This is a genomic window from uncultured Modestobacter sp. (assembly GCF_947486615.1).
Lineage (GTDB): Bacteria > Actinomycetota > Actinomycetes > Mycobacteriales > Geodermatophilaceae > Modestobacter.
The window spans coordinates 1-113,147 of sequence record NZ_CANKUD010000007.1 but is presented as its reverse complement, the minus strand read 5'-3'; the positions used below and the strand labels follow the sequence as shown (position 1 = coordinate 113,147).

Sequence of the window (113,147 nt, the reverse complement as noted above, 5' to 3'; positions counted from 1 at the left end):
CTGGCCGAGCGCGGCTGGGGCTGGCTGACGATGAACGACAACGGCGCGGTGCCGGCCACCCCGCGGATGACGCTGGACGCCGACGCGCTGCCGCCGCACGTCTACCACCTGATGCCGCGCGGGATCTCCAAGGGCGAGGCGATCCGCTGGGACCTCGCCCGCCGAGGGCTGGACGCTGCGGACGCGGTGGCGGTCGGCGACAGCGTCAGCGACCTGGAGATGGCACCGGCGGTCGGCCGGCTGTGGGTCACCGCCAACGGCGCGGCGGTGACCGGGATGGCCGACCGGATCGCCGCCGTCCCGAACGCCACCGTCACCGACGCGCCGATGGGCGAGGGCTGGGCCCAGGCGGTGCTGACCAGCCTCGGCTGATCCGCTCCGACCGCTAGCTCGTGACGTCCTTGCGGGCGAAGTGCCGGACGGCGAGGGCGGTGAAGACGGCGGAGTAGACCAGCCCCTGGACGACGCCGCGGAACAGGTCACCGGAGTCGACCGGGGTCTGCAGCAGGTCGGTCCAGGCGTAGTTGAACGCCGTGGGGAACCAGTCGCGGATGCCGTCCAGCTGCTCGACCTGCTCCAGCACCGCGAACACCACGGTGGTGAACACCGCGCCGCCGACCGCGGCCAGCGGCGCGTCGGTGACGGTGGACAGCCAGAACGCCAGCGTGCCCACCACCAGCAGGTGGACGGCGAGGTAGCCGACCATCCCGGCCAGCCGCACCAGCGCCGTCCCCTGGTCCAGCGCCAGGCCGACCGGGGTCTGCACGTCCCCGAAGCCGAAGGCGATCCCACCGGCGACCACCGAGACGACGACCAGCAGCACCATCGACCCGACCGACAGGATCAGCGCGGCCAGCCACTTCTGCCTGAGCAGCCGGGCGCGTGGCACCGGGGTGGCCAGCGCGTAGCGCAGCGACCCCCAGGACGCCTCGCTGGCCACGGTGTCGCCGAAGAACAGCGCGAAGACGACCACGAGGAAGAAGCCGGTGGTGGCGAACAGGGTGAACAGGGTGAGGTTCAGCCCGCTCGACGAGGCGACGTCGACCAGGTTGACCCGGGTGTTCTCCGACGCCTCCTCGGTGCCGCCCAGCTGCAGCGCGCCGATCAGCAGCAGCGGCAGCGCCGCCATCAGCACCAGCACGCCGATGGTCCGGCGGCGCTTGAACTGCCGGCGCAGCTCGACCCCCAGCCGCAGCGTCCGCTCCGGCCGGTACCCTGCCGCCGCCCCCGTCCCGGCTCCGGCTCCGGCCTTGTTGGCCACCATGGCCGGATCGTCGGTCGCGTGGCTCATGACTCCCCCACCAGTGACAGGAACGCATCCTCCAGCCGGCGGCGCGGGGTGAGCTGGTCGACGCCGATCTCGGCCTCGACCAGGGCGGCCAGCGCAGCCGCCCGGCCGGTCTGACCGAGGTCGACGACCAGGCCCTCCGCCGTCCGCTCGACCTCGCCGACGCCGGGCAGGCCGGCGAGCACGGCGACCGCCCGGTCGGTGTCGGCCGGGTCGGCCAGCCCGATGAGCACCGCTCCCCCGGTCCCGACGATCTCCTCCACCGTGCCCTGCACGATCTTCTGCCCCTTGGCCATGACGACCACGTGGCTGCAGGTCTGCTCGATCTCGCTGAGCAGGTGGCTGGAGACGATCACCGTGCGGCCGGTGGCGGCGTAGGAGCGCAGCACGTCGCGCATGGCGTGGATCTGCGGCGGGTCCAGCCCGTTGGTGGGTTCGTCGAGCACCAGCAGGTCGGGCAGGCCGAGCATCGCCTGGGCGATCGCCACCCGCTGCCGCATGCCCTGGCTGTAGCTGCGCACCGGCTTGTCCAGCGCCGCACCCAGGCCGGCGACCTCGATCGCCTCGTCCATGTGCGCGTCGGCCAGCGGCCGGCCGGTGGCGGCCCAGTAGAGGGTCAGGTTGTCCCGGCCGGACAGGTGCGGCTGCAGCCCGGTGCCCTCCACGAACGAGCCCAGCCGGGACAGCACCGGGGCACCGGGGCCCGCGGCGTGACCGAACACCTCGATCCGCCCCTCGGTCGGCCGGATCAGGCCCATCAGCATCCGCAGGGACGTCGTCTTGCCCGCGCCGTTGGGCCCCAGCAGGCCGAGCACCTGGCCGCGGCGCACCTCGAAGGAGAGGTCCCGGACGGCGACGAAGCCGTCGGAGTAGGCCTTGGTGACGCCCTCGAACCGCAGCGGCACGTCCTCGCCGTCGGGCGCGGACTCCGACACCCGCCTGCGGCGGCGCCGGCCGAGGAGCACCGTGGCCAGCCAGCCCAGCAGGGCCAGGCCGGCCAGCACGCCGAGCAGCACCCACCACCGGCCCGACCCGGCGGTCGCCTGCACCTCACCGGCGACCTGCGGGACGGCGAGGGTGGCCCCCTCCGCGAGCCCCACGGTCGACACCGCGGAGTCCGCCGGCAGGGCGTAGGCCTGGTCGGTGGAGGAGACCAGCACGCGCATGGTGTGGCCGACCTCGAAGCGGTGCACGATCGCCGGCAGCGTCACCGGCACCTCGGTCGGCTCGGCGGACAGCCCGGTGAGCGCGAGCGGGGCGACGAGGCCGCTGGGCAGCGTCATCGTGCCGTCGGGGGCGACGTCGTAGAGCTTGGCGAACATCGTCGCCGTCCCGGCCGGGACGGCGACGGTGAGCGTGACGGTGGACGCGCCGACCACGTCGACGGCCTCGGTCAGCTCGGGGCTGTCGAAGGCGGCGAACTGGCCGGGGATCTCCAGCGTGCTGCCGCCCAGCGCCGCCGACACCGCGCCCAGGCCGGGCACGGTCGACAGCGCGGCGGGGCTGCCGCCGGCCGGGGTCACCACCGGCTGGGTGTCGCCGCCGAGCTCGACCTCGCGCCGCTCGACCGGGGCCGCGCCGTCCAGCCCCGGGTACTCGGCCGCGGAGACGGTCTGCGAGCCGCCCTGCGCGCTCAGCCCCCCGGCCAGCCCGGTGGGCGCCGGGTACCGGAAGCCCCCGTCGGCACCGGACCCGTCGCGCAGGTGCCGGTCGAACCAGTCGGCGACCTCGTCGCGCAGCTCGGTGGTGACCCGGTCGGAGGCGGAGCTGTCGTGACCGCCGGAGTACCAGACCACGCGGACGTCCGTGCCGTTGGCGGCGATCCCCCGCGCGTTGGCGTCGGCCTCGCCCAGCCCGAACAGCGAGTCCTGGGTGCCCTGCACCAGCAGGGTCGGCGCGGTGATCCGGTCCAGCACGCCGGCCGGGCTGCTCCGGTCCAGGACGGCGGCGACCTCCGGGGTGAGCGTGCCGGTCGAGGCGGCCGACTCGTAGGCCGCGCAGATGTCGGCCCGGAACCGGCCGCAGGTGAGCGCCTGCACCGCGGCCGGGTCGACGCCGTCCGCCGGGGCCGCACCGTCCGCCGGCGCCGCACCGTCCGCCGGGGCCGTGCTGCCCGCGGTGCCGTTGCCGGTCCGGCCACCGAGCAGCCCGCCGTCGCCGGGCACCGAGCCGGTGCCGAAGAACAGGCCCGCCCAGGTGCGCTTGAACACCCCGGCGTCCTCGGTACGCGGGACGGCGGCCGGGGTGCCGGCGTCGGCGACGACGCCGGTCTGGTCGGGGAAGAAGGCGGTGGTGAGGGAGTTCCAGGTGATCTGCGGGGCGATCGCGTCCACCCGCTGGTCGTAGGCGGCGGCCAGCAGCGACAGTGCACCGCCGTAGGAGGCGCCGGCGATTCCGGCCCGTGGGTCACCGGGGCCGTCGAGCAGCACGTCGTCCCGCTCGGCCAGGACGTCGAGCAGCGTGCTGACGTCGGCGACCTCGTACCGCGGGTCGTCCAGCCCGATCTGGCCGGTGCTCGCCCCGAACCCGCGGGCCGACCAGGCGAGCACCACGTAGCCGCGGTCGGCCAGGTCCCGCGCGTCGGTGGCGACCGACTCCTTGCTCCCGCCGAACCCGTGCGCGAGGAGCACCGCGGGCGCCGGCTCGTCGGCCGTCGCCGAGGCGGGCAGGTACAGCGTGGTGTCCAGTTCGACCGCGTCCGCGCCCGCGCCGGAGGGGACGGTCGCCTCCGTGGTGGTGACCTCCTCGGCCGCCCGAGCGGGCAGGGCGGTGCCCACCAGGAGCGGGAGGGTCAGCAGAAGGGCGAGCAGGGCGGCGGGGAGCAGCCGGGCGCCGGAGCGCGAGCCGTTCCGCGCCGGCCCGGAGGCGGTGCGCACGGAGGCGGCAACGGACGGCGCGGCGGAGTGGTTCCGCTCCCGGGCGGTCCGGGTCAGGGCTGCCAGTTCCCGGTGGCCACGACGACCAGGCCGGGGTCGGCGACGCCGGGCACCTCGAAGTAGCGGGCGACCGGGCCGGAGACGTCGGGGAACTGCTCGACCAGCTGGGTGGCCGCCTGCTGCTGCACCGTGTTGCCCTCGCTGAAGTACACGGTGGTGGTGGCGACGTCGTCGACCGGCGAGGCCGCGGTGTCGAGCACCTCCCAGCCGCCGGCGGCGAACTGGTCACCGACGTCGGCGGCCAGGCCGTTGATCGTGGTGCTGTTCAGCACGGTGATCGGCGCGAAGACCGGGCCGACCGGAGCCGGGGTGATCTCCGGTGCCGGCGCGACGCTCTCCTGGACCGGGGACACCGAGGGCGAGGGGGCGATGCTCGGTACCGGGGTCTGCGCCGAGGTCTCGGTGGTGCTCGGCGAGGCGAAGGACCACCAGCCCAGCACCGCGAGCGCGACCACCGCGACGGCGACCAGCCCCTGCGCCAGGCGGCGGGGGCCGCGACGCACGTCCTCGGCGGGGGCGTCGTCCCGGTCGGACCGGGGAGCCGCCTCGGCGGCGGGGCGCCGGGTGCCGGACTTCTTGCGGGCCGCCTCGGCCGCCTGCCGCTCCAGCCGGAGGGCGGCGCGACCGCCCACGGGGACGTCGACGGCGCGGCGGGCCGGGGCCGCCGGGCCCCCGTCGTCCTCGGCGCGAGCGGCGGCCGGCAGCTCCGGCACGGCGGGGGACGGCGTCGCCGGACGCCGGCCCGCGACCGGCGGCACGGCGGCGGGCTGAGCGCTGCGCCCGGCGGCCGGCGGGGCGGGTGCGGCAGGCGGGGTGGCCGTGGACGGGGCGTCCACGGGTGCGGCGTTCACGGGTGCGGCGTTCGTCGGCGGGGCCGTGGTGGCGGCCGTGCCCCACGCCGACTCGGCCGGGGCGGACCCGGAGACCCGCTGGGTCACGTCCAGGGGCAGGGGGGCCGGCTCGGCCGTCCGGCCCGGCGCTCCGGCGGCCCGTGCCACGGGGGGCATCGCCGAACCGGCCGGCGGCGGGGCCGAGGGAGCGGGCGGCGTGGGACGCGGGCTGGCGGTCGTCGCCGGCGCCGACGCGGCGGCGGCCGGACGAGGCGTGCCCGGGCGGGGTGCGGCCGAGGTCATCGGGCCGGAGACCGGCGGTGCCGTCCGTGGGGCGGGCGTCCGCTCCCCGGTCGCCCGACGGTCGGGGACGGGTGCGGCGGCGGGCAGGTCGGAGCGCCGGCGGCCGGCGGCCGGCGCGGGCGTGTCCGGGCGAGCCGGCGGGCGGCGCACCATGGGGTCCTCGCCGGCCGGGAGCAGTCCCTCGCGACGACGGTCGGCCCGGCTCTGCCGCGGCATCGTCATCGCGGCATCGCTGTCCGGCCCGGTGTCCGCCGTCCGCTGCAGGGCGCCGGTGGGCCGGGACTCCAGTGGCGCTTCGACCGCTGGCCGGCCGGGGACGGCGTCCGGGCGGGCGTCGGCGCGGCGACGACCCGTCGGTGCGGACACCTCGGGCGCGCTTCCGTCACTGCCTGGTGCCGCATGCCTCCCCACGGTGAGAGAGGCTAGTCGCGAGCGGGGTCCGTGCCCAGGACCCGACCGGAGCGCTGCCGCTGCCGCGCACCGCGCAACCGGCGCAGCCTCCGCACCAGCAGCGGGTCGGCCGCGAGCGCCTCCGGTCGGTCGATCAGGGCGTTGAGCACCTGGTAATACCGGGTGGGCGTCATCCCGAAACGCTCCCGGATGGCGGCCTCCCTGGCCCCGGCGAACCGCCACCACTGCCGTTCGAAGGCCAGCATCTCCCGCTCACGTGCGGGCAGGTTCACAGCCGTGTCGTCCCCGCCAGTCACAGCCGCCCCACCAGCCCCGCCCGGGGCGGCCTCGGTCGCCGTCCCCGCACCGGCCGGCGATGGGGTGGGCGCCCCGCCGTCCGGCTCCGGGCCGGCGGTCGGGACGGGGTCGCTGCTCACGGGACGGGCCTCCGGTCGATGGGCGTCGGGCGGCGTGCGGGACGCGGCCCGGTGGTGTCCGGACCCCCTCGACGGTAGCCGCGTCCGGCAGTGCGCGGAGCACCCGACGCCCCGGCGGCCGACGGCGTCCGGGAGAGGTCAGATGCCGGCGGGCAGCGGGTCGGCCGCGGCCCGGCGGTTCGTCCGGGCCTGGCGCAGGCTGTCGACGGTGAAGACCGCCAGGGCCAGCCAGACGATGGCGAAACCGGCGAGCCGCGCCGGGGGCATCGGCTCGTCGTAGACGAAGACGCCGATGGACAGCTGCATCAGCGGGGTCACGTACTGCAGCAGGCCCACCGTCGACAGCGGCACCCGCCGGGTGGCCGCGGCGAAGAGCAGCAGCGGCACCGCGGTGGCCAGCCCCGAGCTCACCAGGAGCAGGGCGTGGCCGGCCCCGTCGTGCCCGAAGGCGGCCTGCCCGTCGGCCTGCAGGAAGCCGATGACCACCAGCGCCGGGACGAACACCACCGCGGTCTCGACGAAGAGCCCCGGGGCCGCCTCGACCCGGACCAGCTTCTTCATCAGCCCGTACAGGCCGAAGCTCAGCGCCAGCGCGAGGGCGATCCACGGCGGGCTGCCGTGGTCGACGGTCAGCACGACCACCGCCACCACGGCGGTGCCGACGGCGACCCACTGCAGCCGGCGCAGCCGCTCCCGGAAGACCACCACCCCGAGCACCACGCTGACCAGCGGGTTGATGAAGTAGCCCAGCGACGCCTCGACCACGTGCCCGGAGTTCACCGCGTAGACGTAGACCAGCCAGTTCGCCGCGATGAGGACGGCGGCGGCGGCGAGCACGAGCAGCGCACGCCGGTCCCCCACGACCCGGCGCACCTGGCCCCAGCCGCGACGCACGCTCAGCAGCAGGCCGACGAACAGCAGCGACCAGACGATCCGGTGGGCGACGATCTCCAGCCCGCCGGCCGGCTCGAGCAGCGGGAAGTAGAGGGGGAACACGCCCCACAGGGAGTAGGCGCCGAGGCCGGCGAGCACCCCGACCCGACGTTCGTCCACCGGCGCACCGTACGCCTGCGATCCGCGGCTCCCGGCCCAGCTGCCGCGCGTCCGGCCCGGCACGCCCACCAGCCGGCAGCGGCCTACCGTTGGGTCGTGCACGCTGGACGCCCGAACCCGGCCCAGTGGCTCTGGTACGCCTACGGCGGTGGGCTCCCCCGCTCGCTGTCGGACTGGGTCCTGGACGACACGACCCGGCACAGCTGGGTGCAGCGGCACCTGGTCCGCGCGCTCGTCCAGCTCGCCCCGGTGATCGTGCTGTGCCTGCTGGTCCCGCCGGTGCCGCTGGAGTTCCGGGTGACCGCGGCCGGCGGCGGCATCGTCATCGGGCTGATGTTCTCCCTCGCCTACATGACCGAGACGACCGAGCACCGCGCGGTCAAGGCCGGCTGGCCACCCGGGACGACGGCGGCCCGCCGCGCGGAACGCGCCGAGCGCGAGCGGATCGAGAAGCGCGCCCGGTACCGGTCGGGCGGCGCCGGCAGCTACGACTGAAGAAGGACCCCCGTGCCCCCACCACTCGCGAATTTCGTGGCGGGCCCCTGCACGAGGGCCGTCAGTCCTCGACGCGGAAGCCGATCTTCATGGTGACCTGGAAGTACGCCACGTCGCCGTCCACGACCTGGCCGCGGATCTCCGAGGTCTGGAACCACTCGATGTTGCGCACCGTCTGCGAGGCCTTGCGCACCGCCGTGCGGATGGCGTCGTCGACGCTCGTGGTCGAGCTGCCGACGATCTCGCTCAGCCGGTAGACGTGGTCGCTCACGGGGGCTCCTCAGCGCCGGCTGCCCTGGTCGGCAGCGCTCCCGCCGAGCCTGGCACGCGTGGGCACCGGCCGCAGGTGGAGCCCCATGTCCGGATTGAACGGACGACCTTCCGCTTACAAGGCGGGTGCTCTACCACTGAGCTAATGGGGCGACCCGGCGAGGTTACCGGGCCGGCCGGCCGGCTCGGTGGCGGCGCCCGCACCGCCCGGTGGTGCTGCTCAGCCCCGGGCCGGGCGGCGGGCGCGCCGGACCCGCAGCCGCTCCAGCAGGTACCAGGTGCCCAGTGCCTGGAGCAGGCCCACGACCGTGAAGGTCAGCAGCGAGCCGAGCTCGCCCGGGATCAGCAGCAGGGCCAGCAGCGACCCGGGGATGGTCAGCGCGATCAGCCAGATGCCGGCGAAGCTGGCGTCGTCGGCCCCGGCGGCGGCCACCTGCACCCACACCGTGGTCGCCAGCACCGCCACCGCGTAGCCGCCGGCCACCCACGCCGGCCAGTTCCGCCGTCCGTCCATCTCCGCGACCTCCTGCCGGGCCCACCGTGCCGGGCCCACCGTGCCGCCCGGGAATGCGGCGTCGCCCGTGATCATCCCCGGTGGCCGCGGCGCTGCCGCGCCGACGTCGCCGGGTGAGGATCTGGGCATGACGAACCCGGTTGTGGCGGTCCTGGGCACGGGCACGATGGGTGCGGGGATGGTGCGGTCCCTGCGCCGGTCCGGGATCCCGGTGCAGATGTGGAACCGGGACCCGGCCAGGGCACAGGCGCTGACCGACACGGGGGCCACGGCGTGCGGATCCCCCGCCGAGGCGGTCGCCGGCGCCGACGTCGTCCTCACCATGCTGTTCGACGCCGACGCGGTGGTCGACGTGCTGCGGCAGGCGGCCCCACCGGTCGGGACGACGTGGCTGCAGTGCAGCACGGTCGGGGTCGAGGGCGCCGACCGCACCGTGGCGCTGGCCGACGAGCTGGGCCTGGTGCTCGTCGACTGCCCGGTGCTGGGCACCAGGGAGCCCGCCGAGCAGGGTGCGCTGGTGCTGCTCGCCTCCGGACCGGAGCACACCCGCCAGGAGTTGGCCCCGGTGCTCGACGCCCTGGGGTCGAGGACGCTGTGGCTGGGCCACGCCGGCGCGGGCAGCCGGCTGAAGATGGCCTGCAACGCCTGGCTGTTCATGGTCACCGCCGGGGCGGCGCAGTCGATCGCACTGGCCCGCGGGCTCGGCGTCGACCCGCAGGACTTCCTGTCCGCCATCGCCGGCGGCCCGCTGGACACCCCCTATGCCCACGCCAAGGGCGCCCAGATGCTTGCCGGGGAGCACCCGCTCAGCTTCGGCCTGACCGGGGCGGCGAAGGACGCCCGGCTCATCCAGGCGGCGCTGCGCACCGCCGGGGTGTCCGACCGGCTGGACGCCGCCGTGCTGGCCACCATGGACGCCGCCGCGGCCTCCGTCGAGGACCCCGCCGCGGTCGACGTCAGCGCGATCGTTGCCGGGCTCTGAGGCCCGGCCGGGGCTCAGGCCGCGTCGGAGCCGGCCGCCGGGTCGCCGGAGACGTACTCCGCCGGGTCGCTGTCCACGGTGGCGCCGTCGGCCAGCCAGCGCGCGAACCCGACCGGGTCCCGGCGCTCCAGCTCGTCGAGGGCCTCCTGCCGCCGGCGCACCAGCTCCTGGCGGGCGGCCGGGTCCCACGTGCCCGGGAGGGCGGCCGAGCTGCGCACCCACTCCTGGCCGAGCGCGGACACCGACAGACCCCGCGCCCAGCTGCCGTCCACCGCGTGCAGCGGCAGCACCGGCGCCACTGCGGCACCCCGCGACCGCCTGAGCGACCGCAGCGCCCAGCGGGCCAGCAGACCACCCAGGACGCCGACGACGAGCAGCAGGGTCACCGCACCGCCGGCGACCACCACCGACCCGCTGAGCGCCAGGAGCACCGCCACGGTGACCGCGGCGGTGCGCCAGGCGGCGTCCAGCGCCACCTGACGGGACGGCGGGCCGTCGCCCTCCCGGGCGATCCCGGCGCCGAGGCAGCCGGCGACCATCGCGGCCAGCACGACCGCGACGAGCCCGGAGGGGCCGAGCGAGACACCGCCGACCGCGGCGAGCGCACCACCGGTGAGCACCAGCAGCGCGAGCCCGGTCCGGGCGAGGATCAGACGAACGGGCACCGGGGGCCTCCGGGCGGTGGGGCGGGAGCGGGCGCGACGCGCGCCGGCCGCCCGTCCCTTCCCCGGCCGGTGCTTGATCACCCACCGTCCGCGCGGGCGGTCGTCCCCCGCGCTCCGGCGGGACGACGGAGCCGGGCACGATGACCCGCCGTGGGCAGCTCCGTCGTCGACCTGGGACCGGGGCTGGTCGTCGCCCTCCTCGCGCTGACGGCCCTGGCCGTCGGGGTGGGCGCCTGGTCGGGACTGGGTCAGGACCGGCCGGTCCTGCTCGCCGCGGTCCGGGCGACGGTCCAGCTCGCCGCGGTGTCCGCCGTCCTGGTGGTGGTGCTGCGGTCCCTGGCGCTGTCGGCGGCGTTCGTGCTGCTGATGCTGACCGTCGCGGCGGTCACCGCGGCCGGCCGGGTCACCGGGCTCCCGCTGCGCGCTCCGGGCGCGTGGCGCCGGGCCGCCGCGACGGGGCTGGCGATCGTGGCCGGGAGCGCGCCGGTGGTCACCCTGGTGCTGCTCAGCGGCGCCGTCCCCCGGCAGGGGGCCGCCGTGGTGCCGATCGCCGGGATCGTCATCGGCGGGGCGATGACCGCCACCTCGCTGGCCGGACGGCGGCTCCGGGACGAGCTGACCCAGCGGCGCGGCGAGGTCGACGCCGCGCTGGCCCTGGGGTTCCTGCCCCGGGACGCCGTACTGGAGGTGGCCCGCCCCGTGGCGGCCACCGCCCTGGTCCCGGCGCTCGACCAGACCCGCACCGTGGGACTGGTGACCCTGCCCGGCGCCTTCGTCGGGGTGCTGCTGGGCGGGGGCAGCGCGCTCCAGGCGGGCGCCGCCCAGCTGCTCGTGCTGGTCGGGCTGCTCGCCGCCGAGGCGATCGCCGTGTGGGTGGTGACCGAGCAGGTGGCGCGCGGCACCCTGCACGACTGACCCCGCCGGGCGCACGACCGACCCCGCCGGGTGACACGTCCAGGGAACTCACAGCGGACCACCAGCCACGGACCAGTCCCAGGACGCACAGTGGTCTCATCACGGCGGGGAGGTCCTGCCGTGGGGAGGGACCAGATCGTGAGCGAGCAGAACCGCCCGGCCGACGAGACCGGACACGGCACCGACCGGAACGGCGACGTCAGCTGGGCCGCGCAGCAGCCCACCGGTCCGGCGACCCCGCAGCAGTTCCCCGCGCCGGGCGCCCCGACCGACGGCCGGTCCGCGTTCGGTCCGCCGGCGGACCGCCAGCAGACCCAGCAGTTCCCGGCGGCCGGCCAGCCGTTCCAGCCGGCCTCCGGCGGCCACCAGTTCCCGGCCGCCGCCCCCGTGCACCAGCCGTGGCCCCCGGCCGGCTGGGGCAGCCACGCCGGTTCCGCCCCCACCGGCGCCGTGCCGCCGGCCTTCCAGGCCCCCGCCGCACCCGCCGCGCCCCCGGCCCGGGCCGGTCGCTGGCGGCTGGGCGTGGCCGGCCTGGTCGCCGGTGCGCTCATCGGTGGCGGGGCCGGCGCCGGGGTCGTCGCGCTGACCGACTCCGACACCGTCGCCACCGCCAGCGGGGCGACCACCCAGCCGGTGGTCATCAAGGACGCCGAGACCGCCACCAGCACCACCGCGGCCGCAGCGGCCGCAGCGCCCAGCGTCGTCACCCTGTACGTGAGCGCCGCTGCCGGGTCCGGTTCCGGGTCGGGCGTCGTCCTCAGCGAGGACGGCTACGTGCTCACGAACAACCACGTGGTCAGCCTGGACAGCAGCACCGGTGACGTGACGGTGCAGGTGCGCACCTCCGACGGGACGCTGTACGACGCCACCGTGGTGGGCACCGACCCGTCCTCGGACCTGGCCGTGGTCAAGCTCGCCGACGCCGGCGGGCTGAGCCCGGCCACCTTCGCCGACTCCGACGAGGTCCAGGTGGGTGATCTCGCCGTGGCGATCGGCGCCCCGCTGGGGCTGTCGAACACCGTCACCGACGGGATCATCAGCGCGACCGACCGGGCCGTGCAGACCGGCTCCACCCAGGACGACAGCACGGTGATCGACGCGCTGCAGACCGACGCGGCGATCAACCCGGGCAACTCCGGTGGCGCGCTGGTCAACGCCGACGGCGAGGTGGTCGGGATCAACACCGCGATCACCTCGGTCGCCAGCACCGGCCTGCCCGGCCAGGAGTCGCAGAGCGGCAACATCGGCGTGGGCTTCGCCATCCCGTCCAACACCGCCCAGCGGATCGCCGAGCAGATCATCGACACGGGCTCGGCGTCCCACGCCCTGCTGGGGGTCAGCGCCACCACCGCCGCCGAGTCCGGCTCCGCGGTGGGCAGCGGCGCCGAGCTGGTCTCGGTCCAGGAGGGTTCGGCCGCCGGGGACGCCGGCCTGCAGGCCGGCGACGTGATCACCGCGGTCGGCGACCGGCCGATCACCACCTCCACGGAGCTCACCGCCGCCGTGCGCAGCGCCCAGCCCGGCGACACGGTCACCCTGACCGTCCGCCGCGGCCAGGACACCGCCGAGGTCGACGTCACCCTCGACGAGACCACCGACTGAGGGAGGCCCCCTCCGCGGGGGCCACCTCCACGGACCGACGACCCCGGCGCCGACCCCCGCGGCCCCGGGGTCGTCGCACGTGCGGCCCCGGCCCGACGCCTAGGCTCGGTCGGGTGCCCGGACCCGAGCTGACCGCACCGCTGGCCGAGTCCCTCGACGACCCCCAGCGGGCCCGCGACCTGGCGAAGATGAAACGGCTGGCCACCGGCCTGTTCGTGCTGGCCGCCGTGGTGTTCCTCGGCTGCGTGCTGCTGGGTGAGGAGACCGGCGCCTGGGTCGGCTACGTGCGGGCCACCGCCGAGGCCTCGATGGTCGGGGCGCTGGCCGACTGGTTCGCCGTCACCGCACTCTTCCGCCACCCGATGCGGCTGCCCATCCCGCACACCGCGATCATCCCGCGGAAGAAGGACCAGATCGGCGCCAGCCTGGGCACCTTCGTCCAGGAGAACTTCCTGACCCGCGCGGTGGTCGACGAGCGGCTCGCCGCCGTCGACGTCCCCGGCCGGCTGGGCGCGTTCCTCGAGTCCCCGGGCCGCGCCGAGCGGCTGGCCGGCGACGCCGGCGCCGCGCTGGGCGCGCTGACCGACCTGCTCAAGGACGACGAGCTGCAGCCCGCGGTGGCAGCGCTGGTGGACCGGAAGCTGCGGGACACTCCCGCCGCCCCGGCCGTGGCCCGCGGGATCGAGCTCGTGGTGGAGGGCGACCGGCACCAGGAGGTGCTGTCCGCCGGCCTGACCGGCCTGGCCAACTTCCTCTCCGACAACCGGCTGGTGTTCCGTGCCCGGCTGGGCGACGCGTCACCGGCGTGGGTGCCCGACTGGGTCGACGACCGGGTGTTCGACCGGGTGTTCGACCTGCTGCAGGGCTTCCTCGCCGAGGTGGGCGCGGACTCCCGGCACGAGCTGCGGCGCAGCTACGACAAGCGGCTGCGGGCCTACGTGCACGCGCTGCGCACCGACCCGGCGACGGCGGCCCGGGTCGAGCGGTTCAAGGAGGAGCTGCTCGACCACCCGGCGGTGCGCACCTGGTCGGGCTCGCTGTGGAGCACCGCGAAGACCGCCGTGGTCACCGCCGCCGCGGACCCCGACTCCGAGCTGCGCACCCGCGTCGTCCGCCTGATCCGGCACGCCGCACGGCTGCTGCAGACCGACCCGACGATCCGGGAGCTGGTGCAGCGGCAGTCCCAGCGGGCCGCCGGCTACGCCGTCGAGCGCTTCGCCGGCGACGTCGCCGACCTGGTCGGCACCACGGTGGCCCGCTGGGACACCGAGGAGACCAGCCGGCGGATCGAGCTGCAGGTCGGCCGGGACCTGCAGTGGATCCGGGTCAACGGCACCGTCGTCGGCGGCCTCGCCGGCCTGGTCATCTACACCGTGGCGCAGCTGCTGTCCTGACCAGGCCGCGGAGCCGGGGAGTGCTCAGCTCACCCGGCGGGCGGAGGCCGCCGCGAACAGGGCGATGCTGGCAGCGACGCTCACGTTGAGCGACTCGGTGTCCTTGGTGATCGGGATGGACAGCACCACGTCGCAGCGCTCCCGCACCAGCCGGGACAGCCCCGCGCCCTCGGCCCCGACGACCAGCGCGACCGGGTCGGCGAAGCCGTCGTACTCGTGGATGCCCATCTCGCCGTCGGCGGCCAGGCCCACGGTCTGCAGGCCGGCGTCCTGGTAGGAGGCGAGCGCACGGGAGAGGTTGACCGCCCGGGCCACCCGCAGCCGGGCCGCGGCGCCGGCGCTGGTGCGCCAGGCCGAGCCGGTCATGCCGACCGCGCGACGCTCGGGGACGACCAGACCGTGCGCGTCGAAGGCCGCGGCCGAGCGGATGACCGCACCCAGGTTGCGGGGGTCGGTGACGCCGTCCAGCGCCACGATCAGCGGCGGGCGGCCGGAGTCGCGGGCGATGTCGAGCAGGTCGTCGGGGTGCGCGTAGTCGTAGGGCGGCACCATCAGGCCGATGCCCTGGTGCAGCGCGTGGTCGCTCATCCGGTCGAACTCGGCCTTGCCCACCTCGAGCAGCGGCAGCCCACGGTCGGCGGCCAGCTGCACGGACTCGGCGATCCGCTCGTCGGTCCCGCCACGGCTGGTGTCGCCGGTGACCACGTACAGCGCGGTGGCCGGGATGTTGGCGCGCAGCGCCTCCAGCACCGGGTTGCGGCCGAGCAGCAGCTCCGGGGCCTCGGCGTTGCGCCGCTGCACCCGCTGCCGGTTGTCCTGGCGGGCCGCCGCCGCCTTCGCCGCCTTGTACGCCGGGTGGTGCGGGCGGTCGGTGGCCTTCGGGGTGGCGCCCCGACCGGCCAGCGAGCGGCGGTTCTTGCCACCGGTGCCGGCGGTGGCGCCCTTCTTGCTCGCGCCGCTCGTGCGGCCTCGTCGCTGGCTGTTGCCGGCCATCAGGTCAGCTCCCATCGTGTGCCCTGGGGGGTGTCCTCGACCTGCACGCCCAGGGCGCCGAGCTGGTCACGGATGGCATCGGCGGCGGCGTAGTCCTTGCGGGCGCGCGCCGCGGCACGCTGCTCCAACGCGAGCTGGACCAGGCCGTCGGTGGCCTCGGCCAGGCGGCGGTCGCCACCGGCGTCGGCCCACTGCGGGTCGAGCGGGTCGAGGCCCAGGACGCCGAGCATCCCCCGGACCTCGCGGAGCGCGCCGGCCACGCCGTCCTCGTCGCCTGCGGCCAGGGCGGTGTTGCCCCGGGTCACGGCGTCGTGCACGACCGCGATCGCGGCGGGGGTGCTCAGGTCGTCGTCCATCGCGGCGACGAACTCCTGCGGCAGGGCACCGGCGTCCGGCCGCTCCACCTCGGCGACCCGCTCCTGCGCCCGCGTCACGAACGACTCGATCCGCCGGTAGGCGACCCCGGCCTCTGCCAGCGCCGCCTCGGTGAACTCGATCGTGGAGCGGTAGTGCGGGGCGACGAGGTAGTAGCGCAGCTCGACCGGGCGCACCCGGCGGACGACCTCGTCGACCAGGGCGGTGTTGCCCAGCGACTTGCTCATCTTCTCGCCGCCCATTGTCACCCAGCCGTTGTGCAGCCAGTAGCGGGCGAACCCGTCACCGGCCGCCTGCGACTGCGCCCGCTCGTTCTCGTGGTGCGGGAAGCGCAGGTCCAGCCCACCGCCGTGCACGTCGAACTCCGCACCCAGGTACTTCTCGGCCATCGCCGAGCACTCCAGGTGCCAGCCCGGCCGGCCGCGCCCCCACGGGGTGGCCCAGGAGGCGGTCAGCGGCTCGCCGTCCTTGCCGCCCTTCCACAGCGCGAAGTCCCGGGGGTCGCGCTTGCGCTCGTCGGTCTCGGTGTCGGCGGCCGGCTGCAGGTCGCCGAGCTTCTGCCCGGTCAGCTCCCCGTACCCGGGGAACGAACGGACGTCGAAGTACACGTCGCCGTCGACGGCGTAGGCGTGCCCGCCGGCGATCAGCCGCTCGATCAGCGCCACCATCTCCGGCACGTGGCCGGTCGCCCGCGGCTCGTAGGTGGGCGGCAACGTGCCGAGGACGTCGTAGGCGCGGGTGGCGGCCCGCTCGTTCTCGTACGCCCAGGCCCACCACGGCACCCCGGCGGCGTCGGCCTTGGCCAGGATCTTGTCGTCGACGTCGGTGACGTTGCGGACGTAGGTGACCTCGTTGCCCCGGTGCAGCAGCCAGCGGCGCAGCACGTCGAAGGCGAGGGCGAAGCGCACGTGCCCGATGTGCGGCGGGCCCTGCACGGTCAGGCCACACACGTACATGGAGACCCGTCCTGCACGCAGGGGCGTGAAGTCACGCACGGCACGCGCGGCCGTGTCGTACAGGCGGAGGCTCACCGGATGGATTCTACGGGCGACCAGGCAGTGCTCCGGACCACGAGCGCCGTGGCCACCGCGGCCCGGCCCTCGCCGCGGCCGGTGAGGCCCAGCCCGTCGGTCGTCGTCGCGGTGACGCTGACCGGTGCGCCGAGCACCGCGGTCAGCACCCCCTCGGCCTCGGCCCGCCGCGGCCCCAGCTTCGGGCTGTTCCCGATCAGCTGAACGGCGACGTTCCCGATCGTCCAGCCGGCGGCCGCCAGCGTCTCCCGGACGTGCCCGAGCACCGCGGCCCCGCGAGCCCCGGCCCAGCGCGGGTCGTCGGTGCCGAGCAGCCCGCCGATGTCGCCCAGGCCGGCGGCGGACAGCAGGGCGTCGGTGAGCGCGTGGGCCACGACGTCGCCGTCGGAGTGCCCCGCGCAGCCGTCGACACCGGGCCACTCCAGGCCGGCCAGCCAGCAGGGGCGGCCGGCCTCGATCGGGTGGACGTCGCTGCCGATGCCCACCCGCGGCAGCGGAGAGGTCACCGGGTCACCTGCAGCTCGGCCAGCGCCAGGTCGTGCGCGACGGTGATCTTCGCGGCCCGCTCGTCGCCGGCGACGGTCTGCACCGGGACGCCGGCCGCGCGGACCACCGAGGCGTCGTCGGTGAACTCTGCGGCGGCGCCGTGGACCCGCGCATAGGCCTCGACGAGGGTCGCCCGGTCGAAGCCCTGCGGCGTCTGCACCCGGCGCAGCGACGCCCGCGGGACGTCGGACCCGACCACCCCGTCGGCGTCGACGACGACCGTGGTGTCGACGACCGGCAGGACCGGGACGACCGCCCGGGCGCCGGCGGCCAGGGCGGCGAGCACCCGGGCGACGACGTCCGGCGGGGTCAGCGGGCGGGCCGCGTCGTGCACCAGGACGGCGTCGGCCTGCTCGCGGGCAGCGGCCAGCGCCGCGCGGACCGAGGCGGTCCGGGTGTCGCCGCCGACCACGACGTGCACGTCGTCCGGGAGGACGACGGTGAAGGCCGCCCGCTGGGGCGCCGGGACGGCGACGACGACCTCGTCAACCCCGCCGGCGCGCAACGCGTCGACCGCCCAGCAGACCAGCGGCCGGCCGTCGAGGGCGACCAGCGCCTTGGGCAGTTCCGCCCCCAGACGCAGACCACTCCCGGCCGCTGCGACGATGCCGACAGCGTGCACGGGAGTGGTCTGGGTGGTTCTGCGGTCGAACTGCTGGCTCAGGAGGCCAGGACCTCGTCGAGGAGGATCTCGGCCTTGTCCTCGTTGGTGCCCTCGGCGAGCGCGAGCTCGCTGACCAGGATCTGCCGGGCCTTGGAGAGCATGCGCTTCTCGCCGGCGGACAGGCCGCGGTCCTTGTCGCGGCGCCAGAGGTCACGCACGACCTCGGCGACCTTGTTCACGTCGCCGGAGGCCAGCTTCTCGAGGTTGGCCTTGTAGCGGCGCGACCAGTTGGTCGGCTCCTCGGTGTGGGGGGCACGCAGCACCTCGAAGACCTTGTTCAGGCCCTCCTGGCCGACGACGTCGCGCACGCCGACGATCTCGGCGTTGTCCGCCGGGACGCGCACGGTGAGGTCGCCCTGGGCGACCTTGAGCACGAGGTAGGCCTTCTCTTCGCCCTTGATGGTCCGCTTCTCGATCGCCTCGATGAGCGCAGCGCCGTGGTGCGGGTAGACGACGGTCTCGCCGACAGTGAAGCCCATGTGTGTGTGACCCCTTTCGCTCACCCCAGGTTACCACGGGAGAATGCCGTCCGGCTCAGCAGACCGCGACAAAAGTGCTGGTCAGCGGCCTGACCGAGGTCAGCGAGGGGTTGACAGGGGGGTGGTCGGTGTGCAGTCGACAGGCACGGGGGGCCCGTCCCGCCCACTCGCGAGGGCGGCGGCGATGGCCCGCGCGACCCACCTCGAGCCCACGCTGGCCGTGACGGCGGTCGCCGTCCTGCTCGCGGTCGCGGCCGGTGTCCCCGCGGGCCGGACGGCGCTGGTCGGGGTGGCCGTCCTGGCTGGTCAGGCCTCGATCGGCTGGTGCAACGACTGGCTGGACGCCGACCGCGACCGGGCCGTCGGCCGCACCGACAAACCCGTGGTCAACGGTCTGGTCAGCCCGGTCCTGCTGCGCAACGCCACCGTGGTCGCCGTCGTCGTCGCCGTCCTGACGTCGCTGGCCCTGGGCGTCGTCCCGGGGCTGTTGCTGCTCGTGCTGGTCGCCAGCGGACTGGGCTACGACGCCGGCCTGAAGCGCACCGCACTGTCCCCCCTCCCCTACCTGACCGGGTTCGGCGCACTGCCCGCCGGCGTGGTCGCCGCCGCTCCCGGGGCGCCGCTCGCCCCCTGGTGGCTGGTCGCCGCCGGCGCCGCCCTCGGCGGTGCCGCCCACGTCGCCAACGTCGCCCCGGACGTCGACGACGACCTGGCCACCGGCGTGCGCGGACTGCCGCACCGGGTCGGTGCCGTGCCCTCCGCGGTCGCCGGCGCGCTGCTGCTCGGCGCCGCCACCCTGCTCCTGGTCCTCGGCCCGGCCGGTGCCCCCTCCCCCGCGGGCTGGATCGCCTGCATCGTCGCCGCCCCGGCCGTCGTGGTCGCGGCGATGGCCGGCGACCCGCGAGCCCGGCGACTGGCCTTCCCCGCGGTGATGCTGCTGACCGTGCTGGACGTCGTCCTGCTGCTGGCCGGGGGCGCCGCGCTGACCTAGGGGGCCTGCGTGCCGCGCAGCTGCTCCTGCTCCACGACCAGCTCGAGGTCCGTGAGCCGGCCGAGGCCGGCCAACGGCTGGCGCATCCGCTGGTTGCCCGCCAGCCGCTCCCGGTTGCGTTCGAGGAAGGACCAGTAGCCCGCCGTGAACGGGCAGGCGTCCGCACCGACGCGCTTCTTCGGGTCGTACCGGCAGCCGCCGCAGTAGTCGCTCATCCGGTCGATGTAGGCGCCGCCGGCGGCGTAGGGCTTGGTCGCCAGCACCCCGCCGTCGGCGTGCTGGCTCATGCCCACGACGTTGGCGACCATCACCCAGTCGTAGCCGTCGACGAACATGCGGTGGAACCAGTCGGTCATCGCCAGCGGCTCGATCCCGCGCTGGAGGGCGTAGTTGCCCAGCACCATCAACCGCGGGATGTGGTGCACCCAGCCGCGCTCCCGGACGTCGGAGAGCACCGAGGACAGGCAGTTCGCGTCGACCGCCTCGGCCGCCAGCTCGCCCATCCAGCCGGGCACCTCCTCGTGCGCCTGCAGCGCGTTGCCGTGCCGGTACTCCCGGCCCAGGTGCCAGTAGAGGTGCCAGATCCAGTCCCGCCAGCCCATCACCTGGCGGATGAGGCCCTCGACCGAGTTCAGCGGCAGCGGGTCGCCCTCGGCGACCGAGTCGCGGTGGGCCTGCTCGGTGCGGGCCACGACGTCGGCGGGGTCGACCAGCCCGAGGTTCATCGAGGCCGACAGCATCGAGTGGGCCAGCCACGGGTCACCGGCGAGCATGGCGTCCTCGTGCGGCCCGAAGGCCCGCAGCCGGTGCGCCAGGAAGTCCTCCAGGCGCTGCACCGTCTCGGCGTGGGTGACCGGGAAGAGCCGGGGACCGTCCTCACCGACGAAGGCGACGTCCCCGGCGGCCTCCCAGGCGTCCAGGTCGGCCCGCACCTGCTCGTCGATCTCGTCCTCGACCGGCCACTCCGGCGGCGGGGCGGGCACCCGGCCGTCGGCCGGCGGTGGCTCGCGGTTGTCGTGGTCGAGGTTCCAGGTGCCACCGACCGGCTCGGCGCCGTCCACCAGGACGTCGTGGGCCCGGCGGGCGGCGCGGTAGAAGTCGTCCATCAGCAGCCGCTGCCGGGACCGGCCCTCGGCCCAGCGACGGAAGTCCGCCTGCCGGGTCACGAAGCCGCGGGCCTCCAGCACCGTGACCCCCGGGCGCCGCAGGACGAAGTCCCGGGCCGGCCAGGTCGTGGGCGCGCACACCGACAGCGGCTCGCCGACCCGGTCGAGGGCCTCGGCGTAGCTGTCGGTCTGCAGGAAGACCGCCTGGTCGCCGAGCTCGGCGGCCCGGTGCCGCAGCGCCGACAGCAGCAGGTGCGCCTTCTGCCGGTGGAACCGCCGCCGGCGGAACACGCCGCGCGACTCGACCAGCAGGACCGGCTGTCCCGGCGCGTCGAGGAAGTGCGGACCGAGCTGGTCGGCGAAGCACCAGCGCCGGGTGTCGGGCGCGTGAGCTGGGAAGTCACCCACTGCCGGGTCCCCCGCCGCGGGCCCCGGACCACCTCCCGGAGCAGACCGCCGTGCCGCCATCGACCTCACCTCCCAGCGGACATCCTCAGCCGACGGTTACGCTCTGCGCGACTCGTCCACCGGCGTCCTCGGTGGTCGATCACGTCTTCTGGAGGTCGACGCTGTGAACCGCGCACTGCGCGCTGCCGCGATGGGTGCCCTGCTGCTGTCCCCGGTCGTGCTCACCGCCTGCAGCGCAGGCCAGGTGGCGCAGACCAACACCCAGGAGCAGAACGTCGGCAACAGCGCCGACGTCGGCGCGCTGAGCCTGCGCAACCTGCAGCTGCCCTACCCGACCGGCGGGCAGTACGCCAGCGGCAGCGACGCCCGGCTGGTGGGGGCGGTCGCCAGCACCGCCGCCAGCGACGACACGCTCGTCTCGATCACCGGCGAGGAGTTCGAGGACGTCGAGGTCGTCGACCCCTCCGCGGAGGCCGCGGCCGCCGACGGTGCCGCGAGCGACGACCTCGGCCTCACCGTCCCCGCTGACGGCGTGCTGCACCTCAGCGACGGCTCGGGCCCCGCGGTCACCCTGGTCGGCCTGGCCGAGGAGATCGGCGTCGGCCAGTACGTCGACGTCACGTTCACCTTCGAGGAGGCCGGCGAGGTCACCGTCGCCGTGCCCGTCGGCATCGCCTCCCGCGACCTGCCCCGCGGCGAGGGCTTCGACTTCCACCACGGCGAGGGCGAGGAGGCCGGCGGGTCCGAGTGACCTGCTCGTCCTCCGTTCCGCCCGGACTGTCGTACCCCGCCGCCACCATGGCGGCGTGCCAGCATCCGGTGTGAAGTCCGCCCGTCCTGCCCACCGGTGCTCCGAGTGCGGCTACACCTCGCCCAAGTGGGTGGGGCGCTGCCCGGAGTGCCAGGCCTGGGGCAGCATCCAGGAGGTCGGGGCGGTCGCCTCCTCGCTCCGTGCCGTCTCCGCCGGGCCGGTGAGCGCCAAGGCCCGGCCGATCGCCCAGGTAGAGCTCGCCGGGGCCCGCGCCGTGCCCACCGGGATCGCCGAGTTCGACCGGGTGCTGGGCGGCGGCCTGGTGCCCGGGGCCGTCCTCCTGGTCGCCGGCGAGCCGGGGGTCGGCAAGTCCACCCTGCTGCTCGAGGTCGCCCACCGGGTCGCCGCGGCCAACGGCCCGACCCTCGTCGTCTCCGGTGAGGAGTCGGCGGCCCAGGTCCGGCTGCGCGCCGAGCGGATCGGTGCCCTGCACGACGACCTCTACCTCGCCACGGAGACCGAGCTGTCCGCCGTTCTCGCCCACGTGGACGACGTGAACCCCTCCCTGCTGGTGCTCGACAGCGTCCAGACCGTCCGCTCCCCCGCGGTCGACGGCACCGACGGCGGGGCCACCCAGGTCCGCGCCGTGGCCAGCGCGCTCACCGCGGTCGCCAAGGGGCGCGGGATGACCACCATCCTGGTCGGCCACGTCACCAAGGACGGCGCGATCGCCGGCCCGCGGGCGCTGGAGCACCTGGTGGACGTGGTCATCTCCTTCGACGGCGAGCGGCACTCGACGCTGCGGATGATCCGGGCCACCAAGAACCGGTTCGGCCCGGCCGACGAGATCGGCTGCTTCGAGATCGGGGACGGCGGCGTCGTCGGGGTGCCCGATCCCTCGCACCTGTTCGTGTCCCGCCGGTCGGCACCGGTGCCCGGCAGCTGCGTGACGGTGACCATGGAGGGCAGCCGGCCGCTGCTGGCCGAGGTGCAGGCGCTGGTCGCCACGGCGGGTGGCGGCGGCTCGCCCCGGCGGGCGGTCAGCGGGCTGGACTCGCAGCGGGTCGCCATGATCAACGCCGTGGTGGAGCGGCGGGGTGGGGTCCGCCTCGCCGACGCGGACGTCTTCACCGCCTCGGTCGGCGGCGTGCGGATCGTCGAGCCCGCCGCCGACCTGGCGCTCGCCCTGGCGATCGCGTCGGCGTCCAAGGACCGACCACTGCCGCACGGGCTGATCGCGCTGGGCGAGGTCGGGTTGTCCGGGGAGATCCGCCGGGTCGGCGGCACCGGCCGCCGGCTGGGCGAGGCCGCCCGGCAGGGCTACACCGCCGCACTGGTGCCCGAGGACTCCGGACCGGCGCCGAAGGGCATGCGGCTGATCGAGGTGCCCGACATCGGTGCCGCGTTCGCCCGGCTCTGGTGACGCTGTGCGACCGGCACCGGCTCCCGTCCGCCCTCCGGATGACCCGAGGTGGTCAGCGCCGCACCCCCGCCCCGTAGAATCGGAGGCCGGACCACCGACCGTCAGGAGCGCTCGTGCCCCCCGCTGTGGACTCTGAGGCCGCACTGCGGGAACTGCTCGGTCGGATCGCCCCCGGCACCGCCCTCCGGGACGGACTGGAGCGGATCCTCGCCGGCCGCACCGGAGCGCTGATCGTGCTCGGTTACGACCGGGTGGTCGAGTCGCTGTGCACCGGTGGGTTCGCCCTGGACGTGGCGCTGTCGGCCACCCGGCTCCGCGAGCTGGCCAAGATGGACGGCGCGGTGATCGTCTCCTACGACGGCACCCGGATCGTCCGGGCCGGCGTGCACCTGATGCCCGACCCGACGATCCCCACCGAGGAGTCCGGCACCCGGCACCGCACCGCCGAGCGGGTGGCGCTGCAGACCGGGTTCCCGGTCATCTCGGTCAGCCAGTCGATGCACATCATCTCGGTGTACGTCGCCGGCCGGCGCTACACCCTCGAGCACCCGACCACGATCCTCGCCCGGGCCAACCAGGCCCTGGCGGCGCTGGAGCGCTACAAGCTCCGCCTCGATGAGGTCGCCAGCACGCTCTCCGCGCTGGAGATCGAGGACCTGGTCACCGTGCGCGACGCGATGAGCGTCAGCCAGCGGCTGGAGATGGTGCGCCGCATCGCCGACGAGATCGAGGGCTTCGTCGTCGAGCTGGGCACCGACGGCCGCCTGCTGGCCCTGCAGCTGGACGAGATGCTCGCCGGGGTCGAGGAGGACCGCGGCCTGCTGGTCCGCGACTACCTGCCCAGCGGCCGGCGGGAACGCTCCGGCGAGGAGGTGCTCGCCGACCTGCGGGCGCTGTCGGCCACCGAGCTGCTCGACCTCTCCGCCGTCGCCCGCTGTTACGGCCTGCCGACCTCGCCCGACGCCCTGGACTCCCCGGTCAGCCCGCGCGGCTACCGGCTGCTCGCCCGGGTGCCCCGGCTGCCGGCCAGCATCATCGACCGGCTGGTGGGGCACTTCGGTGGGCTGCAGAAGCTGCTGGCCGCCACCATCGAGGACCTGCTGGCCGTCGAGGGCGTGGGCGAGGCCCGGGCCCGAGGCATCCGCGAGGGCCTGTCCCGGCTCGCCGAGACCTCGATCCTCGACCGCTACTCCTGATCTCCCCCTCCCGAGGGGCCTATGCGGCGCCTCAGGTGAGGGTGAAGGCGGCGTCCGAGCTGGTGTCGGTGTCGAGCCGTCCGCGCAGCACGTAGTCGCCGGGCGGCGGGGCCACCCGCTCACCGGCACAGCCCGGGCTGCTGGTCAGCCCGCCCCACAGCACCGGGAAGGCCGCGGACTCCCCCGGCTGCAGCGTGCGCTGGTCGGTCGTTGCCTCCGGGAAGCAGTCGTTGCTGCCCCACACCCGGTTCGCCGCCGCGTCCAGCAGCACGATCTCCTGCAGCGCCTTGTCCAGGTCGCGGACGCAGGACACCGACGAGGTGTTCGTGACGACCAGGTCGAACGTCGGCTTGCTGCCGACCGGTGCGCTGGCCGGGTCCGGGCGTACCTCGACCGCGATCATCTCGTCGCCGCACGGTCCGCCGGCCACCTGCGCCGGCGGGGCCGCCACCTCGGCGGGAGGGTCTGCGGCAGGCGGCTCCGGCGCGGTCGTCGGCGGGATCGTGGGCACCTGGACAGCGGCCAGCGCGGGCACGACCTGCTCCAGGCCGGGGACCGGGGCAGCCGCTGCCCCGGACTCCACCACGACGTCCGCCGGGCTCTCGTCACCGGCGGTCGCGGCGGCCACGGCCACCCATCCCCCACCGCCGAGGACGCCCAGCGCACAGCCGAGAGCCAGCAGACGCCGCCGCCAGTAGACGGAGGCAGGCAGCGGGCCGACCGGGTGCAGCACGACGCGACGCTAACCGGCCGCCGACCGCACGCCGCCACGCCACGCCACGTCCGCCGGGGGGTGCGTCCTCCGGCCACCCGTCGCCCGCCGCGACTGCCCGGCGCGTGGTGACGCACCGTGGTGGGACGACCCGACCACCACCACGCCGGCGACCGCGCGGGCCGGGGCAGACTGGGTCCCTGTGAGCACTCCCCTGCCCGAGGCCGACGCCCCGGACGTCCCGGTCGGTGAGGTGGTCGTCGACTGGTACGCCGGCGCGGCCCGGGACCTGCCCTGGCGTACGCCCGGCATCGACCCGTGGGCGGTGCTGGTCAGCGAGGTGATGCTGCAGCAGACCCCGGTCGCCCGGGTCGAGCCGGTGTGGCGCGCGTGGCTGGAACGCTGGCCGACCCCTGCCCACCTGGCCGCCGCGTCCCCGGCCGACGTCATCCGGGCCTGGGGCAAGCTGGGCTACCCGCGGCGTGCCCTGCGGCTGCGGGAGGCCGCCGTCGCGATCAGCGAACGGCACGCCGGTGTCGTGCCGGCCGACGTCGCCGAGCTGGAGGCGCTGCCCGGGGTCGGCACCTACACCGCCCGGGCGGTCGCCTGTTTCGGGTACGGCACCCGCCAGCCGGTGGTGGACACCAACGTCCGCCGGGTCGTCGCCCGGCTGGTGCACGGCCGGGCAGAGGCGGCGCCGGCCCGCACCGCCGACCTCGCCGACATCGCCGCCCTGGCGCCGGTCGACGACGCCCGCGCCGTCCGGTTCTCGGTCGCGGTGATGGAGCTGGGGGCGCTCGTCTGCGTCGCCGGCACCCCGCGGTGCGGGGTCTGTCCGGTGCGCGAGCGCTGCGCCTGGCGGCTGGCCGGCTCCCCCGCCCATGACGGCCCCGCGCGGCGGGTGCAGAAGTTCGCCGGCACCGACCGGCAGGTCCGCGGGCGGCTGCTGGACGTGCTGCGCGCGGCACCCGAGCCGGTCCCGGCCGAGGCGCTCACCCCGGCCTGGGACGACGCCGCGCAGCGCTCCCGGTGCCTGGACTCACTGCTGGTCGACGGACTGGTCGAGCAGACCCCCGACGGCCGGTTCACGCTCCCCCACTGACCCACCCACCCGGCTCCGCGAGAGCGCGGTGCTTGATCGAGCGAAAGCGCGGGGGTTCCTGGCGTCGGCTGACACGACGAAGGGCCGCCCCCCGCAGCTGCGGAGGACGGCCCTTCGTCATGACCCGTCCGAGGACGGGCGTGTTGTCACTCGGCCTGGGCTGCCGCCGGCCCGTCGTCCTCGCCGTCGGCGCCGGTGAGGGCGACGGGCGGGGTGTCGGGCAGGTCGACCGGCTTGGCCTCACCACGGAAGGTGAAGGTCGAGGCGGTCGGGTCGGCGTTCTCCTCGACGTCCACCACGATGATCTGACCAGCGGTCAGCTCGCCGTAGAGGATCTTCTCCGAGAGCGCGTCCTCGATCTCCCGCTGGATGGTCCGGCGCAGCGGCCGGGCACCCAGGACCGGGTCGAAGCCACGGGCGGCGAGGAGCTTCTTCGCCGCCGGGGTGACCTCCAGGGACATGTCCTTGTTCGACAGCTGCGTCTCCAGCCGGGCGAGCATGAGGTCCACGATGTGGATGATCTCGTTCTCGGTGAGCTGGTGGAACACGACGATGTCGTCGATGCGGTTGAGGAACTCCGGCCGGAAGTGCTGCTTGAGCTCCTCGTTGACCTTGAGCTTCATCCGCTCGTAGTTGCTCTGGTTGTCGTTCCCGGCCTGGAAGCCGAGGCCGACGGCCTTGGAGATGTCCCGCGTACCGAGGTTCGTGGTCAGGATCAGGATCGTGTTCTTGAAGTCCACGATCCGGCCCTGGCCGTCGGTCAGCCGGCCGTCCTCCAGCACCTGGAGCAGCGTGTTGAAGACATCGGCGTGCGCCTTCTCGATCTCGTCGAAGAGGACCACCGAGAAGGGCTTGCGCCGCACCTTCTCGGTCAGCTGGCCACCCTCGTCGTAGCCGACGTAGCCGGGAGGGGCACCGACGAGCCGCGACACGGTGAACTTGTCGTGGAACTCGCCCATGTCGATCTGGATGAGGGCGTCGTCCTCGCCGAAGAGGAACTGCGCGAGCGCCTTGGCCAGCTCGGTCTTACCGACACCCGAGGGGCCGGCGAAGATGAACGAACCGCCGGGACGACGGGGGTCCTTGAGGCCCGCCCGCGTGCGCCGGATCGCCTGGCTGACGCTCTTGATGGCCTCTTCCTGGCCGATGATCCGCTTGTGGAGCTCGTCCTCCATGCGGAGCAGACGCGAGGTCTCCTCCTCGGTGAGCTTGAACACCGGGATGCCGGTCCAGTTGGCGAGGACCTCGGCGATCTGCTCGTCGTCGACCTCGGCGACGACGTCCATGTCGCCGGCCTTCCACTGCTTCTCGCGCTCGGCCTTCTCGCCCAGCAGCTGCTTCTCCGTGTCCCGGAGGGCAGCGGCCTTCTCGAAGTCCTGGGCGTCGATCGCCGACTCCTTCTCGCGGCGGATGCCGGCGATCCGGTCGTCGAACTCGCGCAGGTCCGGCGGGGCGGTCATCCGCTTGATGCGCATCCGGGCGCCGGCCTCGTCGATCAGGTCGATCGCCTTGTCCGGGAGGAAGCGGTCGGAGATGTACCGGTCGGCCAGCGTAGCGGCAGCCACCAGGGCGCTGTCGGTGATGCTGATCCGGTGGTGCGCCTCGTAGCGGTCGCGCAGGCCCTTGAGGATCTCCACCGTGTGGGCGAGGGTCGGCTCGCTGACCTGGATGGGCTGGAAGCGGCGCTCGAGAGCGGCGTCCTTCTCCAGGTGCTTGCGGTACTCGTCCAGCGTGGTCGCACCGATGGTCTGCAGCTCACCGCGGGCCAGCATCGGCTTGAGGATGCTCGCCGCGTCGATCGCGCCCTCGGCAGCGCCCGCCCCGACGAGGGTGTGGATCTCGTCGATGAACAGGATGATGTCGCCGCGGGTGCGGATCTCCTTGAGGACCTTCTTCAGCCGCTCCTCGAAGTCACCGCGGTAGCGGGAACCGGCGACGAGGGCGCCCAGATCGAGGGTGTAGAGCTGCTTGTCCTTCAGCGTCTCGGGCACCTCGCCCTTGACGATGGCCTGGGCCAGGCCCTCCACGGCGGCGGTCTTGCCGACGCCGGGCTCGCCGATGAGCACCGGGTTGTTCTTGGTGCGGCGGGAGAGCACCTGCATGACCCGCTCGATCTCCTTGGCCCGCCCGATGACCGGGTCGAGCTTGGAGTCGCGAGCGGCCTGGGTCAGGTTGCGGCCGAACTGGTCGAGGACCAGCGAGGTCGACGGGGTGCCCTCGGCGGGCCCGCCGGCGGCGGCCGGCTCCTTGCCCTGGTAACCGCTCAGCAGCTGGATGACCTGCTGGCGGACACGGTTGAGGTCGGCACCCAGCTTGACCAGGACCTGGGCGGCGACGCCCTCGCCCTCGCGGATCAGGCCGAGCAGGATGTGCTCGGTGCCGATGTAGTTGTGGCCGAGCTGCAGCGCCTCGCGCAGCGACAGCTCGAGGACCTTCTTGGCGCGCGGCGTGAAGGGGATGTGACCGGACGGGGCCTGCTGACCCTGGCCGATGATCTCCTCCACCTGCTGGCGGACGCCCTCCAGCGAGATGCCGAGGGACTCCAGCGCCTTGGCGGCGACACCCTCACCCTCGTGGATCAGGCCCAGGAGGATGTGCTCGGTGCCGATGTAGTTGTGGTTGAGCATCCGGGCCTCTTCTTGCGCCAGGACGACCACGCGACGGGCTCGGTCGGTGAACCGTTCGAACATCTGCTGTATCTCCCTCTGACCGGCTGGACCTGCTGTGCTCGTGTCCCCAGCAGGGGACGGTGGACACCCGACGTACGTCGGCGCGCTGGGGCACCGGTCGTTCCACTGTAGTTCGCACCACCCGATCGGCGTCGAGACGAGGCCGTCGGACCGCTCGGAGGGCTCGATGGAGACAACTGTCGTCCCAGGAGTGGTGTTCCGCCGCGGTTACGCCGTCAGCGGACGCACGACGGCCCGGCACCTCGATGAGGTGCCGGGCCGTCGTGATGCCCCTCCTGCAGACAGGAGGGTTCTTCGTCAGTGCGCGGCCTCGTAGGCCTCGACGACGCTGGCCGGGATGCGGCCGCGGTCGCTGACCTCGTGCCCGTTCTTGCGCGCCCAGTCGCGGATCGCGCCGGCCTGCTCGCGGTCCATCCGGCCACCGCCGCCGGTCGCGCGGGAACGGCCGGCACCGGAGGCGCGGGTGCCGCGGCTGCTCACCTTGCGAGCGGCCGAGACGTACTTCCCGAAGACGTCACGCATCTCCGAGGCGTTCTTCTCCGACAGGTCGATCTCGTACGTCGTCCCGTCGAGGGCGAAGGTGACCGTCTCGTCAGCGGAGATGCTGTCGTCGAGGTCGTCGCTCAGGATCACCTGGACCTTGCGTGCCATTTGTCTGCTCACTCCTGTTGCTACGGGCATGTGGACCGTCGAAATTGCTGCCCCGTGTTCGACGCCAGCCATTGCACCACAGTGGGTGCCAATTCCGCCAATCCCGTTGCATTTCCCCAGGAGAATGACCCGGACAGGTGACCTATTGGTGCAGTGGGCGCACCAAGGGGAACAGGATCGTCTCCCTGATGCCGAGTCCGGTGAGGGTCATCATCAAGCGGTCGATCCCCATGCCGACACCCGCGGTGGGCGGCATCCCGTACTCGAGCGCCTCGAGGAAGTCCTCGTCCAGCTGCATCGCCTCGGCGTCACCGGCCGCGGCCAGCAGTGCCTGCTGGGTGAGGCGCTCCCGCTGGACGACCGGGTCGACCAGCTCCGAGTAGCCGGTGCCGCGCTCGATCCCGCCGATGTAGAGGTCCCACTTCTCCGCCACGCCGGGGTCGGTGCGGTGGGCGCGGGTCAGCGGCGAGGTGTCGATCGGGTAGTCGATGACGAAGGTCGGCGCCTGGAGGGTGTGCTGCACCAGTGCCTCGAACAGCTCCTCGACGACCTTGCCGGGCAACCAGGCAGGGTCGACGCCCACCTCGTGCCGGGCGGCGATCTCACGCAGCCGCTCGACCGGGGTCTGCGGGGTGACCTCCTCGCCGACGGCATCCGAGACCACCGAGTACAGCTTGACCTGCGGCCATTCCCCGGAGAGGTCGACCTCGGTGCCGTCGTTGTGTCGCGCCACGTGGTCGCCGAACAGGGCCGCACAGCATTCCTGGACGAGTTCCCGGGTGATGCGGGCGCCGTCGGTGTAATCGCCGTGGGCGGCATAGAACTCGAGCATCGCGAACTCCGGCGAGTGCGAGGAGTCGGCGCCCTCGTTGCGGAAGTTCCGGTTGATCTCGAACACCCGGTCGAGCCCGCCGACGATGCAGCGCTTGAGGAACAACTCGGGGGCGATGCGCAGGTAGAGGTCGAGGTCGAACGCGTTCATGTGCGTGCGGAACGGCCGGGCGGTGGCGCCACCGTGCACGGTCTGCAGCATCGGCGTCTCGACCTCGAGGAACTGCCGCCGGGTCAGCCCGGCCCGCAGCGTGGCGTTCACGGTCGCGCGCTGGGCGACGGTGCGGCGGGCCTCGTCGCGCACGATGAGGTCGACGTAGCGGCGGCGGACCCGCAGCTCCTCGCTCATCGGCTTGTGCGCCACCGGCAACGGCCGCAGCGCCTTGGCCGCCAGCTGCCACGAGTCGGCGAACACCGACAGCTCGCCGCGCCGCGACGTCCCGACCTCGCCGGTGACGAGCACGTGGTCACCCAGGTCGACGTCGGCCTTCCAGGCCGCGAGCGCTTCCTCGCCGACCCGGTCGATCGACAGCATGACCTGCAGCTCGGTGTCGCCCTCGCGGAGCGTGGCGAAGCAGAGCTTGCCGGTGTTCCGGGAGAAGATCACCCGCCCGGTCACGCCGACCTGGTCGCCGGTCATCGTGTCCGGCTCCAGGTCGGGGTGCGCGGCACGGACGTCCGCCAGGCCCGTCGTCCGGGCGACGGTCACCGGGTAGGGGTCGATGCCGGCCTCGCGCAGCCGGTCCAGCTTGGCCCGCCGGACCCGCAGCTGCTCCGGGAGTTCGTCGTCGGGCAGGCTGGACGGTTCCTCACTCACGGGGGCGAGCCTACGGGCGACCGGACGACGCCCCGCCACCGCTGGCCCCACCGGAGGACCGGTGGCGGGCGAAGGCCAGCCGCAGGCCGTGCACGGTGAGATCCGGCTCACGCTCCCCGATCGACCGACAGCTGTCCGCGATCAGCCGGTGCAGCCCGCCGGTGGCCACCACCAGCGGAGCCGCCCCGAACTGGACGACCAGCTCGGCGGCGATCCGGTCGACCAGCCCGTCCACCAGGCCGGCGAAGCCCAGGACCAGCCCGGACTGCAGCGCGGCCACGGTGTTCTTCCCGATCGCCTGCGGCGGCACGCTGAGCTCCACCGACCGCAGCTGGGCGGCACGGGTGGCCAGCGCCTCCAGGCTCACCTCCACCCCGGGGGCCAGCGCACCGCCCAGGAACTGCCCGTCCGGACCGACCGCGTCCACGTTGGTCGAGGTGCCGAAGTCGACGACCACGACCGGCCGGCCGGTGCCGTCGGGGCGCCGCCCGTACAGCTCGTGGGCGGCCAGCGCGGTGACCACGCGGTCGGCGCCCACCTCGCGCGGGTTGTCCACGTGCAGCGGCACGCCGGTGCGCACCCCCGGCCCGATCAGCGTCACCGGGACGGCGAGCCGGTCCAGCAGCTGGCGCAACGCGGGCAGCAGGGCCGGGACGGTCGAGCAGGCGGCCACGCCGGTCACCTCGGTGTCGCGCAGCAGCGCCCGCCACAGCATGTGCAGCTCGTCGGCGGTGGCGTGCGGGGCGGTGGTCACCCGCCAGCAGTCGACCCGGCGGTCGCCGTCGAAGGTGGCCAGCACCGTCTGGCTGTTGCCGACGTCCACGGTGAGCAGCACGTCAGTCCGTCCGCAGGTCGAGCGCCAGATCGAGGATCGGCGAGGAGTGCGTGAGCGCGCCGACGGAGAGGTAGTCGATGCCGGTGTCGGCGACCTCCCGCGCGACGTCGAGGGTCAGCCCGCCGGTGGCCTCCAGGTCGACGTCCAGGTCACCCACCAGCGCGACGGCCTGCCGCAGCTGGTCGGGGGTCATGTTGTCCAGCAGCAGGAAGTCCGCGCCCGCGTCGATCGCCTCGCCGACCTGGTCCAGGGTGTCGCACTCGACCTGCACGGTGACCCGGGGTGCGCGCTCGCGGACCAGCGCCACGGCCGCGGCCACCGAGCCGGCCGCGGCGACGTGGTTGTCCTTGACCATCGCCACGTCGTAGAGGCCCATCCGCTTGTTCGACCCGCCGCCGCAACGCACCGCGTACTTCTCCAGTGGCCGCAGCCCCGGCGTGGTCTTGCGGGTGTCCAGGACGACGGCGCCGGTGCCGGCCACCGCGTCGACCCAGGCCCGGGTGGCGGTGGCGATGCCGCTGGCCCGGCTGGCGATGTTCAGCGCGCTGCGCTCGGCCGCCAGCAACGCGCGCACCGGACCGCGCACGGTGAGCAGCACGTCGCCGCGGCGCACCCGGTCGCCGTCCGCTGCGCCGGCGGTGAGGGTCGCGCCGGGGGCCAGCCGGGTGAACACCCGGGCGGCCACCGGGAGCCCGGCGACGACGCCGTCGGCGCGAGCGACCAGGTCCGCGGTGCCGAACCGGGTGCCGGGCACGGTGGCGGCGCTGGTCACGTCGTAGCCGACGGCGACGTCGGGGGCGCTGGGCAGCGGGGCGCCGCCGGTGAGGTCCTCGGTGAGGGTCCGTTCGACCAGCTCGCCGACCCAGCCGGCGTCCAGCCCGGTGCCGGTCAGGTCGGTGGGGTCGGAGGGCAGCGCGCGGGTCGCCGGTGTGGTCACCGGGTCATGCTCGCTCACCAGTCCACCGCCACGGGGGTGCCGACCGGACGGCGGGTCAGCTGCACCACGCCGTCGGCGTCCAGCCGGACGTCCAGGTGCACCCGCCAGTCGTCGGTGGCGTCGGGGTGGTCCTCCCGCCAGTGGCAGCCGCGGGTCTCCTGCCGGGCCGCGGCCGCGGCGGTGATCGCGGTGGCCACGGTGAGCAGGTCGGTGGTCTCCCAGCCGGGCACCCCCGGGACGGCGGTGGTCCGCTCGGCCAGCGCCGCCAGCCGGCCGGCCGCCTCGGCGAGCCCCGCGCCGCTGCGCAGCGCGGCGACCCGGGCGGACATGGTCGCGGTCAGCGGGCCGCGGGCGGCGACGTCGACCAGGCCCTCGGGCCGGTCGTCGGCCGGGGCGTCCGGGGCGGGCACCGGCAGCTCCCGGGCCAGCGCCGCACCGATCCGACCGGCGAAGACCAGGCCCTCCAGCAGCGAGTTCGACGCCAGCCGGTTGGCCCCGTGCACACCGGTGCAGGCGACCTCGCCGCAGGCGTAGAGCCCCGGGACGGTGGTGCGGCCGGTCAGGTCGGTGGCCAGCCCCCCGGAGGCGTAGTGCGCGGCGGGGGTGACCGGCACCAGGTCGGTGACCGGGTCGATGCCGGCCGCCCGGCAGCGGGCCACGATGGTCGGGAAGCGGTCGGCGAGGCCGGGGACCGCGCGGGCGTCCAGCCAGACGTGGTCGACGCCGTCGCGCAGCTGCACCCGGGTGATCGCCTTGGCCACCACGTCGCGCGGCGCCAGCTCGGCCAGCGGGTGCACCCCGGGCATGAACCGCTCACCGGCGCCGTCCCGCAGCAGGGCGCCCTCCCCGCGCAGCGCCTCGCTGACCAGCGGCTGCTGCCCGCGGGCGTCCGGGCCCAGGTAGAGCGACGTGGGGTGGAACTGCACGAACTCCAGGTCGGTGGCGACCGCCCCGGCGCGCAGACCGAGGGCCACCCCGTCGCCGGTGGAGACGCCCGGGTTGGTGGTCGCGGCGTAGACCTGCCCCATGCCACCGGTGGCCAGCACCACCGCCCGGGAGCGCACCGCACCCACGCCGTCCGCGCTGCCCTCGCCCAGCACGTGCAGGGTCACCCCGGCGGCCCGCCCGGCGGCGTCCCGCACCAGGTCGAGCACCATCGCGTGCTCGACCAGCGTCACCCCGGGGTCGGCGGCCACCGCGTCGCGCAGCGCGCGCTGCACCTCGGCGCCGGTGGCGTCGCCGCCGGCGTGCACGATCCGGTCGGTGGAGTGCCCGCCCTCCCGGGTCAGCAGCAGCCGGCCGGTCGGGTCGCGGTCGAAGGCGGCGCCCCAGCTGATCAGCTGGTGCAGCCGCTCCGGCCCCTCGGTGACCAGCGCCTGGACCGCGGCCGGGTCGCACAGCCCGACCCCGGCCACCTCGGTGTCCTGGGCGTGGGCGGCCGGGGTGTCGGCCGGGTCGAGGACGGCGGCGATCCCGCCCTGCGCCCAGCGGGTGGAGCCGTCGTCCACCTCGACCTTGGTGACGACGGCGACCGACAGCCCGGCGGCGCGGGCGTGCAGCGCCACGCAGAGCCCGGCGACCCCGGACCCCACCACGCAGACGTCCGCGGTCAGCTCCCAGCCCGGGACCGGGGCGCGCAGCCGCAGGGGCAGGCCGGTCACCGGCTCCGCGGCGGGGGTCACCGGATCGGGACGCCGAGCGGTGGAAGGACCCCGTCCTGCCCTCCGCTCGCAGGCTCGCGAGGGAACCCGGGACGGGGCCGAGGACGCTCGACCGCCAGCGGGCTCCGTTCGTGGTCCTCGGCCCCGGGCACCGGGGCGGAGGGGTCGGCGCCCAGCTCGACGACGCGGTTGTCGCCGTCCACGTGCACGACCTTCGGGAGGTACGACTTCGCCTCGGTCTCGTCCATCAGGCCGTAGCTGATCAGGATCACCAGGTCACCGGGGTGCACCAGGTGCGCCGCGGCGCCGTTGATGCCGAGCACGCCGGTCCCCCGCTCCCCGGGGATCACGTAGGTCTCCAGCCGGGCGCCGTTGGTCACGTCGACGATCGCCACCTGCTCGCCGACCAGCAGGTCGGCGGCGTCCATCAGGTCCTCGTCGACGGTGACCGACCCGACGTAGTGCAGGTCGGCCTGGGTCACCGTGGCGCGGTGGATCTTGCTCTTGAGCATGGTGCGCATCATCGGGGACTCCCCAGTTCTACGGCCGTGTTGTCGATCAGTCGGGTGCTGCCGGCGCGGGCGGCGACCAGCAGTCGAGCGGGGCCGGTGGCGGGTGCCGGTCCCAGGTCTGGATCGGTCAGTTCCAGGTAGTCCTGAAGCAGACCGGGCGCGGCGGCCAGCACCTCCCGGGCGGCGGCGAGGACGGCGCCGGCACCGTCCGGCCCGGCGGCGGCACCGGCCCGGAGTGCCCTGGACAACGCCGCCGCGGTGCTGCGCTGTTCCGGGGAGAGGTAGCGGTTGCGGGAGCTCAGCGCCATGCCGTCGTCCTCGCGGACCGTGGGCACCCCGACGACCTCGGTGCCCAGCGCCAGCTCGCGGGCCATCGCCCGGATCAGCGTGAGCTGCTGGTAGTCCTTCTCGCCGAACACCGCGACGTCGGGGCGGACCAGCCCGAACAGCTTCGCCACCACGGTGAGCACGCCGGCGAAGTGGCCGGGCCGGACGGCGCCCTCGAGGACGTCGCCCAGCGGGCCGGGCTGCACGGTCACGCCCAGCGGCCCGGGCGGGTAGACCTCGTCGACCGGCGGGTGGAAGACCAGGTCGGCGCCCTCCTCGGCCAGCGCGGCGAGGTCGGCGTCCCAGGTGCGGGGGTAGCGGTCGAAGTCCTCCCCCGGCCCGAACTGGGTGGGGTTGACGAACACCGAGACGACCACGCTGCCGCCGCGTTCCCGGGCGGCGCGCACCAGCGTGCGGTGCCCCTCGTGCAGCGCGCCCATGGTCGGCACGAGCACCACCGGGCCGGGCAGCTCCGCGCGGCGGGCCTGCAGCTCGGCGGTGGTCTCGGCGACCGCCGGGCGGGTCGTGACGGTCATCGCGCGGCCTCCTCGGCCGAGTCGAGCAGGTCCAGCAGCGGCGTCCCCTCGTGCCGGCGGAGCCGGCCCGACGCCAGCGCCCGCTCGGTGGTCCGCCGGGCCATGGCCACGTAGGCGTCGACCGAGGACGGCGCCCGCTCGGTGAGCGTCTGCAGGTGGGCGGCGACCGTGCCGACGTCCCCCCGGCTGACCGGGCCGGTGAGCGCCTGGTCACCGCGGCGCAGACCGCCCTCCAGCGCGGCGGTCAGCAGCGGGGTGAGCACCCGGGCCGGGTCGTCGACTCCGGCGGTGCGCAGCAGGTCGGCGGCCTCGGCGACCAGGGTGACCAGGTGGTTGGCGCCGGTGACCAGGGCCACGTGCCAGAGCCCGCGGTCGCCCTCGGCGACCCAGACCGGCTCGCCGCCCATCTCCAGCACGAGGGTCTCGGCGACGGCCCGGTGCTCCGGCCGGCTGGTCACGCCGAAGGGTGCGGCCACCAGCCGGTCGAGGTCCTCGGGCCCGCCGGAGAAGGTCATCACCGGGTGCAGCGCGAGGGAGAGGACGCCGGCGCGCTCGGCCGGCGCCAGGACGGCGAGGCCGTGCGCGCCCGAGGTGTGGAAGAGCAGCTGGCCGCGGCGCCACGCGCCGGTCTCGGCCAGCCCGGTGACCAGCCCGGACAACGTGTCGTCGGGGACGGCGAGCACGACCAGGTCGCTGGTGGCGACCACCTCGTCGGCGGGGCGCAGGGGGACGCCGGGCAGCAGCCGGGCGGCGCGCCGCTGCGAGTCGGTGGACAGGCCGGCGGCGGCGACCACGTCGTGGCCCGCGGCGGCGAGCGCGGCGCCGAGCACGGCGCCGACCCGGCCGGCGCCGACGACGCCCACCCGGAGGCGGGCGGGGGCAGCCGCGGCGGGGAGCAGCCCGGCGGCGGGCAGGACGGCTGGGCGCGTGCGGTCGGCCGCGCGCGGGGGACGGTTCGACATCCCGGTGCACCTCTCGTTCCAGTCCCTGGCGGGTACCGGACTCGGATCGCGTCGGCCCACGTCGTCGTGGACCGGGGTGGAGCTGGTGGTGCGGTGGCGCTGGAGAGCCGGCGGTTCGGTCCGCTGCGGCCACCGGGAGGTGTGCCACGCGGAGGTTGCCGCCGGAGGCGAGTCTGTGCCTCCCCGGTGCCCCCGGCAACGCTGCCGGGGTGTGTCCTGACTCACCCGGGCGCCCGGACGCCCGGCCGCACGGCCCGTTACGTTGAGCCGGCGCCGGCAGCGGAGCCGGCTCGGACCAGCAGGAGGAGCACGGTGAGCAGCTTCGAGGGACGCACCGCACTGGTGACCGGTGCGAGCCGGGGCATCGGTCTCGGCATCGCCCAGGCACTGGTCGACCGCGGCGCCCGGGTGGTGATCACCGCCCGCAAGCCCGAGGCGCTCGCCGAGGCGGTGGAGACCCTCGGCGGCCCGGAGAAAGCGGTCGCCGTCGCGGGCAACGCCGGGGACGCCGAGCACCGGGCGGAGGCCGTCCGCACCGCGATCGACACCTTCGGCAGCCTGGACGTGCTGGTCGGCAACGTCGGCATCAACCCGGTCTTCGGGCCGCTGATGGACGCCCCGCTGGAGGCCTTCCGCAAGATCCTGGACACCAACGTCGTCTCCAGCCTCGGCCTGGTGCAGGAGGCCTGGAAGGCGTGGATGTCCGAGCACGGCGGCTCGGTGCTGATCGTGGCGTCGGTGGCCGGGCTCAAGTCCAGCGAGGGCATCGCCGCCTACGGGGTCAGCAAGGCCGCGCTGATCAACCTGACCACGCAGCTGGCCGTGGAGCTGGGCCCGAAGGTGCGGGTCAACGCCGTCGCCCCGGCCGTGGTGAAGACCCGGTTCGCCGAGGCGCTGTTCACCGGCCGCGAGGACGAGCTGGGCGGCCAGTACCCGGTCGGCCGGCTCGGCGTGCCCGAGGACATCGGCGAGGCGGCCGCCTACCTGCTCAGCGACCAGGCGGGCTGGGTCACCGGTCAGACGCTGGTGCTCGACGGCGGCGCGCTCTCCCGCGGCCCGATCTGAAGAAGGACCCCCTTGCCCCCCACCACTCGCGAGCTCGCGGCGGGGCCCTGCAAGGGGGCCGCCGGGGGCCGAGGGCTGGGATGGTGAGAGCCGGCTACCGCTGGCCGAGCACCCGGGCGAGGACGTCGTCGGCGGCGTCCTCGCCCTCCTCGCGGTAGCGGCGCCGCCGGGACCGCGCACCGCTGGGCGCCTCGACCCCGCTCTCGGCCAGGATCTGCTCCAGCCGCGCGTGGCCCTGCGCTCCGGGCTCCGCCACCGGCGGTGCCGGGTCCGGCGTGGCCGTCGGGCCCTCGGCGGATCCGGACCACGACGGTGCCGACCACGCCTCTGCCGGGCTGTCGGACCAGGACGACGCCCCCGTCGAGGGCGCCGGCTCGGTGCCCGCACCGTGGGACACCCGCCGCCAGGACGGTTCGTCGTCGGACGGCGTCCCCCACGACGGAGTCGAGTGCGCCGGGGTGTCGTGGGACGGGGCCCCGGACGACGGGGACCCCCACGACGACTCCCCGGACGACTCCGCGTACGACGACTCCCCGTACGAGGACACCTCGGACGAGGGCTGCTCGGACGAGGGCTGCTCGGACGAGGGCTGCTCGGACGACGGCGCGCCCCACGACGACGCGGTCCAGGACGGTTCCTCGTCGGTGACGGACCCGTACGAGGGGTCCCACGACGACGCCCCGGTGGACGAGGACTCCCAGGACGACGTGCCCTGCCGGGACCCCTCGGAAGAGGGCGAGTCCCACGACGACGCCCCGTGGGACACGTCAGCCGGAGTCGTCCCCCACGAGGGCGCTCCCCACGAGGGCGTCTCCCACGCGGGCGTCCCGCTGGCGGGGGCGGCGTGCGACGCCCCGGGGACCCGGTCGGTCGCCCACCCGTCGGACGACGGCAGCTCCACCGACCGCGACCCCCACGACGGCGTCTCGTCGACCGACCCCGGTGCCTGCTCCCAGGACGACTGGTCCCAGGACCGCGACTCCCACGGCGCGGGCGTCTCCCCCGTGGACCCGACCGCCGCCGAACCGGTCGCAGCCGCCGGGGCGACCGACTCCTGCGCTAGCGGGCTCGACTCCCACCAGGGCGTCTCGGCGGGTGTCTCGGCGGGTGTCTCGGCGTCGCTCGCCGTCGGCGTCCAGGTCGCCCAGGCCGGCCGATCGGCCGCGGCGCCCGGGGTCTGCTCGGCCGCGGCGTGGCTGCGCCGGGGCCCTACGGGGCGGGCCGTGCCCTCGTCCTCCGGTTCGGCGGCCCGGCGGTGCCGGCGCCGCGGCGGGTCGACCGAGACCACCGGTGCCGGCTCGCGGGACAGCACGGGCTCGCGGGGCGGTGCGGGCGGCGGGACAGCCGGGAGGCCGCCCATCGAGCGGCCGACCTCGCGCAGCACCGCCGCGTCGGGCAGCATCTCGTCCCGGCGTGCGTCGTCCCCGCGTGCATCGTCCCCGCGTGCATCGTCCCGACGGTCGTCGTCGATCAGGGACCTGTCGCCCAGCCACTCCAGCGGTGACTTGGGGCTGGGCTCGACCCAGGGCTCCAGCACCGACTCCTCGACCAGCCACGCCAACGGGGAGGGCGGCGGCTCGGCCGCCCGGCGCGGCGCAGCGGCCGGGGGCACCGGCGGCTGGGGCACCGCGATCACCCGCGGCGCGGGGTCGGCGGGAGCGGGCGTCACGGCGGCGAGGTCGACCCGGGTGGACTCCCAGGAGTCGACGTCCCAGCCGACCGCCGGTGACTCCCAGGGCGAGACGTCCAGCGACCGCGGGCTGCCGGCCTCCGGGGAGGGGTGAGCCGGCCCGCGGACCGACTGGGCGCGCATGACCATGCGCTCGACCAGCAGCTCGCCGGACAGCTGCTCGGTCAGCTCGCTGCGCATCCGGCCCAGGTCGGCGCGCAGCTCCGCCAGCCCGGCGAGCTCGGCGCGCACCTGGCCGAGCTCGGCCAGCTCGCCACGGATCTCGGTGAGCGCCCGCAGCTCGGTGCGCAGTTCGGTCACCGCGGCGAGGTCCTGCTCCAGGCGGGAGAGCCCGGCGAGCTCGCTGCGCAGCCGGGTCAGCTCGCCACGCATCCCCTGCTCGGCCTCCTGCCGCAGCCGGCTCTCCAGCTCGAGCTGGTGCTCGTGCCGGGCGGCGACCTCGCGCTCCAGCTCCAGCTCGTAGGCGTGGCGGAGCTCCGCCTCGCGGGCCGCGGCGGCCGCCTGGTCGCCGCGACGGCTGCTGGCCAGGAAGGCGGCGATGACGAAGGCCCAGCAGACCGCGAGCAGGGCGACCCGCAGGTACAGGGGGTCGTCGGTGAAGAAGACCGCGACGGTCGCGCCGCCGGCCAGGACCAGGCCGGCAGCCAGCCAGCCGCGCCGGCCCGACGGGCTCACCAGGTCGTCGCCGGGCTCCGGCAGCTCGGGCAGCGGCCGGTCCACGGCAGGGCGGTCCACGACAGGGCGGCCCACAGCAGGGCGGCCGACGACGGCTCGGCCCACGGCCGGGCGGTCGGCCTGGAGGGGCTCGGCCTGGAAGGGCTCGGCGACGGGACGAGGGGTGGGCCGTGCGGCACCCGGGCGCTGCGGGACCGGTGGGAGGGGTCCTCGACCGGGACCGCTGTCGTCCCGACGACCTGCCATGGCCGTCACCTTACGGTGACCGACCGCGTTCGCGGCGTCATCCGCGCCGGTGGCGCAGCAGGTCAGCTACCCGGACGGTGGCAGGGTGGGGCCGGTGACCCTCTCCTTGCTGGACTGGCGGCGCCGGGTGGCCGCGCTGTACACCGACGTCCGCGCCGCCGACGACCCCGAGGCCGGCTGGCACACCTGGCGGGCCGGCCGCGACGCACTGCTCGCCGGGCACCCCGACTCCCCGCTGGACGCGGCGGCCCGGGACGCCTTCGCCGGTCTGCCGTTCGCCCCCTACGACCCCGGCCTGCGCTTCGTCGTCCCGCTGGACACCGACGTGGATCCCGAGCGCCGGGAGGTGCCGACCGCCGCCGACGGCGTCGTGGTGCTGGACCGGATCGGCCGGGTGACCCTCGGCGACGTCGGCCGGCTGGACGTCTGGTGGATCGGTGGCTACGCCGGCGGGGTGTTCCTGCCCCTGCGCGACGGCACCGCCGGGACGACGACCTACGGCGGCGGCCGCTACCTGCTCGACACGATCAAGAGCGCCGACCTCGGCGGCGACGGCGGCCGGCTGGTGGTGGACCTCAACTTCGCCTACCACCCCTCCTGCGCCTACGACCCGCGCTGGACCTGCCCGCTGGCCCCGGAGGGCAACCGGGTGGAGACCCCGGTCGCCGCCGGGGAGCAGCTGCCGCCCGGCGGCTGGTACTGACACGACGAAGGCCCGCTCCGCGAGGGAGCGGGCCTTCGTCGTGTCAGTCGGCCCCCTTGCAGGGTCCCGCCGCGAGCCTGCGAGCAATGGGGGGCAAGGGGGCCCTTCGTCAGCCCTGGGCGAGCGCGCCGTCGGAGCTGAAGACCAGGCCGATCGAGACCTCGCCCTGCTGGATGGCGGCCTTGGTCAGCGGGCCGCCCTCGTCGTACTCCTGGAAGCCAGCGAACTCCAGGTCGTAGGTCTGCTCCAGGCCGGGCTGGCACTGAGGCCGGGTAGGACACTCCCCTGGGCCACCGAGCAGCAGGGACCCGTCCCCGCAGGCGTCGGCCAACTCCGAGAGGGTGCTGACCCCGAGCTGGTCGGCGAACGCGGTGGTCACCGCGAAGGCGTTCTGGTCGGCGGCCTCGGCCGGCTCGCCGAACACCAGCCCGGCTTGCTCGGCCAGTGGGGTGAGCGCGGCGAGGGTCTCGTCGACGTCACCGGAGGCGACTCCCTCAGCCTCGGTACCGTTGAGCTGGCGGTTGAGGATGTCCGTGACGGTGGCCAGGTACTCCGGGAATGCCTGGATCTCGCCCCGCTGCAGGGCAGGCAGGTAGAGCTCGCGGTTGCCCACGGTCTGCACGCTGGCGGTGAAGCCGGCGGCGTTCAGCACGTCGGCGTAGACGTTGGCCAGCACCTGCGACTCGGTGAAGCCGGCGGCGCCGACCACGATCGGGCCGCTGCCGCCGGAGACGCCGGCATCCAGGCCCTGCTCGGCGACGTAGGCCGCGGCGACGTCCTCGGCGCTCTGCCGCTGCACGTCGACGGCGGCGTTCATCTCGACCAGCTGCTCGGTGGTGAGCACCTCGGAGACGCTGTTCAGCGTCTCCAGCAGCGCCGGGTTCGCCGCGGCAGCCTCGGCGTTGACCGCCGGGATGATGTTGTCGGCGTTCTGCAGCTGCTGGTCGTCGTCGAGCACCACCAGCTGGTCGCCGGCGACCGGCGCGCAGGCGTCGCCGGCGGCTGCGGAACCGCCGCCGTCGGCGCTGCCACCGGTGCCGGAGGAGCCGGACTCACCGCACGCAGCGGTGGTGAGGACGGCGGCCAGTGCGAGAGGTGTCAGGAAGTGGGCGCGTGCACGCATCAGCTCCGCCTTCTGTGTCCCGTGGCGCCCGGTGTCGGACGACACGCGTGTCTGGCGGGAGGTCTCCCGCGGCGACTGATCAAACTCGCCCGACCGCCGGATCGCAAGTCCGTTGTGCACCACCGTCCTGACCTGCGGCGCAGCGGTCAGCGCGGAGCGGCCGCCCCGGCGACGGCGGCCCGCCGGGGGCGCACCCGCGCGAACGGCACCCGCTTCTCCCCCGGCGTGATCGCCCAGCTGACCGCGGCGAGCAGGAGCTCGGTGAGCACGGCCAGCGCTGCGACCACGAGCGCCCCGGCCAGCACGGCGCCGTAGTCCTGCTGGCGGAAGCCCAGGGTGATGATCCGGCCGAGCCCTCCACCGGCCACCAGGGCGGCAAGCGTGGCGGTGGCCACCACCTGGACGGCGGCGGTGCGCACCCCGGTCATCATCAGCGGGGTCGCCAGCGGGAGCTCCGCGCGCAGCAGCACCTGCCGGCCGCTCATCCCCATGGCCCGGGAGGCCTCGACGACGTCCCGGTCGACGCCCCGGAACCCGACGTAGGTGTTGGTGAGCACCGGCGGGACGGCGAACAGGGCCAGCGCGATCGTCGTCGCATTCGGGCCGAAACCGATCGGGGTGACCGCGAAGACGGTCAGCAGCGCCAGCGTCGGCACGGCGCGCGAGACGTTGGACAGCGCGACGGCGAAGCCCCCGCCGCGGCCGGTGTGCCCCAGCAGCGCCCCGACCGGGATGCCGATCGCCATCGCCGCCAGCACCGCCAGCGCGGAGATCCGCAGGTGCTGGACGAGCAGCTCGATGATGCCGTTCGCCCGGGTCCAGTTGAACGGGTCGTTGAGGTAGCGGACGGCGTCCTGCAGCAGGTTCACGACCGCGCTCCGCGGGACCAGGGGGTCAGCGCGCGGCCGACCCCGGCGAGCAGCAGGTCGGCCAGCAGGGCCAGCAGCACGCAGCCGAGCGCGCCGGTGACGATCTCGGCCCGGTAGAAGTTCGCCGCGAACCCGCCGGTGATCAGCTGCCCCAGCCCGCCGTGGCCCACGATCACGCCCACCGTCACCAGGGCGACCGTGGAGACGGTGGCCACCCGCAGGCCGGCCATGATCGAGGGCAGGGCCAGCGGCACCTCGACCTGCCAGAGGGTGCGCGCCTTGCCGTAGCCCATGCCGAGTGCCGCCTCACGCACGTCGGCCGGCACCGACTGCAGCCCGGCCAGGAAGTTGCGCACCAGGATCACCAGCGAGTACAGCACCAGCCCGATCAGCACGGTGGTGGCCGTCAGCCCGGTGACCGGGGCGACGAAGGCGAACATCGCCAGCGACGGGATCGTGTAGATCAGCGTGGAGAACCCGAGCACCGGCCCGGCCAGCCACCGGCTGCGCCGGGCGAGCAGCGCCAGCGGGAACGCCAGCAGCGTGCCGAGCAGCACCGCGCCGACGGTCAACCGGACGTGCTCGCCCAGGAGGGGCAGGATGGAGCTCCAGTTGCCCGACACGTAGGACGGGTCGAACCACGGGTTCGGCGCCGCATCGACTGCGAGGACCATGGTGCTCGCCGCGCTCAGCACTGGGCGCCTGCCAGGAAGGCCACCTCGTGGACGCTACTGCCCCACCCACCTCGCCCGCCGGTTCGGGGGCCGAGGAGATCCGGCTCGAGGGCGTCGGCAAGGTCTACGCCGACGGCACCGTCGGGGTGCGTGAGCTGGACCTGACCTTCGCCGCCGGCGAGCTGACCGTGCTGGTCGGACCGTCGGGCTGCGGCAAGACGACCACGATGAAGATGATCAACCGGATCATCGAGCCCAGCAGTGGCCGGATCATGCTCGGTGCCGACGACGTCACCCGGGTCGACCCGGTGCAGCTGCGCCGCCGGATCGGCTACGTCATCCAGAACGTCGGCCTCTTCCCGCACCAGACGGTGCGCCGCAACGTGGCGACCGTCCCCCGGCTGCTGGGCTGGGACAAGGCACGCACCCGGGACCGGGTGGAGGAGCTGCTGCAGCTGGTCGGGCTGGACCCCGCCGCGCACGGTGACCGGTACCCCCACCAGCTCTCCGGCGGGCAGCGGCAGCGGGCCGGCGTCGCCCGGGCGCTGGCCGCCGACCCGTCGGTGCTGCTGATGGACGAGCCGTTCTCCGCCGTCGACCCGATCGTGCGGGAACGGCTGCAGTCGGAGTTCCTGCGGCTGCAGGAGACGGTGCGCAAGACCATCGTCTTCGTCACCCACGACATCGAGGAGGCCGTGCGGCTCGGCGACCGGATCGCGGTGATGAGCGAGGGCGGCACCGTCGAGCAGTTCGCCGCGCCCGCCGAGCTGCTGGGCTCACCGGCCACCCCGTTCGTCGCGGACTTCGTCGGCGCCGACCGCGGCCTCAAGCGGCTGGCGGTCACCGGGATCGACCTGGCCGACCTGGAGCAGCCACCGGTGGTGCACGTCGACGACCGGCTGGCCGACGCCCGTGCCGCGCTCGACCGCTCCGGCGCCCGGTGGGCGGTGGTGCTGGACGACCGGCAGGCGCTGCACGGCTGGGTCTCCCACGAGCGCGCCGCCGGCAGCGGCACCGTCCGTGACGCAGCGCGCCGGATGGAGGCCTGGGTGCCGATCGACGCCACCCTGAAGACGGCCTTCTCCACCATGCTGCAGCTGGAGGCCGGCTGGGTGGCCGTGCTGGACGGCGACCGGTTCTGCGGGGTGCTGACCCCGGAGTCGCTGCACGCTGCGCTGCGCCGCTCGGTCGCGGGGAAGGTGCCCGAGACCGCCGGCGCAGTGGTCTGAAGCCGAGCTGGCGCGGCTGCGGCGCGGGTTGACCCACCCGAGCCGACGTGCGGCCGCGCCGTGGCACGGCTCCACCTCAGGTGAGGTGGGTCAACCCGACCGTCGACCAGGGGCGGACCCCGTTCCCGGGTCCTCGTCGTCGGAGTCCGGGGGCACCCGGCACACGTGCTCCAGCCACAGCGCGGCGGCGACCAGCCCGGCGGCCACGACCACCCCGATCACGCCGGTGACCGTGTCACCGCGGGCGTAGGCCAGCCGGCCGAGCGCCGGCGCGGTGTGCAGCAGCAGCCCGGCCCACGCACCGGCCAGGACCGCGCCGACCCACGCGCTGGCCTGGGCGAGCACCGCGACCCGGGCCACCAGCAGCGGCTCCACCGGCCGGGCGGCCGCCGCGGACCGGCCCGGAGCCGGGCGACCCTCCCGCTGGGCCGACAACCGCGCCCGCAGCGTCCGCGCGCCGAGCGCCTCGGCGACGGCCAGCACGCCCAGCGGCACCGGCAGCCACCACCGGAACGGGGGCAGGTCGCCGTAGCCGGCACGCACCACCAGCCAGACGGCGACCGCGACCGCCACGGCCAGGAACAGCAGGTCCCGGCGGCGCACCGCCGTCATGCCAGCTGCTCCCAGCGGGTCACCGCGGCGACGTCGTCGGCCGGCAGCGCGGCGACCAGGTCGGCGACCCGGCCGTGCCCGGGCAGCTCCGCCGACGGGTCGAGCGCGAGCCACGGCACGAGCACGAAGGCCCGCTCGTGCGCGCGCGGGTGCGGCAGCGTGAGCACCAGGTCGTCCGAGCGCACCGGCGTGCCGTCGTCCCCGGTCACCGTCACCACGTCGACGTCCAGCGTGCGCGCGCCCCAGCGCACCTCCCGGGTGCGCCCGGCGGACTGCTCGAGCTCGTGGGCCAGCGCCAGCCAGCCGGCGGCATCCCGGTTCCCGCGGACGACGGCGATCGCGTTCAGGTAGGGCGGCTGCTCGACCGGGCCCCAGGGCGGGGTCTCGTACAGCGTCGAGCGGGCCACCAGTCCGTGGCCGGTCAGCGCGGTGAGCGCCTGCCGCAGGGTCGCGGCGCGGTCACCGAGGTTCCCGCCGAGGGACAGCACGGCCCGGGACATCAGCGTTCGCGCCGGATGGCGACCGTGACGTCGGCGGCGGGGACGCCCAGGTCGGCGTCCGGCTTGTGCACGGTGATCTCGACCGCGTCCACCATCGGGTAGGCCAGGCACAGGTCGGCCAGCCGCTGGGCCAGCGTCTCCAGCAGGTCGACCGGCTCGCCGACCAGCACGGCGTGCAGCCGCTGGGAGAGCTCGGCGTAGTTGACCGTCCGGGTCAGGTCGTCGGTAGCGGCGGCCGGGGCGGTGTCCAGCTCCAGCACCGCGTCGACCCGGAAGGTCTGGCCGCGCTCGCGCTCGGCCGGGTAGACCCCGTGGAAGCCGTGCCCGGTGAGGCCGTGGACGGTGATCCGGTCAGGCACGCCTGCCTCCTCCCGACCGGGCCGCCTGCACGGCGCCCACGGTCGCGATCGCGTCGAGTGACTGCACGGGGTCGTGCACCCGCACGCCCCAGGCGCCGGCCTGCGCGGCCAGCACCGAGATCGCCAGGGTCGCGGCCTCGCGGCCCTCGACCGGGCGGACCTGCCCGTCTGGGCCGGCCAGCAGCCGGCCCAGGAACGTCTTACGCGAGGCGCCGACCAGCACCGGCAGGCCGAGGGCCACGAACCGGTCCAGCCCGGCCAGCAGCGCCCAGTTGTGCTCGGCGTTCTTGGCGAAGCCCAGGCCCGGGTCGAGCACCAGCTGGCCGGGGTCGACCCCGGCGGCGACGACGTCCTCCACCCGGGCGGTCAGCTCGGCCGCCACCTCGGTGACGACGTCGCCGTAGCGCGCCGCGGCATACATCTCCCGGCTGTGCCCACGCCAGTGCATCAGCACCCACGGGACCCCGGCGTCGGCGACCAGCCGGGCCATGCCCTCGTCGGCCAGCCCGCCGCTCACGTCGTTGACCAGCGTGGCGCCGGCGTCCAGGGCGGCGGCCGCCACCTCGGCGCGGGTGGTGTCCACGCTCACCCGGACGCCGGCCTCGGTCAGCTCGCGCACCACCGGCACGACGCGGCGGCACTCCTCGGCCGCGTCGACCCGGTCGGCGCCGGGGCGGGTGGACTCACCGCCCACGTCCACGTAGTCGGCGCCGGCGGCATGCATCTGCAGGCCGTGCGCGATCGCCGCCCCGGCGTCGGCGTAGCAGCCGCCGTCGGAGAACGAGTCGGGCGTGACGTTGAGGACGCCCATCACGACGCAGCGACCCGGCCGTGGCAGGAGGGCGCTCACCTGCCCAGGATGAGGCTCATGGCCTCGCCGCGGGTGGCCGCGTTCTCCCGGAAGATGCCGCGCACCGCCGAGGTCACGGTCGTCGAGCCAGGCTTGCGGACCCCGCGCATCGCCATGCACAGGTGCTCGGCCTCGACCACCACGATCACGCCGCGCGGCTTGAGCACCTCGAAGAGCGCGTCGGCGACCTGCCGGGTCATCCGCTCCTGCACCTGCGGGCGCCGCGCGTAGACCTCGACCAGCCGGGCCACCTTCGACAGCCCGGTCACCCGGCCGTCCGCGCCGGGGATGTAGCCGACGTGCGCCTTGCCGTGGAAGGGGACCAGGTGGTGTTCACAGGTCGAGTACATCGGGATGTCCTTGACCAGCACGAGCTCGTCGTGGTCCTCGTCGAACGTCGTGGCCAGGACGTCGTAGGGGTCCTGGCCGAGGCCGGCGAAGGTCTCGGCGTAGGCGCGGGCCACCCGGGCCGGGGTGTCCACCAGACCGGGCCGGTCCGGGTCCTCACCGACCGCGAGCAGCACCTCGCGGATCGCCGCCTCGAGCCGGGGGGTGTCGACCCGGCCGTCGGCCAGGTCGGCGACCGGGTCACCGGTCAGCCGGTCCTGGCCGAGGGCGTCCACGCGGTCGGCGGGCTGCCCGCTCGCCGACCGCGGCGGCTCAGCTCCCCCGGGACCAGCGCTCACCGGCCCTGGACCGGTGCGCCGACGTCGCCGACCGGCGATGGCGAGGACCCGTTGACGTGCGCGCCCGTGCCGTTGGCCGCGGCGACCTCGGCGGGGGTGAGCACCGGCGGGCGCTGCGAGGGGGTGCGCTTGCCGAACCCGTTGTAGGGGGCCATGGAGGGGCGCTTGTCCATGCCGGCGCAGATCCGGTCCATGTCCTCGCGGGTCAGGGTCTCCTTCTCCAGCAGCTCGAGCACCAGCCGGTCCAGGACGTCCCGGTACTCGACCAGGATCTCCCAGGCCTCGTCGTGGGCGGCCTCGATCAGCGCGCGCACCTCGCCGTCGATGTCGGCGGCGACCGCGTCGGAGTAGTCCGGGCGCGAGCCCATGTCCCGGCCGAGGAACGGCTCGGAGTCGGTGCTGCCGTACTTCACCGCACCCAGCTTGGCGCTCATGCCGTACTGGGTGACCATCGCGCGGGCCATCGAGGTGGCCTTCTCGATGTCGTTGCCGGCACCGGTGGTCGGCTCGTGGAAGACCAGCTCCTCCGCCGCCCGGCCACCGAGGGCGTAGGCGAGGGTGTCGATCATCTCCGAGCGGGTCTGGGTGTACTTGTCCTCGGTCGGCAGCACGAGGGTGTGCCCCAGCGAGCGGCCGCGCGGCAGGATCGTCACCTTGTGCACCGGGTCCAGGTGCGGCATCGCGTGGGCCACCAGGGCGTGCCCGCCCTCGTGGTAGGCGGTGACCTTCTTCTCCTTCTCGCTCATCGCCCGCGTCTTGCGCTCCGGGCCGGCGATGACCCGGTCGATGGCCTCCTCGAGGAGCTCGTCGGTGATCACCGTCCCGTTCTGCCGGGCGGTGAGCAGGGCGGCCTCGTTGAGCACGTTGGCCAGGTCGGCGCCGGTGAAGCCGGGGGTGCGCCGGGCGACGGTCTCCAGATCGACGTCCTCGGCCAGCGGCTTGCCGACGGCGTGCACCTTCAGCACCGCCGTCCGGCCCTGGAGGTCGGGGCGGTCGACGGGGATCTGCCGGTCGAACCGACCCGGGCGCAGCAGCGCCGGGTCCAGGACGTCGGGCCGGTTGGTGGCGGCGATCATGATGACGCCGCCCTTGACGTCGAAGCCGTCCATCTCCACGAGCATCTGGTTCAGCGTCTGCTCGCGCTCGTCGTGCCCGCCGCCCATGCCGGCGCCGCGCTGCCGGCCGACGGCGTCGATCTCGTCGATGAAGATGATCGCCGGGGCGTTCTCCTTGGCCTGGGTGAACAGGTCGCGGACCCGGCTGGCGCCGACGCCGACGAACATCTCGACGAAGTCCGAGCCGGAGATCGAGTAGAACGGCACACCGGCCTCACCGGCAACGGCACGGGCCAGCAGCGTCTTGCCGGTACCGGGCGGGCCGAACAGCAGCACGCCCTTGGGGATCTTCGCGCCGATCGCCTGGTACTTGACCGGGTTCTGCAGGAAGTCCTTGATCTCGTGCAGTTCCTCGATCGCCTCGTCGGCACCGGCGACGTCGGTGAACAGGGTCTTCGGCGTGTCCTTGCTGACCACCTTGGCCTTGGACTTGCTGAAGGCCATGACCCCGCGGCCGCCGCCCTGCATCGAGTTGAACAGCCAGAACAGCAGCAGGAGCAGCAGCACGAAGGGCAGGAAGCTGACCAGGACCGACACCAGCAGGTTGTCCTGGGTGACGTTGGTGTCGAAGGACTCGGCGCCGCCCTCGACGTCGTCACCCACGCCGCGGACGAGGTCGAAGACGTCGTCGGAGGCGCCCAGCGGGTAGGACGTGGTGATCTGGGTGCTCCCGTCGACCGGGTTGTCCAGGTCGAGGTCGAGCGTCTGTTCCTTGTCGTTGATCGTGACGGAGGAGACGTTGCCGCTGGCGAGCTGGTCCAGGGCGGTGGACGTCGACACCTCGTCGTACTCGTCGTTCCCGCTGAGGAAGCTGGAGCCCACGAGGCCCAGCACGACGACGATGGCGATCCAGAACCAGACGTTCCGGACGAGCTTCTTACGTTCCATACACCGTGGCCGGGCACCGGGGAGGCCCGGCTGCGCCCGTCGACCCTCCTGATCGTCGCGGGACGCCGCCCGCGACCGGCAGGAACACCCCATCACGGGGCGACGTCGTTGGGCACGAAGGTACACCGCTGGAGCTGTGCCCTCGCTGGGCGAAGGGCCTGGCCGCGCCCGGGAACAGTGGACCGGCGGCCCCGCTGCGGCGTCCAGCCCCGAGGTGCCGTTCCGTCAGGAGGAGTAGACCTCGGGCTTCAGCGTGGCGATGTAGGGCAGGTCCCGGTAGCGCTCGGCGTAGTCCAGGCCGTAGCCCACGACGAACTCGTTGGGGATGTCGAAGCCGATGTAGCGCACCGGCACGTCGACCTTCACCGCGTCGGGCTTGCGCAGCAGCGTGCAGACCTCCAGCGACGCCGGCCGGCGGCTGCCCAGGTTCTTCAGCAGCCAGGACAGCGTCAGCCCCGAGTCGATGATGTCCTCGAGCACCAGCACGTGCTTGTCGGCGATGTCGCGGTCCAGGTCCTTCAGGATGCGCACCACGCCCGAGGAGCTGGTCGCGCTGCCGTAGGAGGAGACCGCCATGAACTCCATCTGGGTCGGCAGCTGCAATGCCCTGGCGAAGTCGGACATGAACAGCACCGCGCCCTTGAGGACGCCCACGAGCAGGACCTCGCGACCGGCGTAGTCGTGGGCGATCTGCCCGGCCAGCTCGGTGATCTTGTCCTGGATCTGCTCCTCGGAGAGCAGCACGTGGTCGATGTCCGGGCCGTAGCCGTGGTCGGGGCCCAGCGGTCCTGGTGCCTGCGCTCCGGTGGTGGCGGGCTCGCTCACGGTCGTCAGGGCTCCTCAGAGGGGAAGGCGTAGGGAGGCGCGGCGCGGCGACCAGGGCCGAGCTGCACCACCAGCCTGCCAGACGCCCGGACCACCCCGTGACCACCGGGCAGGTCCGCCCGCCCCTGCCCCCTCCACCGGGTGAGCAGCGCGTCGACGGCCGCCAGGTGGGTCGCCTGCAGGTCCGGCACCCCGGCGTTCCGCAGCCAGCCGCGCAGCACCCGGCGGCGCACGGCCGCCGGGAGCTCGGCCAGCGGTGCGGCCGGGAGCCCGCCGTCCGGCCCGACCAGCGCCGCCGCCTCCGTGGCGGCCAGCGCGTCGAGGGCGTCCAGGTCCTCCCGCAGCATGCCGGCGGTGCGGGCCAGCGCCGGGGCGACCCCACCCCCGAGCACCTCCTCCAGCAGCGGCAGCACCTCGGTGCGCAGCCGGACGCGGGTGTAGGCGGAGTCGGTGTTCCACGGGTCGTCCCACACCGGCAGCTGCTGGGCGGCGCAGGCCGCCCGGGTCGTCTCCCGGCGGACCCCCAGCAGGGGGCGCCAGAACGGCGGCCGGTGCTCGACCATGCCGGCCACCGACCGCGGCCCCGAGCCGCGGGCCAGCCCGAGGAGGACCGTCTCGGCCTGGTCATCCAGCGTGTGGCCGAGCGCGACCGTCGCACCGTGATCGGCCGCCGCGGCGGTCAGCGCCGCCGTGCGCGCGGCCCGCGCGGCGCCCTCCGGCCCGCCGTCCGTGCCCACCGCCACCGGGACGACCAGCACCGGGGCCAACCGCAGCGACGTCAGCAGCGCCGCCGTGCGACGGGCCTGGTCGGCGGAGCCGGGCTGCAGGCCGTGGTCGACGGTCAACGCGCCCACCGCACGGCCGGCCCGGGGCGCCTCGAAGGCGAGCGCGGCCGCGAGGGCCACCGAGTCCGCTCCCCCGCTGCAGGCGACCAGCACCGGGCCGGCGCCCGCGGCCAGCCCGGGGCGTACCGCGGTCCGCAGGGCGGCGACCGCGGGATCAGGTCCGGTCATCCCCGGCTGCCGGCTCAGGCCGGGAAGGCCGGGCGGGTCTCCAGGACCCGGGTCACCCAGCGGGCGGGGTCGGTCAGCTCGTCCTTCAGCGGCAGGTTCTCCGGCCCGGCCCACACCTGGTTGAACCCGTCCATCCCGACCAGGTCGACCACGCCGGCGACGAACACCCGGCCGTCGGCGTACTGCTGCATCTTCTGCTCCAGGCCCAGCAGCCGGCGCAGCACCCGGTCGATCGGGCCACGGCCCTTGCGCCGCTGGGCGAAGCGCTTGCGCAGCGTGCGCACCGAGGGGACGACGTCGGGCCCCACGCCGTCCATGACGTACTCGGCGTGCCCCTCCACCAGGCTCATCACCGCGGTCACCCGGTCCAGGGCGGCGCGCTGCTCGGGGTCGCGGACCAGCGCCATCAGGCCCTGCGGCGCGTCGTCGTCCTGGCCGCCGCGGACGACGTCACCCAGGCTGCGCACCAGGTCGGTGAGCCGGTCCAGCAGCACGTCGGGATCTAGGTCGGTGGCCTCGGCGAAGGAGGCGATCTGCTCCTCCAGGTAGCCGCGCAGCCACGGCACGGCGGTGAACTGCAGCTGGTGGGTGACCTCGTGCAGACAGACCCACAGCCGGAAGTCGCTGGGGTCCACGCCCAGCCGCCGCTCGGTCTCCACGATGTTGGGGGCGACCAGCAGCAGCCGGCCGCCGGAGCCGAACACCTCGTATTGACCCAGCACCCGGGTGCAGAGGAAGGCGAGCACCCCGCCGGCCTGGACGCCGGTGGCGCGGGAGCCGATCGCGGTGGCCAGCGGGCCGGGCGGGCGGTCCTGGCCCTTCTGCAGCGCGGCGGACAGCGGGTCCAGCAGCGCGGCCATGCCGGCGGTGTTGGCCTCGACCCAGCCGGGCCGGTCGACGACGGCGACGGTGGGCACCGGCCCGCCCGGCACCGGCCGCAGGCCGGTCAGCGCCTCCACGTGGGCGACCGCGGTCGCCGCTGCCTCGTGCAGCTCGGCCACGACCGCGGCAGCCTCCTCGCGCGAGGTCTCCGGGCCGGAGCTGACCAGGCGTCGGGCGGTGCGGCCCGCGAGGTCCCAGTCGACCAGTGACGAGGCTCGGCTCATGGCCCGACCGTACGCGGCGGCACCGTCGGCCGTCCGGCCCTGCTGCAGGGGCCCGCCCCGAGCCTCGGGACGGGGCCTCAGCGGCAGCCGCAGGCGGCCAGCGCGGCGGCCACCTCGTCGAGCGCGTCCTCGGCGGCGCCGATGCTCCCGGCGGTGCCGTCGGCCAGCACGGAGAAGGCCAGCAGCCGGCCGTCGGCCGTCTGCACCGTGCCGGCCAGGTCGTTCACGCTCTGCAGGGTGCCGGTCTTGGCCCGCACTGCACCGGGCGTGCCCGCCCCGGCGGCCACCCGCTCGGCCAGGGTGCCGTCGTAGCCGGCCACCGGGAGGCCGGAGAGCAGCACGTCGGCCTCCGGGATGCTGCCGTCCGCCGCCGCCTGCAGGACGTCGACCAGCAGCCGGGCCGGCGCCCGGTCGTCCCGGGAGAGCCCGCTGGCGTCGGTGAGGCTCAGCCCCGTCGTGTCCAGCCCCGCCTCGGCCAGCGCCGCGGTCACCGCGGCGCCCGCACCGTCGAAGGTGGCCGGCAGCCCCCGGGCCATGGCCACGTGCCGTGCCAGGGTCTCGGCCAGCAGGTTGTCGGACGCGGTGAGCGCCTGCTCCACCAGCCGACCGACCGGCGCGGACTGCACCGTGCCCAGGGTGCGGGCCCCGGCCGGGGCGGCGCCGAGGGCGACCGGGGCGTCGGGCACCCCGAGCGCCGTGGCGAGGGCGCGGCCGGCGTCGGTGCCCGGCTGGCCGCTGCGCTGCGTCTGGCCCGGGGTGACCCGGGCGCCGTCCACGGCGGTGGCGGTGACCGGTGCCGCGTAGGTCGAGGGCGCGTCGCCCTCCCCCCAGCCGGTGGCGGTCAGCGGGCCGGTGAACAGCGAGTTGTCCACCACCACGCCGGTCACGGGCTGCCCGGCGAGCGCCTGCTGCACCTGGGCGGCGAGGTCGGCCACGGTCGCGGCACCCGGGTAGTCGACCGAGGGCGCGGTCGTGGACAGCGTCGGGTCCCCGCCACCGACGAGCACCACCTCCCCCGGCGCGCTGCCGGCCACGACGGTCGTGTCGATCCGCTCGGTCGGGCCCAGCGTGGTCACCGCGGCCAGCGCGGTCAGCAGCTTGGTCGTCGAGGCCGGCGTGCCCGGGTCGGTGGCGTCGCGCTCGAGCAGGACCGTGCCGGTGGCGACGTCCACCACCTGGGCGGAGAGGCCACTGCCCAGCGCGGGCGCATCGAGCAGGGGGTCGAGCACCGCAGCCAGCGCAGCCGGGTCGGGCACCGGCGCCTCGGCCGACAGCGCGGCCAGCACCGGGGCGGGGTCGCTGAGCTCGGGCAGCACGGCGTCGGGCACCTGCTCGGCGTCCGCTGCGACGCCCGGGTCGCTGGTTCCCCCGGTCAGCTGGATGGCCAGCACCACGCCGGCCGCGACGAGCACCAGCGCCAGGACGGCGGCGACGAGCACCTTGGTGAGCCGGCGCCCGGACCCGGGCTCTGCCGGGGCACCGACGGCCGTGGCGCCCGCCCGCCCGCGGTCTGCCCGGGACCGGGCCTCCTCCGCGGCCGGTGCCGAGGCCTCGGCACCCGCCCGCCGGCGACCGGGGACGGGGCGCGGCGGGGCCGCCTGCTGCTCCATCGCCGCGCGCTCGACGGGTGACCGTTCCGCCGCTGCCTGCTGGGCCGTGGCGCGCTCGATCGCCGCCTGCTGAGCCGCCCGCTCCGCCGCGGCCCGCTCGATGGCCGCGCGTTCGGCTGCGGCGGCCTGCTCCGACGCCTCGCGCTCCGCGGCCGCCCGCTCCGCCGCGATCTGTGCGGCGACCGCGGCCCGCTCGGCGGCCATCTGCTCGGCCGCGGCCGCCCGCTGGGCCTCTGCCTGGTCGAAGGCGGCGCGCTCGACCGCCAGGCGGTCGGCCTCCGCCTGCTCTGCCGCGGCCCGCTCGGCAGCCTCGGTGGCGGCTGCCGCCGCGGCCTGCTCCGCGGCTGCCTGCTCGGCAGCGGCACGCTGCGCGGCCCACTCCCGGACGGCGGCCAGGTCTGCGGCGGCCTGCTCGGCGGCGGCGCGCTCGGCCGCCGCCTCGTCCGCGGCCAGCTGCTCGGCGGCTTGGCGGTCGGCCTCTGCCTGGGCGGCCGCCGCCTGCTCGGCGGCAGCGCGCTGCGCGGCCCACTCCTTGACCGCGGCCAGGTCCGCGGCAGCCTGGGCCGCCGCGGCCTGCTCGGCGGCGGCCGCAGCGGCCGTGGCCGGGTCGTCGACCGGGTCGTCCTGGTCCGGGGTGCCCACCGCTGCGCCGGACGGGGTCGCGGCAGCTGCCGCTGCGTCCGACGTCCCGCCGTCGTCCGGGATCACTCCGCCGTCCGGTGCAACGCCGTCCGATACAACGCCCTGTTCGGGGGCAACGCCGTGTTCGGGGGCAACGCCATCCGCCGTGGCGCCCTCGGGTTCCGGCGCCTCGCCGTCCGTCGGGGCCTCGCCGTCGGCAGGGGCCTCGCTGTCCGCCAGGGCCTCCTCGCGAACCAGGGCCCCGCTGGGGTCCGGAGTCACGGTCGTGCTGGAGGCGGCCGCGACGTCGGACTGCTCCCCGTTGTCCGGGATGGACGCACCTGCGGGCTCTGTCGCGTCGTCGGACGGAGTCGGCGCCGTCGCGGTCCCAGGTGTCTGGGGACGTGCGACGACCTCCGGCGCCTGCGGGGCTCCCGCTGGCGCGGCGGTCGGCACGTCCGGTGCCGCGCTCGAGTCGGCGGTCGCAGCCATCACGGGCTCCTCGCCCGCCGGCAGGTCCGTCGCCTCCTCGGCGACCGACTCCGCCGGGCTGGCCGGCTCAGCCGGAGGCGCCGGGTCCACGGCCGCCGGTTGCGCTGCGACGTCCGACTCGTCCGGCGCCGCCGCTGCCGGCTGTGCCTCTGCGGCCGGCTCGTCCACGGGCGCATCGGCGGCGCTGGTGGCCGAGGGCGTTCCCTGTGAGTTCGGGGCCGTCGCCCCAGCCGCCGCGCCGTCCTCACCAGTCACTGGTGCCACCGGGTCCGGCTGGCCCTCGGACGGCAGCTGAGCGGGGGCGGCTCCCTCGTCCGGCGCCCCGGCGGAGGCCTGTCCGGCCTCGCCTGCCTGGTCTTCGGACGACCCCTCGCGCGGACTCGACGCGATCTCTCCCACCCCCCGGGGTGACCTCCGCCGACGCGACGGCCAGTCGTAGGACACACTATCGGCGTGCAGTTCGACGTGACGGTAGAGATCCCCAAGGGCCAGCGGAACAAGTACGAGCTGGACCACGCCACCGGACGCATCCGCCTGGACCGGATGCTGTTCACCTCGACCCGGTATCCCGCGGACTACGGGTACATCGAGGAGACGCTCGGGATGGACGGTGACCCCTTGGACGCACTCGTCCTGCTGGAGGAGCCGACCTTCCCCGGGTGTCTCATCACCTGCCGGGCGATCGGGATGTTCCGGATGACCGACGAGAAGGGCGGGGACGACAAGGTCCTCACCGTTCCGGCCACCGACCCGCGGGTTGCGCACCTGCAGGACATCAACGACGTCTCGGAGTTCGACCGGCTGGAGATCCAGCACTTCTTCGAGACCTACAAGGACCTCGAGCCGGGCAAGTCGGTCGAGGGCGCCGAGTGGGTGGGCCGCGCCGAGGCCGAGGCCGAGATCGAGGCCTCCCGCCAGCGCGCCCTGGACACCCCGCTCCACTGACCCCGGCGACCCGCCGAACACGCACCGACCCAGACGGCGGCGCGCCCCTCCGGGGGCGTGCCGCCGTTCCGCATGTCCGGACCGGGACGCCGCGACCGCGGGGCAGTGCACCCGGGGTTGGCTGGGGAGGCTGGAGGAGAGCCGCCTGTCGGAATCGAACCGACGACCTTCTCATTACGAGTGAGATGCTCTACCGACTGAGCTAAGGCGGCGGACTGCGCGGGTGAGCTTACGGCACCGCCGCCGCGGCCCTGCGAGCCCCCCGGCGCGTCAGGAGGGCAGTCGCAGCGCCACGGTGAGCGCCTCCACCGCGATCTGCGGCTTCACGTTCTGCTCCAGCGCGGTGCGGGCGGCCAGCACGGCGTCGATCCGGCGCAGCGCGCCCTCCGCGCCGATCCGGCGGGCCAGCTCGACCGCGTCGGACCGGCGGTCGGGGTGCGCCAGCGGCACGGTGAGCTCCCCCGCCGCGCCGGCCGCCGCACTGACCACCAGCGCATCCCGGTACAGCGCCGCCAGGTCCACCAGCGCCCGGTCTAGGGAGTCGCGGCCCAGTCGGGTGGCCCGGGACTTCTGCCGCTTCTCCAGCTCCTTGAGCTGGCCGGCACCGCGGCTGGCGGCAGCGACGCCCGGGCCCCGCGCGCCGACACCGAGGCTGGCCTTCACCGCGTCGGTCTCGACGGCGTCGACCTCGGCCGACGTCTTGTCCGACTCGTCCTTGGCCGCGGCGACCAGGTCGTCCGCGGCGTTGAGGCAGGCGGCCAGCGAGACCAGAGAGAGCGGGATGTCCAGCACCGCCTTGCGGGACAGCCGGGCCGCCTCGTCCCGGGCCAGGTGCCGGGCCCGGCCGACGTGTCCCCCGGCGGCTGCGGCCGACCAGGCGGCCAGCGCCGGGTCGATGCCGTCCCGGCGCACCAGCACCTCGGCGACGGCCTCGATCCGCGGGGTGCGCAGCGGCACGACGCGGCAGCGGGACCGGATGGTCACCGGCACGTCGTCCGGGTGCAGCGACGGGGCGCAGAGCAGGAACACCGTGCGCGGCGGCGGCTCCTCCAGCATCTTGAGCACGGTGTTCGAGGCCTGCTCGGTCATCCGGTCGGCGTCCTCGACGACCACGATCTGCCAGCGCCCCTGCGACGGCGCCCGGCCGGCGGTACGGACGATCTGCCGCACCTCCGCGACCCCGATCGACAGGCCCTCGGGGACGACGCGGTGCACGTCGGCGTGGCTGCCGGCCAGCACGGTGCGGCACTCGTGACAGCTGCCGTCGCCGCCGGCCGGGCACTGCAGCGCCGCGGCGAAGGCCCGGGCGGCGACCGACCGGCCGGACCCGGGCGGCCCGGTGAACAGCCAGGCGTGGGTCATCGAGGCCGGCTGCGCGACCGCGGCCTGCAGCTCGGCGACAACGGCGGGCTGCCCGACGACGTCGGCCCACACCCCGGGCGCCGGGCCGACCTCGGGCACTGCGGTGGTCACCGCTCCACTCTCGCTCAAGGGTGCAACTGGGGGGTCGGGCCGGTCTGGACGGCGTGGTCGCCGCGCCGGCCGCGCGGCGCCGGGACGCCGGCCGGGAGCTGCTGCAGCGGCAGCCCGTCCAGCAGCACGCTCACCCGGGTGCGGATGGCCGCGGCGAGCTCGTCCGGCGAGCGGCGGGCGTCGAGCACCAGGTAGCGGTCGGGCTGGGCCTCGGCCAGGGCGAGGAAGGTGCGGCGGACCCGCTGGTGGAAGTCCAGCGACTCCGACTCCAGCCGGTCGGCAGCGGCCCGCCCGCGGGCCCGGGCCAGTCCGACCTCGGGGGGCAGGTCCAGGAGCAGGGTGAGGTCGGGCTGCAGGCCCTGGGTCGCCCAGCGGGAGATCGACCGGACGTCGTCCATCGGGATGGTGCGGCCGGCGCCCTGGTAGGCCAGCGAGCTGTCGACGAACCGGTCGGTGATGACGACCTCGCCGGTGTCCAGCGCGGGGCGCAGCACGTCGTGCACGTGCTGCGCGCGGTCGGCGGCGTACATCAGCGCCTCGGCTCGCGGGGAGAGCCCCGCGCTGGCCGGGTCGAGCAGCAGCCCGCGGATCTTGCCGCCCAGGGCCGTCCCGCCGGGTTCCCGGGTGGTGCGGGCGACCAGCCCCTCCTCGGTGAGCCACTCCTGCAGCCGCCGCACCTGGGTGGACTTGCCGGCGCCCTCGCCGCCCTCGAAGGCGATGAACACCCCGCCGCCGGCGAGCCGGCGTCGGGCGGTGGTGTCCCGGCGCAGCGCGGTCACCACGTCGGCGACGAGCGGCACGGGCCGGCCGTCGTCCATCTGGCGGTAGGCCAGCACGCCGACGCCGACGGCGAGCAGCCCGGCGATGCCGAGCATCAGTCGCTCCCCGGTGATCGTGAACGCCACCGGGCCCAGGTCGATCGTGTGCCGGGCGATCAGCCCGACCCCGAACGGCGCGACCGCCAGGGAGAGGATCAGCGCGGCCCGCACCAGCGACTGGACCAGCGCGAACGTGCGGCCGCGGAGCTCGTCGTCGACCTCGGTGCCCAGCAGGGTGAAGCCGGCCAGGTAGGCGATGCCGGCGAAGAAGCCCATCCCGATGACGAGGACCAGCGCCAGCCACAGGGTGAACGTCCAGACCAGCAGCAGCAGGGCGGCACCGGCCCCGACGATCGCCACCCCGAACAACCGCTCCCGGGACAGGTCGCGGGCCACGCTGGGCCCCAGTGCGATGCCGAGCCCCAGGCCGACGAAGACCGCACCGAACAGCAGCGCGTAGGCCGCCGCGCCGCCCCCCATGGACACCACGAACGCCTGCGCGGTGGCGATGACCACCCCGGCGGCGACGAACGCGCCGGTGATGCCGACGACCAGGCCGCGGACCAGCGGGGTGTGCCCGGCGAAGGAGAACCCCTCGCGCAGCGACTGCAGGAAGCTGTCGCCGGTGACCGCCGTCCGGGCGGCTCTCCGGCCGCTGATCGAGGGCAGGTTCCAGATCACCACAGCTGCGACCAAGAAGGTGACCGCGTTGAGGTAGAGGGCGAGGTCGGCCTCGTCGAGCCCGGGGATCATCTGGCCCAGCCCGTCGGCGGCGGTCAGCACGGCGAACACCGCCGCGGCCAGCACGGGCGTGAACCCGTAGGTGGTGACCAGCGACAGCTGGTTGGCCGGCTCGAGCTGGTCGCGGCGGATCATGTTCGGGACCGCGGCGTCCTTGGCCGGGATCCAGAACAGGCTGATCGCCTCGATGAGGAACTGGGCGACGAAGAGCCACCACAGCTCGCCGACCAGCGGGATCGAGGCGAACAGCACGAACCGCAGGAGGTCGGAGACGACCATCGTCTTGCGCCGGTCGAACCGGTCGGCGAACGCGCCGGCGACCGGCCCGAGCAGGATCGCCGGCAGCAGCCGGAACGCCAGCACACCGCCGAGGGCGAAGTTGGCCGCGTAGCCGTCGACCAGCGAGTACGCCGTGAAGGTGATCGCCAGCAGGCCGAGCCAGTCACCGAAGCTGGACAGCGCCGTGGACAGCCAGAGCTTGCGGAAGTCCCGGACCCGCAGCACCGCGCGGATCTTGGCGACCTGGCTCACCGCCCCCGCGCCGGGGTGCTCGTCCTCGTCAGCGCCGGACCGGTCCTCGCCAGCCCCGCCGTCCGGCGACTCCGACAGCGGCACACCGGCGCCGTCCGGCGTGGGTGAGCCGGCCGGCGGGAGCCCGTCCGCGGGCACCGACGCCGGCGCTCCGCCCGGGTCACCGTCGACGACGCCACCCGAACCGGCGCCGGGCACGGCACGGCTCGCCCCGTCCGCCGGGGCGGCGTCGGACGACCCGCCCGGAGTCGGGCGGTCCGTCGGGTCGGAGCTGATCGGGACCCCCAGGGTGTGGCTGCGCAGTCGGTGCTGCCGGTGCGTCCGGCCGCGTCTCGGCGGGGCCACCGTACCGGGGAGAGCCGACGGGAACGCCCGGTTCCGGAGCTCGGGGAGCCCGGGCCCGGCGCGTCGGGCCGATCAGCGGCTGCCCGCCCGTGCACTCGGTCCGGCGGACGGCGGCTCCCGGCCGGGGACGGGTGGGCTCAGCGCGGGGTGAGCCGGTACGCCCGGGTGGTGTACGGCAGCTCCAGCTCAGCACGCCCCCGGGTGTCGGGGTGGGTGGCCAGCAGCTGCTCGACCCGGCCGAGGAACTCCGCTCGCCGTGCCGGGGTCATCGTGGCGACGTAGCTGCGGGTGCCGATGCCGGCGACCACCTGGTCCGGGGTGACCAGCTGGGTGACCGCGGAGTCGAGGACCTCGACCTCGGCGGGCAGCTCGGCGGCGAACCGGACCACCACCGTCTGGTCGGCCTCGTGGTCCCGCGCCTCGTCGGCGAGCAGCTCACCCAGCGCACCGACCCACGGCACCCGCTCGTCCCGGGTGTTCCAGACCAGTCCGAGCACCCCGCCCGGGCGCAGCACCCGGCACAGCTCGGCGGCGGCCGGGACGACGTCGAACCAGTGCGCCGCCTGACCGGCGACCACCGCGTCGACGTTCCCGTCGGGCAGCGGGACCGCCTCGGCCCCGCCCACCGCCGCGGTGACCCCCGGCAGCCGGGCCCGCAACTGGTCGAGCATCTGCTCGGACAGGTCGACCGCGACCACCTGGTGCCCGGCGGCCAGCAGCCGCTCGGTGAGCAGCCCGGTGCCGGCGCCCAGGTCGAGCACCCGGCGTGGCGCCGTCCCGAGGAGGAACGGCACCACGTCGGCGGGGTAGCCCGGCCGCAGGGCGGCGTAGTCCGCCGCCACCGAGCCGAAGGAGGTGCGCCGCTGCTGCCAGCCGTCCACCACTGCCCTCGTCCCCCGACTGCTCAGCTGCCGGCCGGCACCGACTCGGCGACGTCGGCGGCGGTGGGCTGCGCGACCTTCGTCGCCGCTGCCTTCTTCGTCGCCGTCTTGGCCGCCGTGCTCTTGGCCGTCGTGGACTTGGCGGTCGCCTTCTTGGCGGCCGCCTTCTTCGCCGGGGCCTTCTTCGCCGCCGCCTTCTTGGTGGCCTTCTTCTTCACCGGTGCCCGCTCGCGGCGGTCGGCCAGCAGCTCCGCGGCCCGCTCGAGGGTGATCGTCTCGACCTCGTCGCCCTTGCGCAGGCTGGCGTTGTGCTCGCCGTCGGTGACGTAGGGGCCGAACCGGCCCTCGCGCACCGTCACCTGCCCCTGGCTGACCGGGTCCGCGCCCAGCTCCTTGAGCGGCGCCTTGGCCGCGGCCCGGCCCCGCTGCTTGGGCTGGGCGAAGACCGCCAGCGCCTCGTCGAGCGTGATCGTGAAGAGCGCGTCCTCGGTCTCCAGCGAGCGCGAGTCGGTGCCCTTCTTGATGTAGGGCCCGTAGCGGCCGTTCAGCGCCTGGATCTCCTCGCCGTCGGCGTCCTTGCCGATGGTGCGCGGCAGGGTCAGCAGCCGGAGCGCCTGCTCCAGGGTGACCGTCTCCGGCTCCATCGACTTGAACAGGCTCGCCGTGCGCGGCTGCTCCTTGCTGCCCTCGGGCACCAGCGTGGTGACGTAGGGCCCGTACCGGCCGGCCTTGACCGCCACCGGGAAGCCGGTCTCCGGGTCGGTGCCCAGCTCGCGATCGGAGGAGGGCGCGTTGAGCAGCTCGAGGACCTTCTCGCTGGTCAGCTCGTCGGGGGCGATGTCCTCCGGGATGCTCACCCGGGCGCCGTCCTCGCCGCCGGCCTGCAGGTAGGGCCCGTACCGGCCGACCCGGACGACGACCGGCTCGCCGGTGGGCGCCACTGCCCGCAGCGGGATGGAGTTGACGCCGCGGGCGTCGATCTCCTCCAGCCGCTGGCCGACGACGGACTTGAGCCCACCGGAGGCGCCGATGCCGCCGGCGTGCTGGCCCTCGCCGCCGAAGTAGAACTCGGTGAGCCAGTCGACCCGGCCGAGCTGCCCGGCGGCGATCTCGTCGAGCTCGCGCTCCAGGGAGGCGGTGAAGTCGTAGTCGACGAGCTGGCCGAAGTGCTGCTCCAGCAGGTTCACCACGGCGAAGGCGATGAAGGACGGCACCAGCGCCGAGCCCTTCTTCCACACGTATCCGCGGTCCTGGATGGTCTGCATGATCGACGCGTAGGTCGAGGGCCGGCCGATCTCCAGCTCCTGCAGCCGGGCGGTGAGGCTCGGCTCGGTGTAGCGGGCCGGCGGGCTGGTGGTGTGCCCCTTGGGGTCCAGCTCGCGGGTGTCCAGCCGCTGCCCCTGCTCGACCCGCGGCAGCCGGCGCTCGCTGTCGTCGGCCTCGTCGTCGTTGCCGGCGCCCTCGTCCTTGCCCTCGACGTAGGCCCGCAGGAACCCGGGGAAGGTGATGGTGCGCCCGGAGGCGGTGAACTCCACGGCCTCGCCGGTGCTGGAGCTGCCGGCCAGCCGGATGCTGAGGGTCTTGCCGACGGCGTTGGCCATCTGCGAGGCGATGGTGCGCTGCCAGATCAGCTCGTAGAGCCGGAACTCGTCGCGCGCCAGCTGGGAGGCCAGCTGACCGGGGGTGCGGAAGGAGTCACCGGCCGGGCGGATCGCCTCGTGCGCCTCCTGGGCACCCTTGGCCTTCTTGTCGTAGCGGCGCGGCTCGGCCGGGACGTAGGCGTCGCCGTAGAGCTCGGCGGCCTGGCGCCGCGCGGCGGTGATCGCCTCGTTCGACAGGTTCGTCGAGTCGGTCCGCATGTAGGTGATGTGGCCGTTCTCGTACAGCCGCTGGGCCACGCGCATCACCTGGGCCGAGGACCAGCCGAACTTGCGCCCGGCCTCCATCTGCAGGCTCGAGGTGATGAAGGGCGCGTAGGGCTTGCGGGTGTAGTCCCGCTCGTCGACCCGGCTGACGGTGACCGGCCGGCCCTCGAGCCGGGCGGCGAGGCCGCGAGCCCCGGCCTCGTCGAGGTGGACGACGTTGCTGGTGACCGTGCCGGTGTCGGCGTCGAAGTCCTTGCCGGTGGCGACCCGGCCGTCGTCCACGGTCACCAGGCGCGCCCGCAGGGTCGTCGGCTCGCCCGCGTCGGCGCCGGTCCGCTTCTCGGCGACCTCGAAGACGCCGTCCAGGCTCCAGTAGTCCGCGGCGGTGAAGCGCATCCGGGCGCGCTCCCGCTCGACCACGATCCGGGTGGCGACCGACTGCACGCGGCCGGCCGACAGCTTCGGCAGCACCTTCTTCCACAGCACGGGGCTGACCTCGTAGCCGTAGAGCCGGTCGAGGATGCGGCGGGTCTCCTGGGCGTCCACCAGTGCGGTGTCCAGCTCACGAGGGTTGGCCACGGCGCGGGCGATCGCCTCGCGGGTGATCTCGTGGAAGACCATCCGGCGGACCGGCACGGTGGGCTTGAGCGCGTCGATCAGGTGCCAGGCGATGGCCTCGCCCTCGCGGTCCTCATCGGTGGCGAGGTAGATCTCGCTGGCTTCCTTCACCAGCTGCTTGAGCCGGGTGACCTGCTGCTTGCGGTCGGGGCTGACCACGTACAGCGGGGCGAAACCGTTGTCCACGTCGACGCCGAGCCGGGCCCACGACTCGCCCTTGTGCGCGGCGGGCACGTCGGCGGCGTTGCGCGGCAGGTCACGGATGTGCCCGACGCTGGCCTCCACGACGTAGTCGCTGCCGAGGTAGCCCGCGATCTTGTTCGCCTTGGTCGGCGACTCCACGATGACCAGCGGCTTGCCTCCGGCCGCAGCGGCCCGCTTGCGCGGCGCGCGGCTCCCGGTGCTGGTGGCTGACTTCGTGGTCTTGGTGGGCGGCACGGTGCTCCTGTCGGGGTGCTGGTGCAGGCGCCGGGTGGACCCGGACGCACACGGGGCAGTGTGAGCTGCACCCGTTCGGCGAGGCCACGGTAGGCCACCGCGCGGCGGGAAGGCCGGGCGGCGGACCAGCACGGGCGCGCCGTCCTGACTCCAACGGATGAGGACTGCGCCGGTTCCCGGCGGCGTCGGTGCAGGTCATCGCGGTGCCCGGGTGCCTGCGACGACCTCGCCCAGCGCCGCCAGGGTGGGCCGGTCGGCGTCGTAGTAGTCGCCGTGCCCCTGGGTGAGCTCGGTCGGCAGCGGGGCGTCGCCGAAGAAGAGGCCGGCGGGGCCGGCTCCGTAGAACCCACTCGTGGAGATCGGGTCCGCCACCGACCACGCGCCGTGGACCTCCGGCGCCTCCAGCCGGTCGGCCCGCCCCACGCTGGTGCCCGGGCTGCCGAGCAGCACGACGGCGTCGGCGGCCAGGCGCCCAGGAGCGCGGGCAGCCTGCCCGGTGACGACCGTCCCGTAGCTGTGCCCGAGGACGGTCACCCGGGGCCGGGCCGGCGCGCCCGGGGCCGAGCGCGCCGCGGCGAGCCCGTCGAGCGCCCGGTCGAGCGCCGGACCGCCGGTGCGTGCGGCCCGGAGCTCGACCGCCTCCCGGCCGATCGGGGTGCGGTACCCGAGCCACGCCACGGTGGCGACGGCCAGCCCGGGCGCGGCGGCCACCGCGGCCGCGGCGACGTCGGCGGCATCGGCGACCAGCCCGCCCAGGTCGCTGATGGGCGTGGTGTTGATCCCGGGGACCAGCACGCCCACGGCGTCGGCGGTGTCCAGGTCACCCCGGCTGATCGCCACCAGGCCCTCCGCCGGGTCGAACTGCAGCAACTGAGCCACCTGCCCGCCGTCGGTCATCTCCTCCAGCGCGGACTCCACGGCCAGGGCCATGTCGTGCCGGCCCGAGCCGGACGGCAGGTGGCGCAGCGCCGCGGCCAGCTCGAGGCGGTTGGCCCGGTCGCGGGCCCACGCCGGCAGCCCGTCCAGCGCGCCGACCGCGCCCGGCCAGGTGTCGATCGCCTGCAGCTGCTGCCCGGCGCTCAGCCCGGCCCACCAGCCCGCGACCTGCCGCGGGTCTCCATCGGAGGGCATGACCAGGGGCGGCGTGGGCAGGCGGACCGCCAGGGCGGTGACGTCGACCGGACCGGCACCCACCACCCCCAGCCCGGCCAGCGGTCCCGCCGCCGCGGCCGCGTGCGCTGCGGCGCGCGCGCCGGCGGCCAGCGCGTCGGCCGCGGTCGCCTCGGCCACCGCGGCGGCGGCGCGGGCGGCGGTGACGTCGGCGACCTGGTCGGCGGCCATGACCGGCACCGGCGCGGCGGGCACCCCGATCGCCGTCCCTTGCTCGTCCAGCCGCAGTCCCGCGGAGCCGGCGACGGCCTGCGCGGTCGCGGCCCGTTCCTGTGCCTCGGTGGCCGCGGCGACCAGTCCGTCCAGCTCGGCTGCCGAGGCAGCGAGCGCTCCGGACACCCCTGACGCCACGGTGGAGAGCTCGACGAGCGCGGCCGCGGCCACCGTTCCGGCCGGCCCGGACCAGCACTCGGCGGCACCGAGCTCCCGGCCCAGCGCATCGAGCCGGTACCGCCAGGGCAGCAGCCGCTCGGCCACCACGCCCAGCGTGCCGACGCACCCGCGCAGTTGGGGGACGTCCCAGCCGGTCAGCTCGGTGAGCGTCGTGCCGGTCATCGCGGCACCGCTACGGAACCGACCCGGCCCGGCCCGAGCTGTCCGGCGATGCCCGCGTCGGCGCGGCGGTAGGACTCCAGCGCGGCGTCCAGGGTCACGGCCACCGCGAGGGTGCGGGCGGCCAGCACATCGACCACCTCGGCCCAGCCGGCACCGGCCGTCGCCGCGGCGTCGCCGACCGGCCCGGCCAGCGCGGTGCCCAGCGAGCGGCCCGTCGCCGTGGCCAGCTGCCCCTCCTCCCCCAGCTCGACGCCCAGCGCGGTGAGCTCGGCCAGCAGCGCGCCCAGCGCGTCGAGTTGGACGGAGATCAGGTGGGACACGGAGGCCTCCCGGCGCGACGGCGGCCCCGGGGAGGGACCGATGCGGCGACGCTAGGAAGGCCCGCGCCCGGCCCGGGCCCCGTCGTCCACACCGGGCGGTGGTGTCCACAACCGGGCACCACCGCCGCGCCGGAGGCGTCAGGGGGCGCTCGTGGTCAGTGCCCCGGTGGTGGCGTCGCTCTCCCCGCCGACCACGGTCGAGCGGCGCTTGCTCACCACCACCGCGGCCACGATCACCAGCGTCGCGGCCACCGCGATGCCGACCCGGACCGGCGTGTTGGCGTCCGCCCCGACGGAGAGGGAGACGACCGCCGGGGCGATCAGCAGCGCCACCAGGTTCATCACCTTGATCAGCGGGTTGATCGCCGGCCCCGCGGTGTCCTTGAACGGGTCGCCCACGGTGTCGCCGATGACGGTGGCTGCGTGCGCCTCGCTGCCCTTCCCGCCGTACGCGCCGTCCTCCACCATCTTCTTGGCGTTGTCCCAGGCGCCGCCCGAGTTGGACAGGAAGACCGCCATCAGGGTGCCGGTGGCGATCGCCCCGACCAGGTAGGCGGCCAGCGGCCCGAAGCCCAGACCGAAGCCGACGGCGACCGGCGCCAGCACCGCCAGCAGCCCCGGGGTGGCCAGCTCGCGCAGCGAGTCCTTGGTGCAGATGTCGACGACGGCGCCGTAGTCGGGCCGCTCGGTGCGGTCCATGATCCCGGGGTGCTCGCGGAACTGCTTGCGCACCTCGAAGACCACCCGGCCGGCGGCGCGGGAGACCGCGTTGATCGCCAGGCCGGAGAAGAAGAAGACGACGGCGGCGCCGATCACCGCGCCCACCACGTTGTTCGGTGACACCAGGGTGAAGGCGTCGCCCAGGACGGAGCCGGCGTCGTCCAGGGCCAGCAGGATGCTGGCGTTGTAGGAGCCGAACAGCGCGGTGGCCGCCAGCACCGCGGTGGCGATGGCGATGCCCTTGGTGATCGCCTTCGTGGTGTTGCCGACGGCGTCCAGGTCGGTGAGCACCTGGGCGCCCTCGTCGTCGATCTCCCCGGACATCTCCGCGATGCCCTGGGCGTTGTCGCTGACCGGGCCGAAGGTGTCCATCGCGACGATGACCCCGGCGGTGGTGAGCAGCCCGCACCCGGCCAGCGCGACGGCGTACAGCGCGGCGGCCCCGCCGACCAGGAAGGCGCCGTAGACCGCCCCACCGATCAGCAGCGCGGCGTAGACGGCCGACTCCAGGCCCAGCGAGACGCCGGACAGGATCACCGTCGCGGGGCCGGTCAGCGAGCTGCGGCCGACGTCCTTGACCGGCCGGCGAGCGGTCTCGGTGAAGTAGCCGGTGAGCTGCTGGATGGCCGCGGCCAGCACGATGCCGATGAGCACGGAGACGAAGCCGAGCACCTGCGGGCTGACCGAGACGTCCAGGCCGTCGGAGATGGTGGGCAGGACGGTGAACGACGCGGCCGCGACCAGGACGAGGGAGACCGCCGCGGAGGCGAAGAAGCCGCGGTTGATCGGGGACATCCAGTTGCGGTCGTGCGCGCCGGGGTTGCTGGCCAGGATGCCGACCACCGAGGCGATCACCCCGATGGCGGCGACGACCAGCGGGAAGACCATGCCCACGGAACCGAAGAAGACCTGGCCGAGGATGAGCGCGGCGACCAGCGTCACCGCGTAGGACTCGAACAGGTCAGCGGCCATGCCGGCGCAGTCACCGACGTTGTCGCCCACGTTGTCCGCGATGGTCGCGGCGTTGCGCGGGTCGTCCTCGGGGATGCCCGCCTCGACCTTGCCGACCAGGTCCGCGCCGACGTCGGCGGCCTTGGTGAAGATGCCGCCGCCGACCCGCATGAACATCGCCAGCAGCGCGCCCCCGAAGCCGAAGCCCTCCAGCACGACCGGCGAGGTCTCCTGGAACAGCAGCACCGCCAGGGTCGCCCCGAACAGGCCCAGGCCGACGGTGATCATCCCGACCACGCCGCCGGTGCGGAAGGCGATCCGGAACGCCGGGCGGTGCCCACCGGCCGCGGCGGCCGCGGCGACCCGGACGTTGCCGCGGGTGGCCAGCGTCATCCCGATGAAGCCGACGCTGGCGGAGAACGCGGCGCCCACCAGGAAGAAGGCGGCCCGGCCCAGCCGGGTGCCCAGGCCGCCGTCGGAGACCGGCAGCGCGAGCAGCAGCACGAACACGATCACCGCGAAGACGGCGAGGGTGCGGAACTGCCGCTGCAGGTAGGCGACGGCACCTTCCTGGACCGCCCTCGCTATCTCCTGCATGGAGGCGGTGCCCTGGTCGGCCGCGAGCACGGCACGGACCAGCCAGGCGGCGAAGCCCAGGGCGGCGAGGGAGATGAGGAGCGCGATCGCCACGAGGGCGAGGTCTCCTCCGGACAGGTCGGTGTCGGGCATGTGTTCCTCCGCGGCGAGGTGGGCGCACACCGGCCCGGCGGCCCCCGGTTCTCGCTCGGGGAGGGCCCGGCGTGGCACGCACTGTGCCGCAGCCGACCGCGCACCGCCAGACCCGATGTGATCCATTTCATACGGAGGGTCATCCGGGCCACCCTCGCGGCGGCTGGTTGCGCGGCGGTGTGACAGTGGGGTGGTGACGTCCCTGCGCTCCGTGCGGCTCCCCGCCGAGGGGCCCTCGACCTCCGGACCCGAGCCCGAGGACGGCGGGCCGGCGACCGCGCTGCCGGGCACCGAGCTGCTCGCCGCGTTGCTGGCCGACACGGAGGACGACGACGACCCGGTGACCCACGTGCACCGCCTGCCGGTCCGGGAGAGCCGCACCGCGCCGTGGCCGGGGTGGGTCGCTGCTCCGCTGCGCGAGCGGTTGGCCGAGCGGGGCGTGCTGGCGCCGTTCAGCCACCAGGTGGCCGCCGCCGAGCTGGCCCACGCCGGCGAGCACGTCGTCGTCGCCACCGGTACCGCGTCGGGCAAGTCGCTGGCCTACCAGCTGCCGGCGCTCACCGCGCTGGCCGAGGACCCCCGGGCCTGCGTGCTCTACCTGGCCCCGACGAAGGCGCTGGCCCGTGACCAGCTGGCCTCGGTGGCCGCGCTGGCCGACCCCTCGGTGCGGCCGGCCGCCTACGACGGGGACACCCCGGGCGAGGAGCGGGAGTGGGTGCGGCGGCACTCGCGGTGGATCGTCACCAACCCGGACATGCTGCACCGCGGGATCCTGCCGGCCCACCAGAAGTGGTCCAGCACGCTGCGCCGGGTCGCCTACGTGGTGGTCGACGAGTGCCACGCCTACCGCGGGGTGTTCGGCTCGCACGTCGGCCACGTGCTGCGCCGGCTCCGCCGCATCTGCCGCCGCTACGGCGCCGAGCCGGTCTTCGTGCTGGCCTCGGCCACCGTCGCCGACCCCGCCGCGGCGGCCAGCCGGCTGGTCGGCGCCCCGGTGGCGGCGGTGACCGAGGACGGCTCCCCCCGGCCGGGCGCGACCTTCGCCCTGTGGGAGCCGCCGCTGACGGAGAAGACCGGCGAGCACGGGGCGCCGCTGCGGCGCTCGGCCGCCGCGGACGCCGCCGGGCTGCTCGCCGACCTGGTCGAGCAGGGGGCCCGCACGCTGGCCTTCGTCCGGTCCCGCCGGTCGGCGGAGTCGGTGGCCGAGCAGGCCCGCGCACTGCTGCGCTCGCGGGGCCGCGGCGACCTGGTGCGCAAGGTCGAGTCCTACCGGGGCGGCTACCTGCCCGAGGAGCGCCGGGAGCTGGAGCGAGCGCTGTCGACCGGCGACCTGCTGGGCGTGGCCACCACCAACGCCCTGGAGCTGGGCATCGACATCGCCGGGCTGGACGCCGTGGTGCTCGCCGGCTACCCCGGCACGCTGGCCTCGATGTGGCAGCAGGCCGGCCGCGCCGGCCGGGCACAGCGTGAGTCGCTGGTGGTCTTCGTGGCCCGCGACGACCCGCTGGACCACTACCTGGCCCACCACCCGCAGGCGGTGTTCGGCCGGCCGGTCGAGGCGACCGTCACCGACCCCGCCAACCCCTACGTGCTCGGCCCCCAGCTGTGCTGCGCGGCGGCCGAGCTGCCGCTGCGCGCCGACGAGCTCGCCGACTTCGGCGGCGAGGTGGCCGAGGCGCAGGTGGCCGAACTGGTCGCCGAGGGGCTGCTGCGCGCCCGCCCGACCGGCTGGTACTGGGCCGGGCGGGGCCGGCCGGACGTCGACATCCGGGGCAGCGGCGAGGCCCCGGTCTCGATCATCGAGGGCGCGACCGGGCGGCTGCTGGGCACCGTCGACGGCGACGCCTCGCACGCCACCGTGCACACCGGCGCGCTCTACGTGCACCGCGGCGAGAGCTACGTCGTGGACGAGTTCGACGTCGAGGACTCCTGCGCCGTGGTGCACCCGGAGAGCCCGGAGTGGACGACGGTCGCCCGGGACCTGGTCGACCTGTCCATCGTCTCGATCGACCGCACCCGGACGCTGGGCGCCGTCACCGCGCACACCGGTGTCGTCGACGTGACCAACCAGGTGGTCGCCTACCAGCGGCGCCGGCTGGGCACCGGCGAGGTGCTCGCGGAGTTCCCACTGGACCTCCCCGCCCGGCAGCTGCGCACCCGCGCGGTCTGGCTGACGCTGGACGAGCGGGCCGTGGCCCGCGCCGATGTCGACGACGCCGCCCTGCCCGGCTCGCTGCACGCCGCCGAGCACGCCTCGATCGGCATCCTGCCGCTGCTGGCCACCTGCGATCGCTGGGACCTCGGCGGGATCTCCACCGCACTGCACCCGGACACCGGCGCGGCGACGATCGTCGTCTACGACGGACACCCGGGCGGGGCCGGCTTCGCCGAGCGCGGCTACGCGGTGCTGCGGGACTGGCTGCAGGCGACCCGGGCGACCGTGGCCAGCTGCGAGTGCGAGTCCGGCTGCCCGTCGTGCGTGCAGTCGCCCAAGTGCGGCAACGGCAACGACCCGCTGGACAAGGCCGGTGCGGTGCGGGTGCTCGACGTCGTCCTGGACGAACTGTCCTCGGCCCCGGAGCTGACCGCCGAGGAGGCAGAGGTGACGCGGCGGCCGACGCCTGCGCTGTTCGGCACCAGCGCGCCTGCCGCGTCCGCGATCACCGGCACCAGCGCGGTGTCCGGGTCGGGGCCCAGCGGCACCAGCGCGGCGGCCGGGCGCGGGACCAGCGTGCCGGCCGGGCCCGGGCCCGCCGGACCGGCCGAGGCCGAGCCGGGGGCCGCGCTCCGGGAGGCCGACCCCGACGACCTCGTCTTCTGACCCGGTCTCCGGCGGCGCCGGGCCGGCCCGGGCGCGGGCGCGGGCGTCCAGCACCCCCAGGGGGCCGAGCCGCACCGGCACGTGCACCCGCACCTCGACCACCGCGCCGGCGGTGAGCCGGCAGGAGTCGAGGGTGGCCGCGTTCGCCGCGGCGACCTCGCCGGCGACCGCGCACGCCGCCGGGTCGCCCTGCACCGCGCTGCCGGCCGCCGCCAACGCGGACAGGTCGGCCGCGGTGGTCGCCCGGTGCCGGGCCACCACGGCGGCACCGACCAGCACGGTCGCCGCGCCGACCAGGGCCAGCACGGCGGCCAGGGCCACCGTCCACACGGTGGCCGAGCCGCGCTCACCGTCGTCCGGCGGCCGGGACCCGGTCACGGTGGGCTGCCCGCGGCCGGCTCCCGCACCCCGGTGGCCGACGCGGTCACCTCGACCCGCCAGGGCAGCGGGCCCAGCGGGGAGACCGTCGCGGAGACGGTGACCCGCACCGACTCCCCGTCCCCGGCGACATCGGTCCGGGCACCGTCCGGCGCCGCCTGGGCGGCCAGCGCCACCACCCGGCCGTGCTCGTCGCCGCGGGCCGCCGCCCGGGCCCCCTCCCGGGCGGCGTCCACGCAGCGCAGTTGGGCGCCGACCACCACGACCGCGGCCACCGCGCCGGCCAGCACCATCAGCAGCACCGGCAGCACGACCGCCGTCTCGGCGGTGACCATCCCGGCCTCGCCGTGCCGCCGGGCCGTCCGGTGTCGAGGTGTCGACACGTCGACTCAGGACAGCGTGGCGAGCGCCGACTGCACCAGGTCGCCCAGCGCCGACACCACCGAGCCGCCGGTGACCACCTTGTAGAGCACCGCGGCGAACGCGCAGGCCGCGACGGTGCCCACGGCGTACTCCGCAGTGCTCATCCCCTCCTCCTCGACGACCCGGACCCGCAGCCAGCGCCGCACCCGCCTCGGCGTCGGCACCTCCTCCTGGATGTCCATCTCCACGTCCTCCTGGGTGTCCATCTCCGCGTCCCCTCTCCGCGGGCCGCTCGCCGGCCCGTCGGGATCGAGCCTGTGGTCGACCGGGCCGGGTTCCCAGGGCTGCCGGCGGGGTGTGGACGGCCGCCGCGGATGTGGACGCCGGGCAGCGCGACGTCAGAAGACGTCCGCGGCGATCCCGAGGACGAGCGGGACGACGCCCAGGCACAGGAACGCCGGCAGGAAGCAGAGCCCCAGCGGAGCCAGCACCCACACCCCCGCCCGGCGGACGGCGGCCTCGACCCGGCTGTGCTGACTGCTGCGCAGGTCGCCGGCCAGCCGCTGCAGGGCCGGGGCGACGGCCGACCCCGACTCCCCCGCCCGCACCACCACCCGCGCCAGCGCGTCGACCGGCGGCGGCGCCCCGGCCCAGGCCCGTCGCGGAGCGGCGCCGAGGCGGTACAGCCCGCCGACGGCGACCAGCCGCTCGCCCAGCGGCCCGGCCACCGAGCCGCCGACCGCGGCCACCGCGGCGCCCACCGGGGTGCCGGCGGTCAGGCAGACGGCGAGCAGGTCGCAGGCCACCGGCAGGTCGCGGGCCAGCCGCTCCTCGTCGTCCGGGGACGCCCCGGCCCGGCGCAGCAGCCGCTCGGCCAGCACCGTCGCGCCGACCGCCAGCACTGCGGCCGGGAGCCCGCCGCCGAGCAGGAGGAGGGCTCCCGCTCCGGCCGCCGCGGCCATCGACCAGCGCCGCGCCGTCCCGGGCGGCCGGTCCGGCGCCCGGGTCCGGGCGGCAGCGGGCTGTGGCCGAGGCGCGACCGCCGCCAGCCGGTCCCGCCGGACGTCGGCGGCCGGCGCCCACAGCAGCAGCGCCCCGGCGAGCGCCGCCACCGCGACCGCGGTCACCGCCGGCTCACTGCCGCACCGCGCGCCGGACCAGGCGGGCCGACCAGGCCGTGCCGACCAGCTCCAGGCCGACCCCGGCGACCAGCAGTGCCGTGCCGGGCGCCGTGGTGGTGAGCACCCGCCACGGGTCGGCGCCGATCCCGCTGCCCATCAGCAGGCCCAGCACGGGCAGCCCGGCGAGCACGGCTGCGCTGGCCCGCGGGCCGGCCACCGCCGACCGCAGCTCCTCCTCGGCCCGCAGCCGGGCCCGCAGGTCGTCCTCCACGGCGGTGAGCACCCCGGCCAGCGAGCAGCCGGTGTGCGCGCTCAGCCGCACGGCCGCCGCGATCCGGACCAGCGCCGCGGCACACCCACCGTCCGCCGGACCTGATGGGGGCTCGCCCAGCCGCAACACCGGTCCGAGCGCCGCCGCGGTGACCGGGTCGGGGCAGCCGTCGACGGCCGCACCGGTCGCCTCGGTCAGGGAGCGGCCGGCGCGCACCTCCGCGGTCAGCACGCCCAGCGCCTCCACCAGCGCGCGGGTCCGCCGCTGCTCGGCCGCCGCCCGCTGTCGCGACTGCAGCGCACGGCCGGCGCACCCCGCGCAGACCGCCGCCAGGACGGCCACCACCGGGGTGGAGGCCAGCGCCCCGACAACGGCCGCCGCCCCCGCCAGGAGGACCACCCCGCCCCGGCCGGCCAGGCCGGGGAACGGCACACGGCCGGCGGTGCGCCGGGGCGTGAGCCGGCCGGGCCGGGCGCCGGACGGCCAGGCCAGCAGCGCCGCCGCGAGGCAGAGCAGCGCCGGCCTCACCCGGGTACCTGCACGCCGAGCAGGTCGGCCAGCTCCGAGCGGGCCGGACAGTCGCCGCCGTCCGCCCGCCAGCCTGCCGCCACCTCGATCAGCTCGCCCCGCCGCCGGACGACGCCCAGCTCGGCCACGTGCCGCCCGGCCGGCCCCCGCCGCAGGTGCACCACCAGGGACAGCGCGGCCGCGGCCTGGCTGTGCACCGCCGCCCGCCCGAGACCCGCCGCACCGCCGAGCGCCTCCAGCCGGGCGGGCAGGTCGGCGGCCCGGTTGACGTGCACGGTGCCGCAGCCGCCGTCGTGCCCGGTGTTCAGCGCGGCGAGCAGGTCGACCACCTCCGCACCCCGGACCTCGCCCACCACCAGCCGGTCGGGCCGCATCCGCAGCGCCTGCCGGACCAGGTCGCGCAGCGTCACCGCCCCGGCGGCCTCGACGTTGGGCGGCCGGGTGAGCAGCCGGACGACGTGCGGGTGCTGCGGGGTGAGCTCCGGGGCGTCCTCGCAGAGCACCACCCGGTCGATCGGGTCGGCCAGGCCCAGTAGCGCGGAGAGCACGGTGGTCTTCCCGGTGCCCGTGCCGCCGGTCACCAGGAACGCCAGCCGGGCCGTCACCGCGGCCGCCAGCAGGTCGGCGGAGGCCCCCGGGAAGGCGCCGCGCGCGGCGAGGTCGGCGTAGGACAGCACCGCCCGGCGCAGCACCCGCAGCGACAGGCAGGTGCCCGACCCGGACACCGGGGGCAGCACGGCGTGCAGCCGGGTGCCGTCGGGCAGGCCGGCGTCCACCCACGGCGATGCGTCGTCCAGCCGCCGGCCCGCCGACGCCGCCAGCCGCACCGCCAGCCGGCGGACGGCGCCCTCGTCGACGAACCGGACGTCGACCGGCTCCAGACCGCTCCCCCGGTCGATCCACACCGAGTCCGGGCCGTTGACCAGCACGTCGGTGACCCCGGGGGTGCGCAGCAGCGGCTCGAGCGCCCCGGCCCCGGACAGCTCGTCGGTGGCGGCCCGGACGGCGTCGAGCACCCCGCGGTCGCCGAGCAGGCCGCCGGACTCCTCCCGGACCAGCGCCGCGACCGCGGCCGGGCTGGGCGGTCCGGAGACCGCGGCGAGCCGCGCCCGCACCCGCTCGACCAGCGGGGACGCCGCCTCCGCGCTCACGCCGTCCGCCCGGGCAGCTGGGCCAGCAGCAGCCGGCCGAGCACGCCGAACGGCGCGCGGCCGGCGATGGACGGCGGTTCGCCCCGCTCGCTGCGGGCCACCGCCGACCGGTCGGCGGCCAGCTCGGCGAAGACCGGCCGCCCGACGGCGTCGGCCACCTGGGCGCGGGTCAGCCCGCCGGGCACCGGCCGGGTCACCACCAGGGCCGACGACCAGGGGCGCGGTTCGCCGTCCGGGCCGCGGACCAGCGGGCGGGCGGCCACCGCCGCCCGCAGCCGGGCTGGGACCACCAGCACGGCCAGGTCCGCCTCGGCCAGCAGTTCCGCGGCGCCGTCCCCGTGGACGGGCAGGTCGACCACCACCCCGCAGCCACTGTCCCGGGCGCCGGCGGCCACCGCGAGCAGCGCGTCGGGGACCACCGGCTGCGGCTGCTCGCGGGAGGCGGCGAGCACGGCGACCCCGGCGGCCTCCGGGAGCGCGGCGGCCAGCGCCGGGCCGGCGACCCGCCCGCTCACCCCGGCCAGCTCGGGCCAGCGCAGCCCGGGCGCGCTCTCCGCGCCCAGCAGCAGGTCCAGGCCGGCGCCCCAGCCGTCCCCGTCGACGAGCAGCACGTCGTCCCCGGCGCGGGTGCGGGCGGTCAGGGCCAGGGCGGTGGCCAGGGTGCTGGCCCCGGCGCCGCCGCAGGCCCCGCCGACCACGGCCAACCAGCCCGGTCGCACCGGTGCCCGCACGGCCGCCGCGACCCGCTCGACCAGCCAGGTCTCGTCCCGCGGCAGCACCACGACCCGTTCGGCGCCCAGCTCGACCGCCGCCGGCCAGACCTCGGGCCCCGGCTCGCCCGCGGCGACCACCAGCAGCCCGGGCCGCCGCGGCAGGGCCCGCACCGCGGCGCTGCCGAGCACCTCGGTGCCGAGCAGGACCAGTGGCGCATCGCGGTGCGCGCGGCGCAGCGGGCTCCCGCCGCTGGTCAGCTCCCCGGTGCTGCCGGCGGCGGCCAGCAGCCGGAGCAGGTCGTCGAGCAGCACCGGGTCGGTGCTGACGACGAGCGGGCGGGCAGGGGCGGGGCCGGCGGCGCGGCTGACGGTGGACACCGCACCAGCGCAGACCACGGGCCGGCGGCGGAACAGCCCCGCAGCGGATCTGTGGACCACCCATCGGGGTGTGGATTCCGCTGCACCCGGCGGCCCGATCTGCCGATCCCCTTACCGTGGAGGACATGACCCGCGCTGCGGCGTTCTTCGACCTGGACAAGACGGTCATCGCGAAGTCCAGCACCCTGGCCTTCGGACGACCGTTCTTCCAGGGTGGGCTGATCAACCGACGGGCCGTCCTCAAGGGCGCCTACGCGCAGTTCGTCTTCTCCCTCGCCGGCGCCGACGCCGTCCAGATGGAACGGATGCGCCGCCAGATCACCGCGATGACCACCGGCTGGGACGTCGCCGTGGTGCACGACATCGTCCGGGAGACGCTGCACGAGATCGTCGACCCGCTGATCTACGACGAGGCCGCCGACGTGATCGAGGCGCACCGGGCCGCCGGCCGGGCGGTGGTGATCGTCTCCAGCAGCGGCGCGGAGATGGTGGAGCCGATCGGCGAGATGCTCGGGGTGGACCGGGTGGTCGCCACCCGGATGGTCACCCGCGACGGCAGGTACACCGGCGAGATCGAGTTCTACGCCTACGGCGAGAACAAGGCCGCCGCGATGCGCGACCTGGCCGCCGAGCAGGGCTGGGACCTGACCGACTGCTTCGCCTACAGCGACTCGGTCACCGACCTGCCGATGCTCGAGGCGGTGGGGCACCCCACGGCGGTCAACCCCGACCGTGGGCTGCGCCGCGCCGCCGCCGAGCGGGGCTGGCCGGTGCTGGAGTTCACCCGCCCGGTGACGCTGCGCTCCCGCTCGGCCGCGGCACGCACCCCGGTGGTCACCGGCACCGCGATGGGCGTGGGCGCCGCCGTCGCCGGGATCGCCTGGTACGCCCGCCGGCGCGCGCTCCGGGTGCTCCCGTCGGCCGCCCCGGTCGCGGGCCCGGCCCTCTCGCTGCCCTCGCCCGGTCGCCGGCGTCGTCCCGGCGCCTGACCGCCGGCGGGTCAGCCGCCCACGCGCGCCCGCACCTGGGCCACCTTCTCGCGCACCTGGTCGGCCACGGTGCGGGCAGCCGAGACCGGCTGGAAGTCCTGGGCCGCGGCCGTCAGCGCCTGCTGCTCGGCCGGGGTCAGCTCCAGCTCGGCGGCCGCCACGTTCGACTCGAGCTGCTCGACGCTGGACGCCCCCGGGATGACGACCACCTGCGGCAGGCCGAGCAGCCAGGCCAGCGCCACCTGGGCGGGCTTCGCCTGGTGGGCGGCGGCGACGTCCCGGAGCAGCTGGAGGAGCGGCTCGGCGCGACGCAGGTTCTCCGTGCCGAACAGCGGGTTGGTCGCCCGGACGCCGCCGGGGCGGTGGTCGAGGGAGTACCGGCCTCCGAGCAGCCCCTGGGCGAGCGGGCTGTAGGCGATCACCAGCCGTCCCTCCCGCTCGGCGAAGGGCACCAGGTCCGCCAGCGGACCGGCGGAGGCCAGGGAGAACTGCACCTGGTTGCTGACCACCGGCCCGCCCAGTGCGGCGTCGGCGGCGCGCCAGCGGTCCAGCGGGTAGTTGGAGACGCCGACGGCACCGATGCGCCCCTCGTCGAGCAGGGTGCGCAGCCCCGGCATGAGCACCGAGTCCGGGACGACGGGGTTGGGCCAGTGCACCTGGTACAGCGGGATGCGGTCGAGCTCCAACCGGCGGGCGCTGCCCAGGGCCCGGTTGCGGACGACGGCCGGGAAGGGCGCGACCGGGAAGACCTTGCTCGCCACGACGACCGAGCCGCGGTCGTCCCCCAGCGCCGCGCCGAGGATCCGCTCGCTCTTGCCCATGCCGTAGACCTCGGCGGTGTCGAAGAAGGTGACGCCCAGCTCGCGGGCCCGGCGAACGATGTCCCGGGCCGGACCGGAGGCGTAGTCGGCGCCGTACCCCCACTCCCGGGAGCCGAACTGCCACGTGCCCAGCCCGACCCGGCTGACCTGTCCCAGACCGTCGACCTCGAGGAAGCGCATCTCCCCAGTGTCGGGGCCACACCGCGGTACGGCAGACCGGACGGCGGGCTCAGCCGCGGAGCAGGCTCTCGCAGATCGCCAGGCCCTCGGTGGCGCCGTGCTCGGTCGCCCGGCAGCAGTGCACCAGCCAGCCGGCCAGCCCGTCGGGTCCACCGGAGCGGTAACCGGCGAGCGCCGCGACGTGGGCCTCCGCGCCGAGCTCGGCGAACCCGACCTCGGGCACCGACACGGCCTTCGGGTCGAGGCCGCGGGTGATCCCGACCAGCCGGCCGGCGGCGCGGGCGACCACGCCGTCCTGGGTGCCGAACGGCGCGAGGGCGGCGAGCTCGCCGTGCACCACTCCGGCGATCACCACGGCCGGCACCGTGGTGGCGCCGGTGATGATCGAGAACAGCCCGCCCAGCCGCGGCCCGGCCGCGCCGTTCGGGCGGCCCAGATCGGCGGAGTCGGCCAGGTCCGCGGCCGCTAGGACGTGCAGCCGGGCGAGCACCTGACCGGGTGCCCGCTCCCAGGTCTCCACCATCGAGCCGAGCCCGACCGACACCCGCAGCGCCCCCTGGACGACGGGGTCCTCGACCTCCCCGGCGCGCAGCTGCGCCAGCGGCACGTCCACGCCCTCCAGCGCGGCCGAGGCCCGGGCGCCGCGCAGCGCGGACTCCGCGCTCACCCCGGCGGACTCCCGGCGGAGCACCTTGTGCCCGAGCAGGCGGTCGACGGCGGCGCGGGCCCCCTCTGCGGCCTCGGCGACGCCGGGCAGGTCCATCAGCGGCGCGAGCGGGTCGGGGCCGGTCGGGCGGGCGGCGGGCCGGGGGGCCCGGCCGGCGCCGGGGCGCAGCGGGATCGTCACGGCTGCGACGGTACGAGCCGCCTGCGGTCGCCTGCCCACCGCCCGGACCGTCAGAGCTCGCGGCCCGCCGTCCGCTGCACGTGCGCGGGGACGACGACGTCCGCCCGGTCGCCGGTGGTCACCGTGCCGGTGGGCTCGAACATCAGGATCGAGCCGCCGGTCGAGGAGGGCTTGTGCTCCGTGCCCCGCGGCACGACGAAGGTGTCCCCCTGGCGCAGCTCGACGGTCGTCTCGGTGCCCTCGACGTCGCGGAGCGCGACGTCGAACCGTCCCTCGAGGACGAGGAAGAACTCGTCGGTGTCCTCGTGCACGTGCCAGACGTGCTCCCCGAGGGAGTGCGCGATGCGGACGTCGTAGTCGTTGACCCGGCCCACGATGCGCGGGCTGTAGACCTCGTCGAAGGTGGCCAGGGCCGCGGTCAGGTTCACCGGTGCAGGCGTCGTCATGCCGGCAGTCTGCGCCGGGCGCGGGTCCGCCGGCTTGGACGTTCCTGACCGGCGGGCCCCCGGCCGCGGCCGGTTCACCGCCACCTAGGCTGCCTGGCGATGACCGGCCCGCTCACCCTCCTGCTCGTCCGGCACGGGCAGAGCGAGTGGAACGCCGCCGGGCTGATGCAGGGGCAGACCGCACACGTCCCGCTCACCGAGCTCGGCCACCGGCAGGCCGCACAGGCCGCGGCCGAGCTGGCCGCACTCACCCGGGACGGCGCCGGTCCCGGCGCCCTGGTCTCCAGCGACCTGCTGCGGGCCGTGCAGACCGCCGAGCACTGCGCCGCCGCCACCGGGCTGACCCTGACCACCACCCCGGCGTTGCGCGAGCAGGGCTACGGCGTGCTGGAGGGCCGGCCCTCGCGCGAGCTGTGGGACGTCGTCGACTGGACCGACCCGCACTGGTCGGCCGAGGGCGGGGAGAGCCTGGCCGAGCTGCACGCCCGGGTCGCCGCCTACCTGGAGGGCCTGCGCGCCGACCCGCCGGCCGACGTCGTCGCGCTGGTCACCCACGGCGACACCATCCGCGCCGCGCAGGCGGTGGTCGCCGGGCTCGGCCCCGACCAGCTGCCAGGCGTGACGCCGCACAACGGCACGGTCACCCGGCTGGAGCTGCCGTGAGCCGGACGCTGGTGCTCGGCGGTTCGCGGTCGGGCAAGTCGGCGCACGCCGAGCAGCTGCTGGCGGACTGGTCCGAGGTCACCTACCTCGCCACCTCCCGGGTCGACGACACCGACGCCGAGTGGGCGGCCCGGGTCGCCGCGCACCGCGACCGCCGCCCGGCCGGCTGGACGACGCTGGAGACGACGGCGCCGTCGGAGCTGATCCGCGCCGGGGCGGTGCTGGTGGACAGCGTGACCACCTGGGTGGCCGCGCTGATGGACGAGACCGGCATCTGGGACACCCTGGACACCGCCGGCGCCCACGCGGCCGGCTCGGCCACCGACGCCGCCGCGGCCCGCGACCGCCTCAGCGCCCGCTGTGACGCGCTGGTCGACAACTGGGTGATGACGCCGGCGCACGTGGTCGCGGTCAGCGACGAGGTGGGGCTGGGCGTGGTGCCGGAGACCCGCGCCGGGCGGCTGTTCCGGGACACCCTGGGCGAGGTCAACCAGCGGCTGGCCGCGACCGCCGACGAGGTGTGGTTCGTCGTCGCCGGGCTGCCCCAGCGGCTGCGGTGAGCGAGGGCCCGCAGCGGTCCCGGTGGGCCGGGCCGGCGGAGTCGTTCGCGCTGCTGACCAGCCTGCGGGTGCCGGCCGCGGCATCGGCCCGCGGTGTGCTGCCCTGGGCGCCGCTGGTCGGGCTGGTGCTCGGTGCGGTGGCCACCACGGTCGCCTGGGCCGCCGGCCGGGCCGCGAGCCCGCTGGTCGGCGCCGTCCTCGGGATCGCCGTGCTGGCCTGGCTGACCCGCGGCCTGCACCTGGACGGGCTGGCCGACACCGCCGACGGGCTGGGCCCGCTGCGCGGCCGGGAACGCGCGCTGCAGGTGATGCGCGCCGGCGACGTCGGCCCCTTCGGCGTGGCCACGCTGGTCCTGGTCCTGCTCCTGCAGATCGGCTGCCTGGCGCAGCTGCTCACCCTGGACGGCGGCTGGCTCGCCCTGCCCGCCGCCACGGTGACCGCCCGGCTGGCGATGGCGGGGACCGGGCTGCCGGGGGTGCCGATCGCCGAGGGCTCCTCGCTGGGTCAGGCGGTGGCCGGCACCGTCTCCCGCGGCTGGCTGGCCGGCGCTGCCGTGCTCACCGCAGCCGCAGCCGCGGGGGCTGCGCTGCTGGTGGGCTCCGGCGGCCCGACCGCGGCGCTGGTGCTGGTCGCCGCCGTCGCGGCGGGGCTGGGCGCGTCCGAGGCGCTGTCCGCCCGCGCCGTCGGCCGGCTGGGCGGGGTCAACGGCGACGTGATGGGCGCGATGGGCGAGGTCGCCGCCACCGTCACCCTGCTCACGGCGGCCCTGCTGCTCGGCTGAGCCTCAGCCCCCGGCGACCGACTGCACGACCATGACCTCGGCTCCCGACGGCACCGGCGTGGCCAGCCCGGACAGCCGGCGCACCTCGTCGCCGTCCACGTAGACGTTGACGAAGCGGCGCAGCGCACCCGTCTCGTCGCGCACCCGGCGGTCGAACACCGGGTGCTGCGCGGCCAGCGCGTCGAGCACCGCGCAGACCGTTGCGTCCCCGGCGAGGTCGAGGGACAGCGACGTCCGGCCGCCGGTGCAGTCGGCGAGCATGCGGGGCAGCAGCACCCGCACGGTCACGGCAGCACCGCGGCGCGCACGCAGAGCACGTCGGGCAGGTGGCCGGCGACCTGGGTGAACGACTCCCCCGCGTCGGCGCTGGCGTAGACCTCCCCGCCGCGGGTGCCGACGTAGACGCCCACCGGGTCGCCGGCGTCCACGCAGGCGGCGTCGCGCAGCACCGCGTTGTACTCGTCGACCGGCAGCCCGGCGTCCAGCCGCTGCCAGGTCTCCCCCGCGTCGTCGCTGCGGTGCACCGCCAGCCGACCGTCCGGCGGGATCCGCTGACCATCGGCCACCAGCGGGACCACCCAGATCCGCCCGCCGCGGCGCGGGTCGGCCAGCATCACGAAGCCGAAGTCCGAGGGCAGTCCGGCCGCGATCGACGTCCAGGTGTCGCCGTCGTCGTCGGAGCGGTGCACGCCGTGGTGGTTCTGCGCGTACAGCCGGCGCGGGTCGGCGGCGTCCCGGGCGATCTTGTGCACGCACTGGCCGAACTCCGGCGCGGGGCCGGGCAGGAAGTAGGCGGAGATGCCGGCGTTGCGCGGTTGCCAGGACGCCCCGCCGTCCCGGGTCCGGTAGACCCCGCCGGTGCTCATCGCCACGTGCACTGTGCCCCCGGGCCCGGGGACGACGGAGTGCGCGGCCGCCCCGCCGTAGCCGGCTCCCCACTCGGCGCGGTGCGGGTGGTCCCAGAGCCCGCGGCAGAGCTCGAAGTGGTCACCGCCGTCGTCCGAGCGCCAGACGGAGATCGGCTCGCAGCCGGCCCAGACCACGCCGGGCCGGTCGTCGGCGTCCGGCCGCAGCTGCCAGATCCGCTCGACCGCGGCGCCGGTGTCGGCGGGGAAGCGGATCGCGCCGGCGGCCGGTTCGTCCCAGGTGACGCCCAGGTCGTCGGAGTGCACGACCGTCGGGCCGAAGTGCTCCGACCGCACGCCGACCATCAGCCGGGTGCGGCCACCCCGGGTGTCGATGCCGATGCTCGGCACCTCGGTCATCAGGAAGTGCGGCGAGGAGAGCGACCAGCTGCGCCGGTCCTCACTCGTCGCGAGCCAGAGCCCCTTGCGGGTGCCGATCGCCAGCAGAGTCGTCGCCATGCAGCAGTAGACCGCCGCGCACCGACGAACTCATCGGCTACCGGTGCGCCGATCGGTCCGCGGAACGTCGCCCCCACCACCGCTGGGCAGCGCCCTTGACCAACCAGGCGAGCGAGACCACGACCAGGAGGATCCAGATCCGGTCCCAGCCGGTTGCCCGGTAGACCACCTCCTGGACGACGTAGACGACGGCGAAGTACGCGGCGAACCAGCCCAGCTCGACCGCCAGGCCCCCCGCTGCTCCACCGTGACGCTCGCGTGGCTCAGCCATGCCCCCACCCTGCCACCGCCCACCAGAGCCCGGCCATGTTGGCGAACATGGCCGTCCGACGTCCCCGAGCCCGGCCATGTTGGCGAACATGGCCGTCCGACGTCCCCGAGCCCGGCCATGTTGGCGAACACGGCCGGGTGGGTCAGGCCTGGGCCTGGGCGGGGGTCTCCCCGCCTTCGAGGTCGCCCTCGGTGTCCAGGTAGGCCTGCTGCAGCTCGGCCAGCAGCGCCGGGTCCGGCTCGGCCCACATCTTCCGGTCGACCGCCTCCAGCAGCCGCTCGGCGATGCCGTGCAGCGCCCAGGGGTTCGACTCCTCCATGAACGCCCGGTTCTCCGGGTCGAGCACGTAGCTCTGCGCGAGCTTCTCGTACATCCAGTCGGCGACCACGCCGGTGGTGGCGTCGTAGCCGAACAGGTAGTCCACCGTCGCGGCCATCTCGAACGCGCCCTTGTAGCCGTGCCGGCGCATCGCGGCCAGCCACTTGGGGTTGACCACCCGGGCGCGGAACACCCGGGAGGTCTCCTCCACCAGCGAGCGGGTGCGCACGTGCTCGGGGCGGGTCGAGTCGCCGATGTAGGCCTTCGGCGAGCTGCCGGTCAGCGCGCGCACCGTGGCGACCATGCCGCCGTGGTACTGGAAGTAGTCGTCGGAGTCGGCGATGTCGTGCTCACGGGTGTCGATGTTCTTGGCCGCCACCGCGATCCGCCGGTAGGAGGTCTCCATGTCCGCCCGCGCCGCGACGCCGTCCAGGTCGCGGCCGTAGGCGTAACCGCCCCACACCGCGTAGACCTCGGCCAGGTCGGCGTCGGTGCGCCAGTCCCGGCTGTCGATCAGCGACAGCAGCCCGGCCCCGTACGCGCCGGGCTTGGAGCCGAACACCCGGGTGGTGGCCCGCCGGCGGTCGCCGTGCTCGGCGACGTCGGCGTCCACGTGCGCCTTCACGAAGTTCTGCTCCGGCGTCTCGTCCAGGCCCGCGGCCAGGGTGACGGCGTCGTCGAGCATGGTCACCACGTGCGGGAAGGCGTCCCGGAAGAACCCGGAGATGCGCACCGTGACGTCGATCCGCGGCCGGCCCAGCTCACCGAGCGGGATCGGCTCCAGCGTGGTCACCCGGCGCGAGGCCTCGTCCCAGACCGGCCGGACGCCGAGCAGGGCCAGCACCTGCGCGACGTCGTCGCCGGAGGTGCGCATCGCCGACGTGCCCCACACCGAGAGCCCGACCGAGCGCGGGTGCTCCCCAGTCTCGGAGACGTAGCGCTCGACCAGCGACTCGGCCAGCCCCTGCCCGGTCTCCCAGGCCAACCGGGAGGGCACCGCGCGCGGGTCGACGGAGTAGAAGTTGCGCCCGGTCGGCAGCACGTTGACCAGCCCGCGCAGCGGCGAGCCCGAGGGCCCGGCCGGCACGTAGCCGCCGTCCAGGGCGTGCAGGGCCATGTCGATCTCGTCGGTCGTCCGCGCCAGCCGCGGCACGACCTCGGCCACCGCGAAGTCCAGCACCCGTGACACCTCCGCGTGCGGCCCGCCCAGCACCTCGACGACGGTGGGGTCGACGGCCTCGGCGGTCCAGCCGGCCGCCTCCATGGCGGTGACCAGGGCCAGCGCCCGGGCCTCGACCTCGTCGGTCTCGTGCAGCCCCGCCGAGCCGTCCTCCACCAGGCCGAGCGCCTCGCGCAGGCCGGGCATGGCGACCGAGCCACCCCAGATCTGCCGCGCCCGCAGGATCGCCAGCACCAGCCCCACCCGGGCGTCGCCCTCCGGCGGGGAGCCGAAGACGTGCAGCCCGTCGCGGATCTGGCTGTCCTTGATGGCGCAGAGCCAGCCGTCGACGTGCAGGATCATCTCGTCGAACTCGGCGTCGTGCGGCCGGTCGTCCAGGCCCAGGTCGTGGTCCAGCTTGGCGGCCTGGATCAGCGTCCAGATCTGCTGCCGGACGGCGGGCAGCTTGGGCGGGTCCATCGCGGCGATGTTGGCGTGCTCGTCCAGCAGCTGCTCCAGCCGGGCGATGTCGCCGTAGGTGTCGGCGCGGGCCATCGGCGGCACCATGTGGTCGACCAGCACCGCGTGCGCCCGGCGCTTGGCCTGCGAGCCCTCACCGGGGTCGTTGACCAGGAACGGGTAGACCATCGGCAGGTCACCGAGCGCGGCGTCCGGCGCGCAGGACGCCGACAGCCCCACGGTCTTGCCGGGCATCCACTCCAGGTTGCCGTGCTTGCCCACGTGCACCACCGCGTGCGCACCGAACGACGAGCGCAGCCAGTGGTAGGCGGCCAGGTAGTGGTGGGACGGCGGCAGGTCCGGGTCGTGGTAGATCGCGATCGGGTTCTCCCCGAAGCCGCGCGGCGGCTGGACCATCACCACGACGTTGCCGGCGCGCAGGGCGGCGAACACGATGCAGTCGTCGGTCGGGTCGACGAAGAGCTCACCGGGCGGCGGCCCCCAGTGCTCGACCATCCGGTCGGTCAGCTCGGCGGGCAGGGTGTCGAAGAACCGGCGGTACTCGGCTGCGGGGATGCGCACCGGGTTGCCGGACAGCTGCTCGGCGGTCAGCCAGTCCGGGTCCTGTCCGCCGGCCTCGATCAGGGCGTGCACCAGCCGGTCGCCGTCCAGGTCGGCGACGCCGGGCAGTGCCCCCTCGCCGTCGAACGGGCCGATGTCGTAGCCCTGCCCGGCCATCGCGGCCAGCAGCCGGACCACCGAGGCGGGAGTGTCCAGGCCGACCGCGTTGCCGATCCGGGCGTGCTTGGTCGGGTACGCCGACAGCATCACCACGATCTTGCGGTCGGCGGGAGCGGTGTGCCGCAGCCGGGCGTGCGCGACGGCGGTGCCGGCCACCCGGGCGGCCCGCTCCGGGTCGGGCACGTAGGAGGTCAAGCCGTCGGCGTCGACCTCCTTGAAGGAGAACGGCACGCTGATGATCCGGCCGTCGAACTCCGGGATGGCGACCTGGTTGCCCACGTCCAGCGGGGAGAGCCCGTCGTCGTTGGCCGCCCAGGTCTCCCGCGGGGTGCCCAGCACCAGGCCCTGGATCACCGGGACGTCGAGCCGGGCCAGCTCGCCGACGTCCCAGGCGCCGTCGTCCCCACCGGCGGACGCGGTGGCGGGCTTGGAGCCGCCGGCCGCCAGCACGGTGACGACCATGGCGTCGACGGTGCGCAGCACGTCGAGCATCTCCGGGGCGACCGAGCGCAGCGAGGCGCAGTAGATCGGCACCGGCACGCCACCGGCGGTCTCGATCGCCTCGCACAGCGTGTGCACGAAGGCGGTGTTCCCGGCCAGGTGGTGCGCCCGGTAGTAGAGGACGGCGACCCGCGGCCCGGTCGAGCTGGTCGGGCGGTCGAGCAGGCCCCAGTCCGGCGCGACGGCCGGGGCGTCGAAGCCCTCGCCGTCCAGCAGCACGGTGTCGGACAGGAACCGGTGCAGCTCCACGATGTTGTCGGGCCCGCCCTGGGCCAGGTAGGCGTGCGCGTCGGTGGCCACGCCCATCGGCACGGTGGACAGCGCCATCAGCTCGGCGTCGGGCAGCTGCTCCCCGCCCAGCACGACGACCGGCAGCCCGCTGTCGAGCAGCGGCCGCAGCATGTCCTCGTACTTGCGGGCGGCCCCGAGGATCCGGACGACGACCAGGTCGGTGCCCGCGGCGAACTCGGCGAGCTCACCGGTGCCGACCCGGTAGGGGTTGCCGAGCTTCCAGTCCGACGCGCTCGCCCTGGCCGAGAGCAGGTCGGTGTCGGAGGTGGAGAGCAGGGTGAAGGTGCGTGAGCTCAAGGCAGTGCCTCCCTCGGGGTCCGCGCCCCGGGTCGTCGGGCACGGCAGCCGCGGTGTCTGGCTCCCTCCGGGTGGAGGTCACAGTGGCGGGACCGCGCCGGGCTCGCACCGGCTTCCGCGCGCACTGCCGTGTTGTGCGGCGAACGCTACCCGGCGCCCGGCTGCGCGCCCGGGCAGCGGAACCCACTGGACGGGTGCCCGATGATCGCCGTGTGCATCCCGAGGGCCCGACCCACAGCGCGGACGTCGCCGCCGCGTCCTGGATCCGGCCCCGGTTGGCCACCGACTTCGGGACCGTGGGCAGCGTGGTCCCCGCCGGCTACCCGGCGTACGCCCGGCTGCTGCACCCCGTCGAGGACGGCGAGCGGCTGCGGCGCTGGAGCGACGTCGCGGCGGAGACCGGCCGCACGGTGCACCCGCTGGTCCAGTGGCACCGGCTGGTCGGCGCCGTCGATCCGCGGGGCGCGAGCGACGGCCAGGGCGCCGGCCCCCCGCGGGTCGGCGAGCTGGTCCCCGACCACCTGGCCGCACTGCTCGACGTCCTGGCCGGGCACACCGGCACCCCGGACGACTGCTGGGCCTGCGTCTGGGAGGGGTACGCCTGGGTCGCCAAGGTGCCCGGGTCCATCGCGCTGCTCGCCTTCTCCGACGACGGGGAGCCCCCGGTCCCCGAACACGGACCGCCCGGCTTCACGGCCGAGCAGCTGGCCGGCCCGCGGCTGGACCACCCGGACCGCTCCTACCTGCTGCTGCGCGGCCCGCTGACCTCGTTCCGGTTCATCGGCGACCAGGTGACCGCTGACTGGTTCGACCCGCAGTCGCCGAACCTGTGGTGGCCGGCCGACCGCACGTGGTGCGTGGGCACCGAGATCGACTTCGACAGCACGCTGGTCGCCGGCAGCCGCGCCCTGGTCGACGACCTGCTGGCCCACCCGGTGCTGGAGGCGCTGGAGGTCCAGCCGGGCGACTCCCTCACCTGGGACGCCGACGAGGTGAACTGACCCGGGTGTAACCGGGTGGCTGCGTCCGGACACTTCCCCGGTGTGAGCACGCTGAGGACCCACGGTGGGTGAGCCCGCCGAGCAGCGGTTCGAGCAGTTGTGGACCGATCACGCGCAGGCCGTCGTCCGGTACGCCCGTCGGCACGTGCTCCCCGACGACGTCGAGGACGTCGTCGCGGAGACGTTCGTGGTGGCCTGGCGGCGGCTGGACGAGGTGCCTGCCTTCGGCCTCCCCTGGCTGCTCGGCGTCGCCCGGGGCGTGAGCGCGAACGCCCGGCGCGCGCGCCGACGCCGGGATGCACTGACCGAGCGGATCAGCGCACAGCCGGCCGAGGACCCCGCCTGGCCGGTCGCCGGCCCGGACGACGAGGTGACCGCTGCCCTGCACCGGCTCTCGGACGCCGACCGCGAACTGCTCACCCTGCTGGCCTGGGACGGCCTCAGCCACGAGGAGGCCGCCGAGGCGCTCGGCTGCACCCGCGGCGCGCTCAAGGTGCGGCTGCACCGCACCCGCCGCCGGTTCGCTGCGCTGCTCGGCGAGCACACCGCCGACCCGCAGGGCGTCACCACCGTCCTCCCCCTCTCCCAGCCCGGAGGCATCGAATGACCCCCGACCTCGACTCCCTGCTGCGCGCCGCGGACCCGGCGGGTCGCACCCCCGACGACGCTGCGCTGCTCGCCCGGGTGCGCGACCGGGTGGACGTCGAGCGCGCGGGCAGCCTCCCGGCGGGGCACCGCCGTTCACCCTGGCCGCGCCGGGTCACGCTGATCGCCGCAGCCGCCGCTGTGCTGACCGCCGTCCCGCTGGTCATCAGCGCGGTCCAGGACGACGGTGGCGGTGCGCCGGCGCTCGTCTCCCCGGCCGTGGCCGCGGACGGGTCGATCAGCTGCGCCGACGGGTACGCGAGCGTGGTCCGCCCGGAAGAGGCGGAGGTCCGGCTGCTGCCCGACGAGCTGCCGAGTGGTTGGGCCTACCGGTCGATCATGGTGCGCCACAACTCGCGCGCCTCGACCTGCATCCCGCCGTCCCTGGCCGTGGTGGAGCAGGACGCGGCGGGGGTGGTGACCGCGCGGCTCGCGGTCACCGGACCCGTGGACGCGCGGATCGACCGACTCCACCTGGTCGACGAGAGCGAGCCGGACACGGTGCTCGGCCACCCCGCGCTGCGCTTCGACGTGCAGGCCTCCACGACCGGCCTGCGGCGGTGGGTGTGGACCGACGGGCAGGGTCAGCAGTGGTCGGTGGAGGCCGACGGGATGACCCTGGAGGCGGCCCGGCAGGCGCTCACCGCGGTGCGCGTCGACGGTCCGCAGGTCGGCTGGGACCCGACGCTGAGCCCCGGCTGGGTCGTCGTGCACCAGCGTGCGGGTGCGCCGTACGCCACTCCGCAACACGTGACGACCTGGTGGACGGAGCTCACCGACGGTGAGATCACCCGCGTGCTGGACGTCGAGGTCTTCGGACCGGTCCAGCTCCCGCTGGCGGTCGGGGCGGACGTCGGTGACCGCCTGACCACCCTGGCCGGCCGGCCGGCGATCATCGCCCGCCCCCAGGGCGGAGAGGCCGATGGCGGGCCACCGGGATCCACTCCGCGCACCTTCGTGCTGGTGGAGCCGACTGCCGGCGCGCTGGCGCTGGTCGCGCCGCCCGACGACGAGAGGTCCGGGTTCGAACAGATGCTCGCCTCGCTGCGCCAGGTGCCGTCCGACGACCCCCGACTCGCGCGGTACGGCACCGACTGAGCCAGGCCGGACGGCGGATGCTGCCGGCGATCCGGAGCCGCGCACCCCGGAGCTCGGGTGCCCGGGTGACCACCTCAGCCGGGACGCCGCCGAGGTCGACTGACGGGGGTCAGCGGGCGGCCGTTCCCTCGGTTGCTCGCCCGACCTCGGCCGGCGACGTGGACTGCAGCCACCGCACGCGACTGCCCTCGGCGCGGTTGCGCCGCACGAAGAAGACCAGGACGAGCACGCTGGTCAGCGCGGCCCACAGGCACCACAGCGAGGCGAAGGCGGCGGCCAGCACGATCAGCGTGACCACGATCCCGATCCCGTTGGCCACCCCGAACGCGACGATCGAGCGGTAGCCGGCCAGCAACGCGGCGCCCACGGTGGCGAGCACGTACCCGACGGCCGCGACGCCGAGCAGCGGCGCATGGGCGTGGTAGGCGATCGAGTGGTGCACCTGCTCGTAGTCGACGGGGCGGGCCACGCTGGCCCAGAACAGGTAGACGGCGGTGATCGCGCCGATGACCACGAACGGCAGCATGTGTCGCCGCCGCCGGCCCGGTGGCTCGATCAGCAGCAGCGCGGCCGGGACCAGGACCGGCAGGAGCCCGAACGCGTAGAGCACGTAGAGGAAGGCAGCCACGTCCCCCACCCCCGAGCCGACGTGCCCCTCCAGGCTCAGCCACACGAAGCCCTCGGCGAGCTGGTGCAGCGCGAAGAGCCCCGGGAGGGCGGCGAACGGGACGTCGCGGACGGTGCGGACCTGCATCGCGGTGGCCACGGCCACGGCGCCGATGCCCCCGGCGGCCACGAAGTCGGCGGTGGCGGAGAAGCACATGCGGCGACCATCGCACCGGGCGGCCGGTCCTGCCGGCCGGCTCAGCCGGGGTGGCTGCTGCGCCGGCGGGTGAGCAGCCAGTGCAGCCCGACGCCGATCGCCGCGCCCGTGCTGTTGGTGACGACGTCGACGACCGAGGGGTACCGGTCCGGCAGGAAGAGGAACTGCGTCACCTCGATGCCCACCGAGGCCGCCACGCACAGCAGCCAGACGACCCGGCGATGCAACCGAGGCAGCGCCCAGCACAGCAACAGGCCGAGCGGGACGAACAGCAGCACGTTCCCGCCCCGCTCAGCCACCCGGGCGCTGACCTGCCAGGACCAGCCGGTGACGTCGTGCACCGCCCGGGTCACCGGCCACTGCACCCGCCCCATCGGCGACGGGCGCAGGGTCAGCCAGGCCCCCACCGCCAGGTAGCCGGCGAGCAGGGCACGAGCCCAGCCCGGCCCCGGCCCCCCAGGGCCCCGGGAGCCGCCGTCCCCCGGGCCGGTGGTCAGGCGCTGACCTCGACCAGGTCGATCACGAAGACCAGGGTGGCCCCGCCGGGGATCGGCCCGTAGCCCTCGTCCCCGTAGCCGAGGTCGCTGGGGATGGTGACCACCCTCCGGCCACCGACCTGCATCCCCTCGATGCCCTGCTCGAAGCCCTCGACGACGGCGCCCTGACCGAGCGGCACGGAGAGGGTCTCGTCGTCCCCCCGGCTCCAGGAGGAGTCGAACTCCTCACCGCTCTCGTAGAACGCGCCGACGTACTTGACCTCGGCGGTCGTCCCCGTGACGGCCTCGGTCCCGTCCCCGGCCACCACGTCCTCGACGACGAGCTCCTCCGGCGCCGGCTCCTCGGAGGGCGGCACGTCGGGTGCCTCGGACAGGTCGGTGCTGATCTGGTCGGCCATGGTCCCCGTCGCCTCGTCGTCGGCCCCCCCGCAGGCGGCCAGCGAGGCGGTGAGGGCCAGCGCGGCGAGCAGGCGTGGGACGGTGCGGCGGTCCATCAGGGGTCCTCCTGTCCGGGCTCCCGCTCGGGTGGACGGGTGGCGGGAGTCCCTCCACGGTACGGAGCCGTCCGCGACGGCAACGGCGCGGACGGGGTGCGCCCGGCCGGCCGCGGTGACCCACCGGAGGCATCCGCCGACCGAGGGCCAGTTGGGGCAGCCGTCACCTCCGCAGTGGCCGGCGTTCACCCCGGGCGGGCACCGTCACGGTCATCAGACGATCCCGTCCCGAGATGGGTGGACGCATGGACGACCTGACCCCCGCACGGATGACGATCGTCGCGGTCCTCTGCGCGACGACGTTCTTCCTCGCCCTCACGCTGCTGGAAGCGGTTCCCGAGATCCCGGTCGACATCGACGCCAAGCCGTTCTTCATCCCGGTCGCGCTCGCGGCGCTCGTCCCGCTGGGCCGGCCGGTCGTGGCGGTCGCGGTCGGCGCGATGATGGGCGAGTTCCTGCGCGACATGCTCGAGGGCTACGAGATCGACGACGTGTTCGGCGCCGTCGGCTACGTCGTCGGGTTCATCGCCGCCGGCTACGCGGTGGGCAACCGCCCGCTGAGCAGGCTGCGGCTCACCGGCGCGGTGCTGCTGGCCGCGGCGCTGCACGCGGTGATCGAGGCGTCGTCCCTGGTGCTGTTCGACTCCGAGCTGTTCAGCATCGCGGTCTACAGCGCCATCGGGAACGTGATCGGCGACGGCATGCTGCTCGGGGTGGTCCCGCTGCTCGGCCTGGTGCCGCTGCTCTACGGGCGCATCGACCGGTACCTGGGCTTCGAGCCCCGGGGGCTCGACCAGCACCGTGACCTCGTGCCGGAGGTGCCGCGCGCGCGGCTCGAACCCGCCGGTCAGGTGACCCGGTGAGCATCCGCGTCGACGACCTCACGTTCCACTACCCCGCCAGCGACCTGCCCGCCCTGGACGGCGTCACCTTCCAGGTCGACCACGGCCAGGTGGTGGGCCTGGTCGGGCCACCGGGATCGGGCAAGACGACGTTGTGCCTGGCGCTGGCCGGGCTGGTGCCCGGGGTGACCGGCGGGCGGCTGTCGGGCCGGGTGGAGCTCACCGCGGAGGACGACGCGACGGACGGCGACGCACCGGTCGGCATCGTCTTCGAGGACCCCGGTGGGCAGCTGACCCAGCTGCGGGTGCTGTCCGAGGTGGCCGATCCGCTCCGCACCCGGGGGCGGACGCCGGAGGACGCCGAGGCCGAGGCCCGCCGGCTGCTGGAGCGGGTGGGCCTGCCCGGGGAGGAGCTGGCCCGGCGCTGGGTGTGGGAGCTCTCGGAGGGGCAGCAGGTGCTGCTCGCCCTGGCCGCGACGCTGGCGATCCGTCCCCGGGTGCTGGTGCTGGACACCGTCATGGGCCACCTGGATCCCGGGCACCGGGGCGAGCTGCTGCGCATCATCCGGGAGGAGGCCGGCCGGCGGACCGTGCTGCTGGTCGAGCAGGACGCCGGCGTGCTGGTCGACCTGGCCGACCGGCTGCTGGTGCTGACCGACGGCGCGGTGTCCGCCCAGGGCGACCTCCAGGAACTGCTCGCCGACGAGCGGGTCCAGCAGGCCGCCGACCTGGACCCTCCGGCGCCGCTGCACGCCGCGCGCCGGCTCGGGCTGCCCGGCCGCCCGCTCACCGACGTCCAGTTCGGGGCCGCCGTCGGCCGGATCGGGGCCGACCACCCCGGCGCCCGCCCGCCCGCCACCGGCAGCCCGAAGGGCCGCGCGGAGCCCGCCTGGGCCGGGGAACCGGCGCGCATCCAGGTGCGCGAGGTGGACTTCGCCTACCCGGACCGGTCGCCGGCGCTGCGCGGGGTGAGCCTGGAGGTGCGCCCCGGCGAGGTGCACGCGGTCATGGGGCCGACCGGCGCCGGCAAGAGCACGCTGGTCAAGCTGCTGGCCGGGCTGCTGCGCCCGGTGGCCGGGCAGGTGGTGGTGGACGACCAGGACACCGCCGACGTGCACCCGGCCGACCTGGCGCTGCGGGTGGCGACCCTCCCGCAGGGCGCGGCGCAGACCCTGTCCCAGCGGCGGGTGCGCGACGAGATCGCCTACTCGCTGCGCCGCCGGCGCCGCACCGAGGAGCTGGACGCCCGGGTGGACATCGCCCGGCGGCTGGTCGGCCTGCCCCAGGACCTGCTGGACGCCGACCCCATCCTGCTGCCCAACGCGCACCGCCGGCTGGTCGCGCTGGCCGCCGCGCTGGTCGTCGAACCGACCGTGGTGGTCCTGGACGCCCCCTTCTCCGGGATGGGGCCCGGCGCGCGGCGGCGGCTGACCGCGACGATGTCCGAGCTGCGCGACCGGGGCACGACCGTGCTGATGACCGAGCACGACGCGGAGGCCGTCGCCGAGGTGGCCGACACCGTCACCGTGCTCGACCACGGCGCCGTGGCGCTGCAGGGCCCGACCCGCGACGTCTTCGGCGCCCGGCACCACGAACAGCTCGGGCTGCGGCGGCTGGCGCTGCCGCGGGCCGGTGCGCTGGCCCGCACGATCGGGCTGGAGGCCTGCACGCTGGACGACCTCGTCGGCCTCCTCGCCGGCGCGCCGTCCACACCGGCGCCCAACGGCGCCACCCCCAGTCGACCCGACGCCGGGAGCGCCGTCTGATGCCGTCCCAGGTGCCCGTCCTCTACGCCAACCGCGACACCGTCGTCGACCGGCGCGACCCGCGGGTCAAGCTGCTGCTGCTGGTCCTGCTGTTCGCCTACGTCTTCGTCGCACCCACCGCCCAGTGGATGCTGATCCCGGTGGTGGCCGGCCTGGTGACCGCCGTGCTGGCGCGCACCCCGTGGCGGTGGGTGGCCGTGCTGTGGTCGATCCACATCCCGACGTTCATCGCACTGATCCTGATCGGCGGGTGGAGCTCGGTGACCGCCGGCGACTGGGGCGGCGTGGTCGACGCGGCCGAGGCGGAGATGCGGTTGGTCCTGGCCTGGACGGCGACGATCCTGGTCAGCCTCAGCGTGTTCTCCGCCATCGACCCCGACGACACGGCCCGGGGCCTGCGCGGGATCGGACTGCCGGCGCAGGCCGCGTTCGCCGTCGGGCTGTCGTACCGGCTGCTGTACACCACCCTGACGGAGGCCATCCAGACCAGCGAGCACCTCAAGCTGCGCGGCGTCCGGCTCGAGATCCGCCACCCGGTCCGCTTCGTGCGAGACGCGCTGCTGGTGTCCCTCCCGGTGCTGTTCGCGGTGGTGCGGCGCGGGCCGACGCTCATGGCGACCATGCGGATGCGTGGCTTCGCCACCGACCCCCAGCTCGGCCGACCCGGGGCGGCCGACGTCGTCGTGCTGGCGACCGCGCTCGCCGTCCTCGTGGCGGCCGTGCTCGCCCGGTGGGGCCCGTTGCCGGACACCCTCCTGGGCTGAGCCGCCGCCGTTGCGTCACCCGCGCAGCGGCCCGGACACGCACCCGTTCGTGGGGTGTGTCCTTCCGGTGACACCCGTCCGGTTGGAGGTGCGGGTCACCCCGGACTGCCACTAGCTTTCCGGCAACGTCCGCGACGGCTGGGGGTTCACCCGATGTCCGCTTCGATCATCGTGGGGCTCGACGGGAGCGAGGCGAGCGGACGGGCGGCGGACGCTGCTGCCGAGGCGGCCCGCCGGCACGGGATGCGCCTGGTGCTGGCCTGCGTCGTGCCCTGGTCGCCCTACTCCTTCACCACAGCGGAGGAGAACGAACGCCGCTCGATCGAGAAGGAACGCGAGGCGAGGTCGGCCCAGGAACGGGTGCTGGACCCGGCGATCACCCGGCTCACCGCCGCCGGCGACCTGGAGGTGGAAGGCGTCGTCCGGCACGGTCACCCGGCCGAGACGCTCGTGGCCCTCGCCCGTGAGCACCGCGCGGTCTGGATCATCGTCGGGCGGGTCGGGCAGAGCCGGGTGCGGACGCTGCTCTTCGGCTCGACACCCAGCAGCCTCATCCAGCTCTCCCCCGTCCCCGTCCTGGTGGTGCCGTGATGACCTCGTCCGTGAACGTGCTGGCCGCCTCCTTCGACGAGCAGGTCGACGACGTCTTCGCGCCGATCTCCGAGTTCATCACCGGCATCGTCTTCGCCGCCGTTCCGCTGGACTTCATCGACGAGGGCGTCGAGCTCCCGCTGATCGTCGTCTGGCTGGTGGTGGCCGGGTTCTTCTTCACCGTCTACCTGCGCGGCTTCCAGTTCCGGGCCTTCGGCCACGCGATCCAGCTGATCAAGGGCAGGTACGACGACCCCGAGGACGCCGGGGAGGTGACCCACTTCCAGGCGCTGGCGACCGCGGTCTCCGGGACGGTGGGCCTCGGGAACATCGCCGGGGTCGCGGTGGCCATCTCCCTCGGCGGGCCGGGGGCCACCTTCTGGATGATCATCGCGGGTCTCGTCGGCATGTGCACCAAGGGCGTGGAGTGCACCCTCGGCGTCAAGTACCGCAAGGTCTACCCCGACGGCCGGGTCTCCGGTGGACCCATGTACTACCTGAGCCAGGGGCTGAAGGAGCGCGGCAAGGGCACGCTGGGCAAGGTCCTCGCGGTCCTGTTCTGCATCTTCACCCTGGGCGGCGCCGTCGGTGGCGGGAACATGTTCCAGTCCAACCAGGCCTTCGCCCAGGCGCAGTCGGTGACCGGCGGGGACGACGGCTGGCTCGGCTTCGGGGCCGCCGGCGCCGTCTTCGGCCTGGTGCTCGCGATCCTGGTCGGCGCGGTGATCATCGGCGGCATCCGGAGCATCGCCCGGGTCACCGACAAGCTGGTCCCGTTCATGGCCGTCTTCTACGTGGTGGCCTGCCTGGCGGTGCTCTTCGCCAACTTCTCCCAGATACCGGACGCCCTCTGGGAGATCCTCCGGACGGCGTTCAGCCCCGAAGCCGGGTTCGGCGGCGTCGTCGGCGTGCTCATCCAGGGGTTCCGGCGGGCGGCGTTCAGCAACGAGGCCGGGCTGGGGTCGGCCGCGATCGCCCACTCCGCGGTGAAGACCGACGAACCGGCGACCGAGGGCCACGTCGCCGTCCTGGAGCCGTTCGTCGACACCGTCGTCGTCTGCACGATGACCGCGCTGGCCATCGTGATCACCGGCACCTGGGCGGACGAGTCGAGCGCGGCGGGGGTGGAGACCACCTCGGCCGCCTTCGAGACGGTGGCGGGCTGGTTCCCGATCGTGCTGGCGGTCGCGGTGATCCTCTTCGCCTACTCCACGATGCTCGCCTGGAGCTACTACGGGCTGAAGGCGTCGACCTACCTGTTCGGCGAGTCGATGGTGGTCGACCGGACGTGGAAGCTGATCTTCTGCGTCTTCGTCGTCATCGGGTCCTCCTCGACCCTCGACGCGGTGATCGGCTTCTCCGACAGCATGATCTTCCTGATGTCGCTGCCCAACATCATCGGGCTCTACATCCTGAGCCGGGTGGTGAAGCGGGAGCTGTTCGGCTACCGCGAGCGGCTGGCCCACGGCGCGCTCCTGCCGGTCGCCGAACGGGGCAACACCCCCTCCGCGACGGGCAGCACCGCCGCCAGCACCGGCACCGACGGCACCAACCCGACCCCACCGCCCACGGCCGACCCGCGCTGACCGGCCGGTCGCTGACGGCACGCCGGGCAGGCGGTTGACCTGCAGCCCACTGCACCCGGTTCACTGCGCGGGTGACCACCGAGGACCGTGACCGGGCCGTCCCGGCGGCCGATCCGGACACCTCGCTGCGCGCGGTCTTCGCCGGCCGCCGTGGGCGGCTGCTGATCGCCTTGCTGCTGGCCGAGTTCGCCGCCGCCGTCCAGGGCATCGCCTACGCCACCGTGCTCCCACTGGCCTCCCGCGAGCTGGACGGCAGCCGGCTCTACGGCGCGACCCTGGCGGCCGGGACGCTGGTCACCGTGCTGGCGCTCGCCGCCGGCCCCGGGCTCACCGCCCGGCTCAGCCCCCGCGGCACCCTGCTGGTCGCCACCGGCGTCTACGTCGTCGGGGTGCTGCTGGCGGCGACCGCGCCCTCGATGGGCTGGCTGCTGGCGGGGAGCGCGCTGCGTGGGCTGGCCGGTGGCCTGCTGGTCGCCTTCGGCCTCAGCGCCATCGGCGGCCTCTACGAGGACGCGCTGCGGCCGCGGGTCATGGGCCTGTTCTCCCTGGTGTGGCTGCTGCCCTCCCTCGTGGGGCCGGCGCTGAACGGGGCGATCGCCGCGGTCAGCGACTGGCGGTGGGCGATGGCCTGGCCGGCCGTCGTGGTCGTGGTGGCCCGGGTGCTGATGGGCCGGGACGTCGACCTCGTCCCCTGGCAGACCGGACGCCGCACCGTGGCGGTCGGCGCCGGGGTGCTCGTGATGACCGGACTGGTGCTCGCCACGGCCGCCAGCGGGAGTGGCACCTGGGGCGTGCCGCTGCTCGCCGGCGGGTTGCTGCTGGCCGCGGCGGGCAGCGTGCGGGTGCTTGCCCGCGCGACGGCGGGCGACCGGGCGCGCACCCGGTTGCTGCTCTGCTTCACCGGCCTGGTGGTCGCCTTCTTCGCCGCCGACGGCCTGGTCCCGCTCGCCGTCGTCGAGGGGCTGGGCCGCGGGGTCACCGCGACCTCCGTGGCGATCACCGCCGGGCTGGTCGCCTGGTCCGTGGCCGGCGCGCGCCCGCCCCGACCGGGACGACGCCCCGACCCGGCCACCCTCGGGACGGCGCTGCTGTGCCCGGCGCTGGTCGCGGTGGCGCTGTCCCAGACCGGGCTGCTGACCGGCACCTCGGCCCTGGCGCTGCTGGTCGGCGCCTGGGGGCTGGCCGGCCTGGGCATGGGGCTGGCCTACACCCGGTTGTCCGCGCAGACCTTCGACGCCCTGCCGCCTGAGCGGGTGGCCTCGGTCGCCACCGCCGTCGCGTTCGCCGAGACCACCGCCGTGGCGTTCGGCTCGCTGCTGGGGGCGGGCACCTGGTCCCTGGGCACCACCCTGGGCGCAGGTGCCCGGCCGGCGATCGTCGGGGCGCTCGCGGCCACCGTGGTCGTCGCCGCCCTGACCCTGGTCACGCTGGCGTCCCACCGCTCCGGCCGGGAGCGGGCAGGATCACCGGGGTGAAGACCGTCGTGGCCGGCGGGTCCGGCGCCCTCGGACGCCGGCTCTGCGCCGACCTGGCCGCCCGCGGGCACGACGTCGTCGTCCTCTCCCGGACACCCCGCCCGGGCCCCTTCCGGCAGGTCGGGTGGGACGGCGTCTCGGTCGGCCCCTGGGCCGCCGAGCTCGAGGGCGCCGCGGTGGTGAACCTGGCCGGTCAGCTGGTCGACCTGCGGCCGACCCCGCGCAACATCGCGCTGCTGACCAGCTCCCGGGTGCAGCCGACGCTGGCGCTGCGCGCCGCCGCCGAACAGCTGGACGAACCCGTGCCGGTGTGGGTACAGGCGAGCACCGCCGCCGTGTACGGCGACGCCGGCGAGACGCTGGTCGACGAGGACACCCCACCCGCCGACGGACCGCGGCAGATGGCCGGGGTCGCCCGGGCCTGGGAGGACGCCGCGGCCGGCGTGAACGCCGCGCGGCAGGTGGTGCTCCGCACGAGCATCGTGTTCGACCGGGACACCCCGGCGCTGGACCGGCTGGTGCGGCTCACCCGGCTCGGGCTCGGCGGCCGCATCGCCAGCGGCCGGCAGTGGGTCAGCTGGCTGCACGTGGAGGACTGGCTGGCCATCGCGCGCTGGGGGCTCGGCATCGACGAACTCGCCGCCCCGGCACCCTCGGGCGTGCTGCTGGCGACCTCGCCGAACCCGGTGCGCAACGCCGAGCTGATGTCGACCCTGCGGGCGGCCCTGCACCGCCCGGCCGCACCCCCCACCCCCGAGCTGCTGCTGCGGGTGGGGGCAGTCCTGCTGCGGACCGACCCGGCGCTCGCGCTCACCGGCCGCCGGGCGGTCTCCCGGCGCCTCACCGAGGCGGGATTCGACTTCCGGTACCCCCGCCTCGACGAGGCGCTCGCGGACCTGCTGTAGCGGTCGGCCGCGAGAGCTCGGCTCAGGCGGCGCCGAGGGCGTCGGCCACCCGGTGGTGGACGGCGGCGTCGTCGGCCCGGCTCTGCCGTTCCAGGGTGCGGGCCAGGGCGCGGCGGGCCCACGCGTTCGCCGGGGCGAGCTCGACGAGACGGGTGAGCTGCTGCTCGGCCCGACCCAGCTGCGCGGAGGCGAAGTAGCTGCGGGCGAGCAGCTCCATCGTCGCCTGGTCGTCCGGCTCCGCGGCGAGCACGCCCTCGAGGACGCGGGCGGCCTCGGCGGGCTGCCCCATCGCCAGGAACAGGTCGGCGCGCTGGAACTCGGAGTGGAGGTCGGTCTCGTACTGGGTCATCTCGTGCTCCTTCCACCGCGCGCCAACAGCGGACCGGCCACGGACCTTCCCTGCCCCGACGCCGCCGGCGGACGGCCGTCCGTGACGGTGCCGCGCCCACCCGCTGACGGCGGGCGCGGGGGCGCGGTGGCCGGCGGGAAGTAGCCTCGCGGACGCCATGTCGTCCTCCCCCGCCACCGTGCCCCCGCGCGAGCGCGCCGACGCCTGCCCGGGTGCGCTGCAGACCCATGCCGCCGCCGACGGCGGCCTGGCGCGGGTCCGCGTCCCCGGCGGGACGCTGACCGCTGAGCAGCTCCGAGTGCTCGCCGCGGCAGCCCGGGAGCTGGGCGACGGGCACCTGGAGCTGACCAGTCGCGGGAACCTCCAGCTGCGCGGCCTGCCCACCGGCGCCGAGGCCGAGCTCGGCGACCGGCTCGCCGCCGCCGGGCTGCTGCCCAGCGCCACCCACGAGCGGGTGCGCAACGTGCTGGCCAGCACGCTGTCGGGCCGCAGCGCCGACGGGCACGTCGACGTCGGGCCGTGGGTCCGTGCCTTCGACGCCGGCCTGCGTGCCGACCCGGCGCTGGCCGAGCTGCCCGGCCGCTTCCTGGCCACCCTGGACGACGGCCGCGGCGACGTCGCCGGCCTTGGCGGGGACGTCGGCCTGCTGGCGCTCTCCCCCACCACCGTGGCGCTGCTGCTCGGCGGGGTCGACTCCGGGCTGCGCTGCTCCCCCGACGACGCGGTCACGCTCGCCCTGGATGCCGCCCGCGCCTTCCTCGCCGAGCGCGCCGCGCAGGCCTCCACCGCCTGGCGGCTGACCGAGCTCACCGACGGCCCGGCCCGCGTCGTCGCCCGCCTGCCCGGCCATGTTCGCCACCATGGCCGCTCGGTGGAGGTGCCGGCGGCGGTGGCCGTCGGGCCGGTCGGGGCGGCGGCGCAGGTCGACGGGCGGACGGCGCTGATCGGCGTCGTCCCGCTCGGGCGGGTCTCCGCCGACCAGGCAGAGCTGCTCGCCCGGCTGGCGGCGGAGGTGCAGCTGACCCCGTGGCGCAGCGTCGTCGTCCCCGACCTGGCCGAGGACGCGGTGGACGACGCCGCCGTCGACCTCTTCCGCACCGGGATGGTGTTCGACGAGGCGAGCCCCTGGCTGCAGGTGACCAGCTGCGCCGGCCGGCCGGGCTGCGCCAAGTCGCTGGCCGACGTGCGCGCCGACGCCGCGGCCGCCGTCGCCTCCCGGGTACTGCCGGCCGGCGGCGCCCGACAGCACTGGGCCGGTTGCGAGCGCCGCTGCGGCCGACCACAGGGCGGGGTCGTCGACGTCGTCGCGACGCCGGCCGGCTACGACATCCGGATCGAGAAGGACTGATGTACGACTACGAGCACGACGGCGCCGAGATCTACCGGCAGTCCTTCGCCACCATCCGCGCCGAGGCCGACCTCTCCGGCCTGCCCGAGGACGTCGCCCAGGTGGCGGTGCGGATGATCCACGCCTGCGGACAGGTCGACCTGGTGGCCGACGTGGCGTTCTCCCCCGACGTCGTCCGGGCCGGCCGCACGGCGCTGGAGTCCGGCGCCCCGGTGCTGTGCGACGCCCAGATGGTCGCCTCCGGGGTGACCCGCAAGCGGCTGCCGGCGTTCAACGAGGTGGTCTGCACCCTCAACGACCCGCGCACCCCCGACCTCGCCCGGGAGATGGGCACCACCCGCACCGCGGCCGCCATGCACCTGTGGGGCGACCGGCTGGACGGCGCCGTCGTCGCGATCGGCAACGCCCCCACGGCGCTGTTCCACCTGCTGGAGATGGTCCGCGACGGGGCCCCGCGCCCGGCCGCGGTGATCGGCATCCCGGTGGGCTTCATCGGCGCGGTGGAGTCCAAGGAGGCGCTCACCGCCTCGGACCTGGAGTTCCTCGCCGTCCGCGGCCGGCGCGGTGGCAGCGCCATCACCGCCGCCGCCGTCAACGCGATCGCGAGCACCGCCGAATGACGGCCATGTTGGCCACCATGGCCGCTCGGGGTGTCGCGTGAGCGGACGGCTGTACGGGGTCGGGCTGGGGCCCGGCGACCCGGAGCTGGTCACCGTGAAGGCGGCCCGGCTGATCGGGGCCGCGGACGTCGTGGCCTTCCACGCCGCGCAGCACGGGCGCTCGGTCGCCCGCGGGCTGGCCGCGCCCTACCTGCGCGAGGGCCAGGTCGAGGAGCTGCTGGTCTACCCGGTCACCACCGAGGCCACCGACCACCCCGGCGGCTACCAGGGCGCGATCGACGAGTTCTACGAGGCCGCCGCCGCCCGGCTGGCCGCCCACCTGGACGCCGGCCGGGACGTCGTCGTGCTGGCCGAGGGCGACCCGTTCTTCTACGGCTCGTACATGCACATGCACAAGCGGCTGGCCCACCGGTACCCGACCGAGGTGGTGCCTGGCGTGACCAGCGTCAGCGGCGCCGCCGCGGTGCTCGGCCGGCCGCTGGTCGAGCGGGACGAGGTGCTCACCGTGCTGCCCGGCACGCTGCCCGCCGACGAGCTCGCCGAGTGGCTGGCGACCACCGACTCGGCCGCGGTGATGAAGCTGGGCCGCACGTTCAGCAACGTGCGCGAGGCGTTCGACGCCGCCGGCGTGCTCGACCGGGCGGTGTACGTCGAGCGCGCCACCACCGACCGGCAGCGGGTGGCGCCGCTGGCCGAGGTCGACCCGGAGACCGTGCCCTACTTCTCCCTCGCCCTGCTGCCCAGCCAGCTCACCGGCCCGGGCAACGACCCCGAGCGCACCGAGGACACCCTGCCCCGCACCGGCGAGGTCGTCGTCGTCGGGCTGGGCCCGGGCAAGCGCGCCTGGACGACGCCGGAGACCGCCGAGGCGCTGGCGCAGGCCGACGACCTGATCGGCTACGGCCCCTACCTGGACCGGGTGCCGGCCAACCCGCGGCAGACCCGGTACCCCAGCGACAACCGGGTGGAGGCCGAACGGGCCGCGCACGCCCTGGAGCTCGCCCGGTCCGGACGGCGGGTGGCGGTGGTCTCCAGCGGCGACCCGGGTGTCTTCGCGATGGCCGCCGCCGTGCTGGAGGTCGCGGCCGAGGACTTCCCGGACGTCGAGGTGCGGGTGCTGCCCGGGCTCACCGCCGCACAGGCGGTCGCCTCGAAGGTGGGCGCCCCGCTCGGGCACGACTTCGCGGTGATCTCGCTGTCCGACGTCCTCAAGCCCTGGGACGTCGTCCTGGACCGGCTGCGCGCAGTGGCCACCGCCGACCTGGTGATCGCCCTGTACAACCCGCGGTCGAAGGCCCGGCCGCACCAGCTGGGCGAGGCGACCAAGGTGCTGCTGGACGTGAAGGCGCCGGAGACCGTGGTCGTCGTCGGCCGGGACGTCGGCGGGCCGCAGGAGTCGCTCACCGTCACCAACCTCGGCGAGTTCGACCCCGAGACGGTCGACATGCGCTGCCTGGTGATGGTCGGCTCGACCCAGACCCGGGTGACGCCGTCCGGGCAGGTGTTCACCTCCCGCCGCTACCCGGGCTGACCGTGCGCGGCCGCCTCGCCCTGGTGCTCGTCGGCGCCGCGCTGACCGGATGCGGCGGACCCGACGCCTGCACCGAGATGGCCGCCATGGTCGACGTACGGGTGGACACCACCGCGCTCGACCTGCCGGCCGGGGCGACCGGGCACGTGTGCCTGGACGACGAGTGCACCGACGTCGTCGTCGGCGACAGCCTCTTCTTCCCGGAGGGCGTCTACTGGGGGCGGCCGATCCCCGACGTCGAGACGGTGCAGGTCGCGCTCACCCTGACCGACGCCGACGGAACCGAGCTGTGGGCCGGGGCGGCCGCCGTCGACACCGAGGTGTTCGAGGTCAACGGCCCCGGCTGCGGGCAGACGACCGTGCTGCCCGAGCTGCGCGCCACCCTGGACGGCGAGCTCCTTCCCTGACGGGAGGGGCCGAAGTCGCGACTTCGGCCCCTCCCGTGGAACAGGCGGCTGTCGTTGGTGCTTGCATCGGTGCGTGCCCCGACGCGAGTTGACCCGTCCTGCCGCGTTCTGGACGGTCGCCGTCCTGCTGACGCTGATGCTCGCCGCATCCGGGGTGCCCTCGCCGCTGTACCGGGTCTACGCGGCGGAGTTCGGCTTCGGGTCGGGTCTGATCACCGTCGTCTTCGGCGTCTACGCCTTCGCCCTGCTGGTGTCGCTGCTGGTGGTCGGGGCGCTGTCGGACCACGTGGGGCGCCGCCCGGTGCTCGCCGCCGCGCTGCTGCTCGAGGCGGTCTCCATGGTGCTGTTCCTGACCGCCGACGGGGTCGGGTGGCTGCTGCTGGCCCGCATCGTCCAGGGGCTGGCCACCGGGGCGCTGACCGGCGCGTTCGGTGCCGCGCTGCTGGACCTGCAGTGCCCCGACCGGCCGCTGGGCGCACTGGTCAACTCGGCGTCCCCCGCGGTCGGGCTCTCGGTCGGTGCGGTGAGCGCCGGGCTGGCGGTGGAGTTCCTTCCCGCGCCGACCGACTGGGTCTTCGGCGCACTCACCGGGCTGTGTCTGGCCGCCGCCGCCGGGGTGTGGGTGTTCCTGCCGGAGTCCTCCCCCCGCCTGCCCGGCGCGATGCGGTCGCTGCGGCCCAGCGTGCAGGTGCCCGCCTCGCAGCGCCGTGCGTTCCTCGTCGTCCTGCCCTGCCTGGTCGCCACCTGGGCGCTGGGCGGGCTGTACGCCTCGCTCGGCCCGTCGCTGGTGTCGGGCGTGTTCGACGTCCAGGACCACGTGGTCGGCAGCCTGGTGATCCTGGCGCTGAACGGGACCGGCCTGGTCGGCTCCCTGTCCATGCGCACCGTGGCGCCGGCCCGGTCGATGGTCGTCGGCGCCCTGGTCTTCGCCGGCGGGGTGGCCGGCACCGTGACCGCGCTGACCACCGGCTCGCTGCCGCTGTTCTTCGTCGCCGCCGTGGTCTCCGGCTTCGGCTTCGGGGCGGCGTTCCTCGGCGCCATGGCCACCGTCACCCAGGGGGTCGCCCCCGGTCAGCGGGCCGCGCTGCTGTCCGCGGTGTTCACCGCCAGCTACCTGGCCTTCAGCGTGCCGGCGATCGCGGCCGGCGTCACCGCCGGGCACGTCGGCCTGGAGCGGACCGCGCAGGTCTACGGCGTGGCCGTGATCGTGCTGGCGCTGCTGGCCGTCGTGGGGCTGGCCGTGCACGCCCGGCGCCCGGCTCCCGACCCGGCCGCCACGCCCTCCGTCTCGGCTGCCGCGGGTTGACCCGCCGGCGGCAGGGTGGAGCCGCGTGCGCACGCGGCTCCACCCTGCCCCGGGCGGCTCGACCCCGGCCGTTCAGCTGCCGGCGCGGGCCACGGCAGTGCAGAAGCGGGCGTGGTCGGCGCGGGCCGCACCGAGCGGCTCGACCACCTCGGCCTCGGCCACCTCGCCGACCCGGTCCAGCAGCCGGCGCCGTACCTGTCTGGCCCGCCGCCGGGCCCCGGCCCGCACCAGCGGCCTGGCCACCAGCGCCAGCAGCAGCCCGGCGAGCAGTCCACCGACCAGCAGCAGCGTGGGCAGCGGGATGCCCTCGACCCGGGGCAGCGGCACGACGTCGTCCAGCTGCAGCAGGCCCAGCCCGACCAGGCCGAGCAGCCACAGCGCGCCGGCCAGCGCGACCAGTGCCAGCACCCACTGCAGCCCGCCGACGGCGCGCTGCCACAGCGGGGTGCGGTCCGGGCCCAGGTCGGTGCCGGAGACGGCGCGGTCCAGCTGGTCGGCCAGCCGCTCCTCGGAGAACTCCGCGGTGCGGCGCAGCTCGTCCCGCCAGGCCTGCGGCAGCCCCTGCCCGGCGGCGTCCCGGGCCCGGCGCAGCGCCGAGCCCAGCGCCGCCTGCTGCACGGCCCCGGCCTGCGGGAGCGAGCTGCGCGCGGTCTCGCTGCCCAGGTGCAACCGGCTCAGCGGGTCGGCCTTGAGCTTCGAGGTCCAGCGCAGCACCGGCCAGCCGGTGTGCTGGTTGCCGCGGCGGCGGGCCGAGCGCTCCACGGCGCCGACCACCGCGGGCACGCCGGCGGCGTCGGCCAGGGCCACGGTGAGCCCGGTGCGCTCGGCGGGGTCGCGGCTGCGGTCGTCCCCGGCGTCCGGTGCGCAGTGGGCCGACAGCGCCTGCGCCGCACCCCGGGCGTCGGCGGCCAGCCGGTCGGTCGCGGCCCGGCGGGCGGAGACCCGGCGGGCGAGTTCCGCGCGGAGCTCGGGCAGCCCGGCGCCGGTGCGGGCGGCGGTGGGCACGATCGGCGTCGCGGCCAGGCCCTCCCGGTCCAGCAGCCCGCGCAGGTCGGCCAGGCAGGCCTGGGCGGCGGCCTCGTCGAGCCGGTCGACCTGGTTGAGGACGACGACCAGGACGCCGGCGTGCCCGGCCAGCGGCGCCAGGTAGCGGGAGTGCACGGCGGCGTCGGCGTACTTCTGCGGGTCGAGCACCCAGACCAGCACGTCGACCAGCTCGACCAGCCGGTCCACCTCCAGCCGGTTCTCCAGCCGGATGCTGTCGTGGTCGGGCAGGTCCAGCAGCACGAGCCCGTCCAGCGCGGCGTCACCACGCTCGACCCGGTGGCGACGGGGCACCTGCAGCCAGTCGAGCAGCCGGTCCGCGCCGTCCGGGCCCCAGACGCTGGCGTGCGCGACGCCGGTGGTCGGCCGGCGGACGCCGGGGGTGCTCACCTCCGCACCGGACAGGGCGTTGAACAGCGTGGACTTGCCGCTGCCGGTCGCCCCGGCCAGCGCGACGACGGTGGCGTCGCCCAGCGCCTCGCGGGCACCGGCCTTGGCCAGCAGCGTGCGGGCACTGCCCACCTCGGGCACCTCGAGCCGGCCCTCGGCGACCTCCACCGCCTCGCGCAGTGCGGTCAGCCGATCGGTCAGGGAGACCTCCCGACGCCTCACGCGACGGCCCGGCGGGCGTCGGTCAGCGCGGCGAGTGCGGCGCGCAGCTCGGCAGCCGCACCCGGCTGCGGGGCGGCGTCGTCGAGCAGCGCGTCGAACCTGCCCTGCTCGGCGTTCAGCAGCCGCGCGGCGCGGGCGTCGAGGTCAGCCCGGGCCCGCGCGGCCAGCTCGCGCACCGCGGCGTCCCCGAACACCGCCTCCAGCACCCGCTGACCGATCGCGGTGGTGCCACCGGCGACCACCACCTCTGCCCCGGACAGCCCCGCGGTGGACGCGAAGACGGCGACCATCACCACCGCGCCCGCGCCGTTGACGCCCCAGGAGAGCAACCGGGCCCGCGACCGCTTGCCCGCCCCCTCGCTGCGCACCAGGTCCAGCACGTGCCCCTGCCAGGCCCGCACCTCGTCGGCCGAGGCGCCGGCGAAGGAGGGCGAGACGCCGTCCAGCTCGATCTCCCGGCCGTCGAGCAGCGCGATGCCGCCGGGCAGCGTGCGCCAGCTGGTCACCGTCGTCTCCGCCGCCCGGTCGGCCTCGGCGCGCAGCAGCAGCTCGACCCCGGACTCCAGGGCGCCGGCCAGGTCTGCGGCGGGCGTTGCGCGGCCGGTGAACGCGGCGGTCACCCGGTCACGGAGCCGGCCGACCTGGCCCTGCAGGCTGCGCATCCACTCGCCGGTGCCGACGAACTCCTGCCAGCGGGACAGCACCTCCCCGCGCAGCAGGCTGCCGTTGCCCACCGCCTCGTCGATCGCCGCCCGCGCCCGGGCGTAGGCGGCGTCGGCCGCGGCATCGAGGGCCTCGGCGGCGGTCGCCTGCTCCTCGACGCCGGCGACGACCACCTCGACCCGGTCGCCCAGGCTCTCCAGCGCGCCGGCGAGGGTCTGCCGGACGACGGCGGCGCGCTGCTCGGCGTCGGCGGCCAGCCCGTGCAGCCAGTCGCGCAGCGGGGCGACCTGGTCCTCGGGCAGGAAGCCGTCGACCAGCGGGCGCTCCTCGATCACGAACAGCCGGGCACCGGACAGCCGCGCCCGCTGCAGCATCCCGGCCAGGTCGTCGGCCACCTCGCCCACCGCCTCCGGCGGCACCCGGTCCAGGACGACGGCCAGCGCGGTGCCCCGCTCCTGCGCCGTCCGCAGCAGGTCCCAGGGGACGGCGTCGGCGTAGCGGGCCGCGGTGGTCACGAACACCCAGAGGTCGGCGGCGGCGAGCAGCTGACCGGCCAGGTCACGGTTGGCCTCGACCACCGAGTCGACGTCCGGTGCGTCGATCAGTGCCAGGCCCGGCGGCAGGCCCTCGTGGGTGACCAGCTGGAGCCCGCCCGGGCCGGCCTCGCCTCCGGTGGTGCGGGTCAGCCCGGGCAGCACCCGATCGCCGGCGAAGGCGGCCCGGTCGGCCGGCGCGCAGACCAGCACCGGCGCCCGGGTGGTCGGGCGCAGCACGCCGGGGGTGGTCACCCGGGCCTGCAGCACGCTGTTGACCAGCGTCGACTTGCCCGCGCCGGTGGAGCCGCCGACGACGGTGAGCAGGGGGGCGTCCAGGTCGCGCAGCCGGGGCAGCAGGTAGTCGTCGACCTGGTCGACGACGGCGTGCGCGGTGCGGGCGGCGGTGTCCCGGCCTGAGGTGTCCAGGCCCAGGGGGGCGGCGGCGACCTGGTTCCGCAGCAGCTGCAGCGCATCGGGGAGCGTGGCTCGGCTCGTCACTGCCGGTAGGTAGCCCGGGGAGGGCCCGGTTACCCGTCGGTGCCGGTCCTGGTGCGTCTGCCGGTGCACGAAACAGATCGACGCCCGGCCGCCTTGCACCTGGCATGACGACGATCGCGATCATCGGTGCCGGCCGCGGGCTCGGTGCCGCAGTGGCCCGCAAGTTCGGAGCGGAGGGGTTCGCCGTGGCGCTGCTCTCCCGCTCCCAGTCCAAGCTCGACGCACTGGCCGAGGAGCTGGCCGCAGAGGGCGTGCAGGCGCGCGGGTTCGCCGCCGACGTCCGCGACCCGGGCTCCCTGGCCCGGGCGTTGGAGCAGGCGACCGAGACCCTCGGCCCGATCGAGGTGCTGCAGTACAGCCCGCTGCCGCAGAAGGACTTCATGCGCCCGGTGCTGGAGACCACCCCGGCCGACCTGGTCGGCCCGGTGGAGTTCTCGGTCTACGGCCCGGTCGCCGCGGTGCACCAGGTGCTGCCAGGGATGCGCTTCCTGGGCGCGAACCGGGGCACGATCCTGTTCGTCAACGGCGGCTCCGCCGTGACCCCCGGTCGCAACGTCACCGGGACGTCGGTGGCGTTCGCCGGACAGGCCGCCTACGCCCAGCTGCTGCACGAGGTGCTCGGCGAGGAGGGCATCCAGGTCTCGCAGCTGATCATCCCGGGCAAGATCGAGCCGGGCAGCCCGGACAAGGACCCGGCCGTCCTGGCCGACCTCCTCTGGGACCTGCACACCCGGCGGGACCGGTTCCGGCACCAGGTGGCCGGCACCGACTGACCGTTCGGTGCGTTCGCGGGTCCGCCCTCACCGGGCGGGGGCGGACCCGGCGGCACGCTCAGGCGGTGCGCAGCTCGCCCGGGTCGGCGCTGCGGCGCAGGATCGGCAGGGCGACCATGGTGAGCGCCGCGGTCGCCAGCGCCGTCCCGCCGGCGATGACGGCCAGCGCCTCCCAGGGCACCGGAACGGGCAGCTCGGTGACCCGCAGCTCGGTGCCGGTCGCCGAGTAGACGACCTCCCGGACGGTCGTGCCCATGACCCCGCGGGCGGCCAGGATCCCGGCGGCGGTGGCCAGCAGCGCCGCCGGGACGATCGGCACCAGCACCTCCAGCAGCAGCGCCCGGCCGAGCACGCCACGGGGCACCCCGGCGGCGGTGAGTGCGGCGGCCGCGCGCCGCCGGCTGAGCACCCCCTCGATCGTGCCGACCAGCAGCCCGGCGGCGGCGATGACCCCGGCGACGACCAGCGCGAGGTCGACCTGGTCCAGCGCCCGCGCGTAGAACTCGTTGCCGCCCTGCCGCTGGGCCAGCAGGGTGTGCTCGCGGAAGCCCTGGATGGCCGCGGCGAGCAGGACGACGAGCAGCAGCGCGGCGGTGCTCCGGCTGGTGGCGAACGGGGCGGCGACCAGCCGCCGCGCAGCGATCAGCAGCGCCGGGCGGCCGGTGCGGCGGGCCAGGAACTCCCCCGCCCGCGCCGACATGGCCGCCGTGCCCAGCACCAGCCCGACCCCGGTGCACAGGAACAGGGCCAGGAAGACGACGGTGATGATCGCGGGACGGGCCTCGTCCAGACCGGTGACCCGGGCCAGGCCGGCGAACAGCGCCATGCCCAGCGTGCCGGCGGCGAACAGCGCGGCGGGGAGGACCTGCACCGGCCGCACCTGCTGGCGGCGCACCACCCCGAACGGCGTGGTCGCCACCCGCCGCAGCGCGGCCAGGGCGAAGACCGCGGCGGCGGCCGGCACGACGGCGACGAGCAGGGCGATCAGCCAGACCGGCGGCAGGACGTCGGTCGGCAGCCGCCGCACCGGGCCGGTGACCTCCTCCAGGAGGTAGCTGCCCGCGCCGAGCTCGGTGTGCCGTCCGTAGGTGGCCGTGACCGGGGTGTCGAGCAGCACCCGCCCGACCAGGTAGACCGCGAGGCCGAGGACGGCGCCCAGCGCCGCGGCCAGCCCGGTCTCGGTGGCGGCCACCCGGGCGACGTCCGCCGGGGTGGCGCCGGAGAGCCGGAGTGCGGCCAGCCTCCGGTCCCGGGCCGGGGCGCCGATCCGGGCGCACTGCCCGGTGAACGCCAGCACGGGCACGCAGAGCAGCACCAGGGCGATGACCACGCCGACGTGCAGCCCGGGTTCGTTGAGCAGCTCGCTGGTGTAGGGCCCGTCGTCCGTGCCGGTGCTCGCCACGGTGGCGGCGGCGAGCAGCGCCAGCACGCCGGCGGCAGCACCGACCGTGGTGAGCGCGATCCGGGTGCGGTCGGCCCGCCCGCCGACGGTGGCCAGCCACAGCAGGGTCGACCGGCGCATCGTCCGGGTGTCCGCACCGCCGTCCTGCACGGTGGCGGTCACCGGGCACCGGTCCGGCCCAGGGCGCCGCGCAGCGCCGAGGTCGGGGCGCCGTCGTCGGCCATGCCGTCGCGGATCACTATCTCCCGGTCGGCGTAGGCGGCGACCTTCGCGTCGTGGGTGACCATCAGCACGGTCGTGCCGGCCTGCCGGGTGACCCGGACCAGCTGGGTGAGCACCTGCTCGCCGGCGAGGGTGTCCAGGGCGCCGGTCGGCTCGTCGGCGAAGAGCACCTCAGGCTCGGTGACCAGTGCGCGGGCCATGGCCACCCGCTGCGCCTGGCCGCCGGACATCTCGGTCGGCCGCTGCCCGGCCAGGTCGGCGACCCCGAACCGGTCGAGCCAGGTGCCCGCGGCGGTGAGCGCCGGGCGCCGCTTGACCCCGGCCAGCAGCAGCGGCATCGCGACGTTCTCCGCCGCCGTCAGCTCGGGCACCAGCTGGCCGAACTGGAACAGGACGCCGAACCGGGTGCGCCGCAGCCGGGACCGCTCGGCCTCGCTCTCGGTGTCGATCCGGCGGCCGGCGTACCAGACCTCGCCGGCGTCGGGTCGCAGGATGCCGGCCAGGCAGAGCAACAGGGTCGACTTGCCCGAGCCCGACGGGCCGGTGATCGCCAGCACCTCACCGCGCCGGGTGCCCACGCTGATCCCGCGCAGCGCCGGAGAGTGCCCGTAGGAGCGGACCAGCGCCCGGCCGGCGACCAGCAGGTCCTCGTCGGTGCCGCTGTCGGGAGGGGTGGACGTCATGGCTGGAGCTCCTCGGCGAGGGTGGCGACGCGGGCCAGTGCGGTGTCGATCCACCGCAGGTCGGCGTCGAGGTGGTTGAGCGCGTAGTCGGCCGCCAGGACGCCGGCCAGGGAGGTGTCCGGGTGGGTGGTGATCCGGGTGTACTCGCGCATCCGGGCCAGGTGGGCCGCGCGCTGGCGTTGCAGGTAGCCGGCGGCCCGCTCGTCCCCGGCGACCAGGAGCGCGAGGGTCACCTTCACCGCCAGCGGGTTGGAGACGAACGGGCTCGGCGGCTCGACCTGGGCCAGCCACTCGTCCAGCTCCTGCCGGCCGGCCGCGGTCATGCCGTACGCGGTGCGGTCGGGGCCACCGGCCCGCTCGGTCCCACCCGGGGCGACCAGTCCGTCACGGAGCAGCCGCTCGAGCGTGGCGTAGACCTGCGCGGCGGCGATCGGCTTGGCCATCGGGAAGCGGGCGTCGTACTGCCGCTTGAGGTCGTACCCGTGCCGCTCGCCCTGCGCGAGCAGGCCGAGGAGGACGTGCCCGAGTGCCATGCGCCGAACTATGCACTCAGTTACTAGTCACTGTCCAGACTGCTGGTCCGGCGCGTCGCGGGAGTCCTCAGTCGCGGACCGGCCAGGCGACGACCGGGCCGAGCAGGCTCCCGTCCTGCGCCGGACCATCGGCCTCGCGGGTGACGTCGGCGTGCTCGTGACTGCCGGCCGCGTGGGCCACCGCAGCGAGCAGCAGGGTCAGCTCGGCCCGGTCGACGCCGGCCGTCAGGTCGGCGAGGTCGACCGGCTGCCCGTCGGCGAGGCTGGCCGCGGCGCGCAGCAGGCGCAGCTCACCGCTCGTGCCGGCGATGACGCCGGTGCGCAGCGCCTGGTCCAGGTCGCCCCACAGCACCGCCGCCCACGGGCCACCGTCGACGGCGTCCTCGTCCAGGGCAATGTCGATCAACCCGGCACCCTGCAGCCGGGACAGCCACGACCCGGAGTTCGCCAGCAGCAGCACCGCCGCCTCGGCCGCGTAGTCACCGACCGCGGCCCGCAGCAGCGCGCTCTCCACGTCGACCAGGTCCAGGTCGGTTGCCCGTGCTCCACCGATCACCGCCGGCCACCTCCTCGCGTCGTCCTCCACTGTGCACCCGACGTCCGACAGAACGGCGCCGGAGGACTTCCCGGGGGCCGCACCGACGCCCCATGCTGGCCCCGTGGCCCGCCCTGAGCACACCGCCCTGTTCCGCATCCAGGAGCGCTACGCGGCCACCGCTGCCGCGCGTGCCCGGCTGATCAACCCGCACATGCTGACCCCCGGCGAGGCGGTACGACTGGTGGCCGGCCTGGGCGGTGGCAGCCTGGCCTACACCGACGACGCCGAGCCCCAGGTGCAGGACGCCGACCTGCTCGCCGCGCTCAGCCTCCTGCCCGGACTGCGCGCCGAGCTCGACGACCTGGAGATCGGCCTCCAGGTGATGGCCCGCGGCGAGGGGGCGACCGGGCTGGACACCGCCGAGGAGGCCCAGCGACGGCACGAACGACTAATGGGGCTTACCGAGCCTGCTGGTCTCTGGCAGGTTCGGTGCCGGTAGCGGCCGGTGGGTCAGCACTCCC

105 protein-coding genes, 2 tRNA genes, 1 pseudogene and 1 riboswitch (1 of these 109 running past the window's edge) are annotated in these 113,147 nt (G+C 75.4%); of the genes and pseudogenes, 37 read left to right on the top strand and 71 right to left on the bottom strand.

What is annotated here, in order from left to right; translation table 11 throughout:
• Nucleotides 1-372, top strand: partial view of an HAD family hydrolase gene (locus tag Q1A09_RS14275; RefSeq protein WP_299956014.1) — the end only. The gene continues 453 nt to the left of window position 1, outside the view; 372 of the gene's 825 nt are visible here — the last part of the coding sequence; the start codon falls outside the window, past its left edge; it ends in the stop codon at nt 370-372.
• 13 nt (nt 373-385) lie between these two features.
• Here Q1A09_RS14275 and Q1A09_RS14270 read toward each other — a convergent pair whose 3' ends face one another.
• The 5 genes from Q1A09_RS14270 to rarD all read right to left on the bottom strand — a co-directional run bounded on the left by Q1A09_RS14270 (nt 386) and on the right by rarD (nt 7,237).
• Nucleotides 386-1,291: an ABC transporter permease gene (locus tag Q1A09_RS14270; RefSeq protein ID WP_299956012.1), complete on the bottom strand. Its 906-nt coding sequence runs from the start codon at nt 1,289-1,291 to the stop codon at nt 386-388.
• A complete protein-coding gene (locus tag Q1A09_RS14265; protein ID WP_299956010.1) occupies nt 1,288-4,164 on the bottom strand; it encodes an alpha/beta fold hydrolase in 2,877 nt (958 codons plus the stop codon). Before Q1A09_RS14265 ends, Q1A09_RS14270 begins: the two co-directional genes overlap by 4 nt.
• A gap of 53 nt (nt 4,165-4,217) precedes the next feature.
• Nucleotides 4,218-5,723 carry a LytR C-terminal domain-containing protein gene (locus Q1A09_RS14260; RefSeq protein WP_299956008.1) on the bottom strand — a complete coding sequence of 502 codons (1,506 nt, stop codon included), beginning with the start codon at nt 5,721-5,723 and terminating at the stop codon, nt 4,218-4,220.
• Nucleotides 5,724-5,779: 56 nt separating this feature from the next.
• On the bottom strand, nt 5,780-6,040 hold the full coding sequence (locus Q1A09_RS14255) for a DUF3263 domain-containing protein (RefSeq protein ID WP_299956007.1): 261 nt from the start codon (nt 6,038-6,040) through the stop codon (nt 5,780-5,782).
• Nucleotides 6,041-6,322: 282 nt separating this feature from the next.
• The gene (gene rarD / locus Q1A09_RS14250) at nt 6,323-7,237 is read right to left on the bottom strand and encodes an EamA family transporter RarD (RefSeq protein ID WP_299956005.1); all 915 of its coding nucleotides are present in this window, start codon (nt 7,235-7,237) and stop codon (nt 6,323-6,325) included.
• Nucleotides 7,238-7,333: 96 nt separating this feature from the next.
• On the opposite strand from rarD, the gene Q1A09_RS14245 reads away from it, so the two are divergent.
• A complete protein-coding gene (locus Q1A09_RS14245; protein ID WP_299956003.1) occupies nt 7,334-7,732 on the top strand; it encodes a DUF5313 family protein in 399 nt (132 codons plus the stop codon).
• A 61-nt stretch (nt 7,733-7,793) separates the two neighbouring features.
• On the opposite strand, the gene Q1A09_RS14240 is transcribed toward Q1A09_RS14245, so the two are convergent.
• The 3 genes from Q1A09_RS14240 to Q1A09_RS14230 form a co-directional block, all read right to left on the bottom strand.
• Nucleotides 7,794-8,003: a dodecin gene (locus Q1A09_RS14240; RefSeq protein ID WP_222192451.1), complete on the bottom strand. Its 210-nt coding sequence runs from the start codon at nt 8,001-8,003 to the stop codon at nt 7,794-7,796.
• Nucleotides 8,004-8,079: 76 nt separating this feature from the next.
• Nucleotides 8,080-8,154 (bottom strand) — tRNA-Thr (locus tag Q1A09_RS14235).
• A gap of 68 nt (nt 8,155-8,222) precedes the next feature.
• Nucleotides 8,223-8,516: an SCO4225 family membrane protein gene (locus tag Q1A09_RS14230; RefSeq protein ID WP_299956000.1), complete on the bottom strand. Its 294-nt coding sequence runs from the start codon at nt 8,514-8,516 to the stop codon at nt 8,223-8,225.
• A 127-nt stretch (nt 8,517-8,643) separates the two neighbouring features.
• On the opposite strand from Q1A09_RS14230, the gene Q1A09_RS14225 reads away from it, so the two are divergent.
• Nucleotides 8,644-9,498, top strand: coding sequence for an NAD(P)-dependent oxidoreductase (locus Q1A09_RS14225; protein ID WP_299955998.1), 855 nt, complete (start codon nt 8,644-8,646; stop codon nt 9,496-9,498).
• A gap of 14 nt (nt 9,499-9,512) precedes the next feature.
• Here the strand turns inward: Q1A09_RS14225 and Q1A09_RS14220 are convergent, their stop codons facing one another.
• Nucleotides 9,513-10,163 (bottom strand): hypothetical protein, encoded by a 651-nt coding sequence (locus Q1A09_RS14220; protein ID WP_299955996.1) that lies wholly within the window; start codon nt 10,161-10,163, stop codon nt 9,513-9,515.
• Nucleotides 10,164-10,313: 150 nt separating this feature from the next.
• Here Q1A09_RS14220 and Q1A09_RS14215 point away from each other — a divergent pair, with 150 nt between their 5' ends.
• The 3 genes from Q1A09_RS14215 (at nt 10,314) to Q1A09_RS14205 (ending at nt 14,074) form a co-directional block, all read left to right on the top strand.
• The gene (locus Q1A09_RS14215; RefSeq protein ID WP_299955994.1) at nt 10,314-11,078 is read left to right on the top strand and encodes an ABC transporter permease; all 765 of its coding nucleotides are present in this window, start codon (nt 10,314-10,316) and stop codon (nt 11,076-11,078) included.
• A gap of 138 nt (nt 11,079-11,216) precedes the next feature.
• A complete protein-coding gene (locus tag Q1A09_RS14210) occupies nt 11,217-12,680 on the top strand; it encodes a S1C family serine protease (RefSeq protein WP_299955992.1) in 1,464 nt (487 codons plus the stop codon).
• Nucleotides 12,681-12,793: 113 nt separating this feature from the next.
• Nucleotides 12,794-14,074 carry a DUF445 domain-containing protein gene (locus tag Q1A09_RS14205; RefSeq protein ID WP_299955990.1) on the top strand — a complete coding sequence of 427 codons (1,281 nt, stop codon included), beginning with the start codon at nt 12,794-12,796 and terminating at the stop codon, nt 14,072-14,074.
• A 24-nt stretch (nt 14,075-14,098) separates the two neighbouring features.
• On the opposite strand, the gene rlmB is transcribed toward Q1A09_RS14205, so the two are convergent.
• From rlmB to Q1A09_RS14180, 5 genes are read right to left on the bottom strand one after another with little or no spacing between them, the layout of a single operon-like run.
• A complete protein-coding gene (gene rlmB, locus Q1A09_RS14200) occupies nt 14,099-15,067 on the bottom strand; it encodes a 23S rRNA (guanosine(2251)-2'-O)-methyltransferase RlmB (protein ID WP_299955988.1) in 969 nt (322 codons plus the stop codon).
• Nucleotides 15,067-16,473, bottom strand: a complete 1,407-nt coding sequence (gene cysS / locus Q1A09_RS14195; protein WP_299955986.1) for a cysteine--tRNA ligase — start codon at nt 16,471-16,473, stop codon at nt 15,067-15,069. Before cysS ends, rlmB begins: the two co-directional genes overlap by 1 nt.
• Nucleotides 16,470-16,979, bottom strand: coding sequence for a 2-C-methyl-D-erythritol 2,4-cyclodiphosphate synthase (ispF, locus tag Q1A09_RS14190; protein WP_299955984.1), 510 nt, complete (start codon nt 16,977-16,979; stop codon nt 16,470-16,472). The genes cysS and ispF overlap by 4 nt, the downstream gene beginning before the upstream one ends.
• Nucleotides 16,976-17,641, bottom strand: a complete 666-nt coding sequence (ispD, locus tag Q1A09_RS14185; protein ID WP_299955982.1) for a 2-C-methyl-D-erythritol 4-phosphate cytidylyltransferase — start codon at nt 17,639-17,641, stop codon at nt 16,976-16,978. The genes ispF and ispD overlap by 4 nt, the downstream gene beginning before the upstream one ends.
• A gap of 38 nt (nt 17,642-17,679) precedes the next feature.
• Nucleotides 17,680-18,162, bottom strand: a complete 483-nt coding sequence (locus Q1A09_RS14180; protein WP_299955980.1) for a CarD family transcriptional regulator — start codon at nt 18,160-18,162, stop codon at nt 17,680-17,682.
• Nucleotides 18,163-18,346: 184 nt separating this feature from the next.
• Between Q1A09_RS14180 and Q1A09_RS14175 the strand changes: the two genes are divergently transcribed.
• Nucleotides 18,347-19,153, top strand: coding sequence for a UbiA family prenyltransferase (locus Q1A09_RS14175; protein ID WP_299955978.1), 807 nt, complete (start codon nt 18,347-18,349; stop codon nt 19,151-19,153).
• Here the strand turns inward: Q1A09_RS14175 and Q1A09_RS14170 are convergent.
• Complete coding sequence (locus tag Q1A09_RS14170) at nt 19,150-20,667, bottom strand: cryptochrome/photolyase family protein (RefSeq protein ID WP_299955976.1); 1,518 nt, start codon at nt 20,665-20,667, stop codon at nt 19,150-19,152. The genes Q1A09_RS14175 and Q1A09_RS14170 overlap by 4 nt on opposite strands.
• Nucleotides 20,668-20,830: 163 nt before the next feature.
• Between Q1A09_RS14170 and Q1A09_RS14165 the strand changes: the two genes are divergently transcribed.
• The 3 genes from Q1A09_RS14165 to disA all read left to right on the top strand — a co-directional run bounded on the left by Q1A09_RS14165 (nt 20,831) and on the right by disA (nt 24,037).
• Nucleotides 20,831-21,418, top strand: a complete 588-nt coding sequence (locus tag Q1A09_RS14165; RefSeq protein ID WP_299955974.1) for a copper chaperone PCu(A)C — start codon at nt 20,831-20,833, stop codon at nt 21,416-21,418.
• Nucleotides 21,419-21,473: 55 nt separating this feature from the next.
• Nucleotides 21,474-22,841: a DNA repair protein RadA gene (gene radA, locus Q1A09_RS14160; protein ID WP_299955973.1), complete on the top strand. Its 1,368-nt coding sequence runs from the start codon at nt 21,474-21,476 to the stop codon at nt 22,839-22,841.
• A 113-nt stretch (nt 22,842-22,954) separates the two neighbouring features.
• A complete protein-coding gene (gene disA / locus Q1A09_RS14155) occupies nt 22,955-24,037 on the top strand; it encodes a DNA integrity scanning diadenylate cyclase DisA (RefSeq protein WP_299955971.1) in 1,083 nt (360 codons plus the stop codon).
• A 31-nt stretch (nt 24,038-24,068) separates the two neighbouring features.
• Here the strand turns inward: disA and Q1A09_RS14150 are convergent, their stop codons facing one another.
• On the bottom strand, nt 24,069-24,770 hold the full coding sequence (locus Q1A09_RS14150) for a MucR family transcriptional regulator (RefSeq protein ID WP_299955969.1): 702 nt from the start codon (nt 24,768-24,770) through the stop codon (nt 24,069-24,071).
• A gap of 181 nt (nt 24,771-24,951) precedes the next feature.
• Between Q1A09_RS14150 and Q1A09_RS14145 the strand changes: the two genes are divergently transcribed.
• Nucleotides 24,952-25,851 (top strand): A/G-specific adenine glycosylase, encoded by a 900-nt coding sequence (locus Q1A09_RS14145; protein WP_299955967.1) that lies wholly within the window; start codon nt 24,952-24,954, stop codon nt 25,849-25,851.
• Nucleotides 25,852-25,997: 146 nt separating this feature from the next.
• Here the strand turns inward: Q1A09_RS14145 and Q1A09_RS14140 are convergent, their stop codons facing one another.
• From Q1A09_RS14140 to Q1A09_RS14100, 9 genes are all read right to left on the bottom strand, one after another.
• Nucleotides 25,998-28,541, bottom strand: coding sequence for an ATP-dependent Clp protease ATP-binding subunit (locus tag Q1A09_RS14140; protein ID WP_299955966.1), 2,544 nt, complete (start codon nt 28,539-28,541; stop codon nt 25,998-26,000).
• Between the two features lie 297 nt (nt 28,542-28,838).
• Nucleotides 28,839-29,192 (bottom strand): Lsr2 family protein, encoded by a 354-nt coding sequence (locus Q1A09_RS14135; protein WP_299955964.1) that lies wholly within the window; start codon nt 29,190-29,192, stop codon nt 28,839-28,841.
• Between the two features lie 142 nt (nt 29,193-29,334).
• A complete protein-coding gene (gene lysS / locus Q1A09_RS14130) occupies nt 29,335-30,840 on the bottom strand; it encodes a lysine--tRNA ligase (protein WP_299955963.1) in 1,506 nt (501 codons plus the stop codon).
• 10 nt (nt 30,841-30,850) lie between these two features.
• A complete protein-coding gene (locus Q1A09_RS14125; protein ID WP_299955961.1) occupies nt 30,851-31,675 on the bottom strand; it encodes a type III pantothenate kinase in 825 nt (274 codons plus the stop codon).
• Between the two features lies 1 nt (nt 31,676).
• Nucleotides 31,677-32,630, bottom strand: coding sequence for a carboxylating nicotinate-nucleotide diphosphorylase (gene nadC / locus Q1A09_RS14120; protein WP_299955959.1), 954 nt, complete (start codon nt 32,628-32,630; stop codon nt 31,677-31,679).
• A complete protein-coding gene (locus Q1A09_RS14115) occupies nt 32,627-34,273 on the bottom strand; it encodes an L-aspartate oxidase (RefSeq protein ID WP_299955957.1) in 1,647 nt (548 codons plus the stop codon). Before Q1A09_RS14115 ends, nadC begins: the two co-directional genes overlap by 4 nt.
• 17 nt (nt 34,274-34,290) lie before the next feature.
• Nucleotides 34,291-34,797, bottom strand: a complete 507-nt coding sequence (gene panD, locus Q1A09_RS14110; protein WP_299955955.1) for an aspartate 1-decarboxylase — start codon at nt 34,795-34,797, stop codon at nt 34,291-34,293.
• Nucleotides 34,794-35,648, bottom strand: a complete 855-nt coding sequence (gene panC, locus Q1A09_RS14105; RefSeq protein WP_299955953.1) for a pantoate--beta-alanine ligase — start codon at nt 35,646-35,648, stop codon at nt 34,794-34,796. The genes panD and panC overlap by 4 nt, the downstream gene beginning before the upstream one ends.
• Nucleotides 35,645-36,610, bottom strand: coding sequence for a Rossmann-like and DUF2520 domain-containing protein (locus Q1A09_RS14100; protein WP_299955951.1), 966 nt, complete (start codon nt 36,608-36,610; stop codon nt 35,645-35,647). The genes panC and Q1A09_RS14100 overlap by 4 nt, the downstream gene beginning before the upstream one ends.
• Before the next feature lie 312 nt (nt 36,611-36,922).
• On the opposite strand from Q1A09_RS14100, the gene Q1A09_RS14095 reads away from it, so the two are divergent.
• A complete protein-coding gene (locus Q1A09_RS14095) occupies nt 36,923-37,675 on the top strand; it encodes an SDR family oxidoreductase (protein ID WP_299955949.1) in 753 nt (250 codons plus the stop codon).
• A gap of 94 nt (nt 37,676-37,769) precedes the next feature.
• Here Q1A09_RS14095 and Q1A09_RS14090 read toward each other — a convergent pair whose 3' ends face one another.
• Nucleotides 37,770-40,100, bottom strand: a complete 2,331-nt coding sequence (locus Q1A09_RS14090) for a DUF6779 domain-containing protein (protein ID WP_299955947.1) — start codon at nt 40,098-40,100, stop codon at nt 37,770-37,772.
• Between the two features lie 280 nt (nt 40,101-40,380).
• Between Q1A09_RS14090 and Q1A09_RS14085 the strand changes: the two genes are divergently transcribed.
• Entirely contained in the window at nt 40,381-40,989 is a 609-nt protein-coding gene (locus Q1A09_RS14085; protein WP_299955945.1) for a DUF1684 domain-containing protein, read from the top strand.
• 109 nt (nt 40,990-41,098) lie between these two features.
• Here Q1A09_RS14085 and Q1A09_RS14080 read toward each other — a convergent pair whose 3' ends face one another.
• The 3 genes from Q1A09_RS14080 to Q1A09_RS14070 form a co-directional block, all read right to left on the bottom strand.
• Nucleotides 41,099-42,112 carry a glycine betaine ABC transporter substrate-binding protein gene (locus tag Q1A09_RS14080; RefSeq protein ID WP_299955942.1) on the bottom strand — a complete coding sequence of 338 codons (1,014 nt, stop codon included), beginning with the start codon at nt 42,110-42,112 and terminating at the stop codon, nt 41,099-41,101.
• 146 nt (nt 42,113-42,258) lie between these two features.
• Nucleotides 42,259-42,981, bottom strand: a complete 723-nt coding sequence (locus Q1A09_RS14075) for an ABC transporter permease (RefSeq protein WP_299955940.1) — start codon at nt 42,979-42,981, stop codon at nt 42,259-42,261.
• Nucleotides 42,978-43,655 (bottom strand): ABC transporter permease, encoded by a 678-nt coding sequence (locus Q1A09_RS14070; RefSeq protein WP_299955938.1) that lies wholly within the window; start codon nt 43,653-43,655, stop codon nt 42,978-42,980. Before Q1A09_RS14070 ends, Q1A09_RS14075 begins: the two co-directional genes overlap by 4 nt.
• Before the next feature lie 47 nt (nt 43,656-43,702).
• On the opposite strand from Q1A09_RS14070, the gene Q1A09_RS14065 reads away from it, so the two are divergent.
• Nucleotides 43,703-44,884 (top strand): ABC transporter ATP-binding protein, encoded by a 1,182-nt coding sequence (locus Q1A09_RS14065; RefSeq protein ID WP_299955936.1) that lies wholly within the window; start codon nt 43,703-43,705, stop codon nt 44,882-44,884.
• Between the two features lie 90 nt (nt 44,885-44,974).
• On the opposite strand, the gene Q1A09_RS14060 is transcribed toward Q1A09_RS14065, so the two are convergent.
• From Q1A09_RS14060 to dacB, 10 genes are all read right to left on the bottom strand, one after another.
• Nucleotides 44,975-45,496 (bottom strand): DUF3180 domain-containing protein, encoded by a 522-nt coding sequence (locus Q1A09_RS14060; protein WP_299955934.1) that lies wholly within the window; start codon nt 45,494-45,496, stop codon nt 44,975-44,977.
• Nucleotides 45,493-45,996 (bottom strand): 2-amino-4-hydroxy-6-hydroxymethyldihydropteridine diphosphokinase, encoded by a 504-nt coding sequence (folK, locus tag Q1A09_RS14055; RefSeq protein WP_299955932.1) that lies wholly within the window; start codon nt 45,994-45,996, stop codon nt 45,493-45,495. The genes Q1A09_RS14060 and folK overlap by 4 nt, the downstream gene beginning before the upstream one ends.
• Nucleotides 45,996-46,355 carry a dihydroneopterin aldolase gene (folB, locus tag Q1A09_RS14050; RefSeq protein WP_299955930.1) on the bottom strand — a complete coding sequence of 120 codons (360 nt, stop codon included), beginning with the start codon at nt 46,353-46,355 and terminating at the stop codon, nt 45,996-45,998. Before folB ends, folK begins: the two co-directional genes overlap by 1 nt.
• On the bottom strand, nt 46,348-47,205 hold the full coding sequence (gene folP, locus Q1A09_RS14045) for a dihydropteroate synthase (RefSeq protein ID WP_299955928.1): 858 nt from the start codon (nt 47,203-47,205) through the stop codon (nt 46,348-46,350). Before folP ends, folB begins: the two co-directional genes overlap by 8 nt.
• The gene (folE, locus tag Q1A09_RS14040; protein WP_366139792.1) at nt 47,202-47,804 is read right to left on the bottom strand and encodes a GTP cyclohydrolase I FolE; all 603 of its coding nucleotides are present in this window, start codon (nt 47,802-47,804) and stop codon (nt 47,202-47,204) included. The genes folP and folE overlap by 4 nt, the downstream gene beginning before the upstream one ends.
• An 83-nt stretch (nt 47,805-47,887) precedes the next feature.
• Entirely contained in the window at nt 47,888-49,894 is a 2,007-nt protein-coding gene (gene ftsH, locus Q1A09_RS14035) for an ATP-dependent zinc metalloprotease FtsH (protein WP_299955926.1), read from the bottom strand.
• A 225-nt stretch (nt 49,895-50,119) separates the two neighbouring features.
• The gene (hpt, locus tag Q1A09_RS14030) at nt 50,120-50,677 is read right to left on the bottom strand and encodes a hypoxanthine phosphoribosyltransferase (RefSeq protein ID WP_366139791.1); all 558 of its coding nucleotides are present in this window, start codon (nt 50,675-50,677) and stop codon (nt 50,120-50,122) included.
• Nucleotides 50,678-50,724: 47 nt separating this feature from the next.
• Nucleotides 50,725-51,732, bottom strand: a complete 1,008-nt coding sequence (gene tilS, locus Q1A09_RS14025; RefSeq protein ID WP_299955924.1) for a tRNA lysidine(34) synthetase TilS — start codon at nt 51,730-51,732, stop codon at nt 50,725-50,727.
• Between the two features lie 14 nt (nt 51,733-51,746).
• Nucleotides 51,747-52,838: a zinc-dependent metalloprotease gene (locus tag Q1A09_RS14020; RefSeq protein WP_299955922.1), complete on the bottom strand. Its 1,092-nt coding sequence runs from the start codon at nt 52,836-52,838 to the stop codon at nt 51,747-51,749.
• A gap of 77 nt (nt 52,839-52,915) precedes the next feature.
• Nucleotides 52,916-55,156 carry a D-alanyl-D-alanine carboxypeptidase/D-alanyl-D-alanine-endopeptidase gene (gene dacB, locus Q1A09_RS14015; RefSeq protein ID WP_299955920.1) on the bottom strand — a complete coding sequence of 747 codons (2,241 nt, stop codon included), beginning with the start codon at nt 55,154-55,156 and terminating at the stop codon, nt 52,916-52,918.
• 858 nt (nt 55,157-56,014) lie between these two features.
• Here dacB and Q1A09_RS14010 point away from each other — a divergent pair.
• Complete coding sequence (locus Q1A09_RS14010; protein ID WP_366139789.1) at nt 56,015-56,506, top strand: inorganic diphosphatase; 492 nt, start codon at nt 56,015-56,017, stop codon at nt 56,504-56,506.
• Nucleotides 56,507-56,645: 139 nt separating this feature from the next.
• Here the strand turns inward: Q1A09_RS14010 and Q1A09_RS14005 are convergent.
• The 8 genes from Q1A09_RS14005 to Q1A09_RS13970 all read right to left on the bottom strand — a co-directional run bounded on the left by Q1A09_RS14005 (nt 56,646) and on the right by Q1A09_RS13970 (nt 68,661).
• Nucleotides 56,646-56,718, bottom strand: a tRNA-Thr gene (locus tag Q1A09_RS14005).
• A 58-nt stretch (nt 56,719-56,776) separates the two neighbouring features.
• On the bottom strand, nt 56,777-57,979 hold the full coding sequence (locus Q1A09_RS14000; protein ID WP_299955919.1) for a DNA polymerase III subunit delta': 1,203 nt from the start codon (nt 57,977-57,979) through the stop codon (nt 56,777-56,779).
• A 14-nt stretch (nt 57,980-57,993) separates the two neighbouring features.
• Nucleotides 57,994-60,267, bottom strand: a complete 2,274-nt coding sequence (tmk, locus tag Q1A09_RS13995; protein WP_299955917.1) for a dTMP kinase — start codon at nt 60,265-60,267, stop codon at nt 57,994-57,996.
• A 284-nt stretch (nt 60,268-60,551) separates the two neighbouring features.
• The gene (locus Q1A09_RS13990; protein ID WP_299955914.1) at nt 60,552-61,295 is read right to left on the bottom strand and encodes a class I SAM-dependent methyltransferase; all 744 of its coding nucleotides are present in this window, start codon (nt 61,293-61,295) and stop codon (nt 60,552-60,554) included.
• Between the two features lie 23 nt (nt 61,296-61,318).
• Nucleotides 61,319-64,216 carry a type I DNA topoisomerase gene (topA, locus tag Q1A09_RS13985; protein WP_299955912.1) on the bottom strand — a complete coding sequence of 966 codons (2,898 nt, stop codon included), beginning with the start codon at nt 64,214-64,216 and terminating at the stop codon, nt 61,319-61,321.
• Nucleotides 64,217-64,411: 195 nt separating this feature from the next.
• Complete coding sequence (locus Q1A09_RS13980; protein ID WP_299955910.1) at nt 64,412-65,941, bottom strand: alpha/beta hydrolase; 1,530 nt, start codon at nt 65,939-65,941, stop codon at nt 64,412-64,414.
• Nucleotides 65,938-66,261 carry a hypothetical protein gene (locus tag Q1A09_RS13975; RefSeq protein WP_299955908.1) on the bottom strand — a complete coding sequence of 108 codons (324 nt, stop codon included), beginning with the start codon at nt 66,259-66,261 and terminating at the stop codon, nt 65,938-65,940. The genes Q1A09_RS13980 and Q1A09_RS13975 overlap by 4 nt, the downstream gene beginning before the upstream one ends.
• Before the next feature lie 138 nt (nt 66,262-66,399).
• Nucleotides 66,400-68,661: a sodium-translocating pyrophosphatase gene (locus tag Q1A09_RS13970; protein ID WP_299955907.1), complete on the bottom strand. Its 2,262-nt coding sequence runs from the start codon at nt 68,659-68,661 to the stop codon at nt 66,400-66,402.
• 193 nt (nt 68,662-68,854) lie between these two features.
• Between Q1A09_RS13970 and Q1A09_RS13965 the strand changes: the two genes are divergently transcribed.
• A complete protein-coding gene (locus Q1A09_RS13965) occupies nt 68,855-71,482 on the top strand; it encodes a DEAD/DEAH box helicase (RefSeq protein WP_299955905.1) in 2,628 nt (875 codons plus the stop codon).
• A 30-nt stretch (nt 71,483-71,512) separates the two neighbouring features.
• Here Q1A09_RS13965 and Q1A09_RS13960 read toward each other — a convergent pair.
• The 7 genes and pseudogenes from Q1A09_RS13960 to ssd all read right to left on the bottom strand — a co-directional run.
• A pseudogene (locus Q1A09_RS13960) lies at nt 71,513-71,860 on the bottom strand (Rv3654c family TadE-like protein); the annotation flags it as partial.
• Nucleotides 71,857-72,243 carry a TadE family type IV pilus minor pilin gene (locus tag Q1A09_RS13955; protein WP_299955903.1) on the bottom strand — a complete coding sequence of 129 codons (387 nt, stop codon included), beginning with the start codon at nt 72,241-72,243 and terminating at the stop codon, nt 71,857-71,859. The gene Q1A09_RS13955 and the pseudogene Q1A09_RS13960, both read right to left, overlap by 4 nt.
• A 6-nt stretch (nt 72,244-72,249) precedes the next feature.
• Nucleotides 72,250-72,489: a DUF4244 domain-containing protein gene (locus Q1A09_RS13950; protein ID WP_299955901.1), complete on the bottom strand. Its 240-nt coding sequence runs from the start codon at nt 72,487-72,489 to the stop codon at nt 72,250-72,252.
• A 132-nt stretch (nt 72,490-72,621) separates the two neighbouring features.
• The gene (locus tag Q1A09_RS13945) at nt 72,622-73,350 is read right to left on the bottom strand and encodes a type II secretion system F family protein (RefSeq protein ID WP_299955900.1); all 729 of its coding nucleotides are present in this window, start codon (nt 73,348-73,350) and stop codon (nt 72,622-72,624) included.
• Nucleotides 73,351-73,357: 7 nt separating this feature from the next.
• A complete protein-coding gene (locus Q1A09_RS13940) occupies nt 73,358-74,143 on the bottom strand; it encodes a type II secretion system F family protein (RefSeq protein WP_299955898.1) in 786 nt (261 codons plus the stop codon).
• Nucleotides 74,140-75,294: a TadA family conjugal transfer-associated ATPase gene (locus tag Q1A09_RS13935; protein ID WP_299955896.1), complete on the bottom strand. Its 1,155-nt coding sequence runs from the start codon at nt 75,292-75,294 to the stop codon at nt 74,140-74,142. Before Q1A09_RS13935 ends, Q1A09_RS13940 begins: the two co-directional genes overlap by 4 nt.
• Nucleotides 75,291-76,385 carry a septum site-determining protein Ssd gene (gene ssd, locus Q1A09_RS13930; RefSeq protein ID WP_299955894.1) on the bottom strand — a complete coding sequence of 365 codons (1,095 nt, stop codon included), beginning with the start codon at nt 76,383-76,385 and terminating at the stop codon, nt 75,291-75,293. The genes Q1A09_RS13935 and ssd overlap by 4 nt, the downstream gene beginning before the upstream one ends.
• Nucleotides 76,386-76,510: 125 nt before the next feature.
• On the opposite strand from ssd, the gene Q1A09_RS13925 reads away from it, so the two are divergent.
• A complete protein-coding gene (locus Q1A09_RS13925) occupies nt 76,511-77,374 on the top strand; it encodes an HAD family phosphatase (protein ID WP_299955892.1) in 864 nt (287 codons plus the stop codon).
• A gap of 11 nt (nt 77,375-77,385) precedes the next feature.
• Here the strand turns inward: Q1A09_RS13925 and Q1A09_RS13920 are convergent, their stop codons facing one another.
• The 3 genes from Q1A09_RS13920 to Q1A09_RS13910 are packed head-to-tail and all read right to left on the bottom strand — an operon-like array spanning nt 77,386 to nt 79,668.
• Nucleotides 77,386-78,375 carry an aldo/keto reductase gene (locus Q1A09_RS13920; protein WP_299955891.1) on the bottom strand — a complete coding sequence of 330 codons (990 nt, stop codon included), beginning with the start codon at nt 78,373-78,375 and terminating at the stop codon, nt 77,386-77,388.
• 49 nt (nt 78,376-78,424) lie between these two features.
• Nucleotides 78,425-79,222: an oxidoreductase gene (locus Q1A09_RS13915; protein WP_299955889.1), complete on the bottom strand. Its 798-nt coding sequence runs from the start codon at nt 79,220-79,222 to the stop codon at nt 78,425-78,427.
• Between the two features lie 50 nt (nt 79,223-79,272).
• Entirely contained in the window at nt 79,273-79,668 is a 396-nt protein-coding gene (locus tag Q1A09_RS13910) for a cupin domain-containing protein (RefSeq protein ID WP_299955887.1), read from the bottom strand.
• Between the two features lie 99 nt (nt 79,669-79,767).
• Here Q1A09_RS13910 and Q1A09_RS13905 point away from each other — a divergent pair, with 99 nt between their 5' ends.
• Genes Q1A09_RS13905 through Q1A09_RS13895 form a run of 3 tightly spaced genes read left to right on the top strand, consistent with a single transcriptional unit; the run spans nt 79,768 to nt 81,673 of the window.
• Complete coding sequence (locus Q1A09_RS13905; protein WP_299955886.1) at nt 79,768-80,331, top strand: histidine phosphatase family protein; 564 nt, start codon at nt 79,768-79,770, stop codon at nt 80,329-80,331.
• On the top strand, nt 80,328-80,891 hold the full coding sequence (gene cobU, locus Q1A09_RS13900) for a bifunctional adenosylcobinamide kinase/adenosylcobinamide-phosphate guanylyltransferase (protein ID WP_299955885.1): 564 nt from the start codon (nt 80,328-80,330) through the stop codon (nt 80,889-80,891). Before Q1A09_RS13905 ends, cobU begins: the two co-directional genes overlap by 4 nt.
• Nucleotides 80,888-81,673 (top strand): adenosylcobinamide-GDP ribazoletransferase, encoded by a 786-nt coding sequence (locus Q1A09_RS13895; RefSeq protein WP_299955883.1) that lies wholly within the window; start codon nt 80,888-80,890, stop codon nt 81,671-81,673. The genes cobU and Q1A09_RS13895 overlap by 4 nt, the downstream gene beginning before the upstream one ends.
• 3 nt (nt 81,674-81,676) lie before the next feature.
• Here the strand turns inward: Q1A09_RS13895 and Q1A09_RS13890 are convergent, their stop codons facing one another.
• From Q1A09_RS13890 to cobN, 4 genes are all read right to left on the bottom strand, one after another.
• Nucleotides 81,677-81,961: a MoaD/ThiS family protein gene (locus Q1A09_RS13890; protein WP_299955881.1), complete on the bottom strand. Its 285-nt coding sequence runs from the start codon at nt 81,959-81,961 to the stop codon at nt 81,677-81,679.
• Nucleotides 81,958-83,037 (bottom strand): sialidase family protein, encoded by a 1,080-nt coding sequence (locus tag Q1A09_RS13885; protein ID WP_299955879.1) that lies wholly within the window; start codon nt 83,035-83,037, stop codon nt 81,958-81,960. The genes Q1A09_RS13890 and Q1A09_RS13885 overlap by 4 nt, the downstream gene beginning before the upstream one ends.
• A gap of 37 nt (nt 83,038-83,074) precedes the next feature.
• Nucleotides 83,075-83,308, bottom strand: coding sequence for a hypothetical protein (locus tag Q1A09_RS13880; protein WP_299955878.1), 234 nt, complete (start codon nt 83,306-83,308; stop codon nt 83,075-83,077).
• Nucleotides 83,309-83,450: 142 nt separating this feature from the next.
• Nucleotides 83,451-87,074 (bottom strand): cobaltochelatase subunit CobN, encoded by a 3,624-nt coding sequence (gene cobN, locus Q1A09_RS13875; RefSeq protein ID WP_299955876.1) that lies wholly within the window; start codon nt 87,072-87,074, stop codon nt 83,451-83,453.
• Nucleotides 87,075-87,127: 53 nt separating this feature from the next.
• A riboswitch (cobalamin riboswitch) is annotated at nt 87,128-87,191 on the bottom strand.
• A gap of 95 nt (nt 87,192-87,286) precedes the next feature.
• Between cobN and Q1A09_RS13870 the strand changes: the two genes are divergently transcribed.
• The 3 genes from Q1A09_RS13870 to Q1A09_RS13860 all read left to right on the top strand — a co-directional run bounded on the left by Q1A09_RS13870 (nt 87,287) and on the right by Q1A09_RS13860 (nt 89,818).
• Nucleotides 87,287-88,075 carry a hypothetical protein gene (locus tag Q1A09_RS13870; protein WP_299955874.1) on the top strand — a complete coding sequence of 263 codons (789 nt, stop codon included), beginning with the start codon at nt 87,287-87,289 and terminating at the stop codon, nt 88,073-88,075.
• A gap of 64 nt (nt 88,076-88,139) precedes the next feature.
• Complete coding sequence (locus Q1A09_RS13865; RefSeq protein WP_299955872.1) at nt 88,140-88,682, top strand: RNA polymerase sigma factor; 543 nt, start codon at nt 88,140-88,142, stop codon at nt 88,680-88,682.
• On the top strand, nt 88,679-89,818 hold the full coding sequence (locus tag Q1A09_RS13860; RefSeq protein WP_299955870.1) for a hypothetical protein: 1,140 nt from the start codon (nt 88,679-88,681) through the stop codon (nt 89,816-89,818). Before Q1A09_RS13865 ends, Q1A09_RS13860 begins: the two co-directional genes overlap by 4 nt.
• Nucleotides 89,819-89,927: 109 nt before the next feature.
• Here the strand turns inward: Q1A09_RS13860 and Q1A09_RS13855 are convergent, their stop codons facing one another.
• The 3 genes from Q1A09_RS13855 to Q1A09_RS13845 form a co-directional block, all read right to left on the bottom strand.
• On the bottom strand, nt 89,928-90,641 hold the full coding sequence (locus Q1A09_RS13855; protein WP_299955868.1) for a DUF6629 family protein: 714 nt from the start codon (nt 90,639-90,641) through the stop codon (nt 89,928-89,930).
• Between the two features lie 41 nt (nt 90,642-90,682).
• Nucleotides 90,683-91,048, bottom strand: a complete 366-nt coding sequence (locus Q1A09_RS13850; RefSeq protein ID WP_299955866.1) for a VanZ family protein — start codon at nt 91,046-91,048, stop codon at nt 90,683-90,685.
• 86 nt (nt 91,049-91,134) lie between these two features.
• Nucleotides 91,135-91,632, bottom strand: a complete 498-nt coding sequence (locus tag Q1A09_RS13845) for an FKBP-type peptidyl-prolyl cis-trans isomerase (protein WP_299955864.1) — start codon at nt 91,630-91,632, stop codon at nt 91,135-91,137.
• A gap of 245 nt (nt 91,633-91,877) precedes the next feature.
• On the opposite strand from Q1A09_RS13845, the gene Q1A09_RS13840 reads away from it, so the two are divergent.
• From Q1A09_RS13840 to Q1A09_RS13810, 7 genes are all read left to right on the top strand, one after another.
• Nucleotides 91,878-92,495, top strand: a complete 618-nt coding sequence (locus Q1A09_RS13840; RefSeq protein WP_299955862.1) for a hypothetical protein — start codon at nt 91,878-91,880, stop codon at nt 92,493-92,495.
• Nucleotides 92,492-94,240 carry an ABC transporter ATP-binding protein gene (locus tag Q1A09_RS13835; protein ID WP_299955860.1) on the top strand — a complete coding sequence of 583 codons (1,749 nt, stop codon included), beginning with the start codon at nt 92,492-92,494 and terminating at the stop codon, nt 94,238-94,240. The genes Q1A09_RS13840 and Q1A09_RS13835 overlap by 4 nt, the downstream gene beginning before the upstream one ends.
• A complete protein-coding gene (locus Q1A09_RS13830) occupies nt 94,240-95,004 on the top strand; it encodes an energy-coupling factor transporter transmembrane protein EcfT (protein WP_299955858.1) in 765 nt (254 codons plus the stop codon). The genes Q1A09_RS13835 and Q1A09_RS13830 overlap by 1 nt, the downstream gene beginning before the upstream one ends.
• A gap of 153 nt (nt 95,005-95,157) precedes the next feature.
• Nucleotides 95,158-95,595 (top strand): universal stress protein, encoded by a 438-nt coding sequence (locus tag Q1A09_RS13825; RefSeq protein ID WP_299955856.1) that lies wholly within the window; start codon nt 95,158-95,160, stop codon nt 95,593-95,595.
• Nucleotides 95,595-97,181, top strand: a complete 1,587-nt coding sequence (locus Q1A09_RS13820) for a sodium:alanine symporter family protein (protein ID WP_299955854.1) — start codon at nt 95,595-95,597, stop codon at nt 97,179-97,181. Before Q1A09_RS13825 ends, Q1A09_RS13820 begins: the two co-directional genes overlap by 1 nt.
• Before the next feature lie 71 nt (nt 97,182-97,252).
• On the top strand, nt 97,253-98,656 hold the full coding sequence (locus Q1A09_RS13815) for an MFS transporter (RefSeq protein ID WP_299955852.1): 1,404 nt from the start codon (nt 97,253-97,255) through the stop codon (nt 98,654-98,656).
• Nucleotides 98,653-99,561, top strand: coding sequence for an epimerase (locus Q1A09_RS13810; protein WP_299955850.1), 909 nt, complete (start codon nt 98,653-98,655; stop codon nt 99,559-99,561). Before Q1A09_RS13815 ends, Q1A09_RS13810 begins: the two co-directional genes overlap by 4 nt.
• Before the next feature lie 22 nt (nt 99,562-99,583).
• Here the strand turns inward: Q1A09_RS13810 and Q1A09_RS13805 are convergent, their stop codons facing one another.
• Nucleotides 99,584-99,910 (bottom strand): tetratricopeptide repeat protein, encoded by a 327-nt coding sequence (locus tag Q1A09_RS13805; RefSeq protein WP_299955848.1) that lies wholly within the window; start codon nt 99,908-99,910, stop codon nt 99,584-99,586.
• A 157-nt stretch (nt 99,911-100,067) separates the two neighbouring features.
• On the opposite strand from Q1A09_RS13805, the gene cobG reads away from it, so the two are divergent.
• From cobG to Q1A09_RS13780, 5 genes are all read left to right on the top strand, one after another.
• Nucleotides 100,068-101,258 carry a precorrin-3B synthase gene (gene cobG, locus Q1A09_RS13800; protein WP_299955846.1) on the top strand — a complete coding sequence of 397 codons (1,191 nt, stop codon included), beginning with the start codon at nt 100,068-100,070 and terminating at the stop codon, nt 101,256-101,258.
• Nucleotides 101,258-101,878 carry a precorrin-8X methylmutase gene (locus tag Q1A09_RS13795; RefSeq protein ID WP_299955845.1) on the top strand — a complete coding sequence of 207 codons (621 nt, stop codon included), beginning with the start codon at nt 101,258-101,260 and terminating at the stop codon, nt 101,876-101,878. Before cobG ends, Q1A09_RS13795 begins: the two co-directional genes overlap by 1 nt.
• 37 nt (nt 101,879-101,915) lie before the next feature.
• Nucleotides 101,916-103,409, top strand: coding sequence for a precorrin-2 C(20)-methyltransferase (locus tag Q1A09_RS13790; protein ID WP_299955843.1), 1,494 nt, complete (start codon nt 101,916-101,918; stop codon nt 103,407-103,409).
• 2 nt (nt 103,410-103,411) lie between these two features.
• A complete protein-coding gene (locus Q1A09_RS13785) occupies nt 103,412-103,816 on the top strand; it encodes a hypothetical protein (RefSeq protein WP_299955842.1) in 405 nt (134 codons plus the stop codon).
• Nucleotides 103,817-103,889: 73 nt separating this feature from the next.
• The gene (locus Q1A09_RS13780; RefSeq protein WP_299955840.1) at nt 103,890-105,122 is read left to right on the top strand and encodes an MFS transporter; all 1,233 of its coding nucleotides are present in this window, start codon (nt 103,890-103,892) and stop codon (nt 105,120-105,122) included.
• A gap of 72 nt (nt 105,123-105,194) precedes the next feature.
• Here the strand turns inward: Q1A09_RS13780 and Q1A09_RS13775 are convergent, their stop codons facing one another.
• Together Q1A09_RS13775 and Q1A09_RS13770 are read right to left on the bottom strand one after the other, a co-directional pair.
• Complete coding sequence (locus Q1A09_RS13775; protein ID WP_299955838.1) at nt 105,195-106,778, bottom strand: YfjP family GTPase; 1,584 nt, start codon at nt 106,776-106,778, stop codon at nt 105,195-105,197.
• The gene (locus Q1A09_RS13770; RefSeq protein WP_299955836.1) at nt 106,775-108,475 is read right to left on the bottom strand and encodes an ABC transporter; all 1,701 of its coding nucleotides are present in this window, start codon (nt 108,473-108,475) and stop codon (nt 106,775-106,777) included. The genes Q1A09_RS13775 and Q1A09_RS13770 overlap by 4 nt, the downstream gene beginning before the upstream one ends.
• A gap of 104 nt (nt 108,476-108,579) precedes the next feature.
• Between Q1A09_RS13770 and Q1A09_RS13765 the strand changes: the two genes are divergently transcribed.
• Nucleotides 108,580-109,248, top strand: coding sequence for an SDR family NAD(P)-dependent oxidoreductase (locus tag Q1A09_RS13765; RefSeq protein WP_299955834.1), 669 nt, complete (start codon nt 108,580-108,582; stop codon nt 109,246-109,248).
• 58 nt (nt 109,249-109,306) lie between these two features.
• Here the strand turns inward: Q1A09_RS13765 and Q1A09_RS13760 are convergent, their stop codons facing one another.
• The 4 genes from Q1A09_RS13760 to Q1A09_RS13745 form a co-directional block, all read right to left on the bottom strand.
• Nucleotides 109,307-110,812, bottom strand: coding sequence for an FtsX-like permease family protein (locus Q1A09_RS13760; protein WP_299955832.1), 1,506 nt, complete (start codon nt 110,810-110,812; stop codon nt 109,307-109,309).
• Nucleotides 110,809-111,555, bottom strand: coding sequence for an ABC transporter ATP-binding protein (locus tag Q1A09_RS13755; RefSeq protein WP_299955830.1), 747 nt, complete (start codon nt 111,553-111,555; stop codon nt 110,809-110,811). Before Q1A09_RS13755 ends, Q1A09_RS13760 begins: the two co-directional genes overlap by 4 nt.
• Nucleotides 111,552-112,088 carry a PadR family transcriptional regulator gene (locus Q1A09_RS13750; RefSeq protein ID WP_299955829.1) on the bottom strand — a complete coding sequence of 179 codons (537 nt, stop codon included), beginning with the start codon at nt 112,086-112,088 and terminating at the stop codon, nt 111,552-111,554. The genes Q1A09_RS13755 and Q1A09_RS13750 overlap by 4 nt, the downstream gene beginning before the upstream one ends.
• A 67-nt stretch (nt 112,089-112,155) precedes the next feature.
• A complete protein-coding gene (locus Q1A09_RS13745) occupies nt 112,156-112,644 on the bottom strand; it encodes a hypothetical protein (RefSeq protein ID WP_299955827.1) in 489 nt (162 codons plus the stop codon).
• A gap of 103 nt (nt 112,645-112,747) precedes the next feature.
• On the opposite strand from Q1A09_RS13745, the gene Q1A09_RS13740 reads away from it, so the two are divergent.
• On the top strand, nt 112,748-113,125 hold the full coding sequence (locus Q1A09_RS13740; RefSeq protein ID WP_299955825.1) for a hypothetical protein: 378 nt from the start codon (nt 112,748-112,750) through the stop codon (nt 113,123-113,125).
• Nucleotides 113,126-113,147: the final 22 nt, after the last annotated feature.

What these genes read in the sequence shown, in the direction of transcription:
- Q1A09_RS14270 (WP_299956012.1), bottom strand. Translation starts at nt 1,291, where the DNA reads ATGAGCCACGCGACCGACGATCCGGCCATGGTGGCCAACAAGGCCGGA.
- Q1A09_RS14230 (WP_299956000.1), bottom strand. Translation starts at nt 8,516, where the DNA reads ATGGACGGACGGCGGAACTGGCCGGCGTGGGTGGCCGGCGGCTACGCG.
- Q1A09_RS14225 (WP_299955998.1), top strand. Translation starts at nt 8,644, where the DNA reads ATGACGAACCCGGTTGTGGCGGTCCTGGGCACGGGCACGATGGGTGCG.
- rlmB (WP_299955988.1), bottom strand. Translation starts at nt 15,067, where the DNA reads ATGGCCGGCAACAGCCAGCGACGAGGCCGCACGAGCGGCGCGAGCAAG.
- Q1A09_RS14180 (WP_299955980.1), bottom strand. Translation starts at nt 18,162, where the DNA reads ATGGGCTTCACTGTCGGCGAGACCGTCGTCTACCCGCACCACGGCGCT.
- Q1A09_RS14175 (WP_299955978.1), top strand. Translation starts at nt 18,347, where the DNA reads ATGGCCCGCGCGACCCACCTCGAGCCCACGCTGGCCGTGACGGCGGTC.
- Q1A09_RS14140 (WP_299955966.1), bottom strand. Translation starts at nt 28,541, where the DNA reads ATGTTCGAACGGTTCACCGACCGAGCCCGTCGCGTGGTCGTCCTGGCG.
- Q1A09_RS14135 (WP_299955964.1), bottom strand. Translation starts at nt 29,192, where the DNA reads ATGGCACGCAAGGTCCAGGTGATCCTGAGCGACGACCTCGACGACAGC.
- panD (WP_299955955.1), bottom strand. Translation starts at nt 34,797, where the DNA reads ATGATGCGCACCATGCTCAAGAGCAAGATCCACCGCGCCACGGTGACC.
- panC (WP_299955953.1), bottom strand. Translation starts at nt 35,648, where the DNA reads ATGACCGTCACGACCCGCCCGGCGGTCGCCGAGACCACCGCCGAGCTG.
- Q1A09_RS14100 (WP_299955951.1), bottom strand. Translation starts at nt 36,610, where the DNA reads ATGTCGAACCGTCCCCCGCGCGCGGCCGACCGCACGCGCCCAGCCGTC.
- Q1A09_RS14080 (WP_299955942.1), bottom strand. Translation starts at nt 42,112, where the DNA reads ATGCGTGCACGCGCCCACTTCCTGACACCTCTCGCACTGGCCGCCGTC.
- Q1A09_RS14070 (WP_299955938.1), bottom strand. Translation starts at nt 43,655, where the DNA reads ATGGTCCTCGCAGTCGATGCGGCGCCGAACCCGTGGTTCGACCCGTCC.
- Q1A09_RS14060 (WP_299955934.1), bottom strand. Translation starts at nt 45,496, where the DNA reads ATGACGGCGGTGCGCCGCCGGGACCTGCTGTTCCTGGCCGTGGCGGTC.
- folK (WP_299955932.1), bottom strand. Translation starts at nt 45,996, where the DNA reads ATGTCCCGGGCCGTGCTGTCCCTCGGCGGGAACCTCGGTGACCGCGCC.
- ftsH (WP_299955926.1), bottom strand. Translation starts at nt 49,894, where the DNA reads ATGGAACGTAAGAAGCTCGTCCGGAACGTCTGGTTCTGGATCGCCATC.
- tilS (WP_299955924.1), bottom strand. Translation starts at nt 51,732, where the DNA reads ATGACCGGACCTGATCCCGCGGTCGCCGCCCTGCGGACCGCGGTACGC.
- Q1A09_RS14020 (WP_299955922.1), bottom strand. Translation starts at nt 52,838, where the DNA reads ATGAGCCGAGCCTCGTCACTGGTCGACTGGGACCTCGCGGGCCGCACC.
- Q1A09_RS13980 (WP_299955910.1), bottom strand. Translation starts at nt 65,941, where the DNA reads ATGACCGGCACGACGCTCACCGAGCTGACCGGCTGGGACGTCCCCCAA.
- Q1A09_RS13970 (WP_299955907.1), bottom strand. Translation starts at nt 68,661, where the DNA reads ATGCCCGACACCGACCTGTCCGGAGGAGACCTCGCCCTCGTGGCGATC.
- Q1A09_RS13950 (WP_299955901.1), bottom strand. Translation starts at nt 72,489, where the DNA reads ATGGACACCCAGGAGGACGTGGAGATGGACATCCAGGAGGAGGTGCCG.
- Q1A09_RS13925 (WP_299955892.1), top strand. Translation starts at nt 76,511, where the DNA reads ATGACCCGCGCTGCGGCGTTCTTCGACCTGGACAAGACGGTCATCGCG.
- Q1A09_RS13920 (WP_299955891.1), bottom strand. Translation starts at nt 78,375, where the DNA reads ATGCGCTTCCTCGAGGTCGACGGTCTGGGACAGGTCAGCCGGGTCGGG.
- Q1A09_RS13910 (WP_299955887.1), bottom strand. Translation starts at nt 79,668, where the DNA reads ATGACGACGCCTGCACCGGTGAACCTGACCGCGGCCCTGGCCACCTTC.
- Q1A09_RS13905 (WP_299955886.1), top strand. Translation starts at nt 79,768, where the DNA reads ATGACCGGCCCGCTCACCCTCCTGCTCGTCCGGCACGGGCAGAGCGAG.
- Q1A09_RS13885 (WP_299955879.1), bottom strand. Translation starts at nt 83,037, where the DNA reads ATGGCGACGACTCTGCTGGCGATCGGCACCCGCAAGGGGCTCTGGCTC.
- Q1A09_RS13880 (WP_299955878.1), bottom strand. Translation starts at nt 83,308, where the DNA reads ATGGCTGAGCCACGCGAGCGTCACGGTGGAGCAGCGGGGGGCCTGGCG.
- Q1A09_RS13860 (WP_299955870.1), top strand. Translation starts at nt 88,679, where the DNA reads ATGACCCCCGACCTCGACTCCCTGCTGCGCGCCGCGGACCCGGCGGGT.
- Q1A09_RS13855 (WP_299955868.1), bottom strand. Translation starts at nt 90,641, where the DNA reads ATGTGCTTCTCCGCCACCGCCGACTTCGTGGCCGCCGGGGGCATCGGC.
- Q1A09_RS13845 (WP_299955864.1), bottom strand. Translation starts at nt 91,632, where the DNA reads ATGGACCGCCGCACCGTCCCACGCCTGCTCGCCGCGCTGGCCCTCACC.
- Q1A09_RS13840 (WP_299955862.1), top strand. Translation starts at nt 91,878, where the DNA reads ATGGACGACCTGACCCCCGCACGGATGACGATCGTCGCGGTCCTCTGC.
- Q1A09_RS13830 (WP_299955858.1), top strand. Translation starts at nt 94,240, where the DNA reads ATGCCGTCCCAGGTGCCCGTCCTCTACGCCAACCGCGACACCGTCGTC.
- Q1A09_RS13825 (WP_299955856.1), top strand. Translation starts at nt 95,158, where the DNA reads ATGTCCGCTTCGATCATCGTGGGGCTCGACGGGAGCGAGGCGAGCGGA.
- Q1A09_RS13820 (WP_299955854.1), top strand. Translation starts at nt 95,595, where the DNA reads ATGACCTCGTCCGTGAACGTGCTGGCCGCCTCCTTCGACGAGCAGGTC.
- Q1A09_RS13805 (WP_299955848.1), bottom strand. Translation starts at nt 99,910, where the DNA reads ATGACCCAGTACGAGACCGACCTCCACTCCGAGTTCCAGCGCGCCGAC.
- cobG (WP_299955846.1), top strand. Translation starts at nt 100,068, where the DNA reads ATGTCGTCCTCCCCCGCCACCGTGCCCCCGCGCGAGCGCGCCGACGCC.
- Q1A09_RS13795 (WP_299955845.1), top strand. Translation starts at nt 101,258, where the DNA reads ATGTACGACTACGAGCACGACGGCGCCGAGATCTACCGGCAGTCCTTC.
- Q1A09_RS13765 (WP_299955834.1), top strand. Translation starts at nt 108,580, where the DNA reads ATGACGACGATCGCGATCATCGGTGCCGGCCGCGGGCTCGGTGCCGCA.
- Q1A09_RS13755 (WP_299955830.1), bottom strand. Translation starts at nt 111,555, where the DNA reads ATGACGTCCACCCCTCCCGACAGCGGCACCGACGAGGACCTGCTGGTC.
- Q1A09_RS13750 (WP_299955829.1), bottom strand. Translation starts at nt 112,088, where the DNA reads ATGGCACTCGGGCACGTCCTCCTCGGCCTGCTCGCGCAGGGCGAGCGG.